The 112,791-nt window shown below is 70.1% G+C and carries 110 protein-coding genes and 7 pseudogenes (2 of these 117 running past the window's edge); 49 read left to right on the top strand and 68 right to left on the bottom strand.

From position 1 onward, the window contains the following. From CES90_RS36775 to CES90_RS36645, 28 genes are all read right to left on the bottom strand, one after another. Positions 1 to 104, bottom strand: partial view of a hypothetical protein gene (locus CES90_RS36775; RefSeq protein ID WP_189781286.1) — the start only. 208 nt of this gene lie to the left of the window's left edge; 104 of the gene's 312 nt are visible here — the first part of the coding sequence; its start codon is at positions 102 to 104; its stop codon lies beyond the left edge, outside the window. A gap of 13 nt (positions 105 to 117) precedes the next feature. Then, positions 118 to 351: a holin gene (locus CES90_RS36770; protein ID WP_229913640.1), complete on the bottom strand. Its 234-nt coding sequence runs from the start codon at positions 349 to 351 to the stop codon at positions 118 to 120. Next, positions 348 to 1,070: a peptidoglycan recognition protein family protein gene (locus tag CES90_RS36765; protein WP_189781285.1), complete on the bottom strand. Its 723-nt coding sequence runs from the start codon at positions 1,068 to 1,070 to the stop codon at positions 348 to 350. The genes CES90_RS36770 and CES90_RS36765 overlap by 4 nt, the downstream gene beginning before the upstream one ends. 68 nt (positions 1,071 to 1,138) lie before the next feature. Next, positions 1,139 to 1,390 carry a hypothetical protein gene (locus CES90_RS36760; protein WP_189781284.1) on the bottom strand — a complete coding sequence of 84 codons (252 nt, stop codon included), beginning with the start codon at positions 1,388 to 1,390 and terminating at the stop codon, positions 1,139 to 1,141. Between the two features lie 29 nt (positions 1,391 to 1,419). Continuing rightward, entirely contained in the window at positions 1,420 to 1,932 is a 513-nt protein-coding gene (locus CES90_RS36755; RefSeq protein ID WP_189781283.1) for a hypothetical protein, read from the bottom strand. A 12-nt stretch (positions 1,933 to 1,944) separates the two neighbouring features. Beyond that, on the bottom strand, positions 1,945 to 4,740 hold the full coding sequence (locus tag CES90_RS36750; protein ID WP_189781282.1) for a hypothetical protein: 2,796 nt from the start codon (positions 4,738 to 4,740) through the stop codon (positions 1,945 to 1,947). Position 4,741: 1 nt separating this feature from the next. Next, positions 4,742 to 6,757: a phage tail tape measure protein gene (locus tag CES90_RS36745; RefSeq protein WP_189781281.1), complete on the bottom strand. Its 2,016-nt coding sequence runs from the start codon at positions 6,755 to 6,757 to the stop codon at positions 4,742 to 4,744. Positions 6,758 to 6,760: 3 nt separating this feature from the next. Continuing rightward, a complete protein-coding gene (locus tag CES90_RS36740; RefSeq protein WP_189781280.1) occupies positions 6,761 to 7,093 on the bottom strand; it encodes a phage tail assembly protein T in 333 nt (110 codons plus the stop codon). Between the two features lie 50 nt (positions 7,094 to 7,143). Further along, on the bottom strand, positions 7,144 to 7,551 hold the full coding sequence (locus tag CES90_RS36735; RefSeq protein ID WP_189781279.1) for a hypothetical protein: 408 nt from the start codon (positions 7,549 to 7,551) through the stop codon (positions 7,144 to 7,146). Positions 7,552 to 7,574: 23 nt separating this feature from the next. Next, positions 7,575 to 8,006: a phage tail tube protein gene (locus tag CES90_RS36730; RefSeq protein WP_189781278.1), complete on the bottom strand. Its 432-nt coding sequence runs from the start codon at positions 8,004 to 8,006 to the stop codon at positions 7,575 to 7,577. A gap of 30 nt (positions 8,007 to 8,036) precedes the next feature. Continuing rightward, on the bottom strand, positions 8,037 to 8,456 hold the full coding sequence (locus CES90_RS36725; protein ID WP_229913658.1) for a DUF3168 domain-containing protein: 420 nt from the start codon (positions 8,454 to 8,456) through the stop codon (positions 8,037 to 8,039). Between the two features lie 2 nt (positions 8,457 to 8,458). After that, a complete protein-coding gene (locus tag CES90_RS36720; RefSeq protein ID WP_229913639.1) occupies positions 8,459 to 8,836 on the bottom strand; it encodes an HK97-gp10 family putative phage morphogenesis protein in 378 nt (125 codons plus the stop codon). Positions 8,837 to 8,839: 3 nt separating this feature from the next. Next, the gene (locus CES90_RS36715) at positions 8,840 to 9,178 is read right to left on the bottom strand and encodes a hypothetical protein (protein ID WP_189781275.1); all 339 of its coding nucleotides are present in this window, start codon (positions 9,176 to 9,178) and stop codon (positions 8,840 to 8,842) included. Beyond that, on the bottom strand, positions 9,171 to 9,536 hold the full coding sequence (locus CES90_RS36710) for a head-tail adaptor protein (protein WP_189781274.1): 366 nt from the start codon (positions 9,534 to 9,536) through the stop codon (positions 9,171 to 9,173). Before CES90_RS36710 ends, CES90_RS36715 begins: the two co-directional genes overlap by 8 nt. After that, entirely contained in the window at positions 9,533 to 9,679 is a 147-nt protein-coding gene (locus tag CES90_RS50350; RefSeq protein WP_229913637.1) for a hypothetical protein, read from the bottom strand. The genes CES90_RS36710 and CES90_RS50350 overlap by 4 nt, the downstream gene beginning before the upstream one ends. A gap of 5 nt (positions 9,680 to 9,684) precedes the next feature. After that, the gene (locus CES90_RS36705) at positions 9,685 to 10,128 is read right to left on the bottom strand and encodes a hypothetical protein (RefSeq protein ID WP_229913636.1); all 444 of its coding nucleotides are present in this window, start codon (positions 10,126 to 10,128) and stop codon (positions 9,685 to 9,687) included. Between the two features lie 18 nt (positions 10,129 to 10,146). Continuing rightward, on the bottom strand, positions 10,147 to 10,752 hold the full coding sequence (locus tag CES90_RS36700) for a hypothetical protein (protein WP_189781273.1): 606 nt from the start codon (positions 10,750 to 10,752) through the stop codon (positions 10,147 to 10,149). Further along, positions 10,752 to 11,132, bottom strand: coding sequence for a hypothetical protein (locus CES90_RS36695; RefSeq protein WP_189781272.1), 381 nt, complete (start codon positions 11,130 to 11,132; stop codon positions 10,752 to 10,754). The genes CES90_RS36700 and CES90_RS36695 overlap by 1 nt, the downstream gene beginning before the upstream one ends. Before the next feature lie 19 nt (positions 11,133 to 11,151). Further along, the gene (locus CES90_RS36690; RefSeq protein ID WP_189781271.1) at positions 11,152 to 12,003 is read right to left on the bottom strand and encodes a phage major capsid protein; all 852 of its coding nucleotides are present in this window, start codon (positions 12,001 to 12,003) and stop codon (positions 11,152 to 11,154) included. Between the two features lie 19 nt (positions 12,004 to 12,022). Beyond that, positions 12,023 to 12,829, bottom strand: coding sequence for a hypothetical protein (locus tag CES90_RS36685; RefSeq protein WP_189781270.1), 807 nt, complete (start codon positions 12,827 to 12,829; stop codon positions 12,023 to 12,025). A gap of 52 nt (positions 12,830 to 12,881) precedes the next feature. Beyond that, positions 12,882 to 13,838, bottom strand: coding sequence for a hypothetical protein (locus tag CES90_RS36680; RefSeq protein WP_229913635.1), 957 nt, complete (start codon positions 13,836 to 13,838; stop codon positions 12,882 to 12,884). Continuing rightward, on the bottom strand, positions 13,835 to 15,331 hold the full coding sequence (locus CES90_RS36675) for a phage portal protein (RefSeq protein WP_189781269.1): 1,497 nt from the start codon (positions 15,329 to 15,331) through the stop codon (positions 13,835 to 13,837). Before CES90_RS36675 ends, CES90_RS36680 begins: the two co-directional genes overlap by 4 nt. Before the next feature lie 13 nt (positions 15,332 to 15,344). Next, positions 15,345 to 16,997 carry a hypothetical protein gene (locus CES90_RS36670; RefSeq protein WP_189781268.1) on the bottom strand — a complete coding sequence of 551 codons (1,653 nt, stop codon included), beginning with the start codon at positions 16,995 to 16,997 and terminating at the stop codon, positions 15,345 to 15,347. After that, entirely contained in the window at positions 16,981 to 17,463 is a 483-nt protein-coding gene (locus CES90_RS36665) for a hypothetical protein (protein WP_229913634.1), read from the bottom strand. The genes CES90_RS36670 and CES90_RS36665 overlap by 17 nt, the downstream gene beginning before the upstream one ends. Before the next feature lie 159 nt (positions 17,464 to 17,622). Beyond that, positions 17,623 to 17,979, bottom strand: coding sequence for a hypothetical protein (locus tag CES90_RS50345; protein ID WP_229913633.1), 357 nt, complete (start codon positions 17,977 to 17,979; stop codon positions 17,623 to 17,625). Positions 17,980 to 18,095: 116 nt separating this feature from the next. Then, positions 18,096 to 18,275 (bottom strand): hypothetical protein, encoded by a 180-nt coding sequence (locus CES90_RS36655; protein WP_189781267.1) that lies wholly within the window; start codon positions 18,273 to 18,275, stop codon positions 18,096 to 18,098. Then, entirely contained in the window at positions 18,272 to 18,850 is a 579-nt protein-coding gene (locus tag CES90_RS36650; protein ID WP_189781266.1) for a GIY-YIG nuclease family protein, read from the bottom strand. Before CES90_RS36650 ends, CES90_RS36655 begins: the two co-directional genes overlap by 4 nt. Before the next feature lie 914 nt (positions 18,851 to 19,764). Continuing rightward, positions 19,765 to 20,148: a hypothetical protein gene (locus tag CES90_RS36645; protein ID WP_189781265.1), complete on the bottom strand. Its 384-nt coding sequence runs from the start codon at positions 20,146 to 20,148 to the stop codon at positions 19,765 to 19,767. 204 nt (positions 20,149 to 20,352) lie between these two features. Between CES90_RS36645 and CES90_RS36640 the strand changes: the two genes are divergently transcribed. Further along, positions 20,353 to 20,634 carry a hypothetical protein gene (locus CES90_RS36640; RefSeq protein WP_189781264.1) on the top strand — a complete coding sequence of 94 codons (282 nt, stop codon included), beginning with the start codon at positions 20,353 to 20,355 and terminating at the stop codon, positions 20,632 to 20,634. Positions 20,635 to 20,892: 258 nt separating this feature from the next. Then, on the top strand, positions 20,893 to 21,174 hold the full coding sequence (locus CES90_RS36635; RefSeq protein WP_189781263.1) for a hypothetical protein: 282 nt from the start codon (positions 20,893 to 20,895) through the stop codon (positions 21,172 to 21,174). Between the two features lie 226 nt (positions 21,175 to 21,400). Here the strand turns inward: CES90_RS36635 and CES90_RS36630 are convergent, their stop codons facing one another. The 7 genes and pseudogenes from CES90_RS36630 to CES90_RS36600 all read right to left on the bottom strand — a co-directional run bounded on the left by CES90_RS36630 (position 21,401) and on the right by CES90_RS36600 (position 25,768). Next, on the bottom strand, positions 21,401 to 21,718 hold the full coding sequence (locus CES90_RS36630; protein WP_189781262.1) for a hypothetical protein: 318 nt from the start codon (positions 21,716 to 21,718) through the stop codon (positions 21,401 to 21,403). Further along, complete coding sequence (locus tag CES90_RS36625) at positions 21,718 to 22,224, bottom strand: hypothetical protein (RefSeq protein ID WP_189781261.1); 507 nt, start codon at positions 22,222 to 22,224, stop codon at positions 21,718 to 21,720. The genes CES90_RS36630 and CES90_RS36625 overlap by 1 nt, the downstream gene beginning before the upstream one ends. Positions 22,225 to 22,232: 8 nt before the next feature. Next, positions 22,233 to 22,379 carry a hypothetical protein gene (locus tag CES90_RS36620; RefSeq protein WP_189781260.1) on the bottom strand — a complete coding sequence of 49 codons (147 nt, stop codon included), beginning with the start codon at positions 22,377 to 22,379 and terminating at the stop codon, positions 22,233 to 22,235. Next, positions 22,376 to 23,188, bottom strand: a complete 813-nt coding sequence (locus CES90_RS36615) for a hypothetical protein (protein WP_189781259.1) — start codon at positions 23,186 to 23,188, stop codon at positions 22,376 to 22,378. Before CES90_RS36615 ends, CES90_RS36620 begins: the two co-directional genes overlap by 4 nt. Next, positions 23,185 to 24,765 (bottom strand): annotated as a pseudogene (locus CES90_RS36610) (NAD(P)/FAD-dependent oxidoreductase); the annotation flags it as partial. The pseudogene CES90_RS36610 and the gene CES90_RS36615, both read right to left, overlap by 4 nt. A gap of 329 nt (positions 24,766 to 25,094) precedes the next feature. After that, positions 25,095 to 25,508 (bottom strand): PIN domain nuclease, encoded by a 414-nt coding sequence (locus tag CES90_RS36605; RefSeq protein ID WP_189781257.1) that lies wholly within the window; start codon positions 25,506 to 25,508, stop codon positions 25,095 to 25,097. Then, the gene (locus tag CES90_RS36600; protein ID WP_189781256.1) at positions 25,505 to 25,768 is read right to left on the bottom strand and encodes a type II toxin-antitoxin system VapB family antitoxin; all 264 of its coding nucleotides are present in this window, start codon (positions 25,766 to 25,768) and stop codon (positions 25,505 to 25,507) included. Before CES90_RS36600 ends, CES90_RS36605 begins: the two co-directional genes overlap by 4 nt. Positions 25,769 to 26,176: 408 nt before the next feature. Between CES90_RS36600 and CES90_RS36595 the strand changes: the two genes are divergently transcribed. Beyond that, positions 26,177 to 26,809, top strand: a complete 633-nt coding sequence (locus CES90_RS36595) for a branched-chain amino acid ABC transporter permease (RefSeq protein WP_208921895.1) — start codon at positions 26,177 to 26,179, stop codon at positions 26,807 to 26,809. A 678-nt stretch (positions 26,810 to 27,487) separates the two neighbouring features. Here the strand turns inward: CES90_RS36595 and CES90_RS50340 are convergent. From CES90_RS50340 to CES90_RS36570, 5 genes are all read right to left on the bottom strand, one after another. Next, the gene (locus CES90_RS50340) at positions 27,488 to 27,637 is read right to left on the bottom strand and encodes a hypothetical protein (protein WP_229913632.1); all 150 of its coding nucleotides are present in this window, start codon (positions 27,635 to 27,637) and stop codon (positions 27,488 to 27,490) included. A 127-nt stretch (positions 27,638 to 27,764) separates the two neighbouring features. Beyond that, entirely contained in the window at positions 27,765 to 29,261 is a 1,497-nt protein-coding gene (locus CES90_RS36585; RefSeq protein ID WP_373313275.1) for a family 43 glycosylhydrolase, read from the bottom strand. 97 nt (positions 29,262 to 29,358) lie between these two features. Beyond that, on the bottom strand, positions 29,359 to 30,783 hold the full coding sequence (locus CES90_RS36580) for a glycoside hydrolase family 43 protein (protein WP_189781254.1): 1,425 nt from the start codon (positions 30,781 to 30,783) through the stop codon (positions 29,359 to 29,361). A 294-nt stretch (positions 30,784 to 31,077) separates the two neighbouring features. Continuing rightward, entirely contained in the window at positions 31,078 to 32,529 is a 1,452-nt protein-coding gene (locus CES90_RS36575) for a glycoside hydrolase family 43 protein (RefSeq protein ID WP_208921484.1), read from the bottom strand. Between the two features lie 16 nt (positions 32,530 to 32,545). Beyond that, positions 32,546 to 32,842 carry a hypothetical protein gene (locus tag CES90_RS36570; RefSeq protein WP_189781252.1) on the bottom strand — a complete coding sequence of 99 codons (297 nt, stop codon included), beginning with the start codon at positions 32,840 to 32,842 and terminating at the stop codon, positions 32,546 to 32,548. Positions 32,843 to 33,208: 366 nt separating this feature from the next. On the opposite strand from CES90_RS36570, the gene CES90_RS51410 reads away from it, so the two are divergent. Together CES90_RS51410 and CES90_RS36560 are read left to right on the top strand one after the other, a co-directional pair. Continuing rightward, positions 33,209 to 34,846, top strand: coding sequence for a sigma-70 family RNA polymerase sigma factor (locus CES90_RS51410; RefSeq protein WP_189781251.1), 1,638 nt, complete (start codon positions 33,209 to 33,211; stop codon positions 34,844 to 34,846). 236 nt (positions 34,847 to 35,082) lie between these two features. Next, positions 35,083 to 37,359: pseudogene (locus CES90_RS36560) on the top strand (family 43 glycosylhydrolase); the annotation flags it as partial. Between the two features lie 95 nt (positions 37,360 to 37,454). On the opposite strand, the gene CES90_RS50320 reads toward CES90_RS36560, so the two are convergent. Further along, on the bottom strand, positions 37,455 to 37,646 hold the full coding sequence (locus CES90_RS50320) for an immune inhibitor A domain-containing protein (RefSeq protein WP_232791344.1): 192 nt from the start codon (positions 37,644 to 37,646) through the stop codon (positions 37,455 to 37,457). 343 nt (positions 37,647 to 37,989) lie between these two features. Here CES90_RS50320 and CES90_RS36550 point away from each other — a divergent pair, with 343 nt between their 5' ends. The 13 genes from CES90_RS36550 to CES90_RS36490 all read left to right on the top strand — a co-directional run bounded on the left by CES90_RS36550 (position 37,990) and on the right by CES90_RS36490 (position 54,612). Then, a complete protein-coding gene (locus tag CES90_RS36550) occupies positions 37,990 to 38,673 on the top strand; it encodes a TetR/AcrR family transcriptional regulator (protein WP_229913631.1) in 684 nt (227 codons plus the stop codon). A 264-nt stretch (positions 38,674 to 38,937) separates the two neighbouring features. Then, positions 38,938 to 40,518: an ABC transporter substrate-binding protein gene (locus CES90_RS36545; RefSeq protein WP_189781249.1), complete on the top strand. Its 1,581-nt coding sequence runs from the start codon at positions 38,938 to 38,940 to the stop codon at positions 40,516 to 40,518. 155 nt (positions 40,519 to 40,673) lie between these two features. Beyond that, positions 40,674 to 42,104, top strand: coding sequence for an amidase (locus CES90_RS36540; RefSeq protein ID WP_189781248.1), 1,431 nt, complete (start codon positions 40,674 to 40,676; stop codon positions 42,102 to 42,104). Further along, the gene (locus CES90_RS36535) at positions 42,101 to 43,132 is read left to right on the top strand and encodes an ABC transporter permease (RefSeq protein ID WP_189781247.1); all 1,032 of its coding nucleotides are present in this window, start codon (positions 42,101 to 42,103) and stop codon (positions 43,130 to 43,132) included. Before CES90_RS36540 ends, CES90_RS36535 begins: the two co-directional genes overlap by 4 nt. Then, on the top strand, positions 43,122 to 44,963 hold the full coding sequence (locus CES90_RS36530) for an ATP-binding cassette domain-containing protein (protein WP_189781246.1): 1,842 nt from the start codon (positions 43,122 to 43,124) through the stop codon (positions 44,961 to 44,963). Before CES90_RS36535 ends, CES90_RS36530 begins: the two co-directional genes overlap by 11 nt. Continuing rightward, entirely contained in the window at positions 44,963 to 45,787 is an 825-nt protein-coding gene (locus CES90_RS36525; RefSeq protein ID WP_189781245.1) for an ABC transporter ATP-binding protein, read from the top strand. Before CES90_RS36530 ends, CES90_RS36525 begins: the two co-directional genes overlap by 1 nt. 529 nt (positions 45,788 to 46,316) lie before the next feature. Continuing rightward, positions 46,317 to 47,021, top strand: a complete 705-nt coding sequence (ureA, locus tag CES90_RS36520) for an urease subunit gamma (protein WP_189781244.1) — start codon at positions 46,317 to 46,319, stop codon at positions 47,019 to 47,021. Continuing rightward, positions 47,018 to 48,727, top strand: coding sequence for an urease subunit alpha (locus CES90_RS36515; protein ID WP_189781243.1), 1,710 nt, complete (start codon positions 47,018 to 47,020; stop codon positions 48,725 to 48,727). The genes ureA and CES90_RS36515 overlap by 4 nt, the downstream gene beginning before the upstream one ends. 25 nt (positions 48,728 to 48,752) lie before the next feature. Continuing rightward, positions 48,753 to 49,796 (top strand): agmatine deiminase family protein, encoded by a 1,044-nt coding sequence (locus CES90_RS36510; RefSeq protein ID WP_189781242.1) that lies wholly within the window; start codon positions 48,753 to 48,755, stop codon positions 49,794 to 49,796. Positions 49,797 to 49,805: 9 nt separating this feature from the next. Continuing rightward, positions 49,806 to 50,297 (top strand): hypothetical protein, encoded by a 492-nt coding sequence (locus tag CES90_RS36505; protein WP_189781241.1) that lies wholly within the window; start codon positions 49,806 to 49,808, stop codon positions 50,295 to 50,297. A gap of 53 nt (positions 50,298 to 50,350) precedes the next feature. Continuing rightward, positions 50,351 to 50,896, top strand: a complete 546-nt coding sequence (locus tag CES90_RS36500) for a TetR/AcrR family transcriptional regulator (protein WP_229913653.1) — start codon at positions 50,351 to 50,353, stop codon at positions 50,894 to 50,896. Positions 50,897 to 51,150: 254 nt separating this feature from the next. After that, a complete protein-coding gene (locus tag CES90_RS36495; RefSeq protein WP_189781239.1) occupies positions 51,151 to 51,591 on the top strand; it encodes an Lrp/AsnC family transcriptional regulator in 441 nt (146 codons plus the stop codon). Between the two features lie 51 nt (positions 51,592 to 51,642). Continuing rightward, entirely contained in the window at positions 51,643 to 54,612 is a 2,970-nt protein-coding gene (locus CES90_RS36490) for an aminotransferase (RefSeq protein WP_189781238.1), read from the top strand. Positions 54,613 to 54,682: 70 nt separating this feature from the next. Here CES90_RS36490 and CES90_RS36485 read toward each other — a convergent pair whose 3' ends face one another. Continuing rightward, positions 54,683 to 56,077, bottom strand: a complete 1,395-nt coding sequence (locus CES90_RS36485; protein WP_189781237.1) for a pyridoxal phosphate-dependent decarboxylase family protein — start codon at positions 56,075 to 56,077, stop codon at positions 54,683 to 54,685. Between the two features lie 101 nt (positions 56,078 to 56,178). On the opposite strand from CES90_RS36485, the gene CES90_RS36480 reads away from it, so the two are divergent. Beyond that, complete coding sequence (locus CES90_RS36480; RefSeq protein WP_229913630.1) at positions 56,179 to 56,649, top strand: Lrp/AsnC family transcriptional regulator; 471 nt, start codon at positions 56,179 to 56,181, stop codon at positions 56,647 to 56,649. A 151-nt stretch (positions 56,650 to 56,800) separates the two neighbouring features. After that, a pseudogene (locus tag CES90_RS36475) lies at positions 56,801 to 57,485 on the top strand (phytase); the annotation flags it as partial. Between the two features lie 102 nt (positions 57,486 to 57,587). On the opposite strand, the gene CES90_RS36470 reads toward CES90_RS36475, so the two are convergent. After that, positions 57,588 to 58,748 (bottom strand): substrate-binding domain-containing protein, encoded by a 1,161-nt coding sequence (locus tag CES90_RS36470; protein WP_189781235.1) that lies wholly within the window; start codon positions 58,746 to 58,748, stop codon positions 57,588 to 57,590. Positions 58,749 to 58,989: 241 nt separating this feature from the next. On the opposite strand from CES90_RS36470, the gene CES90_RS36465 reads away from it, so the two are divergent. From CES90_RS36465 to CES90_RS36455, 3 genes are all read left to right on the top strand, one after another. Beyond that, positions 58,990 to 61,431: an ATP-binding protein gene (locus CES90_RS36465; protein WP_208921483.1), complete on the top strand. Its 2,442-nt coding sequence runs from the start codon at positions 58,990 to 58,992 to the stop codon at positions 61,429 to 61,431. A 25-nt stretch (positions 61,432 to 61,456) separates the two neighbouring features. Further along, positions 61,457 to 61,948, top strand: coding sequence for an NUDIX domain-containing protein (locus CES90_RS36460; protein WP_189787659.1), 492 nt, complete (start codon positions 61,457 to 61,459; stop codon positions 61,946 to 61,948). A 416-nt stretch (positions 61,949 to 62,364) separates the two neighbouring features. Further along, complete coding sequence (locus CES90_RS36455) at positions 62,365 to 64,695, top strand: protein kinase domain-containing protein (RefSeq protein WP_189787658.1); 2,331 nt, start codon at positions 62,365 to 62,367, stop codon at positions 64,693 to 64,695. 81 nt (positions 64,696 to 64,776) lie between these two features. Here the strand turns inward: CES90_RS36455 and CES90_RS36450 are convergent, their stop codons facing one another. Continuing rightward, positions 64,777 to 65,214, bottom strand: coding sequence for a DUF3455 domain-containing protein (locus CES90_RS36450; RefSeq protein WP_229914386.1), 438 nt, complete (start codon positions 65,212 to 65,214; stop codon positions 64,777 to 64,779). Positions 65,215 to 65,398: 184 nt separating this feature from the next. Here CES90_RS36450 and CES90_RS36445 point away from each other — a divergent pair, with 184 nt between their 5' ends. Beyond that, the gene (locus CES90_RS36445; RefSeq protein WP_189787657.1) at positions 65,399 to 66,154 is read left to right on the top strand and encodes an SIR2 family NAD-dependent protein deacylase; all 756 of its coding nucleotides are present in this window, start codon (positions 65,399 to 65,401) and stop codon (positions 66,152 to 66,154) included. On the opposite strand, the pseudogene CES90_RS36440 reads toward CES90_RS36445, so the two are convergent. The 3 genes and pseudogenes from CES90_RS36440 to CES90_RS36430 form a co-directional block, all read right to left on the bottom strand. After that, positions 66,151 to 66,312: pseudogene (locus tag CES90_RS36440) on the bottom strand (methylated-DNA--[protein]-cysteine S-methyltransferase); the annotation flags it as partial. The gene CES90_RS36445 and the pseudogene CES90_RS36440 overlap by 4 nt on opposite strands. Positions 66,313 to 66,624: 312 nt before the next feature. Next, positions 66,625 to 68,109 (bottom strand): AlkA N-terminal domain-containing protein, encoded by a 1,485-nt coding sequence (locus CES90_RS36435; RefSeq protein WP_189787667.1) that lies wholly within the window; start codon positions 68,107 to 68,109, stop codon positions 66,625 to 66,627. A 112-nt stretch (positions 68,110 to 68,221) separates the two neighbouring features. After that, a complete protein-coding gene (locus tag CES90_RS36430) occupies positions 68,222 to 70,153 on the bottom strand; it encodes a heavy metal translocating P-type ATPase (RefSeq protein WP_189787666.1) in 1,932 nt (643 codons plus the stop codon). Between the two features lie 57 nt (positions 70,154 to 70,210). Between CES90_RS36430 and CES90_RS36425 the strand changes: the two genes are divergently transcribed. Further along, complete coding sequence (locus tag CES90_RS36425; RefSeq protein WP_229914385.1) at positions 70,211 to 70,591, top strand: ArsR/SmtB family transcription factor; 381 nt, start codon at positions 70,211 to 70,213, stop codon at positions 70,589 to 70,591. A 691-nt stretch (positions 70,592 to 71,282) separates the two neighbouring features. Here CES90_RS36425 and CES90_RS36420 read toward each other — a convergent pair. Then, entirely contained in the window at positions 71,283 to 71,768 is a 486-nt protein-coding gene (locus CES90_RS36420) for a hypothetical protein (RefSeq protein ID WP_373313601.1), read from the bottom strand. A 1,122-nt stretch (positions 71,769 to 72,890) separates the two neighbouring features. On the opposite strand from CES90_RS36420, the gene CES90_RS36415 reads away from it, so the two are divergent. After that, positions 72,891 to 74,819, top strand: coding sequence for a hypothetical protein (locus CES90_RS36415; protein ID WP_189787655.1), 1,929 nt, complete (start codon positions 72,891 to 72,893; stop codon positions 74,817 to 74,819). Then, entirely contained in the window at positions 74,813 to 75,445 is a 633-nt protein-coding gene (locus CES90_RS36410) for a hypothetical protein (protein ID WP_189787654.1), read from the top strand. The genes CES90_RS36415 and CES90_RS36410 overlap by 7 nt, the downstream gene beginning before the upstream one ends. Positions 75,446 to 75,705: 260 nt before the next feature. Here the strand turns inward: CES90_RS36410 and CES90_RS36405 are convergent, their stop codons facing one another. The 3 genes from CES90_RS36405 to CES90_RS52135 all read right to left on the bottom strand — a co-directional run bounded on the left by CES90_RS36405 (position 75,706) and on the right by CES90_RS52135 (position 77,805). Beyond that, complete coding sequence (locus CES90_RS36405) at positions 75,706 to 76,107, bottom strand: ATP-binding protein (protein WP_189787653.1); 402 nt, start codon at positions 76,105 to 76,107, stop codon at positions 75,706 to 75,708. A 319-nt stretch (positions 76,108 to 76,426) separates the two neighbouring features. Further along, positions 76,427 to 77,170, bottom strand: a complete 744-nt coding sequence (locus CES90_RS36400; RefSeq protein ID WP_189787652.1) for a VOC family protein — start codon at positions 77,168 to 77,170, stop codon at positions 76,427 to 76,429. A 140-nt stretch (positions 77,171 to 77,310) separates the two neighbouring features. After that, a complete protein-coding gene (locus tag CES90_RS52135; protein WP_208921482.1) occupies positions 77,311 to 77,805 on the bottom strand; it encodes a cold-shock protein in 495 nt (164 codons plus the stop codon). Positions 77,806 to 78,574: 769 nt separating this feature from the next. Here CES90_RS52135 and CES90_RS50315 point away from each other — a divergent pair. Further along, a complete protein-coding gene (locus CES90_RS50315) occupies positions 78,575 to 78,964 on the top strand; it encodes a hypothetical protein (RefSeq protein ID WP_229914384.1) in 390 nt (129 codons plus the stop codon). Next, a pseudogene (locus tag CES90_RS50310) lies at positions 78,961 to 79,230 on the top strand (histidine kinase); the annotation flags it as partial. The gene CES90_RS50315 and the pseudogene CES90_RS50310, both read left to right, overlap by 4 nt. Positions 79,231 to 79,327: 97 nt before the next feature. Here CES90_RS50310 and CES90_RS36385 read toward each other — a convergent pair. Further along, positions 79,328 to 80,641 carry a PP2C family protein-serine/threonine phosphatase gene (locus CES90_RS36385; protein ID WP_189787650.1) on the bottom strand — a complete coding sequence of 438 codons (1,314 nt, stop codon included), beginning with the start codon at positions 80,639 to 80,641 and terminating at the stop codon, positions 79,328 to 79,330. Positions 80,642 to 81,074: 433 nt separating this feature from the next. On the opposite strand from CES90_RS36385, the gene CES90_RS36380 reads away from it, so the two are divergent. Then, on the top strand, positions 81,075 to 81,602 hold the full coding sequence (locus CES90_RS36380; RefSeq protein WP_189787664.1) for a pyridoxamine 5'-phosphate oxidase family protein: 528 nt from the start codon (positions 81,075 to 81,077) through the stop codon (positions 81,600 to 81,602). Here the strand turns inward: CES90_RS36380 and CES90_RS36375 are convergent. Continuing rightward, positions 81,597 to 82,031 (bottom strand): DUF6223 family protein, encoded by a 435-nt coding sequence (locus CES90_RS36375; RefSeq protein WP_308437927.1) that lies wholly within the window; start codon positions 82,029 to 82,031, stop codon positions 81,597 to 81,599. The two genes, CES90_RS36380 and CES90_RS36375, sit on opposite strands and share 6 nt — an antisense overlap. A 228-nt stretch (positions 82,032 to 82,259) precedes the next feature. On the opposite strand from CES90_RS36375, the gene CES90_RS36370 reads away from it, so the two are divergent. Next, positions 82,260 to 83,405 (top strand): ATP-binding protein, encoded by a 1,146-nt coding sequence (locus CES90_RS36370; RefSeq protein ID WP_189787649.1) that lies wholly within the window; start codon positions 82,260 to 82,262, stop codon positions 83,403 to 83,405. After that, a complete protein-coding gene (locus CES90_RS36365) occupies positions 83,402 to 84,064 on the top strand; it encodes a response regulator (protein ID WP_189787648.1) in 663 nt (220 codons plus the stop codon). The genes CES90_RS36370 and CES90_RS36365 overlap by 4 nt, the downstream gene beginning before the upstream one ends. Before the next feature lie 17 nt (positions 84,065 to 84,081). Here the strand turns inward: CES90_RS36365 and CES90_RS36360 are convergent. Next, positions 84,082 to 84,774, bottom strand: a pseudogene (locus tag CES90_RS36360) (flavoprotein); the annotation flags it as partial. Between CES90_RS36360 and CES90_RS36355 the strand changes: the two are divergent. Continuing rightward, positions 84,731 to 85,063: an ArsR/SmtB family transcription factor gene (locus tag CES90_RS36355; protein ID WP_189787647.1), complete on the top strand. Its 333-nt coding sequence runs from the start codon at positions 84,731 to 84,733 to the stop codon at positions 85,061 to 85,063. The pseudogene CES90_RS36360 and the gene CES90_RS36355 sit on opposite strands and share 44 nt — an antisense overlap. 45 nt (positions 85,064 to 85,108) lie before the next feature. On the opposite strand, the gene CES90_RS36350 is transcribed toward CES90_RS36355, so the two are convergent. Both CES90_RS36350 and CES90_RS36345 read right to left on the bottom strand, forming a co-directional pair. Then, positions 85,109 to 85,882, bottom strand: coding sequence for an aquaporin (locus CES90_RS36350; protein ID WP_189787646.1), 774 nt, complete (start codon positions 85,880 to 85,882; stop codon positions 85,109 to 85,111). A gap of 40 nt (positions 85,883 to 85,922) precedes the next feature. Beyond that, positions 85,923 to 86,231 carry an ArsR/SmtB family transcription factor gene (locus tag CES90_RS36345; protein ID WP_189787645.1) on the bottom strand — a complete coding sequence of 103 codons (309 nt, stop codon included), beginning with the start codon at positions 86,229 to 86,231 and terminating at the stop codon, positions 85,923 to 85,925. 180 nt (positions 86,232 to 86,411) lie between these two features. On the opposite strand from CES90_RS36345, the gene CES90_RS36340 reads away from it, so the two are divergent. Both CES90_RS36340 and CES90_RS36335 read left to right on the top strand, forming a co-directional pair. Then, positions 86,412 to 86,825: an arsenate reductase ArsC gene (locus tag CES90_RS36340; protein WP_189787644.1), complete on the top strand. Its 414-nt coding sequence runs from the start codon at positions 86,412 to 86,414 to the stop codon at positions 86,823 to 86,825. Continuing rightward, positions 86,822 to 87,184 carry a hypothetical protein gene (locus CES90_RS36335; RefSeq protein WP_189787643.1) on the top strand — a complete coding sequence of 121 codons (363 nt, stop codon included), beginning with the start codon at positions 86,822 to 86,824 and terminating at the stop codon, positions 87,182 to 87,184. Before CES90_RS36340 ends, CES90_RS36335 begins: the two co-directional genes overlap by 4 nt. 126 nt (positions 87,185 to 87,310) lie before the next feature. Here CES90_RS36335 and CES90_RS36330 read toward each other — a convergent pair whose 3' ends face one another. Further along, positions 87,311 to 89,734, bottom strand: coding sequence for a phosphoketolase family protein (locus CES90_RS36330; protein WP_189787663.1), 2,424 nt, complete (start codon positions 89,732 to 89,734; stop codon positions 87,311 to 87,313). Positions 89,735 to 89,858: 124 nt separating this feature from the next. On the opposite strand from CES90_RS36330, the gene CES90_RS36325 reads away from it, so the two are divergent. The 9 genes and pseudogenes from CES90_RS36325 (at position 89,859) to CES90_RS36285 (ending at position 95,970) form a co-directional block, all read left to right on the top strand. Then, positions 89,859 to 90,335, top strand: a complete 477-nt coding sequence (locus CES90_RS36325; protein WP_189787642.1) for a hypothetical protein — start codon at positions 89,859 to 89,861, stop codon at positions 90,333 to 90,335. Beyond that, a pseudogene (locus CES90_RS36320) lies at positions 90,332 to 90,636 on the top strand (hypothetical protein). Before CES90_RS36325 ends, CES90_RS36320 begins: the two are co-directional and overlap by 4 nt. Before the next feature lie 41 nt (positions 90,637 to 90,677). Next, a complete protein-coding gene (locus CES90_RS36315) occupies positions 90,678 to 91,382 on the top strand; it encodes a CBS domain-containing protein (protein WP_189787641.1) in 705 nt (234 codons plus the stop codon). A 221-nt stretch (positions 91,383 to 91,603) separates the two neighbouring features. Beyond that, entirely contained in the window at positions 91,604 to 91,960 is a 357-nt protein-coding gene (locus CES90_RS36310; RefSeq protein WP_373313600.1) for a beta/alpha barrel domain-containing protein, read from the top strand. Between the two features lie 10 nt (positions 91,961 to 91,970). Then, complete coding sequence (locus CES90_RS36305) at positions 91,971 to 92,270, top strand: DUF1876 domain-containing protein (protein ID WP_189787640.1); 300 nt, start codon at positions 91,971 to 91,973, stop codon at positions 92,268 to 92,270. Between the two features lie 86 nt (positions 92,271 to 92,356). After that, positions 92,357 to 92,557, top strand: a complete 201-nt coding sequence (locus CES90_RS36300) for a hypothetical protein (protein WP_229914383.1) — start codon at positions 92,357 to 92,359, stop codon at positions 92,555 to 92,557. A gap of 165 nt (positions 92,558 to 92,722) precedes the next feature. Next, positions 92,723 to 93,256, top strand: coding sequence for a hypothetical protein (locus tag CES90_RS36295; RefSeq protein WP_189787639.1), 534 nt, complete (start codon positions 92,723 to 92,725; stop codon positions 93,254 to 93,256). 283 nt (positions 93,257 to 93,539) lie between these two features. Then, complete coding sequence (locus CES90_RS36290; protein WP_229914382.1) at positions 93,540 to 95,126, top strand: S8 family serine peptidase; 1,587 nt, start codon at positions 93,540 to 93,542, stop codon at positions 95,124 to 95,126. A gap of 214 nt (positions 95,127 to 95,340) precedes the next feature. Then, positions 95,341 to 95,970, top strand: a complete 630-nt coding sequence (locus CES90_RS36285) for a class I SAM-dependent methyltransferase (protein WP_229914381.1) — start codon at positions 95,341 to 95,343, stop codon at positions 95,968 to 95,970. A gap of 32 nt (positions 95,971 to 96,002) precedes the next feature. On the opposite strand, the gene CES90_RS50305 is transcribed toward CES90_RS36285, so the two are convergent. From CES90_RS50305 to CES90_RS36270, 3 genes are all read right to left on the bottom strand, one after another. Further along, a complete protein-coding gene (locus CES90_RS50305) occupies positions 96,003 to 96,419 on the bottom strand; it encodes a macro domain-containing protein (protein WP_229914380.1) in 417 nt (138 codons plus the stop codon). Then, a complete protein-coding gene (locus CES90_RS36275) occupies positions 96,404 to 96,952 on the bottom strand; it encodes a Crp/Fnr family transcriptional regulator (protein WP_229914379.1) in 549 nt (182 codons plus the stop codon). The genes CES90_RS50305 and CES90_RS36275 overlap by 16 nt, the downstream gene beginning before the upstream one ends. A gap of 158 nt (positions 96,953 to 97,110) precedes the next feature. Further along, entirely contained in the window at positions 97,111 to 98,325 is a 1,215-nt protein-coding gene (locus CES90_RS36270) for a lactonase family protein (RefSeq protein WP_189787636.1), read from the bottom strand. A 632-nt stretch (positions 98,326 to 98,957) separates the two neighbouring features. On the opposite strand from CES90_RS36270, the gene CES90_RS36265 reads away from it, so the two are divergent. The 4 genes from CES90_RS36265 to CES90_RS36250 all read left to right on the top strand — a co-directional run bounded on the left by CES90_RS36265 (position 98,958) and on the right by CES90_RS36250 (position 102,093). Continuing rightward, positions 98,958 to 99,293, top strand: a complete 336-nt coding sequence (locus CES90_RS36265) for a YnfA family protein (protein ID WP_189787635.1) — start codon at positions 98,958 to 98,960, stop codon at positions 99,291 to 99,293. Between the two features lie 254 nt (positions 99,294 to 99,547). Beyond that, positions 99,548 to 100,684, top strand: coding sequence for a PQQ-dependent sugar dehydrogenase (locus tag CES90_RS36260; protein WP_189787634.1), 1,137 nt, complete (start codon positions 99,548 to 99,550; stop codon positions 100,682 to 100,684). Positions 100,685 to 101,044: 360 nt separating this feature from the next. Further along, positions 101,045 to 101,380 (top strand): ArsR/SmtB family transcription factor, encoded by a 336-nt coding sequence (locus CES90_RS36255; protein ID WP_189787633.1) that lies wholly within the window; start codon positions 101,045 to 101,047, stop codon positions 101,378 to 101,380. After that, entirely contained in the window at positions 101,380 to 102,093 is a 714-nt protein-coding gene (locus CES90_RS36250; protein WP_189787632.1) for a cation transporter, read from the top strand. The genes CES90_RS36255 and CES90_RS36250 overlap by 1 nt, the downstream gene beginning before the upstream one ends. Positions 102,094 to 102,257: 164 nt before the next feature. Here CES90_RS36250 and CES90_RS36245 read toward each other — a convergent pair whose 3' ends face one another. After that, complete coding sequence (locus tag CES90_RS36245; RefSeq protein ID WP_189787631.1) at positions 102,258 to 103,679, bottom strand: serine/threonine-protein kinase; 1,422 nt, start codon at positions 103,677 to 103,679, stop codon at positions 102,258 to 102,260. A gap of 610 nt (positions 103,680 to 104,289) precedes the next feature. Between CES90_RS36245 and CES90_RS36240 the strand changes: the two genes are divergently transcribed. Beyond that, positions 104,290 to 105,378, top strand: a complete 1,089-nt coding sequence (locus CES90_RS36240; RefSeq protein WP_189787630.1) for a hypothetical protein — start codon at positions 104,290 to 104,292, stop codon at positions 105,376 to 105,378. A 360-nt stretch (positions 105,379 to 105,738) separates the two neighbouring features. Here CES90_RS36240 and CES90_RS36235 read toward each other — a convergent pair whose 3' ends face one another. The 7 genes from CES90_RS36235 to CES90_RS36205 form a co-directional block, all read right to left on the bottom strand. After that, the gene (locus tag CES90_RS36235) at positions 105,739 to 106,248 is read right to left on the bottom strand and encodes an O-acetyl-ADP-ribose deacetylase (protein WP_189787629.1); all 510 of its coding nucleotides are present in this window, start codon (positions 106,246 to 106,248) and stop codon (positions 105,739 to 105,741) included. 61 nt (positions 106,249 to 106,309) lie between these two features. Beyond that, positions 106,310 to 107,521 (bottom strand): cytochrome P450, encoded by a 1,212-nt coding sequence (locus CES90_RS36230; protein WP_189787628.1) that lies wholly within the window; start codon positions 107,519 to 107,521, stop codon positions 106,310 to 106,312. Continuing rightward, positions 107,518 to 108,996 (bottom strand): alkaline phosphatase family protein, encoded by a 1,479-nt coding sequence (locus CES90_RS36225; protein ID WP_268257065.1) that lies wholly within the window; start codon positions 108,994 to 108,996, stop codon positions 107,518 to 107,520. The genes CES90_RS36230 and CES90_RS36225 overlap by 4 nt, the downstream gene beginning before the upstream one ends. 31 nt (positions 108,997 to 109,027) lie before the next feature. Continuing rightward, positions 109,028 to 110,209 carry a metabolite traffic protein EboE gene (eboE, locus tag CES90_RS36220; protein WP_189787627.1) on the bottom strand — a complete coding sequence of 394 codons (1,182 nt, stop codon included), beginning with the start codon at positions 110,207 to 110,209 and terminating at the stop codon, positions 109,028 to 109,030. 10 nt (positions 110,210 to 110,219) lie between these two features. Next, positions 110,220 to 111,074, bottom strand: coding sequence for a TatD family hydrolase (locus CES90_RS36215; RefSeq protein WP_189787626.1), 855 nt, complete (start codon positions 111,072 to 111,074; stop codon positions 110,220 to 110,222). A 52-nt stretch (positions 111,075 to 111,126) separates the two neighbouring features. Beyond that, positions 111,127 to 111,855 (bottom strand): EboA domain-containing protein, encoded by a 729-nt coding sequence (locus tag CES90_RS36210; RefSeq protein ID WP_189787625.1) that lies wholly within the window; start codon positions 111,853 to 111,855, stop codon positions 111,127 to 111,129. A gap of 171 nt (positions 111,856 to 112,026) precedes the next feature. Then, positions 112,027 to 112,791: the 3' portion of a sugar phosphate isomerase/epimerase family protein gene (locus CES90_RS36205; protein ID WP_189787624.1), read on the bottom strand. It continues 84 nt past the right edge of the window; the window shows 765 of its 849 coding nt (coding positions 85-849); its start codon lies beyond the right edge, outside the window; it ends in the stop codon at positions 112,027 to 112,029.

Genomic DNA, 112,791 nt, shown 5'->3' with positions numbered 1-112,791 from the left:
TTCTGACCGACGAGCCCGACGACCCCGTGAATGTCCTCCTTCAGATCCTGGCGGACGTCGTCCAGGCGGCGGACTACTTCACCGGTCGTCGGCTCGTCGGCCACGTGCTACCTCCGATCAGGCGTCCGAGCGCGGGGTGTGCGGAGCCATCCACCCGGCAATCGCTGCGGACGCGGCGGGCACGAGCGCGAGGATGAACGGCTCCAGCCCGTCCGGCAGGGACGAGACCAGCGACGGGTTGTCGGTGACCGCGCCGAGGATCGAGAGCCCCGCGACACTGAGCAGGTAGGTGGCCGCCGAGGCGGCCTTCACCTTCTTCTCGATCGGGGCAGAGGCAGAAGCCATAGTCATGATCCCTTCTTCTCCAGCGCGGTGACGCGCTTCTCCAGAGCGGTCAGCCGCTCCTCGGTCGTGGGTGGCTTCGGCGCCGGCGGCGTGCTGCTGCCGGGCGACCAACCGGCCGGGTGCTTGAGCCGCTCGGCGACTCGGGCCCGGATGTCGGGCATGGACACCCCGGGGCCGCGCGGGTCGACCTTGCCGGGCTGCCACTCGCGGTGGCCGATGACAGAGGTGGTGCCGTCCTTGCCCCAGCCGTGCGCCCGGCACAGGGCGGCGGCCGCGCGGACCATGGCCTCGACCTGGACGGCTGGCCAGGGGTCCTTGCCGTCGCCGAGGTTCTCGCACTCGAAGCCGTAGAAGCGGGCGTTGCCATCCGTGTTCGCTTCGTTCGGGGCGGGCAGCGGCTTCTCGGCGATGACTGCCTTGAGGACGTCGTCGTCGCCTTTCCCGGCGTGGTTGGCGCGGCCGTAGCCGACGAGGTGAACCTTGCCGTCCTTGGCGACGACGCCGTGGCACAGCGGGCCGGGCAGTCCTTCGTAGCCGGCCCGGCAGATGCTCACCGTGTGGGCGGTGCCCTTGGTGACGGTGTGGTGGACCATCACGCCGTGCACTTCGCCCCAGGCGCCGTGACCGGCCCGGTTGTGGGTCTCCCAGTCGCCGACCTCGACGACCTTCACGCCCTCCGCCTTCAGGGCAGCGAGGAACTTGGACGCGGACAGGGGTATGGCCATGGGGCCTCCAGACATGAGAAAGGCCCCGGCCTGGTGGCTCGGGGCAGGGTGAGCGGGCGCGGGTCAGGTCACGCGGTCGCAGTCATGGCCCGGTGCATCCTGTACGTCTTCTGCGCGGACTGGAAGTTGAAGTCGGGCGAGCCGTCGATCAGGTCCACCAGCTTCTGGACCATGGTGTCGCTCTCGGCTTCCGTCGTGTCGACGGGCTGGTCGTGCGTGACGGCGAAGTAGATCGTGCTCCCCTCCGGCCCCAGATCGGGGTGAGTGAAGTTGATGGTGTATCTGATCTCTTCCGGCCCTTGTTCAGCCCCGAGTGGCATGGGCGTGTTCCCTCTCTATCGACGTAGGGTCAGGCGATTCGCTTGACGCTGAGGATGGTGCCTGCCCGTACCTGTGTGGCGGAGGCGTCGGAGACGCGCTGCGCCCACTGCAGTTGGAGTGTCCCGGCGGTTCCGGCCGTGGTGAGTGTGCCCTCGATGAAGGCGGTGGTGCCGGTCGACGCACCGCCGCCGAAGTTCGCGATCTCGCCGATGTTGCGGCTGGCCATGACGGTCTCGGGCACGGCGTTGGAGGTGGTGACGGCCGTCTCGGCGCCGTGTACGCCCCAGTTGAAGGACGCCCCGGCGGGCGCCGTGAACTGGAGCTTGATGTCGCCAGCCGTCGGGGACGAGTGCAGCAGGAACAGCTGGACCCGGTATTTGGCGTTCGCCTCCACCGAGACGAACAGCTCGTCGTCGTTCTGAAACGTGGTGCTGGAGGTGACGGACTCGGTGATCTGCTTGGTGACGATGTCGGGTTGGCCAGCTGACAGCAGGTCGGCCGTGACCTTCATGCCTGCGAAGAGCTCGGGGTACTTGGCCATGCGGTTCGCTCCCTACAAGGACAGGTAGACGGGGTGGGCCAGGGCGACGCCTTCACCGGCATCGTGTGCCTTCCTCACGCCGTTGACCGAGCGGGTCACGGTGAAGGTCTGGCTGAGAGTGGTGCCAGCGCATGCGGTGACCCGCATGACCTCTCCCCCCACCCTGATGTCGAAGGGAAAGTGGGTCGGGTAGGTGGCCGAGTCGATCCATCGCCGGAGTGCGGTGGTGGTGACGGCCACGGATGTGGCGGTGGCCGTGATACCAGAGGTGAGTTCGCATCCGGCGGTGTCCAGACGGCTGTAGGTATCGCTGTCCAGGGTGAAGGCGGTCCACGGCTCGGCGGGCACGCAGTTGAGGACGAGACGCCAGCGGTCCGGGCCCGCCTCCTCGGTGTAGCCGACGACCAGGACGTCCACGTCGTCCGGCCCGTGGTCCTTGGGCAGGCGGGTCAGGCGCACCTTGTCGCCCACGTCGAGGCGCAGGATGGGGTCGATCATCTGCGCCACGCGCGGGTTGGCGAGGTCGAGCGTGATGCGGCTGTAGCGCACCCCGTCATACGTGCCCAGGTGCACCAGCATGGCGGCCGTGCCGGCGGCCTGGCCGTCGGTGTAGAGACTGTAGGTGTACTCGTTGTCGTACCGGCCCACGCCGTCCGGTGGCTCCAGCACCGACAGGGCGCCGCTTTCCAGCACCTGCCGGGCGGGGACCTGCCCGAACCGGCGCCGAACGCTCACGTCGTTCTCGGTGAGCTTGTCGTCGTCGCGGGGCGCGAACGGCGAGGAGATCAGACCGGCGGAGAAGTCCAGCGTGACGGCCGGCGGCTGGTTCCACAGGGTGGAGTGCCCGTGGTGGATGACTTCGGCGCGGTCACGGGCGTCGAGGAGATAGCCGAAGTTGGTCCTCGCCGCCTCGTTCATGAGGGCGAGCAGCTTCTGCCGGGTCTGGACGCCCACCAGCTCCTGGTGGACGCTCTCGCCCGCCACGGTGGCCGTATAGCCGCCCTCCGCGGCGAGACGCTCGATCCGCGCCCCGGCCGCCTCGCCGGGAAAGCCCGTAGCCGCCTGCCACATTTCGGCGGCGGTGGGGCCATTGCTGTCCCAGTACGTGACGTACCCGAGAAGCGTGTCCGCCTTCTGGATGGGGTCGCTGGTGGTGAGCGACCAGGAGAACGAGACTTGACTGACCGCTTTGACCACGATGCCGGCGAGCGTGCCGGTGTCCGCCTGGACCCCGTCGATGTAGATGGCCCAGACCGAGTCTGATCCGCCGGGGTCCATGGTGAACCGGATGTGATGCATCAGGCCGTCGAACACCCCGGGGGAGGTCACTGTGCTGATCAGCGCGAAGGATGACGACGTCTCGCCCTGGGAGAACCTGAAGACGGTGAGGTCGTCGCTTCCCTGGTCGCAGCCGATCTGGAAGTAGACGAGGTTGTCGGCATCGGTGTTCGCACCACGGTCGTAGATCGAGAACGTTCCGCAGTCGCCTTGGGCGGCCGTGGCGAAGAAGTAGTCCACGGACCACAAGCTCGCGGCCGATGTGCTGTTGGGGACGCGTCCGGTGATGGTTCCCCGTGTCTCCTTCTTCAGCGCGATGACCGGCTCGATGCCCGGAGTCATCTCGTTGACCCCCCACTCGGGAGGGACCGATCCCGATGTCAGTACGGGAACCATGTCCTTGCCGCCCACCAGGGACTTCCCCCGGGTGCTGGTCAGGCCGTCGGTCAGGGGCCAGCATTCGATCGGGTTGTCGGCGCGGATGAACCGCAGCAGCGCCGAGTCCTCCGGTTTGTTGCCCGCGTCCATGCGCCGGGTGATGCCGGTGGGGGCCACGGAGACGTAGCTGTCGTTGCCGCTGATGTCCCGGCTGGGGGGCCACTCGGGTACCTCGCCGGAGATCCGGGTGTGCTTGTTGGTGAGGGCGGCGCCGCCGTTGACCGTCCATGTGGCGCCGCCCGACGTGAACGACCGCACCCCGGCGCCGGCGTCCGAGGTCCGCATGGAAGCGGCGACGGTCCCCGCCGTGCCGATGCCGCTGAGGAGCTTGAAGGCGAACAGCTTTCCGTTCATGGTGTCGTCAAGAAGATCGGCGATGTCGCCCAGTTCGATCCCGGCCGTGCCGTCGAACACGGCCGTGGTCGCTGCGCCCACGACGGGTTCGCCGAGGAGGTTCCACTCCTCGTCGTCGACGGTGCGGCCCGTGTAGAAGCGCACCTCGTAGCCTCCGGCCCCGTTGTTCACGTCGAGAGTGACGCGCAGGGTCAGGCGCTGGCCGTTGTACGCCTTGAGGGGTTCGGTGGAGAACTCCTGGATCCGGCTCGCCAGCGTGCCGTTGGGCGACCACAGGAGCGACACCTGGCCCGTTCCGCCCATCATGAGGCCCCAGCTGCGGTTGTCGCCCGTGACCTCGTACCGCCCAGCGAGCTTCTGCTGCGACCAGTCCTCCAGGGCGAGTTCGATACGCAGGTCCAGGTCCGTCACGGCCAGCCCCGCGGCGTCGGGGGTGGTCAGCGAGTTCCCCGCCGTGCCCGGCATCTCGGCCCAGGGCGACCCGGCGTAGTAGCCGAGCCGCATGGGCGTGTTCCGTCCGATCTTGCCGTACAGGTCGGATTCCGGGTTGCGCGGCGCATACGTGAAGCTGCGGTTGTCCAGGACGCATTCGCAGACCGTGGGGGCGGCCGCAGAGGACGACTCCGCGGACAGGCCGCGCGTGAACGTCACGGTTGAGGTCTTACGAAGGTCCCGGGTGACCGGGTTCCACGTGCCGTCGAAGAACAGTTCGGCCCAGAGCCTGGGGGGCAGTGCCATGTCATCCCCTCACGTAGACCTCGATGTCGCTGCCCGCCTCGGCGCGGACGGACTCCTGGAAGAACTCACGGAAGGCGCGGGAGCCGCCGCGCAGTTCGAGCACCATGCGCTGTTCGGCGGGGGCCACCTTGTGCACGGACGGCGCGGAGGCGGTGTTGAGCATGCCTTCCAGCCTTGACAGCGGCAGCACGACTTCGTCCTCTGCGCCCTCGCCGATCATCGCCAGAGTGGGCCCTGTGGTGATGCCGCCGTCGGCGAGGAACGGGATGTAGGGGATCCAGGGGATGCTCACACCGGGGATCCGGTTGGCGTTGGCGATCAGCTTGTCGTTGATGAAGAAGATCGCGTCATTGACGATGCCGATCGCGCCGTTCACAGCGCCCTTCAGACCGCTGGTGACAAACCCCCACATACCGCGCGCCGCGTCCGCCAGCCGCTGGGGCAGCTTGCGGACCAGGTCGACCAGCCCGGTCACCCGGTCGCTCGTGGTGCGCTTGATGGTGTCCCAGTGCTTGATCAGCAAGCCGATCAGGGTGAAATTCAGGAACGCGTTGTAGAGCATGCCGGGGATGCCCTTGACCCAGCCGACGATCGCGTTCCAGGCGGCGACCGTCTTGGACTTGATCGTGTCCCAGTGCTTGATGACCAAGCCGACGAGCGTCCAGGTCAGGAAGAGGTCCCAGATCTTCGCGGCGGCGCCCTTGATGAACCCCCATACCGCGTCCCAGATCTTGAGCGTCCACTCTTTGATCTTGTCCCAGTTCGCGATGATGATCGCCGCGAGGGCGACGATGGCGATGACGATCCACGTGTACGGGTTCGCCAGCAGCGCCGCGTTCATCGCCCACTGGGCGGCCGCAGCGATGACCAGAGCTGCGGCGAGGGCGAGCACGATCGGCACGAGGACCTTCACCAGGCCGGGATGCTCGGCGAACAGGCTGGCGACGAACTTCAGCGCGGGCAGCAGCATCTCGCCGAGCGTCATCGTCACCGACCGCATGATCGAATCGAACTGCTGGGCGGGGCTGGCCTCCATCTTGTCGGTGACCTTCTTCGCCGCGCCGGCGACGTCCCCGAGGCTGGTTCCCGCGGTGCCTCCGGCCTCGGCGATGGCCTGCAGCGTGTTGCCGACGTCCTCACCCGGGCCGCCGAAGAGGGCGGCCTGCAGCGCGGTCCGCTTGGTCTGGTCCTCGACCTTCAGCAGGGCGTTGTTGACCTCGTCGAAGGCCTTCGTGCCCTGCCCGGTGTTCATGAGTTTCTGGATGTGCTCGACGTCCAGGCCGAGTTCCTTCAGCGGGTCGGTGACCTTGCCGGTGTCCGCCATGAGGAGCGTGAACTCCTTGATGGCGTCGCCCATCTTGTCGATCTCGAACGTCGGATTCTTCGCCGCCTCGGTCAGCAGGCCCATCATCTGCGGGCCGGTGAAGCCGAGTTGCCCGAAGAACTCCGAGTACTCCTTGGTGACCGCGGGCAGTTCCTCGCGCATCGCCGCTGGGAGTTTCTGTGCCGCCGCGGCGAGGAGGTCCATGGCCTCGGTGCCGTCCTTCGCCAGTCCGGCCTTGATCAGGTTGCCTGCGCCCGCGGCGGCCTCGGTGACGTCGAAGTTGAACGTCTTCGCCAAGCCGAGCGCGGACTTCGTCAGTTGCTCCATCTCCTTGTCGGAGACGCTGCCGAACTCCTGCATCGACGACGACACCGCCGACAGGGCCTCGCCGACCTCGTCCATGGATCCGCCGAACCCGGCGGCGAACACGTCACCGGCGACCGACCCGGCGCGGGCGGCTTCCTCGTCGGTGAGGTTCAGCTGGTTCTCCAGCTGGGTGGTGACCGAGGAGATGTCCATCGCCGCACCGAGCCCGACGACGAAGGCGGCACCGAGGCCGGCCGCCGCGACACCACCGGCCACGCTCAGCCCGTTCAGCCGGTTCTCGATGCCTTGCGCGCCCTCGTCCACCTGCGCTTCCGCATCCGACATGTCGACGCCGAGGCGCACCAGGAGCTCATCCAGAACCGCCATGTGTCAGCCCTCCCGTCGTGTCCGCAGGGCCCGGCGGGCGAGTCGGGCCCGCTCGCCGCGCTGTGATTGCTGCCGTTCGTCGGCCTGGTCGTAGGCGGCCTGGATGCCCTTGACGACCTCGAGGAGTTCCCGCCCGGTGCGGCGCGGCCGGGCGCCGCGGGACCACACCATCAGGTGGTCCTTGAGTGCGGGCCGCCTGCCGCGTTTCATGTGCGGGGCGACCACGTCCATGCCCAGGCGGGCGAGGGTGATGTCCAGCCGGTTCGGGGTGATGGGCCCGTACAGGTTCTGGTACGCGACCAGGAGGATCATGGACTCTTCGGAGAAGCGGTCCATGACCTCGTCCGGCGGGATGTGGAAGGCGACGGCCAGATCGAGCAGGAGCTTCAGCTCTGGCCGTCGGCGGAGTTTCCCTCCGCGTCCTTCACCTTCTGCTCGAAGTCCCGGTCCTCACCCGACAGATGGCGGATCAGCTTGAACAGGCCGTCGACCGTGCCCTGGTTCTTCTTGGACAGGATCGAGATCCCCTCGGCCAGGTCGGTGAACACGAGCTTGTCCGTGCCCGGCTCCCGCAGGGACTTGGCGATGATCTCCGCCCGGTTGGAGCGGACGTTCATCTCGGCTCCGCCCTTGCCCTCGGAGAAACGGAGCTTGTTCAGCTTGTTCTGGTAGGCCTCCCAGTCCCCCGAGGGCAGGCCCCACACGTCGACGGTGATGCCCCACTCGGGGATGTCCACGTCCTCCTGGCGGCCGATGTCCTGCGCGGACCGGATGGCTTCCTTGATGCTGCCCACGGGGCTGCTCCTTGTCTGCTTCGTCAGCCGGTCGGGGTCAGCGTCGGCTTACCACTGATCTTGAAGGTGACTTCCCGGGCCATCTTGTCGTCGAGGGGGAACTCATCGCTGATGTCCGAGATGCCTGCGGTGAAGTCCCAGGTGTGCTCGTCCGCGTCCCCGGGCAGCAGCACGAGCTGGTAGTCGCGCAGCTCGTCCTCTTCGAAGTCGGCGTCGAGGGCCTGGTGGGTGGTCTCACCGGGCTGGTAGTTGATCGTGGCGGTGACCTCGCCGCCGTCCTTCATGCCCTTGACGAACTCCCGGTAGTTGTCCGGGGAGTCGTGCGCGGACACGTCGATCATGTTGCGGGTACGGGAGGGCCCCGACAGATCCTCGACGCTCGCGATCGTCACGAACACTCCGGCGCCGTTGCTGTCGCGCTTGAGCTGGGTCCCGGTTGCGTCCTCACCGGCCATGGCGGGTCACTTCCTTCCTGATGCTGGTGGTTAGGGGCTGACCTGGGTCAGGACCCGGAACGAGATGGGTACGTGCCGGATATCGCCCGGTGGTTCGGGATCGGTGAGCGTCTGCTGGGACACGTAGTAGGTGGCCACGTGCCGGTGCCCGGCGATCGTCAGCGGCCGGTGCTCGAGCAGCGCCCGCACCCGGGCGGCGATCCTGAGGGCCTGCGCGTAGCCGCGGTACTGCGACCACACATGCAGCGTGATCACCGTGTTGGAGCCGTGGCTGTCGTTGGCGTTGTCGGGTGTCTCGATGGCCTCGCCGAGGACGATGTACGGATAGGCCTGGTCCTCCGCGACCCAGTCGAAGACGCCCTGGACCAGGCCGCGTAGCTGTGTGTCCGCCTTCAGGGTGGTGAGGACGGCCGCCTGCAGCGGCAGCAGGGCGGAATCGGAGACGGGCATACTCACCGCAGCTGCCTCCTCACTTCGTCCCGCAGCTTGGCCACCAACTGCGGGCCCTCACGGGCCAGTGCCGGGATCAGCGTGGGGTTCGCGGGCATGCGGCGGGTGCCGCGTTCGTGGAACACGGCGTACAGGTCGTCCTGGTCGCGCCAGCCCACCGACGTGCGCAGCCCGTCGCGGTCGTAGGTGTCCTCGACACTGTTCTGCAGGTTCTGCGTGTCCTTGCGGACGCCTCGTGCCACGTCGGCCTTCAGCGTCTTGCCCGCGTCCTGAACGGCCGCCTGCGCGGCCTCCTTCAGCTGCGGCACCACCTCGGCCAGGCGCCGCTGCAGCCGGTCCAGGCCGACGATCTCCACGCGTGCCCTTCGGCGCCCGGCCACGGGTCAGGAATCCAGCTCGAACGCGGCCACCGTCACCGAGGTGACCGCGCTGTAGGTGATCGACGCGCGGCCGGTGACGCCGCGGTAGACGTTGTTCAGCGGGATGATCGCGTGGTCTCCGGCGGCCACCACGACCGAGGCGTCCGCGACCGCGAGCCCCTTCACGGTGCCCGGAGCCACGACGGTCACGGTCTTCGACGAGGCGTCCGCGTTGTTGATGTACAGGAATCGGCCCGGCCCGACCTGGGCGGTGTCGCCGCCCGAGGCGGCCGCCACTGCCTGGGCGGCGACGTCGGCGATGCCGGTGGCCACCGGGACGCTGACGAGGTTGAGGTCAGCCATCGGGTTCTCCTTCTGCTTGGGTCAGCTCGACGAGAGCCTTCGTGTAAACGGGTGTGGAGGGCTGAACGACCGACTGCACCAGGAACACCTGGTCGTGTCCGAGGGCGTCGGTGCCGCGCAGCTCGTCGCCGCGGCGGACATCCGCGGTGGGCAGCAGGTAGATGTCGTGCGAGTGCCGGGAGTTGGTCTGTGCGGCGACCATCCGCTCGGTCGGGGAGGGCTGGTCGACCTTCGCCCGTACCGTGCCGACCGCGACGAGCGCCGTCTCCTGCCCGCCGTAGCCGTCGTCTGTGGTCTGCATCCGGTACACGGACAACTGCCGGTTGAGGTAGCGGCCAATGTTGCCGCGGCCCCTCACCGCGACCTCACCAGCGCCGCGCCCCCGCCGAACCGTGCGGCCAGCCGCTCGCGCAGGTAGTCCGGAAGCTCCATCGTGGTGATCAGCCCGGAGTCCCCGTAGGTGACGGAGTAGTCGCCGATCCGCTCGGAGCGGATGTCCACGGCCGTCAGGCCCGCGCCGTCGGGGTCGGCCCGGTAGTCGGCCAGCGCGGTTGCCGTGATCCGGCACACCAGGTCGAGATGTCCGAGGGCACCGGGTTCAAGCCGTGCGTCTGGACCACCTCGACCTCCGACGGACCGCAGCCAGGCGACCAGCCGCAGGAGCGCCACAGCCGGTGCGAGCGAAGCCGCCAGTCGGTGACCGCCTCCCCATCGATCTCCACCGTGGCCACCGACAGGATCGGCAGCCCCGGCAGGGTCAGCCACTCAGACGGCGGCCCTTCCAGCAGCACGGTGGAAGTGGTCTGGGAGATCGGCACCCCGGCCGCCTCCCGGACCGCGGTCGAGGCGACGTCGAGGTACGTCGTGGCGACGGTGGTCTCCTGGCCGGCCTCGACAGTCAGGCCGCGGGCCATGAGGTCGGCGAGGGCCGCCAGAGCAGCAAGCGCCACAGCCAGCCTCCCTTCCGGTCAGGAGACCATGGCGATCAGGTCGTCCTTGGTGTACGCCTCGGCGTCCTCCCGGGACAGCAGCCCCTGCTTGACGATGTGGTCGACCCATGCCGCCTTCGGGGCGTCCTCGTCCGGGCGGCTGGCGGCTGGCGTTGCGCTCGCGGCGGCGCCGGGCGTCGGGCCGGGGTGCTGGGCGTGGTCGGCCGGGAGGTCGATGAGCTCCTGCCGGGTCATGCCCTCAGCGACCTCGGCGTCCAGGCCGAGAACGGCCACGCCGTACAGCACCCAGTCCTTCTTCGGCGCGGACTTCGCGGGCCTGGGCACCTGGCCCTGGGTCAGCGCGCTGCCGCCTGCCGGTGCGGCGGGCGCAGCCGGGGCCGACTCCCTCAGCGGGGAGCCGTCCGCGTTGACCTGCCGCAGGTAGCCCAGCATGAGGCGGCGCTTCATGTCCGGGGTCATCTTCGACGGCGTCACCTCGAAGACGGCACCGCCCTCACCCCGGATAAAGACGGTGCCCTCGTCCTTCACCGGCGGCCGCGCATGGGCGGTCTGGCGGCGGCGCACGAGCCGCAGCGCGGCGGCCAGTTCCTCTTCGGTGACGTCGTCGGGAAGCTGTGCAGTCATCACACGCTCCGCGGGATGCGCAGGATGTCGATCGTCCCGGCATAGCCGGTCTCGAAGTCGATCTGCATGGTGCCGTCCGACTGCAGGAACCGGCCCGACTCGAACGGCCCGAAGTAGCGCACGCCCGACGTGGCCGCGACCTCGACCGTGAGGTCGCCCTGCCCTGCGGCGAGGGCGGGCGGGTTGTCGCCGGCACGGACGATGAGGTCGTGCGCGGCCGCGTCGGTGTGGGTCGTGCGGATGAGCGTGTACTCGGGCACGGCATCGTTGATAACGACGCCGTTGGTGACGAGCGTGGCGTCCACGGTCGTCGGACCGGTGGCGCCGTTGAGGGAGCTGTTGGCGACCAGGTTGCGGTACGCGATGGCGGTACGCGGCATGGCTTGGTCTCCTTCCTGATCAGGTCTGGGAGGCGGTGGCGATGGCGATGCCGTCGGGGCGCACGAGCTTTGCCCCGTACAGGGCCAGGCCCTTCACGGCGTCCGAGAACGACGACTCGGGGCGGTATGCCTCGGTCTTGTTGATCTGCTCGGCGAAGGAGATCGCCGCGTTGACACCGGCCTGGACGACGTAGTCGTCACCGGTCGGGTTCGGGCAGTTGTTCGACATCATGATGTCGAAACCCGCCGCGCGTCCCACGAAGCCGTTTCGCAGGCCCTCGGTCGTACCGGCCTTGTCCGCCGAGACGAACCGGTCGTCACGCAGCAGACGGCCGTGGAACCAGGCCGGGACCACGCAGTAGCGGCCCACGGTCGGGACGTCCGCCTCGTCGAGGACCACCTTGAGCGGGACGAGGACGTCGTCGTAGGCGTCCTCTGGCGTGGCCGCGACGACCGGCACGGTGCCGAGGTTGTTGCCCGCAGCGACGCCCGTGTACAGGCCCGCGACGTACTGGTCGGCGGTGTCGGCCAGCTTGTACGCGGCCCGGCTCATGGCCTCCGGCATGACGTTGCCCTTGGCCTGCCGCTTGTCGACGTCGTCGACCTTGAACGCCCAGTACTTCGACTGGTCGATGACCAGGTTCCGCTGAGCGTCGGTCAGCTCCTCCGGCGTGATCGTCGTCGAGTTCGGCACGTAGTCCGAGATCGTCGGGTCACTGATGGAAGTGATCTTGACGACGTCACCGGCCTCGGCGATGTCGCCCTCGTAGTCCCGGTTGACCACCATGGGCCCGCCGTAGACGAGTGCCTTGCGCCACGCGACCAGGAGCCGGGCGCTCCAGATCTGCGGCTTGAAGTTGGTGATAGCCACGGTGGGCCCTCCCTATGGGTCAGCCGCCGCCCAGCAGGTCGTCGAACCGGCCCTCCTTGTGGGCCTTGTCGATCGCCTCGGGCGACATGGTCTTGAGGTCTTGCTCAGTGAGCTGCTTGGGCCGGGACGCCTTGCGCGCTGCCCCGCCGTCGCCGGTGCCCTGGAACCTCGGTTTGGCCGTTGCGGCTGCCAGGTAGGGCTTGCTCTTCAGCAGGTCGTCGATCGCATCGGAGATCTCCTCCGCGTCGACCTCGCCGTCCTCGTTCACCTCGAACTGGCTGAGGTCGAGGAACGTGAGCGCGTCCTTGGGGTCGGCGAGCTTGCCGGCCGCCGCGGCGCGCACTTCCGAACGGACGATGCGGACGTTGGCCTTGACCGTTGCGGCCGCCTCCGCCTGCCTGCGGACCGTGTCCGCGTCGTCCTTGGCGCCGCCCGATGAGGTGGCGTCCTTCTCCGCCAGGAGCCTCTCCAGCTCCCGCCGCTTGTCGCGCTCGGTGCGCCACTTGCCCTTCATCGAGGCGAGCGCGCGTTTGCCCTTGTCGCCGAGCTGGTCGGCGCCCTCGGGGTCCGCGTCGTCGTCTCCGCCGGAGCCGTCGGCGTCACCGCCGTCCCCGTCCCCGTCGCCGCCCTCGTCCGAGCCGTCGTCGTCTTGGTCATCGGCGTCGTCTCCGCCGTCGCCAGCGTCGTCGTCCTGGTCGTCGTCCTCGGCGCCGCCGAGGACCGGCCAGACCGGGTACAGCTGGTCGTCGTCCTCGCCGGGGCGGGCCTTGCGCCAGCCGAGCGCGCGGACGTGCGTGCGCGGGTGTACGGGCAGGGTTGCGTGCATGATGTGTCTCCCGTTGCGGGGTGAAGGGACCGTGCGTTGCGCACGGCCGGGGTCAGGCGATGAAGCCGTGCCGGGTCAGCAGCCGAATCGCGTGTTCGCGGTCGTCTGCGAGCCGGTAGATCTCCTCCGGCATCAGCCGCGGAGTCTGCGAGACGCGGTAGCGCTGGCCCTGCACCTTCTTCAGGCGGGACCCCGCGAAGCCGCGCGAGGTGATGCCCTCGGACGTCGCCTGCACGCGCCGGCCGAACACGGTCGCCGACGTCATGCCGCGGCGGGCGTTGACGACCTGCGCGATGTCCGCGCCGTCCTCGATCGCCCTCACGCCGGCCTCACCGAACGTCTTCCGGCGCTGGGCGGGCGACATCGCGTCGAAGACCTCCTTCGGGCTGGTCGCCGTCGGCCGGTGGTCGGCGGTGACCGGGTCCATGGAGCACTTGCACTTCGGGTGGCGCTGGAACGCACGGGACACCGACGACTCGATACCGCCGAGGATGACGCACCTTGAGCAAGCGCCGCCCTCCACCACCCGCACGTAGGACTTGATGGCCGGCCTCGACACCATGGCGACCTGGTCCGCGACCCGTCCCGCGTCCGCCACGGCAGTCTGCACGATGACGTCCAGGAGGGCCTGACCGTGGACCATCGCCTGCGTGATGGGCCTGCCCGCGGTGACCAGTCGCAGCGCGGACCACATCGGCGCCATCAGGCCGCTCGCGAGCGGCCGCCCCCCGCCGTCCACACCGGCCAGCGCCGCAGGCACCAGACGCACGGACCCAGGCTGGTCCGGGTCCTCGCCGAGGAGTTCCTCAAGCCACGGCTCGGCGCCGCGCGCGGCGGCCAGTTGTCCGGCCGTCACGATCGCCACCAGGCGTGCCAGCAGGGTCAGCCAGGAACTGTAGATGTTGTCCCGGTCGATCTCGCGCCACACGCCTCGGGCCGCCCGCCCGGTCGCCTCCGCGAGACGAGCACGCGCTTCCATGTGCGCGACCGCCTCCGGGGACGGGCTCACGCCGCGGCCTCCGGCTCCTCCAGATCGTCAGGGTCCTCGGCCTCCGTCTCCGGGTCTGCCTCGTCGGCGGGCTCGGCCGCCCCGGCGGTCAAGGTGCGGGTGATCTCGGCGACGGGGTCCATCTCCATCTCCCGCTCCCGCATCGCCACGACGTCGGACACCTCAGTCGGTGTCAGCCCGTAGCGCAGGGCCAGCCACTCGAAGGGGAACCCGAGCTGCTTCAGCTTCAGCAGCGCATCCGCCATCTGCGCGTGGCTGCGGGACTCGGTGTCCGCCCACAGCACGCGCCCCGACCGGAGTGCCTCGGCCTTCGCATCCTCGCCCTTGGCCAGGGCGATCAACCGGCCCACCTCACGCAAGCCCTGCCCGTACCAGAGGATCTTCTCGTCGCACCGCTTGACGAGGCCGGTCTCCGCGGCAAGCAGCGCGCCCTCGGCGAGGTTGGCCATCTTGCCGATCAAGTAGTGCTGCGGTGTGCGGGTCTGCGCGGCCAGGTGCCCCACCGCGACCTCGATGATGCCGGTGTACATGGCCAGGTTCGCGGCCTGCCACTCGGCGATCTTCGCGTCCTTGCCGGTGATCCACGCGACCCGGTCGACCATGAACTTGTCCAGGTCGACGGGCTGCTTGCCGACGATCTCGCCCGCACTGTTCAGCTTGGGGATCATCGGCCGTTCGGCGCCCAGGACCACCCGCTGCGGGAACGAGGCGTAGTCGGAAGCGGTGAACAACTGGGCCCACAGCAAGTTGATGGCGTCCTGCATCGCCACCACGCCAGTCACATCGCTGATGGGGTCCTCGACCAGCATCGGCTTGTTCGGGAGCTCCACCATCGGCACAACGCCCATCGGGTTGGGCTGCGGGTTCGGCTCATCGGCCATCTCCCGCGGCCGCCACCGCTTCAGCTCCTCATCGACGTCCGCCATCTGCGGAGACTTGTCCTGCTGCTGGACCGGGCGGCAGAACTTCCACACCTCGTTCTTCAGGTACAGCGTGGCGTAGTCCTCGTTGCCGTCCTGCCACCGCTTCAGCGCCGCCCGGCGGTGCCGGCGAGAGCCTGGCTCGTAGGCGACGATCGACTGACTGGCGTCCTCGAACGTGACGACCGGCATGCCCGGGTCGTCCGGGTCACCCCACACCAGCACGAAACAGCGAGCCCCGGTCACCGCGCCGAGGAACCCCAACTGGGAGTCGGCGTCGAGGCCGTTGACCTGCCACACCCGCCACAGATCCTTGTCCGCAGACGTCTCGCCATCGGCGAGGAACCCGGTCACGGTCAGCCGCTCAACCGGAGAGTCGGCCACCACCTGCACCCAGTTGTCGGAGAAGTCGCGGTAGCGGTCGCCGTGGAACTTCGCGAACTCCTGGGACGCAAACTTCAGCGGGTGCTTGCCCCGGTAGTACGCGTTGTACCGGTCGATCGGGCCGCGCCGACGGATCAGCTCGTTCTCCAGCAGCGCCACCAGCTGCAGCGCTTGGGCTTCCGTCGCCACGACGCACCTCCCGTCAACTGCCGTAGTAGTAGGACGTCTCCGGCTCCGTGAGACCCGCCGCGATCACGTCACCGAGCGCCTCGTGAGCCAGGACCGACGGGATGACCGCGTCGATCTTCTGGGCAGGCGATGCCTTGCGCAGCACGTACCGGTCCGACGGGCGCGCGGCCGCGCGGGCGTTGGCGATGTGCGCCTCGGTGATCGGGCATCCGTCGTGCGTGAACGCGGCGCCCTCACTGTTCCGCTTCAGCACGTCCGTCTTCAGCCGCTCACACGCGGCGTGCATCGCGATGATCCGCCGGGTGTGCCAGCGGATCACGCGCTCCTCCCCGTACTTGTCGACCCACTCGTCGACCTCGGTGTCCCAGTACGGCGGATCGCAGTACATCCGCACCACGTCGTACCGGCGCATCAGCTGGTCGACAGCGGCCCGCACCTCCGCGCGCGGCACCTGGCCGTCGTAGTCGGCCGGGTTCCAGATGGTCGGCGCATCGTCCGGCCCGTACAACGGCGTGAACTGATAGCCCTGCATGGTCTCGGCCCGAATCGCCGTCCAGTCGTCGACGTCACTGCCGTCGAAGCCGAGGACCACCCGCGTGCCCGCGCGCACCCGCACGCGCTGCGCCTTCGCTGCCCACCGGGCGACGTCCAGCCACGACGCCGTACCAGCGACGCACCGGTTGCCGAAGAACCGCTCAGCCTGCGCCGGATCCTTCTCCATGATCTCGGCCGCCTCGGCCTCGATAACGTCCAGGTCGACGTGGGACGAGCCCGCGTACACCACCGCGTGGATCTTCCGGCGGTCCCGCTTGTTGCTGTAGGACAGCGACTTCGGCGCCTCGGGGTGGTACTTGAAGATGTCCTTCGCCTTGGCCTCATGCGTGGTCTGCGCGACCGAGGCCTCGGACGGATCCCACCCGTTCGTCGTCTCCATCGACCGGCCGCCCATGCCGGCCGCACCACGCCGCTGAGTCTCCGCCGCCTTCCGCAGCTTGTTCGCCGCCGTGTACAGGCCGGACTCGTCCTGCATCGCAAAGATGATTGGGTTACCCAGCCGGGACAAAGCGCTCGACGTGACCGTCTCGATCTTCCCGTCCTCGCCGACCCGGGTGAACTCCTCACCCACCCTCATCAGCTCGGCAAGCGGACCCTTCTTCACCATCGACTGAAGCGGCCGGTACACGTTGTCGACCTGCGATTCCGACGTGGCCATCAGCTGAATCAGCGGCGTCGGCCACGGAACACCCATCGGGTCACCCGGCCGGTACTCGTACCACCAGCCGCAACCACAGCCATGGTCCGAGCACCGGTACCGCTCGCCGCCCCGCGCCCACCCGTCGAACACCACCGGCCCAGCCGCCTCAGCCAGGACGATCGTCGCCGACCACGGCCCCTTGCCCGTCTTCTGCGGAGCCACGATCTGACTGCGCCGGTAGTGGAACGCGGAGGCGAACCGCCGCTCCCCGTTCTCCCGGTACGGATCAACTCCCGGCTTCACCCGGTAGTGGTTGGCCGTACACCACAGCTGCCACGGGTACAGCTCCATGTCCTCGCCCGCACGAAAGCCGTCCGGAATCGGGCAGTGGTGTTCGATCCAGTCGGGAACGATCCACAGGGTAGGGAAGTCGACGACGAACTCGGGCGAGGCGTCAGGCCCCTTCACCACTGAACACGACCTTCAGCCGGTCACGAGCCGACGGGGGCCGCACGGGCGGGGCCGCGGTCTCCGGCACGTCCTCGCCCTGGTCCTCCAGCGCGGGCGCGACCTTCCACCGGTTGCGGTTCATGCCCGCCACGCTCAGCCCGAGCGAGTCGAGGTAGCCCCGCACCATCTTCTTCACGTCCACCCGCCCGTCCGCGCGCTCGGCCTCGGCGAGCGTCCGCACGAACAGGGCGACCTCCAACTCCTGCCCCATGTCCTCCCACGCCACGGCCTGCGGCTTGACCCACAGGTCTTCCCACAGGTCCAACTCGCGCTCGGACGCCGTCGTCAGCGGCCAGTCGGGCGCCGGCGCCTGGCGGCCCTCGGCGGGCAGCGTCCGCCATCCGCCCTTGTCCTGAGCCTTCGTACTGCGCAGGGACCGGGGATCCGGTGCCGGCCCGGAGACCGCGCGCGCTCCGCCACGGGGCATGTCGATCACTCCTTCAACGCGCTGCGTTGCGCAGCACCAGGCCGTCACCTTGCGTGACGGCGGGGACCCTCTGAACCCGGCCGACCTCCCGGCGCCCTCCCCCGCGCTGTTCCACCCCCAGCCGCCCGGGGGTCACCCCCGTGGGTCCGTGACCGTGCGTCACGTGCCCCAGGTCTCAGCTGCGGTCTTGCGGGAGTGGTGGCGCTTGCTCATGGCCTGCCAGTTGCTCGGGTCGAAGCCTCGGGGGCCGAGTGGTCCGAGGCCGTCGATGTGGTCGACCTCGGTGGCCCGGTCCCGCTGGAGCATGGGTAGGTCTGCGCACTCGTGGCACTCGCACCAGGGATGGTCACGCAGGTACTCGGCGCTGGCCTTGCGCCATGCTGTGTTGTAGCCACGCTGGTTGGGCTGGGGTCGGGCGGCGCGGGCCTTGGCCTGGCAGGCGGGGCAGGGTCCTGCTGGGGTGAGGGTGGGGCAGCCTGGTGTGGGGCAGACCTGCATGGCCTTGCGCGTGGGCATTGCTGCCTCCTGCGCATACATAAGGCCCCGTTGGTGTGCGGGGCCTCGGAGGTCTGTGGTGCCGGTTGAAGGCACAGTGAACGTGGCTTGAGTGTTACAGCAGGTCAGGCTACTGGTCAAGCCGCTTGGTCTTCGACTGACGGCTGAAGCTCATGAAGGTCGACGAGGGCACGGCCCTGGCAGTCGTAGCCGTGGTGGGTGAGGCGTCCTCGGCGGAGCCACTGGCGGATGGTGCCGGGCTTTTGCTGGGCGCTCAGTGCCGCCGCGTAGATGTCGACGATCAAGGGGTCGCTCATGTGTTCAGCATGCCATTTCCGGGCTGGAGCGTAGGGAGGTCCTCAGGTGGCGGCCCGTGCTGTGCGAGGACTTGCCGGATGTGGTCCTGGATTTCCCGGCCCGCGTAGAACCACTCGCGCTGGCCCGGCACGCGGAGCGCACGGAAGGTTTGGTGCCTCTGGGCCTCCAGCTTCTGGTCTCCGGGCTCGATGGCCAGGACTTCCTCGGGCAGCAGGGTGGCCATGCGGCCTCGTAGGTCGACGGTCGTGCCGATCTTCACCATGGCGCCTCGACGGATGTAGTAGACGACGGCGCGGGGGTCGGTCTCGCGCCGAGGCATGAGGCCCGTGTGGGGAGGCAGGACTTCGCCTTGCTGGTGGCGGTCGTGCCGGGCTCGTCCGATACGAATCGCGGCCTTCACTATGCCGTCGTCGACAGCCTCGGGATCACCGAGTTCGAAGGCGAAGTCGACGAGAGCCTGCGTGATCTCCGGGAATGCGGGGTCATCTCGGTCGACGAGGTCGGCGAAGACTCGTTCGGGAGTCTCTTCGTGGGCGTGTTGGGCGAGGAGGTTTTGCGCTCGTACCTTGTACATGTCGATCTCCTACTCAGGTCGACCGTGCCCCGGGACGGTTGCCGCCGTCGCCGGGGTCTCTGGTAGGTAAAGTCTGCCCGACCGAGCGTCTATTCGGTCGCAGTGCTGGGGTAGTAGTGGGGTGGAAGCCCTCGGGGGCGAGGCTGGCCGACGTTGGCTCCTCGTGGGGTGGGCGTGGTCTGAGTGAAGGGCATAGTGCAATGTCCAGTAATCCATCGCCCTCAAGGGGCGAGGAGATTTCCCTGCTGACTTCCCTTTATCAAGCTGAACGCGCCGACAATGCAGCGGTGTTCACCAACACTCTCGCGATACTCGGTTTCGCCTTGACTTATATGGCGGCCGTATCTGCATACACGAGTGCAGCCACCCCTCTTAACGGTAGCGTTCTGGCGTTCGCTCCCACTCCCGCATGTGCGCTTGTCGCTTACCATCAAGTTATGGTCGGGATGAATGGAGCAAGATCACATACGGCGCTCCTGGTAGAGCGAAGGCTGGCGCAACTCGTAGTCATGGACTCTTCTCTGATCCAAAGTGTCCCGGTGCAGAAGAGCCTCACATGCCCGAGGCGGCCTTCGGGGGCCTTCCGATTTGGCGTAACTGTCGGTGAGGAATTCCTTGATCCTGACGTCTCTTCATGGGGGCGCTACACGGCTAATGTATTAGTTTATGGCTCCATTCTGGCTATCGCTATAGCTTTCTCGACTCATATTCTGTGGCTCTCTTTTCGTAACGCAGGCGGAGTTTTCAGCTATGTGGGATGCCTTCTTTGTGTGGTTCTTGTTCTATCAATAGCGTGGAACATGTGGTTGAACTTGAAGCGCCCGGAAGTGCATTGTTAGGCAGCCAGCTGGTGGGCGGTGAGGTGGCCGGGCCGGATGATCTGCGACTCCATGCCCCCATGATGCGCTGGGGCGTCAGCAGTTGCTCCAGGAGTACTGGTCGGTGGCATCTTCGATGCACTGTTCCACGTCGTTGCGCAGGCCGTCGACAGCATCCTGCTGCACGCCTTGCTCGATCATGTCGAGGAGGGTTTGCGCGGCCGCTCGGTCGCTGGAGCTGAAGCAGTCGGGGTTCTGCAGGATCGTGTTTGCCGCCATCCGCCCCCTGTACCGCTGCTGCTCCACCTCTTGGTTCTTGGAGTTGTTGTCGATGAACTCCTGGTAGACCTTGCGGGGCTCGGAGCAAGCGGCGGCGTTGGCCGGGGACTGTGGCGCTGTGAGCCGGCCAGCGGCGAATCCGCCGCCGACGAGGAATATGACGGCGGCGGCGATGCCGAGGATACGAGCTTGCGGGGCCATGGCTCATCCTGTCGCCTGCTGGTCATGGTCGTCACCTGTCGGACTGAGTGGGGCAGGGAGATATCGGCCACAGCCGGGGGTGCAGTCGTGGCACTGGTATGGGACGTCGGGGATTCCCCCGGGAGCGCGTGCGCGGCGCTGGTTACCTGTGGCGGTTTCGGGTACTTAGGGATGGAATGTCCCTGCGTTCGAACGGAGCACACCATGGTCATCAAGAAACTGCACGACATGGGCATCCGCAGCGAACACGCCTACCTCGCCGCCTTCGCCTCCATCGGCCTCTCCGTCGCCACCTGGGCAACCAGCCTCAAAGCCGAACCCGTCGGCGGCCTCGCCCGCGCAGACCGGTGGGGAATCTTCGTCGGCGAATGGGCCCCCACCTTCTTCGGCCTCGGCATCGCCCTCTCCCACTACGAACAGCAAGACGGCACCCTCACCGCCAGCGTCCACGACCTGCGGGAACAGAAGGAGCGCCACGCCGTCTGAGCGCCCGAGGGAGGGCCTGCGGAGCAAACAGGCGAAGGCCCCCGTCCTCGGTTGAGGCGGGGGCCGTAGTCGTACGTCAGCGGGCGCCGGCTTGGTGGGTGCGGCGCCAGTGGTGGTGGGCTCGGCGCCCGACGCGGAGCCGGAGCTTCTTGCCGAGGCAGCGCGGCACCCCGGACGGACTATTGCCGGTCGCTGTCCTGTGGCCCGGGACCTAGCGTCGTGGTCACAGCCCCATGAGCGCGGAAGGAGGGCTGGCGCATGCCCGTCCTTGGGTATCACTACGGCCCTGACTGGAACCAGGATCTGTACCAGGCGACCATCGACCGGGTCATTCCAGACCGCAACGACCTGCCGAGTGGATTGATCGCTCACTATGCGGCACCCCGGGAGGGAGGCGGCTGGCAGGTTGTGGACGTCTGGGAGTCTGCGGAACATCACGACCGCTTTCTTCGGGAGCGGGTGATGCCTGTCGCCCAGGAACTCGGTGCGCCTCCCTTCGAGACGAAGATGACGGAGCTCTACAACTCGCTGGTCGCGTAGCCGCGCTCAACGTCTTTGTAACGTGCGCGGGATGGCACGTGCGGGTTGAGGTGCGCAAGGGTCCCAGATATGCGAAAGGCCCCCGTCCTCGGCGAGGCGGGGGCCGTCTGTGGTGCGTGGTGGTGAGGCTGCTCGGCCTATTTCTGGTGGGGGCAGTTCTCGACCCACCACCCGCAGTCTCCGCAGTAGGTGGGTGCGAGGCCGACGAGGGTCAACAGGCGCTTGATCACGACTCGTTCACCTCCTCCTCGGCGGGTGCGTGGATGATGCACATAACCCCGTTCGGGTCCGTAGCCCCTCTCGCCTTCTTGAGCCTGCGACGTGCAGCTTCGTCGGATTCGGGGGCAACCCCTCTCGGTGGGGGAGTGGTTCGCGAAGCGGACATACGGCGCGCGGTCCGCCACAGGGCGAAGACTCCGGCGGACCACAGCGAGAGCACCCCCGCTGTGGTCGAGGCAGCGAACACGACGGCCACGACGACGGCCGCGAGGATCGCGAGGACGCACCCGCCAGCCGCCCGGGACGGCTCCTCCTCGGCGGTCATCACAGGGCTCCGTAGACCGTGTCGCCGAGCCAGTTGACGGCCTGGGCCAGGGGCACGGCGGCGAACCCGGCGATGCCTGAGGATGTGCCGAGGCAGATTCCGCACCAGGCGCCGCGCGCGATGTCGCTGCCGTGCTTCGACTTCTTGGCCGCGGCCACCATGCACATGGTGAGGATGAGCACGAGCCCGCCCCCGGCCTGGGTGAGTGGCAGGTACGGGGCGGGGCCGGCGGTCTGGCCGGCCTGCCCGCCGACGCCCCAGACCAACGCCGCGTCCCCCAACCAGTTGGAGATCCACAGGGCGGTGTCGGCGGCCCAGCCGATGAGCCCGCCGACGCCGAGGACGGCGAGGCAGCCGTATGCCCACGACAGGAGGAATGGGGCGAGGGCGGAGGCGTGGCGGACGGGGTCCTTGGTGAGGGCTTTGCGGCCGGGGAACCAGGTGGTGAGGAAGTGGCCGAGGATGCAGAGTCCGACGGTGACACCGCCGAAGGTCACGAACTGCACGGTGGGTCCTATCGGAGGACGGCCACGCCGAGCGCGGCCATGGTGATGATCAGGGCGACGGTCCCGGAGATCTTGGGGACGTCGTGGAGCGCGACAGCGCACAGCCCGAAGAGGGCGAGCAGGGCCGAGAGCCCGAAGAACAGGCCGAGGATCACGAGCCGTCGCGCGCGCTCCTGAGCACGCGCCTGCCGTATCCGTCGGAGACGCCGAGCCTGGTTCCGATCTCGGTTCCGGTGAGTTCCGGCTCGGTGACCAGCCAGGTGCGGACGAGCGCGACGCGGGCCTCGAAGGTGGTGTTCTGGGAGTCCTCGGAAGTGATGTCGGCGGCGCCGGTTCCGGTCGGCGGAACCGTGGGCGGAACTGGTTCCGGTGTGGGTTCCGCCTCGGTTCCGGCGAGGGTCCCGGCGGCCCGGTATCCCTGGGGGAGTCGCAGGTCGATGACGGTTCCGCCGGTTCCGGCTGCGAGTTCCGCGAGGGGCGTCCACGGGCCGAGGACGGGCCCGACCGGGTTGGTGTCTGGCATGGCAGACACGGCCGTGGGCTCCCTCTCGACGGTGATCGGTTCCGCTGGTTCCGCCGGGGCGGAACTCGGTTCCGCCACGAGTGCCGCCGGGGGCTCCGGATCGGTGTCAACAATTGCGGACACGTCCTCCCCGAGCCGGTGTACGCGCCAGAGGACGAGCGGAGCGACCGCCGAGACGGCGACGACGAGCGGCACGTCCACGGGCAGGAGACCGACCTCCACAAGGTGCGAGGCTGCGTTCACGCCGATGAGCACGGCGACGACCGCGAGGACATCCCGGCGGGCCCGGAGCGCGGCGATCGCGTACACGTCGAGGGCCGCGGGGACGCCGGCGGCGACGTACTGGCCGAAGCCGCACGCGACCGCCAGCCGGTACTCGGCTGAGGCGAGGACGACGAGGACCGCGACCAGGGCGGCCCACAGAAGGGGATCGCGCTTCACCTCTCACCCCCGGCGAGGATCACGGTGAGCTGGTCGGCGAGGCCGCGCAGCTCGTCCGCGTAGCCGTCGAGGGCGGCGGCGAGGCTGTACAGGCTGACGGGGGTCAGGGTCCGGTCGAGCGGGGACACCGAGACGCCGATCGTCCGGCCGCCGAGCTCGGGGTTCGAGGACGTGGCGTAGGGGGACTGGACGAGGCACGCGGTGAACAGCTCGGCGCCGTGGAAGGTGAGGACGGTGTCCGGACCGCTGTGGAGGATGTCGGCGCGGTGGGTGTCGGGCCGGTGGTCAGCGTGACCCAACCGCACCGGTTCGCCGGGTATGGCGCCGCCCGGGGTCCGGGCGAAGGCCGACCCGGACCACTCGTCGTGGGTGCCGAGCACGAGCGAGGCCAGAACTTTGGCCATCAGTCGGGAGGGGCCCACCCCGTCGCCCGAATACCCGGTGGCGTAGCAGACACCCGGCACGGAGCGCAGCCAACCAGCGAACGGTACCGAGGTGACCGCGTACTCCACCGGTGCCGTCCACATCATGTCCACCGGCACGTCCCGCAGGTCGGGGAAGAGCCGTAGGAACTGGCGCCGCACCTCGCCGGGGCGCAGGGCGCCGCCCCACATGGTGCTCGCGCCCGAGTTGCCAGGGGCCAGCCCGACGCCGCCCTTGCCGAACACCAGTCGGCCGTCCGCAGTGGTGCGGTAGTAGTTCAGCCGCTTGCGGGCGTCGCATGCGGAGGTCGCGTCCCGCCAGCCGATCTCGGCGAGCCGGTCCGGCACTGGCACCGTCAGGACCGTGTCGCTGGCCACCGTGACCATCAGGTCGGCCAGCTCCTCCAACTGGCCCGCCCATGCGTTGATCGCCAGTACCACCCGGTCGGCGCGAATCGTGGCGCGGGGGGCCACCGCCACAGCGGCGCCGTTCTCCCGGCGCAGCCCGGTCAGCGGGGTGTGCTCGTGAATCCGTATGCCTTGGTCCAGCGCCACGCGCCGCATGCCGCGTACCAGCTTGGCGGGCTGCAGCGTGGCGCAGTGGGGATCGGCCACCGCCCCGAAGTGGGACGGGGTGCCGACCGCCCGGCGCGCCTGGTCCGGGCTCAGTTCTCGCAGCGGCTCCACACCGGCCCGGGCCAGGTCCTCCAGGGTCGTGTGCCAGGCGCCGTGCTGAGCCTTGGACGATGCCGCCCACAGCCAGGGACCGCGCCGGTACTCGGCGTCGATGCCGTGTTCGTCGACGAAGTCCAGGATCTCGTCCACGGCCCGCTCGGACGCCTCGCCCAGCCGGCGTGCCTCCTCGTGGTCGCTGATGGCGACCAGGCTGCTGAACCGGGCCCACATGGGCATCAGGTAACCGGCGTTGGCGCCGCTGGCGCCGCCTCCGCAGACATCGGCGTCGATCAGCACGATGTCGGTGCCGGGCGCCCGGCGCAGGATCTCCAGGACGGTCCACAGGTCGGTGTAGCCGCCGCCGACGATGCAGATGTCACAGCGGGCGTCGCCCTGCAGCGCAGGGGACCTGCCGTCGTCGGGTTGAGTCGCGAAGGCGTCCCGCAGCCAGGCGGTCCGCCGTTCGGGGGGCGGGCGCATGGGCGGGCGCATGGGCGGGCGCATGGGCGGGCCAGGAGGACGGGAGTACCAGGGTGTTCATGTCGCGCAATCCGCGGGCACGTGAGGTCGGTCCTGCCACCAGGAAGTTGCCATCGGCCAACCGGGCTGTACGGGCGGCGACGGGGCGGGCCACGCGGTTGTCGGCGTAGGGGTTGCCCGATCTCGCATCGCCCAGCAGTTGCAATGTCGCCTGGGCGTACGCCGCGAGATCGGCTTCCTCGAGTGCGCGGGGTTGCATCGCCGCGATGCCACCGCCGGGCGTGCGGTCGACGAGCGGCTTGGTGCCTGTCGGTGCGACCGCGCAGGCTCTACTGCCTGAGGTCGATCATGCGGACCGGCTGCCCTGTCGTACGGGCGATGGTTTCGAAGTCGCGGTCGTAGTGGAGCAGGGTGAGTCCCGCTCCTTCCGCGGTGGCGGCCATCAAGAGATCGACCGGGCCCGCACTGCGATGCTCCCCCTTGTCAGTCAGCTGTTCCTGGACGATACGGGAACGGCGGTAGACGCCGTCGGGCATGGGGCACCAGGTGTAGTGGGCGTCGAGGGCCGCCTTCAAGCGGGCGCGGTCCGCGGTCGAACGAGCCGAGTAGAGGACTTCCAGTTCGGTGAGGTCGCAGATCGCGACGAGGCCGGCGCCGATCCTGTCGTCCCATTCGGCCGTGTTCTGGCGGAGCAGTACGCGGGCGAGGGCGGAGGTGTCGATGAGGTAGTCGGCGACGGTCACTCGTCCGCTCCGGTATCGCGGGCGTCGGTTGCCGAGCCTGCGCCCCTGGGGCGGTACGCGCGCTTGTCCAGCAGCAGATCCATGTCGAGGGCGCCGTCGGCCGCCAGTTCGCGGGCTTCTTCCAGAGCGCGCAGACGCCGGTAGCGGGCCGTGACTTCCCGCAGGGCGGTGTTGATGGTGTCACGCTTGGTGGTGGTGCCGAGTTCCTTGGCCGCTTCTTCCAGTGCTTCGTCGTCGAGATCGATGACCGTCCGACTCATGATGCCCTCCTCTTATTGAGATGTATCAATGGGAGTGTATCAAGGTACAAGATCCTTTGTATCTCGCTGCCGCCGTGGAGGTTTGTCTGGGGGCAGGGGCGGCCACTTCGGCTTCTTCCGGGCTGAACAGGACTGAATCCGCTGCTCGCGAGTTTGGTGCCACGGCGTCCTGCGTTGGCTGACGCTTTTCTGGCCTGTGCGTATGCGCGCGGATACCTGGCAGGCGAACCTGCTCTGGTCGGCTGTGCGGCAGAGCCACGGTTTGAGGCCATGCTGAGGCCGGCGGTACGGGGAATGCCCAGGAGGCTGCGCCCTGGCCCGTGGGCCAGGTCTCCATCGGCCAGGCGTCGTTCTACGCCATCGGCGCCTACGTGGCCGGCCTGCTGAGCGTCCACGGCACACCCGCCGCTGCTGGCGCTGGCCGCGGCACCACTGGTCGCCGCCCTGTTCGCCGCCGCCATCGGCGGACCGCTGCTGCGGCTGCGAGGGCACCACCTGGCGTTCGCCACCATCGCCCTGCAGCTCATCCTCATCTCCCTGCTCGGCGGGGCGGACTGGGCCGGTGGTTCGGTTGGTTCGGTCGGTCTGCAGGGCATCCCGCGACCCTCCGCCGGAGGTACGGAACTCGGCGAGGACATCCACTACGCCTACCTGGCCTGGGCTGCCGTGGCCGCCACCGTCCTGGTCGCCCGTAACGTCGTCACCTCACGGGCCGGCCGCGGACTGCGCGCGCTGGCCACCAGCGAGACGGCGGCGAGCGCCAGCGGAGTGCAGGTGGCCCGCTGCAAACTCGCCGTGTTCACCCTGGCCGCCGCGTTCGCCGGACTCGCCGGAGGGATCTACGCCTTCTTCATCGGCTACATCAATCCGGGGTCCTTCCCGGTCCTGCTGTCCATCCAGTTCCTGGTGATGGCCGTCGTCGGCGGGCTCGGCACCATCTGGGGCGCGCTCCTGGGCGCCACCGCGATCACCCTGCTCGTGCGGTTCCTCAACGACCTGGGCTCCAGGCCGGGCATGCCCGCCAGCGCCCCAGCATCCTGAACTACGCCCTGTACGCCGCCCTTCTCATCCTCGTCGTGCTGTTCCTGCCGCGCGGCATCGTTCCCGCACTGCGCGGCGCGCGGCAGCGCCGCATCGCGGGGCGAGCGTCCAAGCGATACCTCGCCGCTGAGTTTCGTGTACGGCCGCCCGTGCTCGCCCGGCGACCGCGGATTCCGTGTCTGTTCAGGCGTGCGGCAGGAGCCGTTCGGGGCCGACCTCCGGGGCGGCTTCGTCCGCCGGGGTGGGTTTGCGCGAGGGACGGAAACGGTCAGGGCGGCGATGCCCTGCGAGTGCGGGGCGGGGCCTCTGCGCGTTGGAAGGGGAATCCGCTGCGGGTGGGTGCGAGACCGTTTCCCGAACTGGCGCGACCGGCTTCGGAGCGGCTGAGCCGGTCCCTCCCGCAGGCGTTCGGGACGCGTTCGGGACGCGTTCGGGACGCAAGGACAGGAACAGACTCGGGAAGGCTCGTTCAGCCCGTTGTCGCAACAGCAGACGGAACCGTTGGTGCCCCAGAGATCACGAACGTGATACTTACCTGCCATGCTGGGCAGATGAGCAAAGTGTGGCAAGGACACGTCATCTGGTACGAACACGGATGGCCCGGCAGCCAGGCACACTCTGCGCGGAACGCACCGCTGCGCGGCGGTCGCGAGCGGCTCGTGTCCGGCCGAGCGGGCTCTACTGCCTGAGGTCGATCATGCGGACCGGCTGCCCCGTCGTGCGGGCGATGGTTTCGACGCCGATCCTGTCGTCCCATGCGGCGGTGTTCTGGCGGAGCAGGACGCGAGCGAGGGCGGAGGTGCCGATGAGATAGTCGGCAACGGTCACTCGCCCGCTCCGGCGTCGCGGTCGTGCCTGGAGTCGGCTGGGGGTGCCGGCGCCTCCAGCAGAAGGCCGACACCCCTCTTCTCCTTCCCAAGGCGGTGGCGGTCGGTCAGCGCCCGGCTGACGGCGGTCAGGTGGTCGGCACCAGCCGCCACTGCTGGCAGTTGTTGTTCAGCCAGGTCCACTGGCGTACGTCGGTTCCGTTGGCGGTGCCGCAGTTGGCGACGTCGGCGACCTTGCCGCTGTTCTCGTTCACTATCCGTACGTAGTCACCTGTGGCCGTGTACACCAGGCGGAACTTCTGGCAGTTGTTGTTCAGCCAGGACCACTGCCGGATGTCCGTGCCGTCGGCCGTGCCGCAGTTCGCGGTGTCCATGACCTTGCCGGTCGCGACGTTCACCAGCCGGTTGGTGTCGTTGCCCAGGTCCTCGATCCGCCACTTCTGGTTGGCGCCGCCGTTGCAGGTCCACTGGAAAATGTTGGTGCCGTCGGCGGTGTTGCCGCCTGCCACGTCCAGGCACTTGCCGCTGTTGCGGTTGATCAGGGTGTACGCGGTCGGGGTGGCCGCCGTCTCCCCGGAGGGCCCCGCCAGGGTGGTGCCCAGGGCCACGGGGGTGCCGAAGTTCGGCGTGCCGTCGGCGTTCCAGGTGAACTTCTGGGCCCTGGTGGTGCGTTCGTTGCCGCAGCGGTCGGTGGTGGAGTCGTTGGCGTGGTAGACGATCCAGTTCTCGGTGCCGTCGGGCGAGGTGAAGAATCCGTTGTGCCCGGGGCCGTAGACGCCGGCCGCGTCATTGCGGCTGAAGACCGGTGTCGGCTTCTTCGTCCACGCGGCGGGGTTCAGCGGGTCGGCACCGGTCAGTTCCAGCTGGCCGAGCTGGTAGTTGGGGGTGTCGCAGCCGCTCGCGGAGTAGATGAGGAAAGTGCGGCCGTCCCGCTGCAGGGCTTCCGGGCCTTCGTTGATGGCTGCCCCCATGGTTTCCCAGCTGAGGGTCGGCGTGGAGATGACACTCCAGTTCCCGCTGACGGTGTACGGGTTGGTCATCGGGGCGATGACCAGGCTGGGCGGCGTGCTGCTGTTCGTTCTACCGCTGCCGACCATGTACGTCCGACCGTTCACCTGCAGGACGCTCGCGTCGATCAGCCAGTTGGTCGGGTAGAGGTCGGGGCCGGTGATCATGGACTTGTACGTGTAGGGGCCCATCGGGTCCGTTCCCGCGCTCTCCAGGACATGCGTGCGCTGCGTGCCGCTCGCCCCGCAGCACGGAGTGCCGCTCTGCCCGGCGCTGTAGTACAGGTACCAGTGGCCGTCGGAGAAGTGGATCTCCGGGGCCCAGATGTTGGAGTTGCGGGTGGGGGTGGTGTCCGACCAGATCTGCACGCTGGGAGCGGTGGCGAGGCCGGCGAGGGTGGGCGACTTGCGCATGCCCAGGACGCCGGTGAACGTCGTCGTGACGAGGTAGTAGTTGCCGTCGTAGTACTCCAGCCAGGGATCCGCGCCCTTCACCGACTTGAGCGGGTTGGTGTAGGGGCGGCCGTCCACCGCGGAGGCGGGTCCCTGTGCGCAGGCCAGCGCCGTGAGCAGGGCCACGGCGCCGGTCGACCACAACCTGAGATGGCGGAGGATCACGGTACTTCCTTTCCGGGTTTCATGCGGAGGGCACGGGAGCAAAGGAAGGGGATGCCGGCGCCTCAAGGAGAGCGCCGGCATCCCTGTCGAAGTCGGATCAGTTCGTCACGCGGAACGTGGCGTCGCTGCGTCCTGTCGCGGTGGTGATCGGGTCGAGCTTCAGGTAGTAGGCGTAGTGGCGGATGTAGCGGTCGGGGTGGTTGTAGGACTGGAAGGAGGACCAGGTGGAGTCGGCGAGGCCGGCGACCTGGCGGAAGGTGGCGTCCGCGGCGAACTGGGCGGTGCCGTCGTTGCGGACCAGCTGGAAGTCGTTGTTGGCGTGCCGCAGGAAGTAGCCGCGGTAGTTCACCGACTCGAAGGAGACGGTTCCCGAACCCGCCAGGCCGGGCCGCAGCCGGAACTGGGCGTCCGGGCCGGTGATGTTCTGGTCGATGCGCACGTCGAAGTTGGCGTGCCGGACGTACCGGTCCTGGAAGTTGAACGACTGGAGCCGCTTGGCCGGGATGTCGCTCCAGCGGGCGAGCACCCGGGATTCCTCCGCTGCCGTGAGGTTCAGGATCGAGCCGTGGCGCTTCTTGGTGACGCCCATGTTGTAGCTGCCCGACGCCGGGAGCCGGTAGGTGCCGGAGGCGGAGGGGTCGGTCGTCGTGACCGGCATGTACCCGCGTCCGGAGGCGTACTGGTCGAGGTACAGCGCCCACTCGTTGCGGTCGCGGAACTTCATCCACATCGGGCCCTCGACACCGGTGATGCCGGTGCCGGAGAGGTTGCCGAGGGGGGTCCAGGTGCCGAGGATCGAGTTGCTGCCTTCCAGGGTGATCTGGCTGTCGCGGGAGGCGCGTACGTAGCGGTAGTTGCCGACGCCGGCCGGCACCTCGACGATCTGGCTGTCGATGATTTCCTCGGTGCCGGGGCGCTCGATGTAGATCTGCGGGGTGGTGATGGAGCGGAAGTCGCTGGTGTGGGCGTAGTAGATGCGGTGCTTCTTCACGCCGTTCACGGGCTTGTTCGTCGCCCAGTACAGGACGTAGTCGTTGGTGGCGGGATCCCAGATCGCTTCCGGTGCCCAGGCGTTGCGCCCGTCGGGGATCGCGCCGGCGACGTTGAGCAGCCACGGCTCCGACCAGTTGATCAGGTCCGTGGACTCCCACACCACGAGGTTGCGGCTGCCGTTGTACACGGCGGCCTCCCAGTTCTGCCCGCAGCTGATGCACAGGTCGGTGGCGATGATCCAGTACTTGTCACCGTTCGGGGACCGCACCAGTGCGGGGTCGCGCACCCCCTTCGTGCCGACCGTGGAGCGAAGGGCTATGCCGCCGCCGTTGAGCTCGGTCCAGTTCAGACCGTCCGTGCTGTAGGAGAAGTAGATCTGCTGGCCGTTCGAGCCTTCCCCGATGAAGTGCGTCATCAGGTAGCCGGGGTCGGCGGCGGCCGCCCGCTCGGGTGCGGCCAGCGCCTGTGAGGTGAAGAGTAGGCAGGCGGCGATCAGTATCGCCGCGAGCCGGGGGAGAAGCGTGCGCATGTACGAAACCTGTCCTTCTGCGGGTGCTTCGATTTGCGTCGCGAGGGCTGATGCGTCTCGTTCTTGAGGACTTGAGGTTGTTGCTGGTGCCTGGTGCCTGGTGCCTGGTGCCTGGTGCCCTGGTGCCCTGGTGCTGTGGCCGGGGTTGGGCCGGATCGTCGGCCCGCCGCCTGGCAGAGCCCCGCCTCGTGCTCGGTGGCGGTCGTGTGCGGGGCTCGCCCTGGCGGTCGCCACCGACTCGGCCTGCGCCAGGGCGATGCCGCACCGCGGGATGCCGGCATCCCTGTTCCAGGATCAGTTCGTCACGCGGAAGGTGGCGTCGGCGCGTGCTGTCGCGGTGGTGATCGGGTCGAGCTTCAGGTAGTAGGCGTAGTGGCGGATGTAGCGGTCGGGGTGGTTGTAGGACTGGAAGGAGGACCAGGTGGAGTCGGCGAGGCCGGCGACCTGGTTGAAGGTGGCGTCGGCGGCGAACTGGGCGGTGCCGTCGTTGCGGACCAGCTGGAAGTCGTAGTTGGCGTGCCGCAGGAAGTAGCCGGGGAAGTTCACCGACTCGAAGGAGACGGTGCCGGAGCCCGCCAGGCCGGGCCTGATCCGGAACTGGGAGTCCGGGCTGGTGCTGACGTTCTGGTCGATGCGGACGTCGTAGTTGGCGTGGCGCACGTACCGGTCCTGGAAGTTGTACGACTGGAGCCGCTTGGCCGGGGTGCTGGGCCAGCGGGCGAGCACGCGGCTCTCCTCGGCGGCCGTGAGGTTCAGGATCGAGCCGTGGCGCTTCTTGTTGACGCCCATGTTGTAGCTGCCCGATGCCGGGATCTGGTAGGTGCCGGGGGCGGAGGGGTTGGTCGTCGTGACGGGCATGTACCCGCCGCGGATGGCGTACTGGTCGAGGTACAGGGCCCACTCGTTGCGGTCCCGGAACTTCATCCACATCGGACCCTCGACCGCCGTGCCGGTCGTGCCCGTCGCGCCGGTCAGGCCGATTCCGGAGAGGTTGCCGAGGTTCGTCCACGTCCCGAGGATCGAGTTGCTGCCTTCGATGGTGATCTCGCCGTCACCTGAGGCGCGTACATAGCGGAAGTTGCCGACGCCGGCCGGCACCTCGACGATCTGGGTGTCGATGAGTTCCTGGGCGCCGGGGCGGTCGATGTAGATCTGCGGGGTGGTGATGGTGCGGAAGTCGCTGGTGCGGGCGTAGAAGATGCGGTGCTTCGTCTTGCCGTCGAGGGGCACGTTCGTGTCCCAGTACAGGACGTAGTCGTTGGTGGCGGGGTTCCAGATCGCCTCCGGCGCCCAGGCGTTGCGCCCGTCGGGGATCGCGCCGGCGACGTTCAGCAGCCACGGCTGCGACCAGTTGACCAGGTCCGTCGACTCCCACACCACGATGCTGCGGCTGCCGTTGTTGATGGAGCCGTCCACGGTCGACCCGCAGCCCCAGCACAGGTCGGTCGCGATGATCCAGTACTTGCTGCCGTCGGGGGAGCGGACCAGTGCGGGGTCACGCACGCCCTTCGTGCCGATGGTGGAGCGCAGGATCGACGCGCCGTCGTTGAGGTCGTTCCAGTGCAGGCCGTCCGTACTGTGCGAGAGGTACATCTGCTGACCGGTCGACCCCTCCCCGGTGAAGTGCAGCATCAGATAGCCCGGGTCGGCAGCGGCCGCCCGCTGAGGTGTGGCCAGGGTTTGGGAGGTGAAGAAGAGGCCGACGGCAAGGAATATCGCCGCGAGCCGCGTGAGCAGCCTTGACATGTGCGTGCCTGTCTTTCTACGGGTGCCGGGACGGGGTGGAAACGGGGTGCGCTCTGAGCCGGTGACAGCCGTCGGTCTCGACCCACGCGAACTGCCGGTCGTGCCGAAGGGGCAGGGGTACTGGGCTGATACCTGTGGCAGCGGCGGAACTGTCGAGGGGGTTCGGGAGCGTGGTGGTGGCTGCCTGCGCGACTGGAGCGGCCGCCCCCGTCCCGGCCGTCGCGCCGCCGGCGAGGACGGCGAGCGCCGTCGCCGTGGCGAACGGCCGGCGGACGATCTGTTCCACGCCGACAGCGGCGGGAGCAATGCTCATGACAGAGACATCCTTGTTTCATGTCGCGGAGCGAAAGCGGAGGCGAGCCAAAAGAGTCCGGCGGACAGGCTTTGTTCGACATGCCGGACATCGTTCGTTAATTCGGCCAAAAGTTAGAGGGGGGTAAAAGCGGGTGTCAAGAGGGGTGAAGCAGCAGAAGCAGCGTTGCCTCCCTGTGTCCTCGGTACGGGGTCGTACGTACAGGAGACGCGCCGGCGCGTCGCGCATAACGGAAAACGCGGCACGGACCAAGGCGCGGGGCGGCACCTGATAAGCGGTCCACGCGAATCCTCGGATTCGCTCCTGGCACACTGTCGCCCTCGACACATCGGCAGGACGACGGGACGACGGGACGGGTGGGGCGGGGTGCGCTCGCAGAACAGGCAGGAACGGCCGGACGTCGCCGTCGTCACGGCGGCGCGGGCCGGGGACCGGCAGGCCTCGGAACAGCTGATACAGGACTGTCTGCCGTTGGTCTACAACATCGTCGGGCGGGCGTTGGACGGGCACAGCGACGTCGACGACGTGGTCCAGGACACGATGGTGCGGGTCCTGGACGGGTTGCCCGAACTGGAGCAACCGGATCGGTTCCGGTCCTGGCTCGTCGCCATCACCGTGCGACAGATCCGTGACCGGTGGCGCACAGGGCGCACCTGGCTCACCGCGGAACCCCTGGAGGAGAACGCCCACGAAACCGACCCGCAGGCCGACTTCTCCGACCTGGCGATTCTTCGGCTCGCGCTGTCGGGCCAGCGGCGTGAAGCGGTGGAGGCGACCCGCTGGCTGGGGGACGAGGAACGCGAGGTACTCGCACTGTGGTGGATGGAGAGCGCCGGTGAGCTGACCCGTGGCGAGCTCTCGGCGGCCTGCGGCCTCACACCGCAGCACGCGGCGGTCCGAATCCAGCGGGTCAAGGAGCGGCTGGAGACGGCGCGCACCGTCGTACGAGCCGTGACGGCCTCGCCGCGCTGTCCGGTCCTGGCCGTCGTGCTCGCCTCGTGGGACGGGCGGCCGTCCGCGCTGTGGCGCAAGCGGCTGGCACGCCATGTCCGCGACTGTCCGCAGTGCCTGCTGAGCTCGTCCGACCTGATACCGGCGGAGGGGCTGCTGGCCGGCCTCGCGCTCGTGCCGGTGCCGGTCGGCCTGGCCGGCCTGGTACTGGCCAGGGCGCTGGGGGCGGAATCGGCCGGGGCGACCGTCGGCGCAAGCGCAAGCGCAAGCGCGGGCTCGGGTACGGGCTCGGGCGCGCGTACGGCGGGCGGTGCGAGCCGTACGGCGCGGACGATCGGGAGGCTGGCCGCCAAGCCCGCGGCTACGGCAGCCGCAGGTGCCGTCACGCTCGCGGCTGCCGCAGCGGCCTGGTACACCACCACGGGATCACACGAGACGGCCCCGCGGCCCGCCGTCGCGGCCCCGCTGTCGCCCGCCGCCTCGTCCGTGCCGCCGTCCCCGGGAGCGTCCGCCTCACCCACACCGACACCGGCGCCGAAATCGACACCGGCGCCGAAATCGACACCGACGCCGGAATCGACGCCGACGGCAGCCCCGGCGACGACGGCTGAGGCACGGATTTCGGGGCAGCATGCCCTGCGGTCGGTCGACAACCCCGGCGACTACGTGAGTCAGTCCGGCCGACTCGGCATCCTGGCCCCGGTCGGCGCCACCAGCTCCGCGGCCACCCGGCAGGCCGCCGTCTTCACCTTCGTCCCCGGCCTGGCCGACCCCCGCTGCTACTCACTCAGAGACGCCACGGGCAGGTACCTGCGGCACTACGCCTACCGCATCCGACTGGACCCCGACGACCGATCCGCCATCTTCCGGAAGGACGCCACCTTCTGCCCCCGTTCCGGTTCCACGGCCGGTTCGATCTCCCTGGAGGCTTACAACTACCCCGGCCGCTACCTCCGCCACCGGGACAACCTCCAGCTGTGGCTCGACCCTTCGCAGAACACGGCCTCGTACCGGGCCAGCCGCTCCTTCGTCGTCGTGGCGCCCTGGACCTGACACTGAACGGCCTTGCTCTGAAGGGAGTTGTTCGACCTGTTGGACATTGTTCGAAAGTATTGACGTTGGCTTGCGGTTCACTTCAAACTCACGCAGCGCGATGTCATACGGGCGGCACGTCAGCACCTCGGCCGAGGTCTCGGGGCCCCCTCCTCAAGCATGTCTTCATCACGGGATGTGAACCCATGCACAGCGTGAGACCTCAGGGACGCCGGAGATTCCGGGCCGTCGCTCTGGCAGCCGTGGCCACCGCCGTCTCGCTTCTGGTCGGCGTTGCCGGCCCGGCGGCCCCGGCCCAGGCGGCGGAGATCACCGACGGTCTGGCCCTCTGGTACAAACTCGACGCCACCTCGGGCACCGTGGCAGTGGACGCCTCGGGCAACGGCCGCAACGGAACCGTCAACGGCGCAGCGGGCTGGTCGGGTTCCGGGGAAGGGCTGACGTTCAACGGCTCCGACACCTACATCAAGGTGCCGGACAACATCATGAGCGGCATGAACTCGATCACCGTCTCGATGGACGTGAAGATCGACTCCACCCAGGCCACGCCGTACTTCCTCTACGGCTTCGGCAACACCAGCAACGGCGCCGGCAACGGGTACCTGTTCACCACCGGCGACACGTACCGCACGGCCATCGCGTCCGGGAGCTTCTCCACCGAGCAGAACACCCGGACCTCCGCCGCGCTGCCGCGCTCGGTCTGGAAGCACGTCACCTACACCCAGACCGGCACCACGGGCGTCCTCTACCAGGACGGCGTGGAGGTGGCCCGCAACACGTCGGTCACCGTCACCCCCGGTTCCATCGGGTCCGGTATCACCACGGCCAACTACATCGGCAAGTCGCTCTACAGCGCTGACAAGCTCTTCAAGGGCAGGATGCGTGACTTCCGGGTCTACAACCGCGCGCTGGCGCCCGGCGAGGTCCTCGAACTGAGCGGGAACACCACGGGCATCTCCGCGGCCACCCACCCCGCGCTGAAGATCGGCGCCATCATCGACGACGCCAACAGCAGGATCACGCTGCCCGTCAAGGAGGGCACGGACCTCACCGCGCTCGCCCCGCAGTTCACCCTCGTCCAGGGCGCGTCCATCAGCCCCGCCTCCGGCACCCCGCGCGACTTCACCAGGCCCGTGACGTACGAGGTGACCGGCTCCGACGGCGCCAAGCGCACCTGGACGGTCGAGGCGCTGATCATGAAGAGCCCGGTCCTTCCCGGGCTCACCGCCGACCCGAACATCGTCCGGTTCGGCGACACCTACTACATGTACCCGACCACCGACGGCTTCGCGGGCTGGAGCGGTACGCAGTTCAAGGCGTACTCCTCCAAGGACCTGGTCCACTGGACGGACCACGGCGTCATCCTGGACCTCGGTCCCGACATCAGCTGGGCCGACATCCGGGCCTGGGCCCCGGCGGCGACCGCGAAGAACGGGAAGTACTACTTCTACTACTCCGCCGACACGCACATCGGTGTCGCGGTCTCCGACTCGCCCACCGGCCCGTTCAAGGACCCCCTGGGCAAGCCGCTGATCGCCCGCGGCGCCTACACGGGCCAGATGATCGACCCGGCGGTCTTCACCGACGACGACGGCCAGTCGTACCTCTACTGGGGCCAGGGCCGGGCGTACGTCGTGCCGCTGAACGACGACATGATCTCCTTCGACGCCTCGAAGGTCACCAACATCACCCCCAGCGGCTACAACGAGGGCCCCTTCGTCATCAAGCGCAAGGGCACCTACTACTTCATGTGGTCGGAGAACGACACCCGGGACGAGAACTACCGCGTCGCCTACGCCACCGGCTCCTCGCCCACCGGCCCCTGGACCAAGCGGGGCGTGATCCTGGAGAAGAACCTCTCGCTCGGTATCAAGGGCCCCGGTCACCACTCCGTGGTGCAGGTGCCGGGCACCGACGACTGGTACATCGTCTACCACCGCTTCGCCATCCCCGGCGGCGACGGCACCCACCGCGAAACCACCATCGACAGGATGGAGTTCGACGCCGACGGCCTGATCAAGAAGGTCGTCCCCACCCTGGGCAGCATCGACCCGGTCTCCGGCGGCACCGCCCTGCCGACCAACACCAGCCGCTCGCTCCGGTCGGTCAACTTCCCCGGCCGCTACGCCGTCGTGCGCTCGGACAGCCTCGGCTACCTCGACCCGGTGACGTCCTCCAGCACCACGGCGGTCAAGCAGAGCGCCACCTTCACCGTCGTCCCCGGCCTGGCCGACGGCAGTTGCTACTCGTTCCGTGACGCGTCCGGCCGCTACCTGCGCCACAAGGACTCGCGGATCCGCTTCGACGCGAGCAACGGCACGACGCTCTTCAACAAGGACGCCACCTACTGCGCCCGGCCGGGTTCGGCCACCGGCTCGGTCAGCCTGGAGTCGTACAACTACCCCGGCCGCTACCTGCGCCACTACTTCTACGAGCTGCGCATCGACCCCTTCCAGGACAACGCCACCTTCCGCGCCGACAGTTCCTTCACGGCGGTCGGCCCCTGGGCCTGATCGCGTTCCCCGCACGTCAAGGTCACAACGAGCGCCGGCCGCAACCTGCTGCGAGGTTGCGGCCGGCAACCGCGCCTTCTGCCCTCGGAAGGTGGTTACTTCACCGCGGGGCCCACCTGGACCGAGAGCGTCGAGCAGGCAATCCGCGTGGCGAAGCCGTCCTTGTGCAGGGTGATGCCGTTCGCGCGGGAGAGGCTGAACGGCGAGTCGTACGTCTGGACGCGGTTGGCCATCAGCGAGCCGTCCGGCCACTTCAGCGCCTGCGGGTGCGCGTCGACCGGAAGCAACCAGCCGGCACCCGGGTGCCGGCTGGTTGTTGTCCGCCTGAGAGGCGCCCCTCTTGAAGCCGTCCGCCGGACCGTCGATCGCTGTCCAGCCGGCGCCGGCGTCGGTCGACACCTTGGCGCAGAGGTGGGTGGTGACCTTCTTCTTGGGCAGCTCCACCACCAGGGCCTGCTTGTCCTTGGTGCAGATCGCCGATCTCCTGCCCATGGGGCGCATGGCCACCCCGGTGACGGGACCAGGGCGATCCGCTCAGCATCAGTCGCTTAGGCTGGTTTCCTTGTCGCCGGTGAGGAGGCGCAGGCTGCGGCGGCGTGTTCTCGCCGTCCGTCCGAGGGAGGCGTTCGCGTGGCAGTTGCCGGAGGCCGGTCGACGAAGCGGCTCCAGCGGGGAACGCTTTCCCAGGGGCTCATCGTGGAGACCGCGCTGCGGATCCTCGACGAGGACGGGCCGGACGCGCTGACCTTCCAGCGCCTCGGCAAGGAACTGTCCTCTTCCGCAACCGCGGTCTACCGGCACTTCGCGAGTCGCGACCACATCATGGTCGCCGTCGCGGAGGAGCTCGACAGGCTCTCCCTGGAGGGGTACGAGCCGCACGAGTCGTGGACCGAGTCGCTGCGGGATCTGGCGATCCGTGCCTGGAACACCGCGCTGGACCACCCGGCGGCCGCCGCGCTCTGCATGGGGAGAGTCACCCGGGGTCTTCACGAGTTGCGCGCCGTCGACGCCGTCCTGGAAGCGTTCCACCGCGGCGGCTGGCGCGGCCGGGCGGCCGTCCTGCACTACCAGGCGTTCTCGAACTTCATCCTCTCCATGGCGAGCAACAACGCCTGGCGGCTCGTCAATCAGCGGTTCGGCGCCGAGGTGAACTGGGTGCAGGAATACCAGCCGGCGGATCCTGACGCGTACCCCTACGCCGAGGCGGCGAAGGAGCACCTGCGCAGCGTCGACATGACCGAAGTCTTCCACCGGCAGATGGACATCCTCCTCGCGGCCCTTTTGGCGGAGGCGGCGTCGCTCCCGCGCGACTGACACGCGTCACTCTTCGCGGCCACCGCCCAGCGGCGTTTTTGCGGCCTGAATCGGCGGCGAGGGTGGCGCGCGGAAAGATAGTTAACGCTATTGACTACGCCGTTCACTTGGCTGCATCCTCTCCACACCGGGTGCTCCACGGCTCGCTCCCAAGCGGCGTCCACCGAGCTCCGCGCGCACCGCCTCCCCCCGAACTGCTCGCGCTCGTCCCGCCCGATTCCGTGCGACCTGCGCAGAGCGCGACATCCCTCTCCAGGAGCACCCATGCGCCAGACCCGTACCCGCGCGGTCCCTGTGACCGCAGCCGTGGCCATGACGGCCGTACTCGCCGGCTGCACCACCACGGGATCGACGTCCGGAAACCCGAGCAGCGGCGGTGCCGCAACCGCGACGAAGATCCGGACGACGATCGACGTGCCGGCCGGCTTCGACCCGGCCAAGGCGCTGTCCCTGCCGGACTACCAGCTCGCCCGGAACAGTTACGACACCCTCGTGCGCAAGGACGACGGCGGGCTCGTCGGCGGACTCGCCACCGAGTGGAAGAACACGCCGACCTCGGCCACGTTCACCCTGCGCGCCGACGCGACCTGCGCCGACGGGACGCCGATCACGCCGACGGTCGTCAAGGGCTCCCTCGAACGCTACATCGACCCGAAGACGGCGGCGCCCGATGTCCCCACGGTCTTCGGCCCCGGCAACACGGTGAAGGTGACCGCCGACGACGCGGCGCGGACGGTGAAGATCACGCTCGCCAGGCCGTGGGGCGACATGGTCACCGGCCTGTCGGTCGCGAGCACGGGCATCGTCTGCCCGGCGGGACTCAAGGACCTCAAGGCCCTTGCCGCAGGTAAGGCCAAGGGCTCCCAGTCCGGCCCGTACCTTCTTGAGAAGTCCCAGTCCGGCGTCTCGTACTCCTACAAGCTTCGCCCGGAGTACAAGGCATGGCCGGCCTGGCGTACGAAGATCCCCGGCAAGGTCGCCGCGACGATGGAGTACCTGGTCTCGCCCGACCCGACGGCGACCGGCAACCTCGTGACGAGCGGCCAGCTCGACATCGGCAAGATCGACGCCTCCGGCATCCCGCGCTTCGACGGCGTGGGCGGCCACAGCGTGAGCATCAGCCGGTTCTCCGACTTCTACCTGCTCTTCAACGAACGACCCGGCACGGTCTTCGCGGACGTCGCCACCCGCCGGGCCGTCGCCCAGGCCGTCGACCGCGCCGCCTTCACCAAGGTCGTCTCGAAGGACACGGGTGAGCCGTCGACGTTGTTCGTGCAGAAGGGCATCCCCTGCAACGACCCCGGCTCCTCCTTCCTCGTACCGAAGGACAAAGCCGCGGCGGCCGCCGTGCTCAAGGGCAAGAAGATCCGCCTCGTCGGCCCCCAGGTCGTCGGGCCCGCCGGCGCCGGAAACCAGTACATCCAGGAGGCGCTGCGGGCCGCGGGCGCGGACGTCACCCTCGCCAACGTCGACGTCGGGGCCTGGGTCGGGACCGTGTTCGGCAAGCCCGACGCCTGGGACCTCACGGTCTTCGCCGACCTCAACTTCCTCGGCAGCCTCGCCAACCCGCTCTCCCACTTCGTGGGCCCGACCGTCCCCGACGGCGGCGGCAACCTCGGCGCGGTGAAGAACCCCGAACTGAACAAGGCCTTCGCCCAGGGCGCCGAGGCGACGACCGAAGAGGCCCGCTGCGCCGCCTACCAGAAGGCCGCCAAGGCCCTGATCTCGCAGGTGGACGCGGTGCCGCTGGTCAATGACCCGTTCATCTACGCGCTGCGCAAGGGATTCAGCGCCCAGATGCTCGGTGGCTCGCTCGACGACCCCATCCTGCGCGTCACCGGCTGACGGACAGGCCGCCCGCACGCGGCGGAGACCCATGCGGCGGGAAAGCCCACGCGGCGGAGACCGCGGCCGGACCCGACCGTCCGGCACGGAGAATCCCCGCGCTGTTCCGGCGCCCCGCGCCGAGACCCTCGCACCTTTCCGACAGGAGTCCCCTGGTGATCGACCCATTCAGCACCGCCCAGCAGATCGCCGACCTCGTGCGCACGAAAGAGGTCAGCCCGGTGGAGGTGGCCGAGACCTACCTCGACCGCATCGAGCGGATCAATCCCGCCGTCAACGCCGTCGTCTGGCTCGACGCCGACGCCGTGCGCGCGGCGGCCGTCCGGGCCGAGCAGGCGGTGCTGCGTGGCGATCCGCTCGGCCCGCTGCACGGCGTCCCCGTCCCCATCAAGGACCTCAACTCCGTCGCGGGACAACCCAACACGATGTCCTCACTGGCGATCCGGGACACCCCGCAGACGGTCACGGACCCCGACATCCAGCTCCTCCTCGACGCCGGCGCGATCCCCCTCGGCCGGACGAACTCGCCGGAGTTCGGCGCTCTGACCGTCTCCGAGAACGCCCGGCACGGCAAGACGCGCAACCCGTGGAACCCGGCGCACACCTCCGGCGGGTCGAGCGGCGGCGCGTCGGCGGCCGTCGCGGCCGGGCTCGCCCCGGTGGCACACGCCTCCGACGGCGGCGGATCGATCCGGGTCCCCGCGTCCGTCACCGGCCTCGTGGGCCTCAAGCCGAGCCGGGGACGCGTGCCCGCGTTCGTCCGGGGCTGGGAACACTCGACGACCGAAGGCGCGATCACCCGCACCGTGCGCGACGCGGCCCTCATGCTCGACGTCATGGGCCGTGCCGACCGGCTCGCCTGGTACAGCGCCCCCGAACCGGGTCGCCCGTACATCGAGGAGGTCGGTGCCGATCCCGGGCGGCTGCGGATCGGCCTGCTCCTCGACGCGCCGACCGGGCTGCCGGTCGACGAGGAGTGCCGCAAGGCGGCGCTGACGGCCGCGCAGGCACTGCGCGACCTGGGGCACGACGTCGTCGAGGCCCGCCCCAAGATGTTCTCGTACGAGGCGATCATGGGCTTCACCTGGACGATCATCAGTGCCTCCACCTACGCCATCGAGGTCGACGACCCCGACGCGGTGGACCCCTACATCCGGCGCCGCCGGGAAACCGCCCTCGAGGCCACCGCGGGCGACTACGCCCGGACGGCGGCCCGCCTGCAGGCCGAGTCACGCGACGTGGTCGCCCAGTGGGGCCGGGACTTCGACGTCCTCCTCACCCCGACCACGGCGGTCGTGGCACCGCCGGTCGGCCCCGTGTACGACGAGGCGAACTCCGACCCGGACGGCCCGCGGGCCACCGAGACCCGGATGGTGTCGTTCACCGCGTTCGTCAACATCGCCGGGCTGCCCGCCATCTCGCTGCCCGTCCACACGACCGCGGACGGACTGCCGGTCGGCGCGCAACTCGTCGGCGCGCCCTACGACGAGGCGACGCTGCTGCGCCTGTCCGCCCAGCTCGAACCGCGGTTCCGCTGGTACGAGCGGCACCCGGACGACGCGGCACTCACGGGGGCGGCGCTGTGAGCGCCGGGTCCGCGGTCCCGACCGGGCCGCTGCCTGCCGCACCCGTCCGGCGCGTTCCCCGGCTGCGGCTGGGCGGTGGCTGGGCCGGGTTCGCCGTCCGCCGGGCGGGCGGGCTGCTGATGTCCATGCTGCTGCTCGTCCTCGTGACGTTCCTCATCGTGCCCCTGCTGCCCGGGGACCCGGCCCGCGCGATCGCCGGCACCAACTCGTCCCCGGCCACGCTCGCGGCGATACGCGAACGACTCGGCCTCGACGAGCCGCTGGCGACGCGGTTCGTCCACTACCTCGGCGACATCGCGTCCGGACGGCTCGGCACCTCGTTCCGGTTCGACACCCCGGTCGCGGACATCGTCGCGACCCGGTTGCCGTACACCGTCCAGCTCGTCATCCCGGCCGTCCTGCTCTCCCTGGTCATCGCCGTCCCGCTGGGCATGGCCGTCGGTGTCCTCACCCGTGACGGACGCCGCCGCCGGCTCGGCGTCGGCTTCGGTACGGTCGCAGGTCTCCTCGCGTCGGCGCCGGTCTACGTCGTCGCGACCCTCCTCATCGTCCTGTTCTCGATCAGCCTCGGGCTGCTGCCGTCCGGCGGCGCCACGACACCGAGCGCGCTCGTCCTGCCGATCGCCGCGCTCTGCATCGGCCCGGCCTTCGCCATCGCCCGGGTCGTCCGGCAGGAGACGGCCTCGGTGCTCGCCCAGGACTACATGAGGACCGCCCGCGGCCACCGCCTGGGGTCCGTGCGTCTCCACCTCCGCCACGCGCTGCCCAACCTCGTGACGAGTGTCCTCACCCTGAGCGGTCTCGTCCTCACGTCCCTGCTCGGCGGGACGATCATCCTGGAGAACGTCTTCACCTATCCCGGGCTCGGCACCGAGGTCGTCCAGGCGATCATCTACAAGGACTATCCGGTGATCCAGGGCATCATCCTCGTCGTCGGCATGCTCGCCCTGCTCGTCAACCTCCTCGTCGACGTCGTCCTCGGGATCGTCGACCCCCGCACTCTTGAGGGAGGTCGTCGTGGCCACTGACGCGACCGTGCGCCCATGGCGCCGCAACCCGTCGCTGCTGTCCGGCGCCGTGATCCTCGGACTGCTCCTCGTCGTGGCCCTCGTGGCCCCGCCGCTGCTGAGCGGTTCCGCCGAGACCCTCACCGACGACGCCCGGCTCGGGCCCGGCGCCGACCATCTCCTCGGCACCGACGCCTTCGGCCGTGACGTCCTCGCGCGGGCGCTCGTAGCGACCCGGCTCACCCTGCTCATGGCCGCCGCCGCCACCGCCGCCTCGTTCGTCGTCGGCGTCGCGATCGGCGCGCTGGTCCACCTCGCACCCGGGTGGCTGCGCGAGACATGTCTGCGGCTCATCGACTCGGCGGTGGCCTTCCCCTCGCTCGTCCTCGCCCTCGTCATCGCGGCGGTGCTCGGACCGGGCACGGTGTCCGCGATCGTCGCGATCGCCGTCGCCGGCGTCCCCGGGTTCGCACGGTTGACGGCGAATCTCGCCGCGACCGTCGCGGACAAGGACTACGTGCTCACCGCGCGCCTGCTCGGCGTTCCCGGCCTGCGCATCCTGGGCCGGCACGTCCTGCCGAACATCAGCGGGCCTCTGTTGGTGCTCCTCAGTTCGAGCTTCACCCTGTCCCTGCTCGACATCAGCAGCCTGTCGTTCGTCGGCCTCGGTGTGCAGAGCCCGCAGTACGACTGGGGCCGGCTGCTCAACGAGGCACTGCCGTCGATCTTCGCCCAGCCGTCGCTCGTCCTCGCTCCGTCGATCATGCTCATCATCACCGGTGTGGGCGCCATGCTCCTCGGAGACGGCGTGGCCTCACTCGTCGACCCGCGAACCCGCGGCACAGCGCCCGCACCGGCCAAGACGGCGGACGCGGCGGGACCGGCCGCCCCGGCACCGGCGCCTCGGGCGCTTCAGGCGTCGGGCGGTGCGGGGGCAGCGGCCGGCACGGAGCCGGACGGCCTGCTGACCGTCGCCGGGCTGACCGTGCGGGCCGGGGACCGGACACTCGTCGACGACGTGTCGTTCACCATCGGGGCTGGCCAGATCGTCGGCCTCGTCGGGGAGTCGGGCTCGGGCAAGTCCACCATCGCCATGGCGGTCGCGGGCCTGCTCCCCGAGGGTGTGCGGGCGAACGCGTCGCGCCTTGCCCTCGGCGACCTCGACCTGCTCGGAACACCGCCGGAGCGACGCCTCGCGACCGAGATCGGCATCGTCTACCAGGACCCGATCGGCACGTTCAACCCCGCGCTGAGGCTCGGCACCCAGCTCACCGAGGTGGCCACGGTGCATCTGGGGACGCCCCGGCGTCAGGCCGCGCAGGACATGGTCCGCGCCCTGGCCGACATCCACGTCACCGAGCCGGACCGGCGACTGCGCCAGCACCCGCACGAGCTGAGCGGCGGCATGCTCCAGCGCGCCTCGATCGCCTCCGCGATGACGACGAACCCGCGGCTGCTCATCGCCGACGAACCGACGACGGCCCTCGACGTCACCGTCCAGGCGGAGGTGCTGCGCCAGTTCCGGCGCATCAACCGCGAGCACGGCACGGCGATGCTGTTCATCTCGCACGACATCGGCGTGGTCGGCGTGCTCTGCGACACCGTCCTGGTGCTCCACGGCGGCCGGGTCGTCGACCGGACGACCGGCGGCGACCTGCGCCGGGGGACGGTCACCCACCCGTACACCCGCGCGTTGCTCGCGGCGACGCCCGCCGCGGTCGAGGCCGGTGGAACCCTCAGCGCGGTCCGGTGGACGGCCGACGCGCATGCGGCGCAGCCGAGCGGGGCGCCGTCGGACGACCTTTTCGACAAAGCCGCGGACCGCCCCCCGGCCGCGGAAGGGAGCCGTTGATGTCCGCCACCGCCACCGCACCGGACCCGCAAGCGGCCGATCCGCTGCTGCGCGTCGAGGATGTCACCGTCGAGCTCGGCCACGGTGTCGCGGCCCGCAGGGTGCTCAAGGGAGTCTCGTTCGACATCCCCCGGGGCAGCACCCTCGCACTCGTCGGAGAGTCCGGGTCGGGCAAGACGACGCTCGCGCGGACACTCGTCGGCGTCCACCGGCCGTCGAGCGGCCGGATCCTCGTGGACGGCGCCCCGCTGCGCACCTCGCGTGGACGGGCGGGAGCCGCGACGGTCCAGATGATCCCGCAGGACCCGTACTCCTCGTTCGACCCGCGGCGCACCGTCGCCCAGTCGCTCGCCGAGGCAGTCGATCCGGTCCGGGCCAGGGTAAGACCGGTCCGGACCCGGATCGCCGAGCTGCTCAGCCAGGTGAGCCTCGACCCGGACGCCATGGACCGCTATCCGCACGAGTTCTCCGGCGGCCAACGGCAGCGGCTGGCCATCGCACGGGCCCTCGCACCGCGTCCCCGGTTCGTCATCGCCGACGAGATCACCTCGGCCCTCGACCTGACGACCCAGGCCGAGATCCTCAACCTGCTCGCCGATCTGCGCCGCCGGCTCTCGCTGACGATGCTGTTCATCTCGCACGACCTGGCCGTCGTCCGGCACGTGAGCGACACGGTCGCGGTCCTGCTGCACGGGGACCTCGTCGAGCTCGGCCCGACCGGGGCCACCTTCGCCAAGCCGAACCACCCGTACACCGCTCAACTCCTCGCGTCTGTCCCGGGCGACCCGAGGTTCCGCCTCGACGACGAGCCCGTCACGGCGTGAATCGACGCGGTGCGGGTTCCGGCCCGTCGGCCGGCCCATGCCGGTCGGCGGGCCGTGCGGCGCTGTGGGCCTGGACCTCGCCGGTCGTCAGCCCCTTTGCCGCGTGGCCGCGCCGCCGCCGGCGGCGGCGAGCCGGTTCACGGACGCGGTCGCGGCCGTGGTCGGCCGTGACGAGATGTCAGGAAGGTGGGGCGCGGTCCGTCACAACGCCCGCACGGTGCTGTACGGCTGCCGTTTCCAGCACGGCCCGCACGAGTCGGCGTTCAGGGAGGCGTCGAGGTGCCGAACAGCTGCGGGACCAGCAGGCCAGGACCAGGCCGAGCCACGTCGCGTGCAGGACCCGGCGGGAGGAGTGGCGGGCCGGGAAGCAGGCCGACGACTTCCCATGATCGGCCGCCTGAGGCGTCCCCGAAGATTAGAGCGCCGTGCAATGTGGTGGATCGGTATGGCTGAGTCAGCACTTCAAACACAGGCATTCCATGCTTAGAGTGTTGCTCTAACTTGAGTGAAGCGAGGAGGTGCCCGCGGCATGAGACTGACTCCCACGGAGCGTGACCGGCTGCTGCTCTTCGGAGCCGCCGAGCTGGCCCGCGCCCGCCGCGCCCGGGGCTTGCGGCTCAACGTGCCGGAGGCGACCGCGCTGATCGCGGACACCGTCTGCGAGGCCGCCCGCGACGGCGCCCGGCTCGCGGAGGCCGTCGAGCGCGCCAGATCCGTGCTCGGCCCGGACGACGTGCTGCCGGGTGTCGCGGACGTCGTCACCGAGGTGCACGTCGAGGCCGTCTTCGACGACGGATCGCGGCTCGCGGTTGTGAGCGACCCGATCGGCGGGAGTCTCGGTGAGCGGGCTCCGGGCGCGCTGCTGCCGGGACCCGAGCACGCCGAGCCCGAGGCGGCCGTCCGGCTGACGGTCACCAACACCGCCACCGTGCCGGTCTCCGTCACCTCCCACTTCCACTTCTTCGAGGCCAACCCGCGGCTCGACTTCGCACGGGAGAGCGCCTACGGGATGCGGCTCGCCGTACCCGCCGGGTCGTCCGTGCGGTTCGGGCCGGGGGAGAGCCTCGAGGTCGGGCTGGTGCCCATCGGGGGCGACCGGATCGCCATCGGGTTCGCCGGTCTGGTCGACGGGGCACTGGACGCGCCCGGCGCCCGCGAGGAGGCACTGCGCCGCGCCGCCGCCTGCGGCTACCTCGGCGTACCGGAAACACCTGATCAGGAGGTCGAGCGATGAGCCGCCCAGGAGGTCACCCCGCCAAGGCCCGCCGCCTCAGCCCGTACGAGTACGCCGCCACCCACGGCCCGCGCGCGGGCGACCGGATCCGGCTGGGCGACTCCGGCCTGACGATCCGCGTCGAGTCCGACTCCCAGGCTTACGGCGACGAGTTCCTCGCCGGGTTCGGCAAGACCGCCCGGGACGGACTGCACCTCAAGGCGGCCGCCGTCCGGGAGACCTGTGACGTGGTCATCAGCAACGTCGTCGTGATCGACGCGGCGCTGGGGATCCGCAAGGTCTCCATCGGCATCAGGGAAGGCCGGATCTGCTCGGTCGGGCGGGCCGGGAACCCCGACACCCTCGACGGGGTCGACGTCGTCGTGGGCACCGGGACCTCGATCGTGTCCGGCGAGGGACTCATCGCGACCGCCGGAGCCGTCGACACCCACGTCCACCTGTTGTCGCCGCGGATCATGGAAGCCTCGCTCGCCTCCGGCGTCACCACGATCATCGGGCAGGAGTTCGGGCCCGTGTGGGGCGTCGGGGTCAACTCGCCGTGGGCGCTGCGGCACGCGTTCAACGCCTTCGACGCCTGGCCGGTCAACATCGGCTTCCTCGGGCGCGGTTCGTCCTCCTCCCCGGCGCCCTTGGTGGAGGCCCTCGCCGAGGGCGGCGCGTCCGGCTTCAAGGTGCACGAGGACATGGGCGCCCACACGCGCGCCCTGGACACCGCCTTGCGTGTCGCCGAGGAACACGACGTCCAAGTCGCCCTGCACAGCGACGGGTTGAACGAATGCCTGTCGGTCGAGGACACCCTGCGCGTGCTGGAGGGCCGGACCATCCACGCCTTCCACATCGAGGGCTGCGGCGGCGGACACGTCCCGAACGTGCTGAAGATGGCCGGCGTCCCGAACGTCATCGGCTCCTCCACCAACCCCACCCTCCCCTTCGGCCGGGACGCCGTCGCCGAGCACTACGACATGATCGTCTCCGCCCACGGTCTCAAGACCGACCTGCCCGGCGACGCCGCCATGGCCCGCGACCGCATCCGCGCCGGGACCATGGGCGCCGAGGACGTGCTGCACGACCTGGGCGCGATCGGCATCACGTCGTCGGACGCCCAGGGGATGGGACGGGCCGGCGAGACCGTCCGCCGTACGTTCGCGATGGCCGGGAAGATGAAGGCCGAGTTCGGCGCACCCGACGACCACGACAACGAGCGCGTCCTGCGCTACCTGGCCAAGCTGACGATCAACCCGGCCATCGCGCACGGCCTCGCCCACGAGGTGGGCTCGATCGAGGTCGGCAAGCTCGCCGACATCGTGCTGTGGCGGCCGGCGTACTTCGGCGCCAAGCCGCAGCTGGTGCTCAAGGCCGGCTTCCCGGCGTACGGCGTGGTCGGTGACCCCAATGCGGCAACCGACACCTGCGAACCCCTCGTCCTCGGCCCGCAGTTCGGGGCCCACGGTGCCACGCCCGCCGACATCTCGGTCGCCTTCGTCGCCCAGGCGGCCGTCGACCAGGGAGGCGACTCGATGCCGACCCGGCGCCGCAGGGTCGCCGTACGGGCCACGCGCGGCATCGGGCCGGCCGACCTGCGCCTCAACTCCCGTACCGGAGCGGTCGATGTGGACCAGCGCACGGGGCTGGTCACGCTCGACGGAGAGCCGCTGCGCTCCGAACCGGCCGAGTCCGTCTCCCTCAACCGCCTGTATTTCCTTTAAATGTCACAGCCTGTGAGGATCACTCATGTCTGCTGCCGCCGACGGCTTCCGCATGCCCGCCGAGTGGGCCCCGCACGAGCGCACCTGGATGGCGTGGCCGGGCCCGAACCCGACCTTCGACGACCCCGAGGACCTCGCCGACGCGCGCATCGCCTGGGCCTCGGTCGCCCGCGCGGTGCGCCGCTTCGAGCCGGTGACGGTGGTGTGCGGCCCCGGACAGTCGGCCGAGGCGCGCGCTCTGCTCGGGCTCGGCATCGACACGGTCGAGCGGGACCTCGACGACGCCTGGATGCGTGACATCGGGCCCACGTTCCTCACCAACGGCGCCGGTGAACTCGCCGCCGTGGACTGGACGTTCAACGGCTGGGGTGCCCAGGACTGGGCGCGCTGGGAGCACGACGCGAAGATCGCCGTGTACGTCTCCGACCTCGCGGGCTCGACGAAGACGTACACCTCGGAACTCGTCAACGAAGGCGGTGCCATCCACGTCGACGGCGAGGGCACGGTCCTGCTGACGGAGACGGTCCAGCTCGGGCCGGAACGCAACCCGCACTGGACCCGCGAGCAGGTGGAGGCCGAGATCCACGCCCACCTCGGCACCCGCAAGGCGATCTGGCTGCCGCGCGGCCTCACCGGCGATTACTCCGGCTTCGGCACCCTCGGCCATGTGGACATCGTCGCCGCGTTCGCCCGTCCCGGTGTGGTCGTGGCCCATGTGCAGCCGGACCCGGCCCATCCCGACCACGAGGTGACGCAGGAGGTCGTCGGCCTGCTGAAGGCGCAGACCGACGCGCGCGGCCGCCGCCTGGAGGTCGTCGAGGTGCCCGCCCCGACCGTCCTGGAGGCCGACGGCCACTGGGCCGACTACTCCTACATCAACCACTATCTCTGCAACGGCGGCGTCGTCCTGTGCGGCTTCGACGACCCCCGTGACGAGATCGCCGCCGACATCTTCCGCCGGCTGTTCCCCGAGCGGACGGTGACACTGGTGGACGCGCGGACGATCTTCGCGGGCGGCGGCGGCATCCACTGCATAACCCAGCAGCAGCCGAGGGCCGTGGTCAGGTAGAACGTACCGGTGAACGTACTGCTCTGCGCCACCTGCGGCACACGGCTGACCGAGCCGGTCCGGCAGCTCGACGAGATGCCCGAGTACCCCGGGTGGGACGGCCTTCCTGGCCCGGACGGCCGACGGCACGGCCCGCCGAGCGTTCCGCGCGGGACGTACGTCGTCGACCCGCTGCCGTTCGGGGCGCCGTTCGAGCCGGTCGGTCCCGACGAGGAGTACGACGGGATCGTGGCCGGCGGCATGTGGAAGTCCGACGAGCGGGGCTTCCTGGTCTCCGCCGGGCCGCGCGGCACCTACGTCCTGCACCCGGACGACGTCGTGGACCTCGCCCCGCATCCCGACCTGCACCGCCTCATCGGCTGCTGCGGGCCGGACGGCCAGGCCGGGGTCAACCACGTCTGCGCGTGCGGGGCCGAGGTCGCGATCGTCGCCGCCGACTGCACGAGCGGCTACGAGACCCGGCTCGTCCCCGGCGCCGTGCGGGTGGAGGACGCCGAGTGAACACCCGCCGCCGCACCCCCGCCCCGCCCCGCGAGGACGTCCTCGCCGCCGCCATGCGGATGATCGCCGAGCGCGGTCTGGAGAAGCTCACCATGGCGGCGCTCGGCCGTGAGGTCGGGATGAGCAGCGGCCATCTCCTCTACTACTTCCACTCCAAGGACGAACTGCTGCTCCAGGCCCTGGAGTGGAGCGAGGGCCGGCTCGGCGCCGAGCGCGGCCGGCTGCTGACCCGCACCACGTCCGCCCGTGAGCGGCTTGACGCGTACGTCGACCTCTACGTGCCCGACGGCCACCGGGACCCGCACTGGACGCTGTGGCTGGAGGTCTGGAACCGCTCGCAGAACGCCGACGACACGGCCCGCGACCGCCAGGCCGCGATCGAGGGCGCCTGGCACCGCGACCTGGTGGCACTGCTGGCGGAGGGGGTGTCGAGGGGCGAGTTCCGGCCGGTCGACCCGGACCGTTTCGCCGCCCGGCTGCGGGCGTTGCTCGACGGGTTCTCCATCCATGTGGCGATCGGGCTGCGGGGCACGGACCGGGCACAGGTCATGCGCCACGTACGGGAGTTTCTTGACGACAGCCTCCTCGCGGACTCCTGAGTCCAGGTCCAGGTCGTACGCAGTACTGCGGTTGACCCTGTAGCGCGTGGTGCGCACCTGCGGTGTCCCCGTCGAAGACGAGTCGGCTGTTCCGCTTGTCCAGGACCAGCCCCTCGGACAGCTCCCGCACGGGAACCCGCTCACCCGATTCGCTCGATTCCATCGTCCTCACGCTTGAATCGAGCACGCGGATGGGGCATCGTGCTTGAAGCAAGCTCAACGCCTGCCGTTCACGCAGGAGAGAGAGGTGCTGCATGGACGACATCGACCGGGCCATCCTGCGGGAGTTGCAGGTCGACGGCCGGATCCCTTACGCCGATCTGGGGCCGAAGGTGGGGTTGTCACCCTCGGCCGCGAGGCTCCGGCTGCAGCGGCTGATCGACACCAAGGCGGTCCAGGTCGTCGGAGTGACCGACCCGATGACGATGGGCCAGCAGACGATGGCACTCCTGGGCCTGCGCATCGACGGCGATTCCCGGGCGGTCGCCGATGAACTGTCCCGGCACGACGAAGTCGTGTACACGGTCCTGACGGCCGGCGGCTTCGACCTGTTCGCGGAGGTGGTGTGCCCTCAGCCCCGGGATCTTCTGGACTTCATCAACGACGTCGTGCGGCCCGTCGAGGGTGTCGCATCCGTGGAGAACTTCCCCTACTTCGCGATTCACACGCACCGCTTCCTGTGGCACGTCGACTGAGACATCCGAGCGTTCGAGCCCTGATCGCCCGCACGAGCCGAGGGACCCCGCATGCTGCCCGACGAGTACCGCACGATCGACTTCTTCACCAAGGACGCCCTTCCCACACCCCGCATGGCGCCGGCCGAGGCCGAACTCATCGCTGCCGAACACCTCGGCATCACCGCTCGCGCGCAGGCGCTGGGCAGCCAGCAGGACGCCAACTTCCTGCTGCACGCCGACGACGGGACGCCCGCGGCGATTCTGAAGATCGCCAACCCCGCCTTCGGCACGGTGGAGATCGAAGCCCAGGACGCGGCAGCCGACCTGATCGCCTCGGCCCGCCCGGAACTGCGCATCGCCACGGTCCTGCGCCGCCCTGACGGCTCCCCGCGGCGCACGACGGTGGACACCGAGAACGGTCCGGCCGTCGCGCGCCTGCTGCGCCACCTGCCCGGCGGCACGCTCTCGGGACCACGGCACCTGTCGCCCGGCACCGTGGCGGGCATGGGCACGCTCGCCGGAAAGGTCAGCACCGCCCTGCGCGACTTCCGGCACCCGGGCCTCGACCGCGTGCTCCAGTGGGACCCGCGGCACGCGGATCGCGTCGTCGCCAGGCTCGCCGGGCACATCGACGAACCCGACCGGCGCACCGCCGTCCGCACCGCGACCGCCGAGGCCTGGGCACAAGTCCAGAAGCTCGCCGCCGCGTTGCCGTCGCAGGCCGTGCACCTGGATCTCACCGACGACAATCTGATCCGCTGTCCCGACAGCCGTCCGCCCATGCCGGACGGGGTCATCGACTTCGGTGACGTGACCACCAGCTGGGCGGTCGGCGAACTCGCCGTGTCACTGTCCTCGATGCTCCACCACGACGGTATCGAGCCTCACCATGTGCTGCCGGCCGTCCGCGCCTTCCACGCCGTTCGGCCGCTCTCCCCCGAGGAAGCCGAGGCGGTGTGGCCGATCGTGGTCCTGCGCGCCGCCGCCCTGGTGGCCAGCGGGCGGCATCAGGCCGCCGTCGACGAGGACAACGTCTACGCCAAGGCCGCGCTCGACCGCGAATGGCGCATATTCGAACAGGCCACCTGGCTGCCCCTGCCGGTGATGATCCGCCTCATCAGGGACGCGACCGGCATGGCCGAGGTGCCTGCCCGGACCGCGCAGGCCGATGCGCCGGTGCGCCCTCTCCTGCGGGACCTAGTCGCCGACGACATCACCCTCCTCGACCTGTCCACCGACGCCGATGCCATGGACCACGGGGCCTGGACGGACGCCGGCACCGAGGCCCGGCTGGTGACCTCCGCGCTCACGGACGGAGCGGCCGCCGTCGCCACCCGGTACGCCCATGCGCGACTCACTCGGACACCGGCGCTGTCGGCGGTGTCCACCGCCACGGTGCCCACCGGAACCGACCTCTGGCTCGGCCGGGACGCCGTGGTGCAGGTGCCCGCCGCGGGGAAGGTCCTCGCCGCGGCGCCGGGCCACGTGGAACTCACCTACGGCGCGCAGACGCTGTCGCTGTCCTTCCCCCGCGCGGTCCAGCCCCTGGTCACCACCGGTGCGACGGTGCAGGCGGGCGAGGACATCGCCCACCTCGGCTCCGGTGCCTCGGTCCACGTCGCGCTGCGCGACGCCGACGGCCCCGCTGTCCCGCGCCTGGTCCGTCCCGAGTACGCCGCCGGCTGGCTCGCGCTCACCGCCGACCCCGCCCCGCTCCTCGGCCTGGCGGCCGACTCCGGCCGTACACGCGAGAGGGACCTGCTCGACCGGCGTGCCGCCGCGTTCGCCACCGTGCAGGAGCACTACTACGCCAACCCTCCGCGTATCGAACGTGGTTGGCGCCACCATCTGCTGTCCACCGACGGACGGTCGTACCTAGACATCGTCAACAACGTCACCCCACTCGGTCACGCCCACCCCCGCGTCGAGCGGGCGGTCTCCCGGCAGTTGCGGCGGCTCAACACCAACTCGCGCTTCCACTACGCCTCCGTGGTGGAGTTCACCGAGCGCCTCGTCGCCCTCCTCCCCGACCCGCTGGACACGGTGTTCCTCGTCAACTCCGGTTCGGAAGCGGTGGATCTGGGCCTTCGCCTGGCCATCGGGGCCTCCGGCCGGCCCGACGTCGTCGCGCTGCGCGAGGCGTACCACGGCTGGACGTACGCCTCCGACGCGGTCTCCACCTCCCTCCAGGACAACCCGAACGCCCTGGCCACCCGCCCGAGCTGGGTGCACACCGTGGACTCGCCCAACTCCTACCGCGGCTGCCACCGCGGGTCGGATGCCGTGCGCTACGCACCCGAGGCCGCCGCGGTGATCGACGAACTGGCCGCTGCGGGCCGCCCGGCGGGAGCGTTCATCGGCGAAACCTTCTACGGCAACGCCGGAGGAGTCGCCCTTCCCGACGGCTATCTCGCCCAGGTGTACGCGGCGGTACGGCGTCACGGCGGCCTGGCCGTCGCCGACGAGGTCCAGGTCGGATACGGCCGCCTGGGACACTGGTTCTGGGGCTTCGAGCAGCAGCAGGTCGTCCCCGACATCGTCTGTGTCGCCAAGGCCATGGGCAACGGACACCCCCTCGGCGCCGTCATCACGTCCAAGGCGGTCGCGGACCGGTACCGCGACCAGGGCCACTTCTTCTCCTCCACCGGCGGCAGCCCCGTCTCCAGCATCGTGGGCCTCACCGTCCTGGACACCCTGCGCGACGAAGACCTCCAGGGCAACGCGGCGCGCGTCGGCGGCCATCTGAAAAGCCGGCTCGAGGCACTGGCCGACCGCTACGGCATCATCGGCGCCGTCCACGGCTCGGGCCTCTATCTCGGCCTCGAACTCGTGCGGGACCGCGCCGACCTGGAACCCGCCACAGAAGAGACCGCCGAACTCTGCGACCGCATGCTCGACCTCGGCGTGGTCGTCCAGCCCACCGGGGACCACCTCAACATCCTCAAGATCAAGCCACCGCTGTGCATCGACACCACCGCGGCCGACTTCTTCGCCGACATGCTCGACCTGGCCCTCACCCAACTCGGCCACTCCCGCTGACGCGGCACATCCGAAAGGCCCGGGTCCCGGCCCGCCGATGACCGGAATCGCATACAGGGGACCCGGCCACTCACTGGCGGAGTGTGCGGAGAGTGTCGATGATGTCGCCGGCACGGGTGTCCGGGTTGACGAAGGCCAGGCGCAGCACCGTTGCGCCGTTCCACTGGGTCGGCACGCACAGCATGGCGCCCGTTTCGGCGGCACGGGCGGACCATGACGCGTATTCCTGCGGGCCCCAACCAGGGCGTTCGAAGAGGACGACGGACAGCTCGGGCTCGATCGTCAGGCGTAGATGGTCACTGGCGCGTATGGCGTCGGCGACCAGTCGGCTGGTGGTCAGTGTCTGTTCCACGGCACGCGAGTACCGCTCGGTTCCGTGGACGGCCAGGCTGAACCAGAGCGGCAGACCGCGGGCGCGGCGGCTGAGGTGGAGGGCCAGGTCCGACGGATTGTGGACGTCGCGGTCGATGGCGTCGAGATAGTGCGCCGACTGACTGTGGGCGGCGCGTGCCGCTGCGGGGTCCCGGTAGAGCAGTGCGCAGCAGTCGTAGGGGGCGAAGAGCCATTTGTGCGGATCGACGATGAAGCTGTCGGCGCGTTCGATGCCGGAGTAGAGGTGCCGCACACTGGGTGCCGCCAGGCCCGCTCCGCCGTAGGCACCGTCGACGTGCAGCCACACCTGGTGGCGTTCGCACGCCTCGGCGATGTCATCGAGGTCGTCGATGAGACCGGCATTGGTGGTCCCGGCGGTCGCCACCACGGCGAACACGCCGGTCGTGGAGTCCAGGACCGCGTTCACGGCCGCCCCGGTGAGGTGTCCCCGCTGGTCCACGGGTGCGGTGACGACTTCGATGTCCATCGCTTGTGCCGCGGACCTGATCGAGGAGTGGGCGCTGTCGGCACACACGATTCTCCAGCCGTCCGCCGGCCGGGTGCGGGATGCGGCGGCAGCGGCGCGGGCGGTGATGAGAGCCGAGAGGTTGCCCATGGTGCCGCCGCTGACGAAGCATCCCGCTGCGGTGCTGGGCCATCCGAGCAACTGGGTGAGCCAGGCCAGCGCCTCGTTCTCGGCGTGGATGGCGCCGGCTCCCGCCTCCCAGGTGCCCGCGAAGATGTTCGCCGCGCCGGTGACCGCGTCGAAGGCGAGTGCGGCACGGGTGGGGGCCGCGGGGATGTACGCGAGGTTCGTCGAGCCGTTCTGGGCGCGGGTGGCAGGTGCCAGGACTCGGTCGAAGAGTTTGAGGGCCGCGGAGCCGCCGATTCCCCAGGGGGTGATGGCCGTACCGGCCGCGAGGGCGAGGTCGGCGGCGGGGCGGGCGCCGGCCACCGGATCCGGAGCCCGCGTGATGCGCCGCCGCGCGTAGTCGAGGGCGGCCGCCACGATCTCGTCCTCGTCACCCCATACCCGGCTGTCGACGTGGGGAGCTCTGTTCGCTGACGTGTTGTCGCATTGCGCTTTTTGCATGGCGAGAACCTAGAAAGGTGCATCGGAATGCGCAATATGTGGCATGAATTATGAGCAGAATGCTCAATGTGGCACGCCCGCGCTGTGCCATACTGGGCACCATGCGAAACGTCGACGCCCTCGACGCCCGGATCCTCCTGGCGCTCGACGCGGACCCCCGGGCCACGACCGTTGCCCTGGCCGACCGACTCGGTCTGGCCCGCAACACCGTGCAGGCGCGTCTGAAGCGACTGGAAGAAAGCGGTCAACTGAGGGAGCACAGCCGGCGCGTGGCACCCGAGGCTCTCGGCTATCCACTGCTGGCACTCATCACGATGTCGATCAGCCAGCGCGTGGGGCAGTCCACCCGCGAGACGATCCTGCGCATTCCCGAGGTGGTCGAGTTGCTCGTCACCACCGGCGACGGCGACCTGCTCGCCCGCGTTGTCGCCCGGGACACCACAGACCTGCACCGCATCACGAACCTGTTGCTGGAAGCGCCCGGGGTCGTCCGGTCCAACACCACCATCGTCCTGCTCGAGGTGCAGCCCTTCAGTGTCCGGTCCCTGCTGGAGCGACACGCCGGCCCCTGACGGCATCGCGCGCGGGTGCGCTCGAGTCGCTGGAGCTCATGCAGATATCGCAGTGAGAAGCCCAGGTCGTGTCTGGCGGGAGGAGGGTCAGGCCGGGGTCGTGGAGCCCGGTCGGCGAGGTAGGCCTTGGCCCGCCGAAGCCACGCCGAAGGCGACCGCCACCGGCGCGGTCACCTACCAGCAGGTGCGCACCCTCGAGCTGCCGTCCTCCCTCACCTCCCCAACGGCACGTCCTGGACCCCCTGCGCCGACCCCGGTGACCTCCCGCAGGTCGAGGGCATGGTCGTCGACCCCGTCAACAAGGTGCTCTACGCCGGCCAGGAGGACGTCGGCATCTGACGGATGCCCGCCGACCTCGGCGCCAAGCCGAAGCTGATCGACAAGGTGCGCGAGTACGGCGTCCCCGCGACGTTCGACGAGGCGACCGAGGAGTGCGTCGCGGGCGCGGACCCCGGCTACGGCGGCACGCACCTGTCCGCCGACGTGGAGGGCCTGACCATCCTCGACGAGGGCGATGGCGATGGCGACGGATACCTGCTCGCCTCCAGTCAGGGCGACAACACCTTCGCCGCGTACGACCGCGAGGTGTCCGACAACAACGAGTACGAGAGCGGCTTCCGTATCGCCGCCGGCACCGTCGACGGCTCCGAGGAGTACGACGGCGCCGCCGTGCTGAACGCCCCCTGGGCTCCCGCTACCCGAACGGCCTGCTGGTGGTGCAGGACGGGCACAACACCCCGGACGAGACGGACGCGGACGGGGAGACCCGGGACAACACCAACTTCAAGTTCGTCGATCTGGGCAAGCTCACCGACACGCTGGACGGGGATGGCTGAGGCCACCCAGTGATCACCACTTGATCACCACGTGATCACCACGTGCGCCTCCGCCTTATGGGCATCCGCCTCATGGGGCGGAGGCGCACGTGTACGCGTTCCTCACTTGTCCCAGATCCCGCGGTAAGCCTCGCGGTAGCCCTCGGAGTCCCAGGACAGTGCGCCGCCGCTGTTGGCCGCGGTGGTGATGTGGACGGGGGCGACGTACCCACTGGCCGGCTTGCCCGCGAAGGCGCGGTTGAACTCGTCGATGATCTGCCAGCCCTGTTCGGACAGCGGCTCGGGCACGGTGGCGGCCTGGAATTCCTTGCTGTTGATGCGTTGGAAGGCCGACGGGTCGCCGTCACCGGCGCCGATGTTGAACGGAGCGCCCGCACCCTGCCTGCCGGCGGCGCGCAGCGCGGAGTCCGCGTGGTCGAAGTACAGGTCGTTGATGGCGGCGGAGTGGGTCCACCTGTCGCCGAAGCGGGACGACAGGGAGGAGACCCTCTCGACGGTGCGGCTGCCCGCCTCCGGGATGGGGATGTCCTCGTAGCTCAGCAGCTCGACGTCGGAGCAGGTGGCGAGTTCCTTCTTGATCAGCTCGGACTTGCGCTTGGCGAAGGGGATCGAGGCGTCGGTGAACAGGACGACGCCCGCACGGCCGTTGGACCGCGCGATGATCCAGTCGGCGCTGATCCTCGCCACGTCCTCGACCCTTGTGGTGATGTTGCTGAACAGATCCGGCTTCTCGCTGGGGCCGGGGGCGGCCACGGCGTGCCAGCCGATCAGCGGGATGCCGGCGGCATTCGCACGCTCGACCTGCCGGGGGGTGGAGGCGGGATCGAAGCCACCGATGACGATGCCGTCGGGTCTGAGGGCGAGGGCCTCGTCGAAGGCGGCCTTGATTCCGGCGGGCGTGCCCTGGCCGTCGACGGTGCGGACGCGCCAGCCGATGACGTCGGCGGCTTCCTGGGTGCCCTTGGCGACGCCCGCCACGCCCGGATTGGTCAGGGTCTGGGCGATGAAGACGATCATCCTGTCGGGGACGGCACGGGGCCCGTCGGTCGGTCCGGCCCAGGGGGCGTTGACGTCCTCGGCCTTCTTGACGGCCCGCTTGGCCTCGGCGAGAACGGCGGGGCAGCCGGGTCGGGACGAGCCGCCGGAGGTCGCGGCGACGGATCCGGCGGTGGTGGAACCGCTCTCGCAGCCGGTGACCACGGTGACGGCGGCCGCGGCCAAGAGGGCGGTGGCTGTCACGGCCGCCTTGCGGGTGGGGTGCACGGGGTCTCCAACACGGTGCGAGAGAGGGCTGGGCGGGGAGGGCGAGCGGTCGGTTCGCGTCGGATACCTCGCAAATGCTCAGAAATTCATTTTTACTTCCCCATCTTCTGTCATGTCACTGTAAATACGGTACTCTCGCCCGGCTGCTTCCAGACACGTGGCGCGATGCCTTCGCTCCTATCAGCGATGGAGGCGGCGAAAGTGTCACGGCGCGTGCCGACCGATCGGCGGTCCGTCAACCATGAAGGAGGCCCGGGTGTCCGCGAACACAGGGAACCCGCCGCTCGCACCGGACCCACCCGCGCATGCCCGCCGGACCCCGCGGCTCGGCCGCAAGGTGGTGACCGTCCTCGACCGGTGGCCCTTCCGGCGGAAGCTCAACGTCCTGGTGATCGCGCCCATCGCGGTCGTCGGCGTACTGCTCGGCATCGGCGCCTACGGCCAGGTGCAGCAGGCCCGCGACGCCGGCCGGATCGCGGACCTGGTGCGGGACAGCGAACAGGTCGCGAAACTCATCAACGACGTACAGGCCGAACACCGGCAGGCGCTCCTGCTCTCCGTGCAGTACGACGCGGCCCGCCCCGGAGCCACCCTGCCGCCGACCACCGACTACCGCCAGGCACAGCGGAACACCGACGCGCAGGTCGCCGCCGTGCGTTCGGCGTTCGGCTCGGGCCTGCCGTCCGAGGAGGCTCAGGCATTCGAGTACATCCGCGGCCTCGGCGTCCTGCGCGAGAAGCTCGAACGGGCCTACGTTCCCGCCGCCAACATCGACCCCGCGTACGCGGCCGCGGTCGACTACCTGATCGACGGCATCGGTCTGGACCGCTACTCGGGTACCTCGTCGGCCTCGGTCACGACACTCCTCGACGCGGTGCTGCGAGCCGACGCCGCCCACGCGTCCTTCGAGAGCGCGGTGTTCTCCGCGCAGACCCGTGACGCCAACGCCCGCACCGAGTACAGCCGCGCGGTCGGCGCCCGCGAGCTCTACCGCCACCAGTCGGACCGGTTCCAGCGGATCGCCACATCGGACCAGGTGCTGCGCATGGACGGCATCGAGCTCAGTGCCGAGCAGTACGGCATCGAGTCCCAGTTCGCGGAGCTGCAGATCGATCCCGGAACCCTGCAGTCCCAGACACCGGCGCAGCTCCGCAAGGCGATCGCCGACGGAACCCGGCAGTCCGAAAGCCGCCTCGCCATCACCCGGTCGCTGATCGAGCAGACCGCCACCCAGGCCGACGCCCTCTCCGCGGACGCCCTGCGGGGCGCGCTGTACCTGCTCTGTCTGGCCCTGCTCGGCTTTGTCGTCTGGCTGGCCTTCTGCGTTCTGGTCCGACGCTCGGTCGTACGTCCCCTCGCGGCCCTGACCGGCGCCGCCCAGCAGGTGGTCGACGTGGCAGGCGAGGAACTCGCCCGGGTGGCGGACGACGAGTCCGGCGAGAGCACCCCCCTGCGGCCGCAGTCGATCCCGGTCCCGGTCCGCGACGAGATCGGCGAACTGGCCGAGGCGTTCAACCAAGTGCAGCTCACCGCCGCCCAGTTGCTGGAACGACAGGTGCTGAGCCGCCGCAACGTCGCCGAGATGTTCGGCAACGTCGGTCGCAGAGTCAGCAACCTGACGACACGTCAGCTGACCCTGATCGACGCCGCTGAACGTGAGGAGACCGACCCGGAGATCCTCGAACGGCTCTACCGCATCGACCACATCGCCGTACGCCTCCAGCGCAACGCCGACAGCCTGATGCTGCTCGCCGGAATCCGGGAGAGCGGCGTCGAGGCCCGGCCGACCCCCCTGGCCAACGTCATCCGGGCGTCGCTCGGCCAGATCGAGGGCTACCAGCGGGTGTCGCTGCGGTCCGAGACGGAGGTCACCGTCGCGCCCGACATCATCGGCGACCTGACGCTGATGCTCGCCGAACTGCTGGAGAACGCGGTCGCGTTCTCCCCCTCCCACACACCGGTCGAGGTGGTCGTCCGCCCCGGCACCGACGTCACCGAGGACGGCGGGGCGCTGGTCGAGGTCATCGACCACGGCCTCGGCATGAGCGCGGAGCGACTCGCCGAGGAGAACGCCCGGCTGATCCGCCGGGAGCGGCTCGACCTCGTACCGACCAGGATGCTCGGTCTCTTCGTGGTCGGCAGCCTCGCCCGGCGCTGGGGTGTGCGGGTGACCCTGAGCCGTACGCCGGGTGGCGGGGTCACCGGCACCGTCTGGATCCCCGCCGCGCTCCTGCCGGCCATGAGCCCCGCGGAGCCCTCGCCACCCGCGGCCAGGGGCTCGGCCGGAACCGTGGCGGCGTTCCCGGTGCGGACCGGACAGGGGACTGCCGCGCCCGCGCCGCCGTCCGTACCGGCCGCCGCCGCCGTCCCCCGGCAGCGGCCGGCGGTTCCCGCGCCGCCCGGTGAACTCCCCCGCCGCGCCCCGACCGACACCGGCGTGAAGCCGGCCACCGCGGCACGGACCGACGAGGAGACCGGCGAGGAGCGGACCACCGCCTTCGGCGAACCGGCCACCGCCTTCGGCGAACCGGCCACCGCCGGGGCGGAGGCGATCCCGGACCGGTGGAAGGAGCCGCTGGAGGACACCGTACGCAGCGCCGTGTTCGGCTTCGACGGGGTGCGGATCAGCGAACTCGCCGAGCGCACGGTGCGGTTGACGGAAGCCGGAGGGTCGTGTGGGTGAGGGCTGTCGCCACTACCCTGCCAGGATGACCACTCAAGACTTCGCCGCGTACATCGCGAGCCTCCCCCGGATCCTGGCCGGCGCCGCCGCGATCTTCCGTGACAGCGAGGGACGGATCCTGCTCGTCGAGCCCAACTACCGTGAGGGATGGGCGCTTCCGGGCGGCACGATCGAGTCGGACGACGGGGAGACGCCCAGGCAGGGCGCGCGGCGCGAGACCGCCGAGGAGATCGGGCTGGAGGTCGAGCTGGGGCGGCTGCTCGCGGTGGACTGGGTGCACGGGGTCGGGCGGCCGCCGCTGGTGGCCTACCTGTACGACGGCGGGGTGCTCGGCGAGGAGGACCTGAAGAGGATCCGGCTGCAGGAGGAGGAGCTTCTCTCCTGGCGGCTCGTGCCGCGCGCCGAACTGACCGCATACCTGTCGGAGACACTCGGCCGTCGTGTGCTCGCCGCACTCGACGCGCTGGCGGACGGTACGGGTCCGGTGGAGTTGGAGAACGGGAACCGGGTCGGCTGAGGGGATGGAGATCGGCCACGGAGGCGGCGGTTCCGTTGGCGTCGACAGGTGACAGGAGTCAGCTGACGTACGGTCAACTCCCCTTGTACAGACCGTGAGAAGGATGTGAGCGTCATTTAATGGAACTTTAAAGCGCTGGCTGAAAACGCCCCCCGTCCGCCACTTGAGCCTCTAGGCTGACGTAGACCCCGTTCCAGCGACCCCGCCCGCTGCGTCGCTCCGGAAACGGGGCAGCACTCGGGACTTCCGGACCGGCGTCCTGGGCGCGGGCCGCGGCTCGGCTGGATGCGGGGCGCGGCTTCGGCAGGATGCGGGGCGTCTGGGAGTGGTCTCCGGGAGCCGCCCGGACAGGCCGGTCTCCCCCCACCCACGGGTCGATTCTCGCCCGTCATCACCGAGAACAGGCAGCTGAGGTCATGGAACCACTGGGCCCCGACGATCCCCAGGACCTAGGTCCCTACCGTCTCACGGCACGGCTCGGCGCAGGGGGGATGGGGCGGGTCTACCTGGCGCGGACTGCGGAGGGACGGATCCTGGCGGTCAAGGCCATCCGTCCCGAGCTGATGGGGGACAGAAACTTCCGCATTCGGTTCCGCCGTGAGGTGGAGGCCGCGGGAGCCGTCGGCGGCAGATTCACGGCGCCCGTGGTGGACGCCGACCCGGACGGCGCCACGCCCTGGCTGGCCACCGAGTACATAGCCGGGCCCACCCTGGCCGAGGCGGTCGCCGAGCACGGCCCACTGCCGGTGGAATCGGTGCTCGTGCTGGGCGCCGGCATCGCCGAGGCGCTCATCTCGGTGCAGGCCGCCGGGCTGGTGCACCGCGACCTCAAGCCATCCAACGTCCTCCTCGCCGCCGACGGCCCACGCGTCATCGACTTCGGCATCGTCCGTGCGACCGACGGCTACGACCTCACCCGCTCCGGGGCCCTGTTCGGCTCCTTCGAGTACATGTGTCCCGAGCAGGCCACGGGCGAGCCGCTGGGTCCCGAAGGAGACATCTTCTCCGTCGGCTCGGTTCTCACCTACGCCGCGTCCGGGCACGCCCCGTTCAGCGGAACCGCGGCGGCCACGCTCCTCTACCAGGTCGTGCACAGCCCACCCGACCTGACGGGCGTGCCCGATCCACTGGACAAGATCATCAACCTCTGTCTCACCAAGGACCCACGGCTGCGGATCACCCCGGACAAACTCGCCGCCGCCTGCGCGCCCGGCGGGGTGGAGCAGATGACGGAGGACGGCTGGCTGCCGCCTTCGGTGACCATCTCGATCGCCCTGCGCACGGCGGCGGTGGAGACCCTCGGCACCACGCCGGGCGCCCCGGCCGGGGTGCCCTTTGCCGGCGCTGACGACCGGGTGGCGTACGCGAACGACCCGGTGCCGTACGCGTACGGCCAGGGTCCGGACGACACCCCGGTGCCGCGCCCGCTGCGCGACTCCGGTGCGCCGTACGCCTCCGGCAGGCCCGGCTGCGCGGACGAGGCGCCGACCGTCGCCGACCCGCCAGGACCGGCCCCTTCCGCCGTCCCCGCAGACACCGCACCGGACCGCACCTCCCCCGGGCATCGCCGGATCATCCCCCGGCCCGGACCGTCCCGGCGTACGGTCCTCGCCGCGTCGGCGGGCGCCACCGCCGTGGCCGTGGGCGCCGGGCTGCTGCTCACCCGGGGAGAGAAACCCGCCGGAGAGTCCGGACGGCCGCTCGGCCCGCCCCCGAAGCCGGCCTGGACCTTCCGCAGTGATCCGCTGCTCCAGGCGCCGGCCGTCTTCAACGAGGGGACGGCCCTGGTGAAGACCCGCCCGGGTGACATGGTCTGCCTCGACCTCAAGGACGGCACCCGGCCCAAGTGGGTGTACGAGGGGATCAGTACCTCGCCCACCCCGACCGTGCAGACCTTCGACGCGGCGGTCGCGCTGGGCGAGGGCTCCACGGTGATCGGAGTCGACCTCGCCAACGGGACGGAACGTTTCACCCTCGACTTCGGGCCGGACTTCCGGTTCGACACGCTGCTCGGCAGGACCAGCGACCGTGCCCTTTCCGTCCTCGGTGTCCGGCTCCAGCGCGAGTCCGACGACCAGGGCGTCGCGACATCCACGGACACCGTGTTCTCCGTGGACCTCGCGGCCCGCCGGGCCGAGGTCATCGCCATCAGCCCGGAGGACGTCGGCATCCGGCTGTTGCCGGTCATCATCCCCGGCTACTTCGTCTACGCCGACGGCCTGCGCAACGTGACGGTCCGCAGCATCGAGAGCTCCGACGTCCTCTGGCGGCACCCCGTCGGCTACGACCTCCGGCCGGGCCTGGCCGTACTCGACCGTACGGTGTTCGCCATCGGCCGCGAGCTCAGGGCGCTGAACCTCCTCGACGGCAAGATCCGCTGGCGGGTGACGCCGGACAGCGGCCAGTTCGCCTCGCTCGGCGCCCAGGGCAACACGGTGTACGTCACCGGTACGAACCCCTCCGGCGTCTACGCCTTCAACGCCGCGACCGGCACCCGGCGTTGGTTCTGTCCCACCCCTCGCCTCAACGTCGACCTGCCGATCACCGCGGGCCCCGAGGCGCTCTACGTCCCCGCCTACAAGAACAGGAACGGCTTCTACGCGATCGACGCCGCCCGCGGCAGACTGCTGTGGAACTTCACCGACGGCGTGGAGACCGGCGTCAACCAGTGGCAGCTCGCCGTCGACGGCACCGGCCGCCTGGTCGCCCAGCACTACGACCGCACGTACGGCTTCGCCGCACCCTGATCGGCACTTTCGCCCACGGCAGGGCAGGCACCCCTCGCAGTGATGAGCGAGGGGTGCCTGCCGGTTGGCTTGTTCACCGCATCACTTGGCGGGCTTGTAGAAGGCGTAGACGGCCGAGCAGGGGACGCTGATCTGCTCGGTACCGCCGCAGGCGGTGGTGGGGGCGACGCCACCGCGGGTGTCGAGGCGCTGGATGTAGGAGACGCCGCCGAGGATCCCGGTGCCGCGCGTGGCGGTGGCCTGCAGGAGGAGCTCGGGGATGGTGCCGGGCTTGGGGGAGTTGGCGATGGCCGCGGCGTTGACGGCGCTGCCGTCCACCGTGGACACCCGGACGGGGCCGCGGGAGTGCAGGGCGACGGTCCGGAGCGAGGGGTCCTTCTTGGCCCAGAGAGTCGCGGCGGGCTCCAACAGCTTCCAGACTCCGGTGCAGGAATAGGTCTGGACGCCTTCCGCGGCGAGAACACTGGTGAGCCGGTTGCCGTCGGGGACCTTCAACGCGGGCGGGGCGTCGACACCCACGCGAGCGGACTTCGGCTCCGCGGACTTCGACTCCGCGGACTTCGACTCCGCGGACTTCGACTCCGCGGACTTCGACTCCGCTGCCTGGCCGACCGTCGCGCCCAGCCCACAGGGGACTGCGGGGCACGCGACCGGGCAGTCATATCCATTCGCCCCGAGCAGACCTGGGTCCTACTGTCGGCTCATGACCAAGCCCCTCGTCGCCATCCTCAGCGGCGCCGGAATTTCCACCGACTCCGGCATCCCGGACTACCGCGGTCCCCAGGGGCTGTGGCGGCGGGATCCGGAGGCCGAGAAACTCGTGACGTACGAGTACTACATGCGTGATCCGGAGATCCGACGCCGCTCGTGGCAGATGCGGCGGCAGAGCAAGACGTTCAAGGCCGAGCCGAACGCCGCGCACCTGGCCGTCGCCGAGCTGGAACGGTCCGCGGTGCCGGTGCGGGTGATCACGCAGAACGTGGACGGCCTGCACCAGCTCGCCGGGATGCCGGCCCGTAAGGTCCTCGAACTGCACGGCACCGCGCGCTCTGTCGTGTGCACCGAGTGCCATGCGCGCGGGCCGATGGAAGACGCCCTCGCCCGCGTCGAGGCTGGTGAGGACGACCCGCCCTGCCTGGAGTGCGGAGGCGTGCTGAAGTCGGCGACGGTGATGTTCGGCGAGCGCCTCGATCCGGTCGTGCTGGGTGAGGCCGTCGCGATCACCAAGGCCTGCCAGATCTTCATCGCCGTCGGCACCAGCCTCCAGGTCCAGCCCGCCGCCGGCCTCGCCGGAATCGCCGCCGACCACGGCGCCCGCCTGATCATCGTCAACGCCGAGCCCACCCCGTACGACGACCTCGCCGACGAAGTCGTACGCGAACCCATCGGCACCGCCCTGCCGGAGCTGCTGAGCAGGCTGCGCGACGCCGATCAGGCGGACGGACAGGCAGGCGGCTAGAAGAGCGCCGATCCGCTCTCGAAGTCCAGCAGGCGCTTCTTGCGGTCCAGGCCGCCGCCGTATCCCGTGAGGTCGCCGCTCGCGCCTACGCCCCGGTGGCAGGGCACGATGATGCCGATCGGGTTCTTGCCGTTGGCGAGTCCGACCGCGCCACTTGCTGACCGTGCCGGGCGGCCATAGATGGCGCCCGGCCCCGAGTGCGCGTGGTTTTGGCGCTGTTCGGTCATTTGGCCCTCTCTCCGCCGAGTGGCGGAGACTCCTGCCTGGCTCGCGCCGGAAGGTTTGACGCTTGGAACCGCCGAGGCAGTGTCTCCACGTCTGACCGCCGCAGGCCCTGCGGCGGGGGCAGGTGCGTGACCTGACCACCGACAGCATTGCCGGGCCCGAGCCCTCACCGAGTGCGTTGGCCGAATCCGATCGAGGTTGCACGGCAGTCCGACCACCTCTGCCCGCTGTTCACCTAAACGGAGCTACACGGGAAGGAAGTTGATCGGGTGGCTGTCCGTCGCCCACAGGTACTGGACCGCGTACGCCCGCCACGGCCGCCAGGCCGCCGCGCGTGCCGTGAGCGCGGCCGGGGTGGACGGCAGGCCCAGCTCCTGTGCGGCGCGCCGGATTCCGAGGTCGGTGGGGAGGAAGGCGTCCGGGTCGCCGAGGGCTCGCATGGCGATGACGTCGACGGTCCAGGGGCCGAAGCCGGGGAGGGCGAGGAGCTGGTCGCGGGTCTCCGCCCAGTCGCTGTCCACACCCAAGTGCACGTTGCCGTCGGCGAGTTGGCGTATGAGGGTGGTGAAGGTGGTCCGGCGGGTGCGGGGCATCGCGAGGGTCTCGGGGTCCACGGCCGCGAGCGCCTCGGGCGAGGGGAAGAGATGGGTGAGGCCGCCCTCGGGGTCGTCGACGGGTTCGCCGTGCGCGGTGACCAGCCGGGCCGCGTGGGTGCGGGCGGCCGCCGTGGACACCTGCTGTCCGAGCACCGCCCGTACGGCGAACTCGGCCTCGTCGACGGTACGCGGCACCCGGCGCCCCGGCGCCTTGTCCACCAGCGGCGCGAGCACCGGGTCGGTGCGCAGCTGCTCGTCGACGGCGACCGGGTCGGCGTCCAGGTCCAGCATGCGGCGGCAGCGGCTGATGGCGACGGGCAGGTCGCGCAGATCGCTGAGGGTGAGTCGGCAGCCGATGTGGTCGGGCTCCGGGGTGAGGCCGACGATGCCGTGGCCGTACGGGAGGCGGAGCGTGCGCCGGTACGCGCCGTCGCGCCACTCCTCCACTCCCGGTACGGCGGTCGCGGCGAGGTGGCCGAAGAGGTTGTCCGGGTTGAGCGGGGCCCGGAAGGGCAGCCGGAGGCTCAACACCCCAGGTGTTCCTGCAGAGTTGACCTGTCGTGAAGGAGTACGGGCCGCCCGTTCGCGCAGTTCGCTCGGCGACAGCGCGAAGACCTCCCGCACGGTGTCGTTGAACGTCCGGATCGACGCGAACCCGGCGGCGAACGCGATCTGGGCCATCGGCAGCGCGGTCGTCTCGATCAGCAGCCGAGCGGTCTGTGCCCGCTGGGCCCGGGCGAGCGCGAGCGGCCCCGCCCCCAACTCGGCCAGCAGCTGCCGCTCGATCTGCCGGGTGCTGTATCCCAGCCGCCGGGCCAGCCCGGGTACGCCCTCACGGTCCACCACGCCGTCGCCCACGAGCCGCATCGCCCGAGCCACCAGATCGGCCCGCTGGTCCCATTCGGGCGAGCCCGGACTCGTGTCCGGCCGGCACCGCTTGCACGCCCGGAACCCGGCCTGCTGACAGGCCGCCGCGCTCGGATAGAACGTCATGTTCTCCGGCTTGGGCGGCACGACCGGACAACTCGGCCGACAGTAGATCCCGGTGGTCAGCACCGCCGTGAAGAACCACCCGTCGAACCGAGCGTCCTTCGACCGCACGGCGCGCACACAGCGCTCGACGTCTTCGTACATCCCGTTCCTCATGGCTCAAGGATCGGGGACAGGGAGGGAGGAGGCTGGCGAGAATCCGACATCAAGGTAGGGCTGACCTTGGAGTCGTCTGACCCCCTCCCCCGTAGGCGAACTAACCCACAGCCCGCCGCCAAGCCGACTCCCGAAGCAGCCGAAGCCCGTTCAGCCCCACCAACACGGTCGACCCCTCATGCCCGGCCACCCCGAGCGGCAACGGCAGATGCCCCACCAGGTCCCACACCACCAGTACGGCAATGCACACCCCCGCGATCACGAGGTTCTGCACCACCAGCCGCCGAGCCGCCCGGGACAGCCGTACGACCGCGGGGATCGCGACAAGCTCGTCCCGCACGACCACCGCATCCGCCGTCTCCAGCGCCAGATCGGACCCCGCACGCCCCATGGCCATCCCGGAGTGCGCCGCGGCCAGCGCGGGCGCGTCGTTGACGCCGTCCCCGACGAACAGCACCTTCCCGTCGCCACGCTGAAGCTCCCGCACGGCATCCACCTTGCCCTCGGGCAGCAGCCCGGCCCGCACATCGGTGATACCGGTGTCGGCGGCCACCTGCCCGGCAGCGACCGGGTTGTCACCGGTGAGCAGGACGGGCGACGAGCCGGTCACCGTCGTGAGCGCGGCGACGGCGGCCGGGGCGTCATGACGCAACCGGTCCTTCAGCGTGACGGTCCCGACAGCAGCCCCGTCCAGCTCGACGAGAACGGTGGTCCCGCCGGAGGCCTCCGCGTACTCCCCTGGCCGTCCGACCGTCACCACGCGCCCTTCGACGGTGGCGCGCACACCACGTCCGGGAGTCGCTGTGAACTCCTCGGCGGGGGCGACACTCAGGCCCCGGGCGCGGGCGGCGGCCACCACCGCCCGCGCCAGCGGATGCTCACTGGGGTGCTCGGCGGCCGCGGCCAGCGCGAGCAGCGTGTCCTCGTCGAGCCCGGAGCCCGGCAGCGGCCGTACGGCGGTGACCTCGGGTGTGCCCTCGGTCAGGGTGCCGGTCTTGTCGAGGGCGGCGACATGGATCTCGCCCAACCGCTCCATCGCGACGGCCGACTTGACCAGGACACCGTGCCGGCCGGCGTTGGCGATGGCGGAGAGCAGCGGTGGCATGGTGGCGAGCACGACCGCGCACGGCGAGGCGACGATCATGAAGGTCATGGCGCGGAGCAGGGCGGCCGTGAGGTCCTCGCCGAAGGCGAGCGGGATGCCGAAGACGGCGAGGGTGGCGACGACGACCCCCACGGCGTACCGCTGTTCGACCTTCTCGATGAACAGCTGGGTCGGCGCCTTGGTGCGCGAGGCCTCCTCGACGAGGGTCACGATGCGCGCGATGACGGAGTCGCCCGGGTCCCGTTCGACGCGGACGCGCAGTGCCCCCGTGCCGTTGAGGGTGCCCGCGAAGACCTCGTCACCGGGGGCCTTGGGGACGGGCAGCGGTTCGCCGGTGATGGTGGCCTGGTCGGCCTCGCTCTCGCCGTCCACGACCAGCCCGTCGGCGCCGATGCGCTCACCTGGACGAACCAGCACGACGTCACCGACGGCGAGCTGATCCGTCGGCACGGTCTCCTCGGCCGAGCCGTCGGCGGACACCCGCGTGGCCGTCGTGGGAGCGAGGTCGAGCAGACCGCGTACGGAGTCGGCGGTGCGGGCGGTGGCCAGGGCCTCCAGGGCACCGGAGGTGGCGAAGATGACGATCAGCAGGGCGCCGTCGAGGACCTGGCCGATCGCGGCGGCGCCGAGCGCCGCGACGATCATCAGCAGGTCGACGTCGAGGCTTTTCTCGCGCAGCGCCCGCAGCCCTTCGAGGGCGGGCTCCCAGCCGCCGGCCGCGTACGCGATCGCGTAGAGCGGGCCGTACAGCCAGGCGGAGGCGCCGGCGAGGTCCAGCGGGAAGGCGATCAGGAAGGCGAGGGTCGAGACCAGGGCCCAGCGGGCTTCTGGCAGCGCGAGGACTCGGGTACGGCGGCGAGGGGCCGTCGATGTGGACGTACGGCGGACCGGTGACGGGGCAAGGGTGGCAGACACGCGCCACACCATACAGGAATACATGAAGACTCATTCATGCCTTCATATGCGATGGGTAAGATACTCGCCATGGGTCATGGAGCCGTCACCGCCGCGCAGAACGCCACGCAGGAGGCCACCGCTCGGGTGCGGCTGGACGCGGCCAACGTCGCCAAGGTGGCCACCACCCTCCAGGCCCTGTCCACCCCGTCCCGCCTGCTGATCCTGGCCCGCCTGCGCGAAGGCCCGCTCCCGGCGACCGAACTGGCCGCCGAGGTCGGGATGGAACAGTCCGCCTGCTCCCATCAGCTGCGGCTGCTGCGCAACCTGGGACTGGTGGTGGGTGAGCGCCGGGGCCGCTCGGTGGTGTACGCGCTGCACGACCACCATGTCGCCGAGCTGCTGGACCAAGCCGTGTACCACGTGGAGCACTTGAGGCTGGGGATCAGCGACGCGCCGGACGGGGACTGAGGGGCCGTCGGGCGGAGGCGAGTGGGAATCCCGGCCAGGACGTCGTCCGAGCCCGCCAACTCGGCGCCGGGTGCGGCTGGAGCCCTAACCTCCGTGATCGCGGCTCTTCCAGGGTCCCGTCAGGCGAGCAGACCAGCGGGCAGCCCAGCCGGCCGTGGGCAGTCCGACGGGAGGCAAGCCGGGCCCCTGAGGATGGTGACCCCAGCAGCAGTGTTCATCGGCCGCGCCATCGAAGTCGTCGCGTATCTCCGAGGCGTACGGATCGTGTGGGACCGGCTGCCTGGTTGCGGGCGGGTGTGCCTTGCCCAGTGCGGTGCACCAAGGGCATGCGTCGGTGTCCCTTCCAGGGCTGGTGGCGTGGTCGCCGTCGTTACGGATTCCCGAGACGTATGGGTCGTGCCGTGGTCGATCAATGCGGTCGGCCATGGGATGGCTCCATCTGAGGGGTGGGGTCACACGTTGCCCGGGCGTGGAGCACGGGATGGTACGGCGACTTGTTGCTCGATGCGGTACTGGGCCCAGGAGGCGTACGTTCCGCGCCGCTGTCACTCACCACCGGGTTCCGTTGCCGCGCCTGTCCCGCCTGTCCTGCCTGTCCCGCCCGTCCTGCCTGTCCTGCCTGTCCTGCCTGTCAAGGAAGGGAATGTGGCCGGTCGGGCTGGTGGCGCTGTGTGTGGCGGCTGCGATTCGGTCAGCGATACCGCTCCCCCTGCTGCCGGCTGGTCGATGCCAGGACGGCGAGAGTGCCGTCGGCTTCACTCAGGGCGAGCTCGACCATGCCGGGGTCGTGCAGAGTGCCGGTCCCGTCGGGCGGGATGAGCCATTCCAGGCGCCCGGCGACCCGGCCGGGCGGCGGCACCGCAACCCACGCTCCCCGACCGGCGTGGCGCACACCGGGCCGGATCCGCTCGCTCACCGGGCCGGGCGGGAGGAAGAAGCCGATTCTCTGGGCGGCACAGTCCACCAAGGTGGGCGCCGGGATCCCTCGCCGGTTGCGGCTGAGGAGATCCAGGGCGCACAGGCCCAGGTACTCAGGCACGCTGAGCACGTCCCAGAACCGTCCGGCCTGGAGCAGCGCAGGCCCAGTGCCCTGGTCCCACTCCTCTTTGCACCTTTGAGGATCCGTGGCAGCCGAGGCGAGCCATTCGATGGCCTGCTTCCCCATGCAGCCGTGCATGTTCCCCCTCCAGCACGATCGGCTTCGCCAGAACGAATGCGAGCAGGACATGGCCGGCGGCCTTGTGGGACTCCGCCCGCCCTGCCGTCCCGCTCGGGCCCTCATGTTGGTAGATATTTCTACGCGCCGGAAGAGGTGGCGTGACCTGGCGAATACGTCCAATGTGTTCGAGCACCACCTGCCTGTTCGCCCCGGGGCGACGGGCATGCATGAGACGGCCCTCGCCGAGAAGTCGTTTGGCGACACCCTTGGAGGAGGGTCGGCGTGCTCCTCGCCGCTCCCAGCACGGTCGGCAGGTCCCAGCAGGCCGTCGAGTTGCTCTGCTTTCCCGACTCCGACGCCCTCCTCGCCCCGTGCCGGACCTCTCCAGCGGACCCGCCACCGCGACGCACGACGAGTGCACTCCGTGAGTGCGTTGTGTCGACTATGCACTCGGATGGGTGAACCGGACCGCGTGCCGTCGTAGCGGTCGGGGTGGGAATGGTCCAGCATGAGGCCGCTTTGCCGCTATCCCCCGTCAGGAAGGTTTCTTCCGCCATGCCTGCCCCCGCCTCTCCTCGTCTCACCGGTCGGCTGTGGACGGTGCGGATCGTCCCACGTGGCCGACCCGCCGAAGGCATCTCCGGTCTTGAGTGCTCCGCGCCGGGCTGTGCGACGGTCGCCAACGAGCGTCATCGGGTGCCCGCACAGGCCCGCGCGGCAGCTCTGGCGCACCTGGCGGTCCACGCCCGTCAGGCGGGCGCGGCACGCGAGCAGGCTTCCTGCCGTTGCCGCAGCGAGGGCTGCGCCTGGCACACCACACCGGGGCGGTGTGGCGGGCAGGTGTGCCTGGTGGTGGTGCCGGATCGCTACGGACGGGTGTGGAGGCTTGCGGAGGCGTGCGCCCGGTGCGTGGCCGCCATTCCGAACACGAGGATCGTCTCCGCTGCGGCGCCGAAGCCGACGGCGCCCGGGACTTCCGACGTCCCGCCGAAAACGCGACCGGCGACAGTGCCAGAGGGCTTCACCGCTCCCGATACGTCTGGTGCCCCACGACAGCGAGTGACCCCTGAGCCAGTGCCCATGGCAGTGCCTGAGACATCGCCGCCGCCCCCGGTCGTCAGTCCGGCATCGCCCGCTCCCGTGCCACAGGCCAGAACCGAGAAGGCCCTGGCTGCGACTGCTCCGGCCGTACCGAAACCCCTGACCACGCCGTCGGGCAAGCCGCTGCTGACGGCCGGGCAGGCGGTGGCGCTCCGCCGCCTGTGGGACTATCTGGCCTCCCGCCGACCGGGCAGTAGCACGGAGGGCAGGCTGCTGGCGTTGCTGTGTACGCCCCGGGCGGCACGCTCCGGGCAAGGAGCCGGCCGGGCCAACCTCCTCGCCCAGGACCTGACGGGCCTGCTGAAGCTGACGGACCCGCGCGCGGCGGTGCGGGATCTGGTGGCCTGCGGGTGGCTGCGTGCCTCGGTCGAGGAAGTCATGGCCGCCGCGAAGGTGCCGGTGGAGTGCGGCATCCCGGACTTCGCGAATCCGCAGGCGGCTCCGTTCAGGGTGGCCAAGAGCGCCCGTTCCCGGCTGTCCGGCTGGTGCATGCGGCTGCTGAGCCACAAGCGGCTGAGGAAGCAGTCGGCCGGGGTCCGGCTGGTCGCGGCGTACGCCGCCGCGCACGCTGCCTCCACCGGCGTGGGTGAGGTGGATCTGACGCACCTGGCCGCCGCCTGTCAGCTGACGGCCGAGGAGGCGTCGGCGGTTGCCGCCGGATTGCGGGAGGCCGGCTGGTTCACCGATGTCGCTGTTGCCGACGGTCGGGTGCGCTACCAGCTGGCCGAGGAGGTCTGTGGCTTCGCCGAGGCAGCGCCCCGGCCCCCCGCTCCCGCACCGTCCGCGGTGCGGAAGGCGCCTGCCCGGCGCCCCAAGTCTCCGATCGATGATCGGATGCCGCTGGACGAGCGACTCCGTCTGGCCCGTCAGAAACTCGGCCGGGGCCTGGCCGGTGATGTCGAACGCGCCCTGGGGTGTTCGCTGTGCGTGGACGAGGGCGTGGTCAATCACGTCCCGGAGCCACAACACCTGCCCCGACGGCTGGAACTGACGTCCTACGCCACTCGGACGGCCCTCAGCGGGCGGCAGGCAGCTGTCCTGCAGGCCACACTCGACCACGTCGCGCGGACCGCCCCTGCGAGTGGTCCGGACGTCCGGCTGGCCGCCGTATGGTGGGGCGTACGGGCCATCTGGTGCGGCGAGTTGGAACTGTCCGCACCCCGGCTGGAGCGCATCCCCGTCCCTGGCATCGCCACCGCCCTGAACGAGCTGACGGCAAGCGGCTGGCTGCGTGCCGACCCGGACGAGGTCGCCGCAACCGGCGATGACGAACCAGCACTCGGCGTCATCCCGGATCTGGTGGGCGATGATCCATCACTGTGGCTCGCACGCGACGCTGCCACCCATCTCGGCGCCTGGGTGCGACGGCTGCTGAGGCACCCGATGCTGGCCGAAGCGTCTTCCGTCCACCACTTGGTGGCGCTGTATCTGACCGCGCACGCGCTCCCCGACCGCCGAGTCGACGTTCCGCTCGATGCCCTCGTCGCCGGCTCCGCCGCCGACTGCGCGGTGCAGGTCGAGGCCGCCGTGGCGGAGTTGCACCGAGCCGGCTGGCTCTCCCAGCCGCCTGCCACAGCCGACGGCCTGCTCGGCACGCGGCTCAGCGAGACAGCGTCAGCCATCGCCTCACCGAGTCCGCCCGTGTACGAGCCCCTCGGCTATCACCCGGCGGACCCGGCCAAGTACGAGCGCGGCGCCGCACTTGTCGACGGCCGGCAGGAGGACATGGCTCGCTGGGTCGAGGACTATCGCACCCGCCACGGTCACGGCCCCAGTTGGCGAATCCTCCGCAACGCCCACATCGACCACGACGACCCGATGCGTATGGAGCCCGCCCACAGCAAGGCCATCGCGTCCCTGTGCAAGAGCGGCTGGCTGGTCGGTGTCGGCAGGCCGTACGGGTTGCGACCCGGCTGGCGCTACCGGGAAGCCACTCACCTCGCCACGACACCCCGACCGGAATGCTGACGAAGGAAATCCAGGCCGGCCTGGAGCAATGGGCCGCACGGGTGGACGACACCCTGCGGCGTGCGCGTGAGGCGGGCCCCGCGGAGAAGGCGAGCCGGATCCGCTACGCCGCGCAGCGCCGGCGCGAGGCGTTCAAGTACCTGGTGATGGCGTGCGGTTCGCTGCGCAGCTGGCCGGGCCGGGAACAGATCGGTGACAAGGGCGTGCTGGCCGCCCACCGCATTCTGCTGGCGATGGACGGGCCGGAGATCCGAAGGGTCCTGCCGCTGGTCACGGCCGCGGCCGACAGACGCCGGATCCCGGCCAGGTTCCTGGCCGAGGCCACCGACACGCTGTGTGTCACCGAACAGCGGCCCCAGGTGTACGGAACGGTGACGGGTCATCCGATCGCCGACGAGGCTCGCGTCGACGCGCTGCGTGCGGTCCTGGGACTGCCGCCCTTGGCTCCGCGGCCCTCACTCCAGGAGTCGTCGCCGGCTCGAAAGCCACGGCCGGATGAGCCGAAGTCCACCGAACTCGCTGTTGTGGAAGGGCTCTTGCGGGGCCTTCCCGCAGTCGGCCCACTGCCGCATACCGTACGACCCACCGCCGCCGCGCATGCGACGCGAGGCCGTGGGAGTGGTTGAGCGCTCCGTCCTCTGCCCCGCAGCAAGCGCCGACGCACGCCCCCTTGGGCCGCCTACCCTCCCTGCCGCTACGCACCACCGCGTCCGACCAACGGGTTGGTTCGACGATCCGTGTGGTCGTCGCGGACGGCCAGGCGAGGGTGCGGGCAGGCGTCCGTCTCGTCCTCGATGCCCAACCGGGCATCGAGGTCGTGGGAGCTGTTCGCGGCCCCGCCTGGTGGCGGTCGGGCGCACCGGCCAGGAGAGGGCAGTTCGCCGCTTCAACGCGCCAGCGGCAGTACGGCGGTCACGGTCTTGCCCTTCGGACTGCTGCGGACCCGCACGTCCGCGGACAGGTCCCGCACCAGGTACCAGCCGAAGCCGCCGGGCTCGCTCACATCAGTGCGCCGGGGACGGGGCGGAGTGGGGCTTGCGTCTGCCACTATGACCGTCACCGTGCCCGGTCCCGCCTTCAGTTCGAATCCGGTGAGTCCGCCGGCATGCCGCACCGCGTTGGTCACCAGCTCCGACACGACCAGCAACACGGCATTCGCCTCCGAATCGTCCGCCGGTGTGAGCACGGCCAAGAACCCGCGTGTGACATTCCGTGCCCGCTCGGGGGCCTGCGGGCTTCCGCCTCTCAGGGGTTCGTGGTCCTCATCGGGCAGTTGCACCATGGTCATCTCCGGCGCCTTGGCATTGCGACACCATTCGGCTGCCCCGAAGCGGTCACCTCATCCCCCGACGCACGGACGACGCCGCGGCTCGAGCGATTTGCTGCGGGTGGCCTGGTCGCTGATCACCAATCAGGTGCGGGCGTACGACCTCTGCGCGCGTGGCCTTCCCGGCGGGCCGGGCTGACCGGGACTACTTCGGTGCGCTCCATCTTTCAGCCGTCGATGGGAACCCCGGGGTCTCGGGGTCTCGGGGTCTCGGAGTCTCGGAGTCTCGGGGCTGTCCGTGTGATGAGTTCGGTGGCGGAGCAGGCGGGGAGGCTCCGCGTCAGGCCGGGCCGAGGACGCAGAACTCGTTGCCTTCCGGGTCGGCCAGAACCTTCCAGGGGAAGTCGCCCCGGCCTGCGTCGGCGGGCGTCGCGCCGAGGGCCTCGAGCCGGGCCACCTCCGCCGCTTGATGTTGACCGTCAAAGGGGTAGGGCGCCAGGTCGAGATGGGCGCGGTGGTGCATGTCCGTCAGGTGGGGCGTGCGGAGGAACTCCAGATACGGGCCGACTCCCTTGGCGGAGCGCAGCAGCGCGTGATCGTCGGTCACCTCGTGCAGGGTCCAGTTCATCGCCTCGCCCCAGAAACGGGCCATGGCCCGCGGGTCCGCACAGTCGACGACCACCGCGGCGATCGGCCCGGTGTCCCGGTAGGTCTCCCGAGGCTCCAGGACGCAGAACACGTTGCCCTCCGGGTCGGCCAGAACGGTCCGCGGGAGGTCGCCCCGGACTGCGTCGGCGGGCGTCGCGCCGAGCTCCTTCAGGCGCGCGACCAACTCCGCGTGATGGGCCGCGGAGGTGGTGGCGAGTTCGATGTGTGCGCGGCCCTTCACTGTTTCGGGGTCCGGGACAGCGATGACATCGATGCGGACGGCGGCCGGGTCCGGCCAGGCGGACCCCATGGGCTTGACGCTGGTCGCACCGGGTTCCTCGCTGGACAGACTCCAGCCGAGCGCCGCCGCCCAGAACCGGCCCAGCGCCGAGTCATCCCGGGCTTTGAGATTCACCTCAAAGAGTTGCAGCGCCATGCCGCCGACCCTATACGTGAGCGATGAACTGACGGTCGGGACGGCCGAATTCGGACGGGAGGCCGGAAGTAGATCACGACTTCCCGCCGGGCCGGCCGGGGCGGGGCGGGGTGGAGGCCACGGCCGCACGTCGCGTACTGTCAGAAACGGTCCTTTCCGGGAGCAGGATCGGAACGTTCCGCGTGGGCGACCCGAACCGCCGATCGGCTGTCACAACTCCGCGCCCCGGGCAGCCGTGGTGGCATGCCAGCGCCCCGCCGATCGACCGCGCTCCTGGTCATCTGCACCATGTACGAGATGAAGCGGCGCGGAAGCGACGAGGGGCTCGACGCCGCCGCCCGCAGGGGCAACGGCCATTGGCGTCCGGTGGCTCGCTCCTGCTTCCTTGGCAACCCAGTGCCGCACGGGCAGCACGCCGCCGCACGGCTCGCGTCTGGTGGCGCCTCTGCGGCGGGACGGATGTTGTCGGCCCGGATGCCGTCGGAATCGAAGGTGATGTCGAACAGGACCCGCTCGCCCGCAGCCGGCGCCTCCTCCTCGGGGCCGTGAATGGCCGGGCGGTGGACGACGGCATTGGGCCCGCCGTCGTCCTGCGCTAACCGGCCCAGCCCTCGCTCAGGGTCGAGCCATTTCACCGTTCCCGTCGGCACAGGTCACCCTCGTGTTGTTCGGCTGGGCGGGGGGCTCACACAGCGTCCGCCCGCACACGATCGGACACAAGAGTGCGCGGTTCCGGCGCGGGAGGCAGACACCCGGTCCCCCCATTCGTCGCACTACCTCCGGCGAGGTGTTCCTTGGCATCGTGACGGCCCAGCAGCGCTGGCGAGCGCTGCTGGGCCGTCACATCCGGGAGTCCCTGAACTATGGCACCCACCGAGCAGTTGCTCTTGTGGACACGCTGCTGACGTGCTGCTGTCCTGGCAATTCCTCCCGAGAACCAGCGAGGACTCCCGGAGTTCAACCCGCGTAACCGTTGGCGCATGCTGGGGAGGTGCCGACGTCACCTTCTCCGGAGGCAGCGGGAATGGCGGAGAGGCCGACCGAAGAGCGCAGGGGCGGCCCCGCGGCACCCCAGTTGCGGCTGGAGAGGCTGCGGGCTCCGGCCCGGATCTCGACGTGGTGCTGCGGCGCCTCGCCGAGTCCGCGGTGGCGCTTGTCCTGGGACTGCTGATCAGGGGCATCCGCCGATGACCACGTTCCTGGGAGCTCCGGTGCGCGTACGCGGACCGGAGCTTCGGAAACCTGTACCTGACCGACAAGCGTGGCGGGGCCCAGTTCGACGACGAGGACGAGGCGGTGCTGCGGCGGCAGCCGGCGTGGCCAGCGACAACGCCCACCTGCACGAGGACACGCGCCACAGGGAGCAGTGGCAGGCGGCGAGCAGTGACCTGACGCGGAGCCTGTTTGTCCGGCACTGACCCGGACCAGGTGCCGCACCAGGTCGCCGCCACTGTGCGGGCGCTGGCCGAGGCCGATCTTGTGGCGGTTGCCGTGGCGTTCGAGGGCGGCGACGAGCTGGTGATCGAGGCCGCCGATGGGGAGGGCGCCGATCGGGTGCGCGGGCTGGTGTTGCTGACCACCACCACGCCGACGGCGAAGGTCTACCACTCCAACGAGCGGATCACCGGCGACGCACTGTCCCGGGAACCGCAGGAAGGGGGTGGCTCCGCGGCCCACGTGGAACTGGCCCTCGGTTCCTGCTTCCGCTGGGTGGCCGCGAGCACGCCCGCGGAGTCCTGCAGGTCACCAACCTGCCCGGCGGCGAGGAGTTCACCGACGCCGCCATACCCATGATCAGTGCCTTCGCCGACCAAGCCGCACTCGCCCTGGAGATCGCCGAGCACCGACGCGAGGCCGAGCATCTCCTGGTCCTGACCGACCGCGACCGCATCGCCCGCGACCTGCACACCCCGGCCATCCAGCGGCTGTTCGCCTCCGGGCTGACGCCGAACTCAGTGCTCGGCCGACTGGCCGCTCGGCCACAAGTGGCCGAGCGCGTCCAGCGTGTGGTCGACGATCTCGACGACACCATCAGCACCGTGCGGACCATGATTTACGCGCTGCGCGAGCGCGTCCGCGCCGGCGGGCGTTCCGGGCACCCTCCCCTTGGAGACGGACGCGTAACCCGCGAGCCGCGCCGTGCGGCCGCGTCGACGGCTACAAGGCGGACAAGGCAGGGGTGCGCAGAGCGAGGATGGCCAGGTCGTCGTGGCCGTCGCTGGGGTGGAGATCGGCGAGTGTCGTGCAGAACGCGTCCAGGGGAAGTAGCACGTGGGCGGCGGCGGTGACGGCAAGGGCCTTCAGACCGGTCTCCAGGGACTGGCGGGGGTGTTCGATCAACCCGTCGGTGAAGAAGACGACGGTGGCGCCCGCGGGCAGGGGGTGCGTGTGGTCGGGGCGGGGCTGAACGGGGTCGACGCCGAGGGGCACGCCGGGCTCGGCATGGAGGTACACCGCCCGCCCGTCGGGAGTGACCAGTAGCGGGGGCAGGTGGCCTGCGGTGCTCCAGTGCAGTGTCCAGGGGCGCCCGTCCGGTTCGATACGGGCCAGGCAGGCGGTGGTGACGGGGTTGTCGGTGATGGCGTGCAGGGTGCGGTCGAGCTGGGTGAGGACCGCGCTGGGCGGGGTGCGCCGGTCGTACAGCAGGGCGCGCAGCATATTGCGTGTGGAGGCCATGGCAGCCGCGGCCCGCAGGTCGTGACCGACGACATCGCCGATGACGGCCGCGCAGGCTCCATCGGGCAGCAGGAAGGCGTCGTACCAGTCCCCGCCCAGATGGCCGGGGGCAGTGGCAGGGCGGTACACGGCGGCCGCGGAGAAGGGGCTCAGGTTGGGCAGGTACGGCAGCAGAAGGCGCTGGAACTGCTCGGCCCCGGCACGGACCCGTTCGAACAGGCGGGCGTGGTCCACGGCCACACCGGCCGCGCCGGCCAGTGCGACCACGACAGCCTCGTCCTGCTCGTCGAAAGGCCGCCCATCGCGGCGCTCGGCCAGGTACAGATCCCCGTAGATCTCGCCGCGCACCCCGATCGCGATCCCGAGCAGGGTGCGCATCGGGGGATGCCCGGGCGGGAAACCCGCGGCCTGCGGGTGGGCGGCGATCTCGTCCACCCGCAGGGGCTCGGGATGGCGGATCAGGTGTGCCAGCAGGCCCCGGCCCTGTGGCCGCCCCGCTCCGGCCACGGCGGCCATCTGCTGTTCGGTCAGCCCGACCGCGATGAAGTCCGACAAACCCGTACGCTGCTCGTCCAGCACGCCGAGAGCACCGTAACGGGCGCCGACCAGGTCCATCGCGGTGCTCACGATCCGGTGCAGCACCACGGGCAACTCCAGCTCCCGGCTGATCGCCAGCACCGCGTCCAGCAGGCCCTCCAGCCGCGCCTGGGCGCCGGCCGGCCTACGGAGCTGCTCGATGGCCTCGTGCAGGTGCGGATCATGTCGCGGCAGCGGGAGCTGGTCTTCCGACTCCATGGTCCGGCCTTCCTGCCGCCCTCTGTCCTGCCGTGGCCGTGACGGCAGCAGGGGATCTGGTCGGTCGCGGCGCGGACACGGTGGCGGTTGAATGCTGCTGTTTCCACGATAGGGAAAGCAATCGACTGTCGCCGCTGCTGGGCGCGGCTGGGTGCTGCGATCCGGGCAGGTCTCGCGAACTGTGCGCAGGGCCGGGTGAGGTAGCCGACGGGGGCGGGCACCAGGTGCACCAGATGCACCAGATGCACCAGATGCACCAGATGCACCAGGCGGGGGTACGGGACTTGCGGGAGTGCTGCCCTGCCGGGGGTGGGCGGGCGGCCTTCAGACGGACGGGCGGGACAGGGTGCTGCCTGCCTTGGCGCGGGTGGCCTCGACCGCTTCCCGTTCCTCGGGGGTAGCACCGTCGGCGGCCTCGGCCGGCACCGCCTCGATGCGGCGGTGCTCGGCTTCCAGCGGGGATCTGGTCGGGGAAGTCCCCGGCGGGCGCGGGGAAGGCCGTGCTCCTCGACCTGGTGTGCGGGCCGAAGACCCTCGCGATCTCCCGGGCAACCTCCGCCATCCGGGCCATCCCGCCCTCCTGGTGGGCGAGGCGGAAGTGGCTGATGACGCCATCGACGGCGTCGTCGTGGCCTTCGAGGCGGACGCGTTCGATGCGGCCGCCCGGTCCGGCTGGAGTGTGGTCGTCACCGGGCGGGCCACCGTGGTGGCCGATCCCGACGAGCACGAGCGTCTGTCCCAAGCCGGCCCCACATCCTGGATGCCCCTGCGCGACGCGGTGTTCGCACGGATCGAGTCAGAGACAACCACCGGACGCGAACTGAGGGGACGCGCGGCACGTGGTGAGGCGGCCCGCCGACGTGTGCACCCCCTAGGGCGTGTTGCGAAAGTCCCGCCTGCCGCCCGACGCCTGGCACGCTCCCCCACTCTCGGCTTCGCTCGAGCGGGGGGACCCTCATGACGCCGCCCGGCACGCCCTCCCGAGCGGACGACGGGACTTTCGCAACACCCCCTGAGCCCCGGACGTGCGCTCGTATCCGTCGCGGTGAGCCGTGCGGCGGGAACGGGCCAGAGCGAGCCCGCCGAGGGCTGTGCCGATCAGTCCCACGAGCATGGCCACGTAGGCCCCGCCCAGCCCGTTGCCGGTGCCGAGACCGCCGTCGGCGGTGGTGGCGACCAGCCCACCGAGGGCCATGCTGGTCAGGCCCGCCACCATGGCAGTACTGGCCCCGAGCGATCCGTTGGCAGTGCCGAGACGACCGGTGGGGCGGGCCAGCGCCAGTCCGGCGATGACCACGCCGGCCAGCCCCAGCAGCGCGCCGGTGGAGGATCCGAGTCGCCCGAGGCTGAAGTCGTAGACATTGGCGGCGATCAGGTGAGGTACGGACATCGAGGTGCTCCTTCTCTTCCTGTGACTCCTGCGACTGGGTGTCCCTTGAGCATGTCCGCCGGTCCCACCCCGGGTCGTCCAGCCGACGCAGACACTTCGCACTGCCGCCGACGCCTCACCCGGCTACCACGAACGCCGCAGGAGGCGCGAAGGTACCGCCGGTGCGGTAGCCGGCCGCTCGTCCGCGAGGCGGACTCGCCTGTGGCGGCCGCCGGTTAGGGTGCGCGCATGAGTGCAGGTGAGACCGGCGTCCGGGCCCGTGTCGGAGACTGGGTCATCGTTGTCGGCGTGGCGGGGGCGCTGCTGGTCACGGGGCTGTCCGGGCAGCGTTCCGCCACGAGTTGGGACTCCGCCGCGAACTGGGACGTGCTCGGGTACACGCTGCTGACGGCCGGCGGGCTGGCGCTGGCCGCGCGTCGCCGGGCTCCGATCGCCGTCCTCGCCGTCACCGGGCTGTGCGCGGTGGGCTACCAGGCGGTCGGTTTCGATGTCCCCGCCGTCGCCTATCTGTTCGCCGTGTACGCGGCCGTGCGGGCGGGGCACCGCGTCGCCACGGTGGCGGCGAGCCTCGCCGTGCTGGCCGCTCTCCCGCTCGCGGCTCTCGCTTCCGGCCTCCACGACACGGGCGCGGCGTTCGCGCAGGCCCGGGGCGCCCTCGGAATCGCCTGGTTGATCGCTGCCGGGGCGGCGGGGGAGGCGCTGCGGCAGGCTGAGCGGCGGGCGGACGAGGCCGAGCGCAGCCGGGAGGAGACCGCTCGGCGCCGCGCCGATGAGGAGCGGCTGCGCATCGCACGGGAGCTGCACGATTCGCTGACCCACCAGATCTCGGTCATCAAGGTGCAGGCCGAGGTCGCCGTCCACGTGGCCCGCAGGCGGGGCGAAGAGGTGTCGGAGGCCCTGCTGGCCATCCAGGAGGCCGGCCGTGAGGCGGCCCGGGAGCTGCGCGTGACGCTGGAGGCACTGCGCGACCACGACCCGACCCCGCCGCGCGGGCTCGACGACGTCCCCGAACTGGTGGAACGAGCGAGCCGGACCGGCCTGAAGGCGACACTGACGATCGAGGGACAGCGGCACGACGTGCCGGCCGCGGTGGGCCGGACCGTCTACCGGATCGTTCAGGAGTCGCTGACCAACATCGCCCGCCACGCGGACGCCGGCACGGCCTCGGTCCGGATCGACTGCCGTCCGGACGCCCTCGCGATACGCGTCGACGACGACGGCAAGGCCACACCTGTCAGCGCGCCGGCACCCGGCGTCGGGCTGCAGGGTATGCGCGAGCGCGTCACCGCCCTCGGTGGCCGGCTGCGGGCGGAGCCGCGTGGCGAAGGCGGCTTCACCGTCCAGGCCGAACTGCCCCTGGACCGCACGTCATGATCCGTGTCCTGCTGGTCGACGACCAGCCGCTCATTCGCAGCGGATTCCGCGCGCTCCTCGATCTCGAGGAGGACATCGAGGTGGTGGCGGAGGCCGCCGACGGCGGCGAAGGCCTGGAGCTCGCCAGAGAGCACCTGCCCGATGTCGCGCTCGTCGACATCCAGATGCCGGTCGTCGACGGCATCGAGACGACCCGGCGCATCGCCGCGGACCCGGCCCTGGCCGGGGTGCACGTCGTCATCCTGACCAACTACGGCTTCGACGAATACGTGTTCAACGCGCTGCGCGCCGGTGCTGCCGGATTCCTGGTCAAGGACATCGTGCCGGAGGACTTCCTGTACGCCGTACGCGTCGCGGCGCGCGGCGACGCCTTGCTCGCACCCTCGATCACCCGCAAGCTGATCAACCGGTACGTCACCCAGCCGCTCCCCTCCCACACCGGCACGGGGCTGGAAGAGCTGACCGGCCGCGAACGCGAGGCCGTCGTTCTGGTCGCGCGGGGCCTGTCCAACGACGAGATCGCGGACCGACTGGTCATCAGCCCGCTGACCGCGAAAACCCACATCAACCGGGCCATGGCCAAGCTGCATGCGCGCGACCGGGCGCAGCTCGTGGTGCTCGCCTACGAATCCGGCCTGGTCGCCCCGCGCGACTCCTGACCACTGAGTGAGACAGGTCAGCAGCCGCCGGCCGTGCTCGGCGCGCCGATGCCGATCTGCAGGGTTGCCGGAGCCGCACAGCAGCCTCCGTCCTCACTGCTCCGGGCGGCGTCGGGGTCGTCGTACAGGCCCGCTCCGCCGCATACGCCGGTCTCGGGCAGGGTCAGCTCGACGCGTTCGGCGGCCTCGTGGTCGCCGGCGAGGGCGGCGGTGATGGAGCGGACCTGCTCGTAGCCGGTCATCGCGAGGAACGTGGGGGCGCGGCCGTAGGACTTCATGCCGACCAGGTAGAGATCCTGCTCGGGGTGGGAGAGCTCGCCCACGCCGTGCGGGTACACGGTGCCGCAGGAGTGGACGTTCGGGTCGATGAGCGGGGCCAGGGCGGTGGGGGCCTGGAGGCGTTCGTCGAGGCCGAGGCGGACCTCGGAGAGGAAGGACAGGTCGGGGCGGAAGCCGGTGAGGACGATGATCTCGTCGACCGGCTCGAGGCGGCGGCCGTCCTCGGCGGCGAGTACGAGCCGGTCGCCGTCGCGGTCCACGGCCTGGGTACGGAACCCGGTGACCGCACTGGCGTGGCCGGCCTCGACGGCGGCCTTGGCGCGCAGGCCCAGGGCTCCGCGAGCCGCGAGTTGGCCGGCCTCGCCGCCGCCGAAGGTGTTCGCGCCGATGCCCCGGCGCAGGATCCACACCGCGTGCGTACCCGGCTCGTTCACCGCGGAGGAGGCCGAGACGGCCGCGCGGATGTTCAAGGCCCTGGGCGACCCGGTGCGGCTGCGGCTGTTCTCCGCTGTCGCCTCGCACGAGGGTGGCGAGGCGTGCGTGTGCGACATCTCGGACGTCGGCGTCTCCCAGCCGACCGTCTCGCACCATCTGAAGAAGCTCAAGGAGGCCGGACTGCTGACCTCCGAGCGGCGCGGCACCTGGGTGTACTACCGGGTCGAGCCCTCCGCCCTCGCGGCGATGGGCCAACTGCTGAGCACTGCGACGAAGGCCGCCTGACCGCCTGCTTCTCCTGGTGGGTCGTCCGGGGGACGCCCCCGGACTTCACTCGGCGACTTCCCGCTCCGGCAGGAAGATGAGGGCCACCAGCGCCAGCCCGACCACGGCACCGATCAGCTGCATGCCGATGAAGCCCGCGACCGAGCCGGGCGCGATGCCCGCGAAGGTGTCGCTGAAGGTGCGGCCGATGGTCACTGCGGGATTCGCGAAGGACGTCGACGAGGTGAACCAGTACGCGGCGCCGATGTACGAGGCGACGGCCACCGGGGCGAACCGCAGCTGGTCGGTGCGGGCCAGACCGAAGATCAGCAGGATCAGCCCGGCTGTGGCGACGACCTCGCCGAGCAGCAGGTGCCCGGCGGACCGGTCGTGCGTGGACCACTCCACCAACGGCTCGCCGAACATCGCGTCCGCGAGTATCGCGCCCGCGATCGCTCCCACGATCTGCGCGGGGACGTAGACCGCCGCCTCGCGGATCGTCACGCCCGCGCCGCCACGCCTGCCCGTCCACCATTCGGCCAGCGTGACCACGGGGTTGAAGTGCGCGCCGGAGACCGGGCCGAGCAGGAGGATCAGGACGCCGAGGCCGAAGACGGTGGCCAGGGAGTTGGCCAGCAGCTGCACGCCGACGTCCTTCGTCAGCTCGGTGGCCTGGATGCCGGAGCCGATCACCACCGCGACGAGGGCCGCGGTGCCGACCAGTTCGGCGGCCGCGCGGGCCGTTATCGGCCTACGGGGCGGGGTGGCGCCCGGAGCGGGCTGCGGCTCGGCAGCGGCGGGCATCACGGACTCCGCGGCGGACTCGTGTGTGGCGGTCAACAAAAACTCCTTGGTGCAGTCGCCAGGAAGCGGCGAGGAATCAGGGACAGGACCGCTTGTTGTCGGAGGCGGTACGAGCGGACTCGGCCAGGTCGGCGAACCGGCCCGCGAGGGAGGCCATGACGTCGGGCTTGAGCCGGTAGTAGGTGAACCGGCCGCAGGGCTCCGTCTCCACGACCCCGGCCTCGCGCAGCACTCTCAGATGGTTGGAGAGGTTGGTCTGCCTCGCACCGGTCTCCTCCACGAGGTGGGTGGTGCACAGCATCTCTTTGGCGAGCAGGGTCACGATCTGGAGCCTGAGCGGGTCGGCCAAAACCCGGATCAGGTCAGTGTCGACTGACGTCATCATGGACTGATACTGTCACATCAGCGGCGAGTGACACCACCGGGTACTGACGTCATTCCCGCCTGATATACGTGACGTGCCTGACGTACAGGACCTGATGGATGTACTGATGTGCCCGACATACCTGATGTGCCTGGTGTGCCTGATGTGCCTGATGTCGTCGCGAGACAAGAGAGACCTCTGATGTCCGACAAGCCCTCCGTGCTCTTCGTCTGTGTCCACAACGCGGGCCGTTCCCAGATGGCCGCGGCATGGCTGAGCCACCTGGCCGGGGACCGCGTCGAGGTCCGCTCCGCCGGTTCCGCCCCCGCCGACCAGGTCAATCCGGCCGCTGTCGAGGCCATGCGTGAGGTCGGCATCGACATCACGCACGAGACCCCGAAGATCCTGACCATCGACGCGGTCAAGGAGTCGGACGTCTGCATCACCATGGGCTGCGGCGACACCTGCCCGGTCTTCCCCGGCAAGCGGTACCTCGACTGGGCGCTGGACGACCCGGCCGGTCAGGGCGTCGAGGCGGTGCGCCCGATCCGGGACGAGATCAAGAAGCTGGTCGAGGGCCTGATCGAGGAGGTCGCCCCGGAGAAGACGGCATGAGTACGGGCGAGATCCGCAAGGTCATCGTCATCAGCTCCGGGACACCCCGCCGAACTTCCCTCGGCGGTTACCTGCCCGCCAAGCGGGCGCGGGTTCCGCTGTTCCTGCTCTGCACCGAGCAGTGGGGCTTGTACGACCGCCTCGATCCCGGCGGGCGCAAGCTGCGCAAGCACCGTGATCACTACACCGACACCGATTGGCGCCGACTCGACGAGGTCGCCCGACGCACCGGAAGAGCCCGCCCGTCGCGCCCCCGACCAGGCCCGCCGACTGCCTCGGGACGGTCCACCTCCAACCGCTACAAACCCGGTGGCACCGGTACCGCGGGCACGGGCGGATTCACCGTCCATGGGGTCTGAACCCGAGGAACCCGAGGAACCCGAGGAACCCGAGGAACGGGCACATCTGTTTCCTCGCCCAAACATCCATCAAATCGGAAGAAGCACGGGGAGCACCCCAAGATCCGTCTGGGTCGTGAGGCCCTGTCAGCCGTCCCAGGTCCAGTCGGTGACCTCGGGGAGGTCGGTGCCGTGTTCGCGGATCCAGTCGTGGTGGCGCAGTCGGGCATCCTCCATCCGCTGGCGTACGGCGGCGGCGCGCACCGCGAGGCCGGGGACGCGGTCGATGACGTCCATGACGAGGCGGTAGCGGTCGAGGTCGTTGCGGACGACCATGTCGAACGGGGTCGTCGTGGTGCCGATCTCCTTGTAGCCGCGCACATGCAGGTGGGGGTGGCCGGTGCGGCGGTAGGCGAGGCGGTGGATGAGCCAGGGGTAGCCGTGGTAGGCGAAGATCACCGGCTTGTCGGTGGTGAACAGGCCGTCGTACTCGAAGTCGCTCATGCCGTGCGGGTGTTCCTCGCTCGGCATGAGCCGGGCGATGTCGACGACGTTCACCACGCGCACCGCCAGCTGCGGCAGGTGGCGGCGCAGCAGCTGGGCGGCCGCCAGCACCTCCTGGGTCGGCACGTCGCCCGCGCAGGCGAGGACCACGTCCGGTTCGCGGGAGCCGTCCTCCGTGCCCGCCCAGTCCCAGATGCCGGCGCCGCGGGCACAGTGGGTCCTGGCCTGTTCCATGGACAGCCAGTCGAAGCAGGGCTGTTTGCCGGCCACGATCACGTTGACGTAGTCGCGGCTGCGCAGCGCGTGGTCGGCGACCGAGAGCAGGGTGTTGGCGTCCGGCGGCAGGTAGACCCGTACGGCCTCGGGGCTCTTGTTGAGGATGTGGTCGACGAAGCCGGGGTCCTGGTGGGAGAAGCCGTTGTGGTCCTGGCGCCACACGTGCGAGGTCAGCAGGTAGTTGAGGGAGGCGATGGGGACGCGCCAGGGAAGGCGGCGGGTGACGCGCAGCCACTTGATGTGCTGGTTGACCATCGAGTCGACGATGTGCACGAACGCCTCGTAGCAGGAGAACAGGCCGTGCCGGCCGGTGAGGAGATAGCCCTCCAACCAGCCCTGGCAGGTGTGTTCGGAGAGGATCTCCATCACCCGGCCGTGCCGGTCGAGGTGTTCGTCCACGTCCAGGATCTCTGCCTGCCACGCCTTGCCACTGGCCGCGTAGACGGCCTGGAGGCGGTTGGAAGCGGTCTCGTCGGGGCCCACGAGGCGGAAGTCACGCCGGTCGGTGGTGCCTCGCATGAGGTCTTCGACCATGTCGCCGAGGACGCGGGTGGGTTCGTGCAGGGTCGCGCCGGGTTTGTCGACGGGGACGGCGTACCGCTCCAGCGGGGGCAGGGGCAGTTCACGCAGCAGGAGTCCGCCATTGGCGTGCGGGGTGGCGCCGAGCCTTCGGGCGCCCTCGGGCACGCAGGCCAGTACGTCCGGGCGGGGGCTGCCGTCCTCGTCGAACAGCTCCTCCGGGCGGTACGACCGCAGCCACGCCTCGAGTTGCCGCAGGTGCTCGGGGTTGTCTCGGACCGCGGCCAGCGGGACCTGGTGGGAGCGCCAGGTGCCCTCCACCGGCAGTCCGTCGACCTCGGCCGGGCCGGTCCAGCCCTTCGGGGTGCGCAGCACGATCACCGGCCAGCGGGGGCGCTCGGTCGCGCCGTCCTCGCGTGCGGCGCGCCGGAACGCGGTGATCCGGTCCAGGGCGGTGTCCATGGCCTGCGCCATTGCCCGGTGCACGGTGGCCGGGTCGTCGCCGGTGACGTGGATCGGGTCGTGGCCGTAGCCCTTGAGGAGGTCGTCGAGTTCGGGCTCGGGGAGCCGGGCGAGCACGGTCGGGTTGGCGATCTTGTAGCCGTTGAGGTGGAGGATCGGCAGGACGGCGCCGTCGTGGACGGGGTCGAGGAACTTGTCGGAGTGCCAGGACGCGGCCAGCGGGCCGGTCTCCGCCTCGCCGTCGCCGATCACGCAGGCGACCAGCAGGCCGGGGTTGTCGAAGGCGGCCCCGTAGGCGTGGGAGAGGGAGTAGCCCAGTTCGCCGCCCTCGTGAATGGAGCCGGGTGTCTCGGGAGCGACGTGGCTGGGAACGCCGCCAGGGAACGAGAACTGTTTGAACAGCCGCGCCATCCCGGCCGCGTCCCGCGTGATGTCGGGGTAGGTCTCGGTGTACGAGCCCTCCAGCCAGGAGCCCGCGACCACGGCAGGACCGCCGTGACCGGGGCCCCAGATACACAGGGCGTCCAGGCCACGGGCCCGGATGACCCGGTTGAGGTGGGTGTACACGAGGTTCAGCCCGGGCGAGGTGCCCCAGTGGCCGAGCAGCCGCGGTTTGACGTGTTCGGGGCGCAGCGGCTCGGTCAGCAGGGGGTTCGCCATGAGGTAGATCTGGCCGACGGACAGATAGTTCGCGGCGCGCCAGTGGGCGTCCAGCGTCCTCAGCTCGTCGTCGGCGAGCGCAGCGAGATGAGGGTCCCCCCGGCCGGAGGCTGGGGGAGAGGCGGACTCCTGCCGCGTGTCGACGGACATCATGGGTTCCCTTCCGGATCGTGGTCGGTCGGAGGTGCATGCGGGTCCGTACGGCCTCACTCTCCTCCACATGCCGGGTGCCCGACAGGGCCGACCGGGTCGTCTGCCGTGCGCCTTGCCTGCGGTGCCGGCCATCAGGCGGTCGGCACCAGCAGCACAGGGAAGTACCGGCGCGCCGCCGGGTGCCTATGACGACGAGGCCGGGCTCGCGGGTACCCGTCAGCAGGGCGTGGCCGGGCCGGTGCGGACCGTGCGGCCCCTGCCGCTCCTGGCCCGGGGCCGTCGCGGCCACCAGCGAGGGCAGCTCGGGCGTGGTGTGCCGGTGCGCGGCGGAGCGCAGGACGCGCAGGCGGGCCGCGCGCCGGTGACACCGCCGACCCCGGTTACCGACGACGGTGAGGACCGCCTTCTCGCTCTCCTCTGTCAGCACCCCGGCTACGCCGCCCGCCACGGCCTTGGTCTCCACCGGCAGACCGGGGTGGCGCTCGTCGACCCGTACCGCGGCCGACGCCTGCACCGGGCCCGTACGGCGACCAGCGAACCCGTTCACTCCTACGGTCACATGCCGTTCAGCCATGTCCCCGTTACCGTCGCCGGCTGATGCGCTTCGCCCGTGAGGTGTCGTTCCCGCAGGGCACGCGACTCTTCGAGGAGGGCGGCCGTGCCGACAGCTTCTGGATCACCCGTACCGACAGCTTGGACCTCGACCTGCGCGTACCCGGCCGCCGCGCGGCCGTCATCGGTTCGACGGCACCGCGATACGCTCGATGTGCGAGGACGATCCCGACCTGGGGCGGACGGTCGCCCTGTGGGTGGGCGACGTACTCGCTCACCGTCTGTACTCGGCCCGCACCCGGCTGCTGGACCTGTACGCCCCCTACGGCAGCGGCTACCTCCTTTGACCGGGACGACGAGTCGAGGTGACAGTGCCGAAGGAGGCATCATGCACGGCACCCCGCACATCGTCAGCGACGTGATGACCCACACTGTCGCCGCCATCGGCCGTGGCGCCTCGTTCAAGGAGATCGTGCGGATGATGCAGGACTGGAAGGTCAGCGCCCTGCCCGTCCTGGAGGGCGAGGGCAGGGTCGTCGGCGTCGTCTCCGAGGCCGACCTGCTGCCCAAGGAGGAGTTCCGCGACAGCGACCCCGACCGGTACACCCAGCTGCGGCGCCTGCCCGACCTGGCGAAGGCCGGCGCGGTGACCGCCGGGGAGCTGATGACCTCGCCGGCCCTCACCGTCCATGCGAACGCGACGCTCGCCCAGGCCGCGCGGACCATGGCCATGGCGAAGGTCAAACGGCTGCCCGTCGTCGACGACGTGGGCATGCTGCAGGGCATCGTCAGCCGCGCCGACCTGCTGAAGGTGTTCCTGCGCGAGGACGAGGACATCGCACAGGAGGTCCGCCGTGAGGTGGTGTCGTACCTCTTCCCCGCGTCGACGTCGTCCGCACGTGTGGCGGTACGGGACGGGGTCGTCACCCTCAGCGGAGGCGTCCGGGACGCCTCACTGATCCCCGTGGCGGCACGGCTGATCCGGGCCGTCGAGGGGGTCGTGGACGTGAACTTCGACGTCTCCGAGAACGGCGGTTCCGCCGAGCCGACTCCTGACCCGTCGAGTCACAGCGACAACTCCTCACCCTCGTGACCCAACCTCGACGGTGAGGTCTCCTGCTGCACGACCAGGTCCGCGAGGGCTACGAACTGACACTCTCCGCGCCCTTCGGCGATGTCTCACGGCATCGAACTGGCCGAGAACGCCACGGTGTTCCTGTGCGGCCCGCTGCCGTGCATGCGAGATGTCCGCACGCGGCTGCTGGGCGCCGGGGTTCCGCGGTCGCCGCCGGTCAGTACTCCTCCGCTCCCCGCGTGGTCGAGTACGCCGGCCGACCGGTGATGAAACTGTCCTCGGCGAAGGTGACGGCTCCCGGCCCGAAGCAGGTGTTCCGCCGCCCCGGCTACGCCGATGTGATCGGCCTCGACGATGAGCGGCCGACCCATGGGGGCGCACCGTTGCTGGAGACGGTGATGCGGAACGGTCGGCGCGGCGGCGGGCGGCCGCGGCTCGTCGAGTGCGCGGAGAGGTTCGCCGCCGATCTGGGCGGGCTGCCGCCGGCGGCTCGCCGGATCAGGGATCCCGTCGCGCCGAGGGCGGTTCTGTCCGGGCGGCTGACCGACCTCGCCGATCAGGTCCGGCGACGTATCGAGGCGTCCGTACCGGGATGAGGAGGAAGCGATGCCGCACACCGCGGAATGGGAAGTCCGCCTCTACCTCTTCGAGGACGAAGGGACGACGAAGGCACGCGCGGTGCTGGACACCGGAAACATCGGTGGCACGCCGCTCACCGGCCACGGGGTGGCGCACCGCAACCCCGCGGACACGGATGTGCCGGAGATCGGTGACGAACTGGCGGCGGGCCGGGCCATGCACGACCTCGCCCAGCAGTTGGTGGCCGCCGCCGAGCGGGACATCGAGGGCATGGGCGCGGCCGGGACCGGGCAGGACACTCGCCCGGCGTTCGGATGGCCACTGTGAACGGTCTGCCGGTCACCCGCATGGCCGCCACGAGGCGTCGGCCACGCTCGACCGTGTTGGTATGGGAGCGACCTCTATTCCTACGGATGGAGTCGACCATGTACGAGATGTGGTGCGGCGCGAACACCTCGGGAGAACCGATGTGGCATGTGCTGACGACAGACAAGACCCTGACGCTGTGCGGGATGGAGAAGCACGAAGAACCCGACGGGCGGACGCCGACGGACAGGCACTGCTTCCCCTGTATGAAGGCGTTCCAGGTCGCCATGGCGTCCGCCAAGTCCTGAGCACAGCTGCGGGAGCCCCTTCTGCCGCACCGCCGTTCGAGGGATCGATGGAGCGTCCGAATTGCGGTCAAGAAAAGGGCAATTTAGCGTCAAGTGTCGGACTTATCCGATAAAGCCAGTGCAACTCCTTGCGCTGGCTTGCCCATGGCATCGAACGGAGCATTCATGTCGGTGATGACCGGTACCCAACCCCTCCAGCAGTACGGCCAACAGTTCGGCGGCCAGCAGCAGGGCGGCCAGCAGTTCGGCGGCCAGCAGCAGATCGCCCAGATGGTCCAGCAGGCCATCCAGCAGGCGTGTCAGCAGACGGCCCAGCAGGTCGCACAGCAGGTGCAGCAGACGTTCCAGCAGATCCAGCAGATCCAGCAGCAGCTGCAGCACCGGCCTGAACTGGCCCAGCAGGCGCACCCGTACATGGCCCTCGTGCTGCACCGCACGCTGGCCGGGGCCGTCCGCCACGCCGTGGAGCAGTCCGTACAGCAGGCGCTGCCCAACGCGATCGTGACGCTGCTTCAGCAGAGCCAGCAGGGCTCCCAGGGCCAGCAGGGCGCCCAGGGCCTGCAGAGCCAGCAGAGCCAGCAGCCGTGGGGTGGCGGGTCCAGCCCGCAGCCGTTCGGCCAGTCGTACGGTCAGCAGTTCCCGCAGTACCAGCAGCCCTCGTTCGGCCAGATGGGCGGTCAGCCCTTCGGTATCGGCTGACATCAGGCGGCGCGCGATGCGGTGTGCCCAGGTGCGGTTCCTGGGCACACCGCATCCCCGTGGAAGCGCGAGCCGCCTGTCACCGGATCAGGAGCACAAGGACGACGTAGGCGTGGTGAAAGTGGACGTAATGGTCAAGGACAGGCCCGCAAACAACCGCGGGAGCGGATCCGAGGGCGCGACGGCCGACGGGTCGGCACCCGAGGGCAAAGAGAAAGAAACAGCGCCACGCAGGCAAGGCGCACCGTCGCCCATCGCGGTGCAGCCGCGGCGGTCACGGTACATGGTGACAGCGCTGCCGCAGCATCTCCTGCCGCCGGGAGTTCCCGAACCGAGCATGGACGCGGTGTGCGACCGGCTGGACCGGATGCCCGAGGTCACGGTCGTCCGCAGACTCCGGCCGTCGGACAAGCTCCAGTCGGCGGGCCTCCAACCCTCCTGCCCGGAGATCGCCGTTGTCGAGGCGGCCGAGGCCCAGGTACCGGTGATGCGGTCGCTGCACGTACACATCGAACCGGACCTGCCCCTGTCCGGAACCTTCCCCGTGGCCACGCAGACCGCGGGCGTGCTGCCCCTGCACGATCCGGGGCTGGTCATGCCCCTGGAAAAACCCGTGGAGATCGCGCTGCGCGTCTGCGGCCCGGACGGTGAACCGCTGGCCGGCGCCGGGGTGTTCCTGATCGGGGCGACGTGGCCGAGCCAGGGCGTCACCGGAGCCGACGGCACGGTCACCGTCACACTGGCGACGGAGACGGCGGAGTCCATTCAGTCCCTGTACGTGCGCCCCGCGGGCGGTTACACGGACCGCTGGATCCACCGTCCCGACCTGTCGGCGACCCAGGAGAACCTCGTCACCCTCACCCCGTTGTCCAAGGTGTACCCGGAACTGGAGCAGCGGCAGCAGTACGGCTGGGGCCAGCAGGCCATGCGGCTCGACCGGCTGCCGCCCACGTTCCGTGCCTTCGGCATCAAGGTCGGCATGATCGGTTCGGGTGTCAGCGCCGAGCACCCCGATCTGAAGCAACGGGTGAGCTCCGGGGTCGACATCGTCCGCGGTACGGACGAGGGCTGGGCACAGGACACACTGGGCACCGGCACACACGCGGCGGGCATCATCGCCGGCGCGGACACCGGCTCAGGCGTCATCGGCATCGCCGTCGACGCCTCGATCGAGGTCTGCCAGGTCATGCCCGGCGGGCACTTCAGCGACCTGATCGCCGCTCTGGACCACTGCATCGAGCGAGAGGCCGACATCGCCCACATCGCGGTCGCGACCCCGTATCCCTCGGCGCTGGTCTCCCGCAAACTCGCCGACGCCACCGCGGCCGGTATCGCCTGCATCGCCCCGGCGGGCGACACCGGCGGACCCGTCTGCTTCCCTGGCTCGCTGCCCACGGTGTTCGCCGTGGGATCCCTCGGGGTCTTCGGCTCGTACCCGGAGGGCACCTCCCAAGCCACCCACGCGGGGCCGCAGTTGACCCCGGAAGGGCACTTCTCCGCACCGTTCAGCTGCCTCGGAGCCGGGGTCGATGCGGCTGCCCCCGGCGTGGCGGTCCTGTCGTGCGCCGCGCAAGGCGGCTACACCAGCCTCGACGGCACCGCCACGGCCTCGGCCCACATCGCGGGCCTGGCCGCGCTCGTTCTCGCCCACCACGAGGACTTCCACGGCCAGTTGCTGCCCCGCGGACCCGGCCGGGTGCAGCGCCTGTTCGAGATCATCTCCGCCAGCTGCCGCCCGCTGGCCGCCCCCGGCACGCTGGAGGCGGCACGCGTGGGACGCGGCCTTCCCGATGCCCTCGTCGCCCTCGGACTGGCTCCCGGAGTGCAACTCGCGCCGGCCCTATCGCCCTACGCCGTGTCCATGGCCTGACGAGCGCGTCCCGCGACGGCACACGAAACGGCACCCGCCTCGGGGCAGCGGGTGCCGTTCGGCCGGCTGACCTCCATCGATCCCGCGTGCGCGGCGTCGCGTCCGATGCAGTTCGACGGCGCCCCGAAGGGGCGCGGGGCTGCGACGTTGTGCGGCTCCGCGGCGGAGCCGCATGTCGGCACAGCGAGCGGAGCACCTGTGGCAGAGTCGATCCATGCCCTTCGACCACAACGACCACTATCACCGTCTGCTGTTGCGCCAGGTGCCGCGGAACTGTGGTGCGGCTCTCGAAGTCGGCTGCGGGACCGGCCGTTTTGCTCGGCGCCTCGCTGGTATGGGGATCGAGGTCGATGCGGTCGATCCGTCCGAGGAGGTCATCGCGGAGGCTCGTGCCCTGTCGGAGTCGGCAGGAGGCACCAGGAACCCGCGCTTCCGGCAGGCTGATGTCACCGACGTCGAACTCCCCAAGGAGCACTACGACTTCATCTCGTGTCTGGCGAGCATCCATCACATGCCCTTCGACGCGGTCGCCGCTCTGCGTGACGCACTCGCGCCGGAGGGCGTTCTGGTGATCCTTGGCTGTTATCCGGAGAAGACCCGTCTCGACTGGGCATGGAGCCTGGCAGCCGTGCCCGTCAACGCCGTTGCCCGGCTCGCCGTTGCCGCGGCGGACGAGATCCGCCCTGCCGCGTCGGCCGGCACAGAACGGACCAAGGCGCCGGTGATGCCGCCGACCATGTCCTTGCACGAGATCCGCCGGGGGGCCGCGGTGCTGCTGCCCGGATGCGGCATTCGCAGACTGCTGTTCTGGCGCTACCTCCTAGTGTTCCGTAACATCAGCTGACCGAGGGGAGGTCATTTCCACACGTCGTTCCCTCAACGGAGCTGCGCGGCGAACGCCGCGTGTGTCTGCTCGTCGAAGAGGATGAATCTGACCTCCTCGACCTTCGTTTCCGTGGTCCGGACGGTCTCCATGGCGGGGAAGGCGATCGTGTGGGCGCCCAACTCGTCGGCCACGCGGAGGGTGGCGACTCCCGGCCGGCCATCGTGGACCCGAGGGACGTGGCTGCGGTCGCCGTCGCCGCCATGACCAGCGATGCGCACGACGGGCAGCGGTACGACCTGACCGGGCCAGAGTTGCTGACGTTCGCAGACCAGGCGGCGATCCTGGAGGGCGTGCTGGAACGGCCGGTCAAGATCACCGACACGAATGCGCTCGACCAGTTGCCGGCCGGGATGGTCAATGGCATCGGCTGGGCGCGCGTCGGCGGTGCGGCCTACGTCACCGACCACGTGCCACAGGTGCTCGGCCGATCGGCGGGCACGTTCGCGCAGTGTGCACGCGACCACCGGGAGGCACTCACGGCAATGCCGTAACCCACCACCGCCGACGGTCGCCAGGCCCTCGGCCGGAGCGGCGATCTGCTGGTGGGTGAGCGCGGCACGGACTTGAAGACGCTGTCGGAGAGGCGCTGTTCGAGGTCGGTCAGGCGGCGGCCGAGGATCTCGGTGATGCGTGCGGAGATCCGGGCGTCCGCGAGCAGGAAGCGGTGGACGTCGGCGCGGCTCATCACGCAGACGGTGACGCCGTCCAGGGCTTCGGCGAAGTTGTCGTACATCTGCTGCCCGAGCAGCACCATCTCGCCGAAGATGGTGCCGGGACTGATGATCGCGCAGGTCAGGGCGCGGCCGTCGGCGGAGGCCGGGAAGATCCGCACCCGGCCCTTCTTGAGGATGAACAGCGCCTCGGAGGGCTGGGCCGAGCAGTAGAGCAGTTCGCCGGCGCTGTAGGTCTTCATGGGGGCCGCGGCGGCAATGGCGTCCATCTCCGTCTCGGTCAGGTCGCGGAAGATGTCACCTACTCGACCTCCGCGGCCCGGATCCGCGCATCGCGCGCGGGAAAACGACGATCACTCATACGAATCCCCCGACTCGGCGCCCCGGAGGAGCTCCGGGGCGCCGCACCGCAGTGGCCGCTTTTCCTTTACACCGCGGCGATGCCCTCCATGCCGGACTCGGCGAAGGTGGGCAGTCCTGTGGCGGTGGTGACTTTCGTGAGGGAGCCGTTCCTGCCGACGCGGAAGCCGTCGACCGTGCCGGAGACGGCGTTCTGCACGTACAGGAACTTCTCGTCCTCCGTCACGGCCAGGTCGATGACGCCCTGCGACTGGGCCGACGGCGGCGTCGCCACGCCCACGTCGTTGGTGAGCGCCAGGCGCCCGCGCTTGTCCATGCGATAACCGCTGACCGTGGAGTTGCCGGTGTTGCCCCCGTAGAAGAAGTCACCGGCGCGTTCCAGCCAGCACAGTGTCTCCTGGCCGTTGGCCAGCGGCTCCTGCACGACCTTCAGGGTGCCGTCGGCACGCACCTTGTACGTACTGACCGTCGACTTCTCCGCCTCGGCCACCAGCATTCGGCCGCCCTTGTCGAAGGTGATCGCGAACGGCACTCCGCCCGCGGACTCGTTGACGACCGGCGCCTGCGCGGGGCGCCCGTCACGCCCCATGGGAAAGACCTCGACGGTGTTCGCGGACTTGGTGGTGACGACGAGCGCCCGGCCGTCCGGGGTGAACGCGACCTGCCCGGGCGAACTGCTGAACAACGGCACCTTCTCGTTCTCCAGCCCCAGGGAGCGCTGCGAACCCCGCAGCGACTTCAGCCCGTCGGCGGTGATCCGGAAACCCTGGACGCTTCCCTCCCTACCCGCGTTCATGACGTACGCCAGCTTGCCCGAGACAGCGATCGACGCCGGGAAGTCGCCCCCGGAATCCACCACCTGCCGGTCCGTCAGTTTCTGGCCCTCGACCCGGAACGAGGTCACCGTGCCGCTGCCCGCGTTGACCGCCAGCAGTCGCCCCGACCGGTCGTCGTAGACGAGCGAGCCCTGGGAAGCCAGGGAGTCGGTCGGCGCGTCGATCTGGTCGCCGCCCCTACCGCCGGTGGCGTAGCGCCCCGCGGCGGTCAGTGTGCCGTCGTCACCGCGCTTGAAGACGTGGATGGTGTTGCCGTCGAGTTCGTTGCCCTGCACGAACACGGCATGATCGGCGCCCGCCTCCCCCGAGCCCGCGTACCGGCGGCTGGTCTCCCCCGCCGAGGCGACGGTCACCGTCACCGCGGCCGCCGCCGTGGCCAGGACTGCGGCTCCCCCGACGGTCAGCCGAACCTGTAACGCGGACCTGCGCCTCGTGTGCCTGCTCATAGATCGCTCCTCAAACCCCTGCGCCACCCTCGAACGGTGGCGGGCAGAGCCAGAGTTGCCGACGAGACGCCTGTGACTGAAGGGATTCCGCCTCCGCGTCAGGTTCTCGTAATAACCCTGACGTCCACGTGACGACAGCCTTGGGCCGACTGGGCCGGCACCGAGATCTCGGTGCCGGCGGTACACCGCCGGCGCCTCGTTTTGCACTGTGCAGTGATCGGGCGGGGCCCGTCCGGCGGCCGACCGCCAGGTGCCCGTGATCGCGGCGACCGTGCCGAGCACACGGCCGACGCCGAGGAGAACCACCGTGCCAAATCCTCGCTGACCTCGTGTCCACAAGATGCCGCACGCGCTCGCGGGCATGGCCGCCCTCGCCTGTGTGGCGTGCTGCGCGCTGCCTGTCCTTGGCGCGGCGGGCGGCGTTGTCGGAGCCGGTGCCGGAGCGGTCGGTGGGCTGGCTGCCGTCCCTTGCCGTCGCCCTGGCGTGCTCGCCGGCGGGACCTGGTGGCTCGGGCATCGCCGCCGCTCCTGCTCCCGCGCGCTGAAGACCGCAGGTGAGGACGGATGCGGCTGCCAAAGATCCAACAAACCCCTGAAGATCGGCAGTGGAGGCCGACAGTAAGGTCCTGGGCATGGTCATCGCTCGTTCCGTTGCCCTGTTCGCCCTTGCCGCTCTCTTCGAGATCGGCGGCGCCTGGCTGGTCTGGCAAGGCATCCGCGAGCACAAGGGCTGGATCTGGGTCGGCGGCGGCGCCATCGCCCTGGGACTGTACGGAGTCGTTGCCACATGGCAGCACGACGACAACTTCGGCCGGATCCTCGCCGCCTACGGCGGGATCTTCGTCGCCGGGTCCATCGCCTGGGGCATGGTCGCCGACGGCTACCGCCCCGACCGCTGGGATGTGATCGGCGCACTGGTTTGCCTCGCCGGAATGGCCGTGATCATGTACGCACCGCGCGGGCACTGACCTTGCCCAAACCTTTCCGTTGGCCACCCTGCGCACGGCACACGTGGTCATCCATGGAGTCAGGGCATGTCTCGTGCGGGGTGGCGAAGTGTGGTCTATTTCAACAACCCCTGTCCCGGTAGCCTCACCTGTGGTCAGTAGCGCACCATCCCCCCACCCCCCAGGTGTGCGTGCCGGCGTGGACGACACCCGCCTATCTCTGCCCCTGGCAGCCGGGTGACCTCCCCCCGTTCGCCGCCTCTAGGAGGATCACGGTGAAAGTTCGCACCAGAAGCTCGGCGATCATCGGCACCCTCTGCCTCGTCGCTTCCCTCGCGTTGACCACGGCGTCTGCCGACGAGCTCAGCGCCCCACGTCAGGCAGCGAAGGTCGTGCTCAAGAAAGTCGCCATGGCCCAGAATCCATCCGCCGGCACCGCCGGTCCCGGTGGCACGGTCTGGATAGCCGAACGCGCGGGCAAAGTAAGGGTCTTGGACGATCAAGGGCTCGGCGAGCCCGTCCTCGACATATCCGGCGAGACCACCACCAACGGCGAACGCGGCCTGTTGGGCATCGCGTTCGACAAGGAGTTCGCGCACTTCTACATCTCGTTCACGAACCGCGAAGGCACCAGCACCGTGGACGAGTTCGCGGTGCGGGACGGCAAGATCCAGCGGGACACCCGGCGCACCGTTCTCACCCAGACACAGCCCTACGCGAACCACAACGGCGGCGACATCACGTTCGGCCCCGACGGCTATCTCTACATCGCGCTCGGCGACGGCGGCTCGAGCGGCGACCCGCACGGCAACGGGCAGAACCTCGGCACGCTGCTCGGCAAGCTACTGCGGATCGACCCGAGCGGTGGCAAGCCGTACGCGATCCCGCCGGGCAACCCGTTCGTGGACGACCCGAACGCGAAGGACGAGATCTGGGCGTACGGGTTGCGCCATCCGTGGCGGTTCTCCTTCGACGCGGGCACGGGCGACCTGCTGATCGGGGACGTCGGCCAGAACGCCTGGGAGGAGATCGACTGGGCCCCGGCAACCAGCAAGGGTGGCGAGAACTACGGCTGGTCCCAGATGGAGGGCAACCATCCCTTCCGGGGCGGCACGGAGCCCGCGAACCACGTACCGCCGATCCACGAGTACGACCGCAGCGGGTTGGGTTGCTCGGTGACCGGCGGATACGTATACCGAGGCGAGGCGATCCCGGACCTCAAGGGTCAGTACGTGTTCAGCGACTACTGCGACGGCGCCGTCCGTGCTCTGCAGATGGAGAACGGCAAGGTGACCGGCGTGAGCAACCTCGGAGTCGACGGCGGCCGGGTCGTCTCGTTCGTGCAGGGAGGCAATGGCGAGCTGTACGTGCTCGACCTGCGTGGCAGCGTCTCCCGTATCGACCCGGCGTAACGACTACCGGATGAAGAAGCCGCCGGGTAGCGAGTATCACCCAGGTTGGCTGGATCACCTCCGGGATCTCCGGCCCGCTTGAGGCACGCCTGCCGCCCCGCCCCCGGAACCGGCGGCAGCTGGCCGGCTGTGGTCTGACCGCTCTTCCGTGACACGCCCAAGCTCGACGACGTAACGCCCTGTCTGCTTCTGGCGTAGTCGTCACGCAAGCGCGGTCAGAACCAGCCGTGGCGCTCAGTCACATCAATGTGACTGAGCGGGCCAGTTGGCCAGTGAGTGCTCCAGCCGGCCGTCACGGCGCACAGTGCGGATCGACGATCCAGTCTTTCATGAATTCATGAATCTGTGTACTGTCATGGTGTGTTGACCATTGCCCCCGACATCGACGTGCTCGTCCGGTTCGGCCGCGCGCTCGCCGATCCGATCCGCTGCCGCATCCTGCTCGCCCTGCGGCAGGCCCCGGCCTACCCCGCCGACCTCGCCGACGCACTCGCCGTCTCTCGCACCCGGCTGTCCAACCACCTCGCGTGTCTGCGGGACTGCGGCCTGGTCGTCACCGTGCCCGACGGCCGCCGCACCCGTTACGAACTGGCCGACGAACGTCTCGGTCACGCGCTCGACGATCTGCGCACCGCCGTGGTGGCCGTCGAGACCGACCGGACCTGCGTCGACGCCGACGACAAGGGCTGCTGCTGATGACCGCGATATCCCTCGGCCCCCCGCCGAGCCGCCGCGATGTGCTCGCACGCCGCATACGTCTGCTGGTCGCCGCGACCATCACGTACAACGTCGTCGAGGCGGTCGTCGCCATCACCGCGGGGACCATCGCGTCGTCCACCGCCCTGATCGGCTTCGGCCTGGACTCCGTCATCGAGGTCTCCTCCGCCGCCGCGGTGGCCTGGCAGTTCTCCACCCGCGAGCACGCCGTACGCGAGGCACGCGAGAAGACCACCCTGCGGATCATCGCGGCATCTTTCTTCGCGCTCGCCGCCTACGTCGGCGTCGACGCCGTCCGCGCTCTCGCCGGCACCGGCGAGGCCGAACGGTCCGTCCCCGGCATCGTGCTCGCCGCCCTCTCCCTCGCGGTCATGCCGTTCCTGTCCGCCGCCCAGCGCCACGCCGGCCGAGAACTCGGCTCCGCCTCGGCGGTCGCGGACTCCAAGCAGACCCTGCTGTGCACGTACCTCTCGGCCGTGCTCCTGGTCGGCCTGGTACTGAACGCCACTCTCGGCTGGTCCTGGGCCGACCCCATCGCCGCCCTCGTCATCGCTGCTGTCGCTGTCAAGGAGGGCCGCGACGCCTGGCAGGGCAAGGGCTGCTGCGCACCCTCAGTCGCCACGGTCCCGGCAGCCGACGTCGAAGAGAGCGACGCGTGCGGCTGCCGACCTGGCTGCGACTGCTGCAACTAGCCATCCATCCACCCCACTCGCCCCGGCGGCGAGTGGGGTGGATGGAGTGCTCAGAATGGCCAACTGGGCCATTGAGTGCTTCGCTTGGCCACTCCGGGCGGTGCGGGTCTTTGCGGTGTCAGGCCAAAGCCCAAGAGAGCAGCCCGGTCGGTACTGCTGGTTTGTCAGCCGGATGCGGCGAGCTGGTTCAGCAGCCGCATGACCTGGGAGTCGCCGCTCCATTGGCCCTTTTGCCGGGCGTCGGCAAGGCGCTGACGGAGGTCGCGGGCCTTGTCTGCAGCCTTGGCGGTATCGCCCGCCTGGACCTTTTTGTTGATCTCGGCTGCTTTCTTCTGGGCGTCCCGGTACAGGTCGGGCTCCATGGAGCCGGACTGGGCGGCCAGCGCGGCGGACAGCCGGCGGGCGAGGGTGGCCGGATCCTGGGTGGCAGCCTGCTTCACGCTCGGGGTGGGCGTGGGGGTCGGGCTGCGGGTGGGAACCGGCGACGAGCTGGAAGAGGCCGGCTCACTGGTGGCTGGGGATGCGGACGAGGCCGGCGAGGTGGTGGTGTCCTCACTGCTGTCGCCGTAGGCAAGGAGGAAGAGCACGGTCAGAAGGGCGGCGCCGACGGCGACCAGACCGCCGAGGACGAGCGGCAGGGGCAGGCGGGCCCCCTGTCGAGGGCGGCGCCGTGACAGCGGCGATTCGTCTGCGGCAACGCTGATGGAGGGAAGGGGAGCGGTGGCGTCGCCGACGGGCGGCAGCAGCCGGGTGGCCTGGGCTGGAGCTTCGGCGGCGACGGCTGCCAGCTGCCGGGAGATGTCGGCGGCATCACCGGGCCGGTCGGCCGGGTTCTTGGCCAGCAGGGCGTGGACCGTGCGCACCAGGAGCGGCGGCACGTCCGGGCGTATCCCGTCCAGCGGGGCGGGGTGATCGTGGACGTGCCGGTAGAGCACCCCAGCGATGTCCTGGCTGGGGAAGGGCGGCTGCCCGGCCAGGAGTTCGTACAACACGCAGCCGAGCGCATACAGGTCGGCGGCTGGGCCCACCGGATGCCGCAGCGCCTGCTCGGGTGCGGTGTAGGCGGCGGTGCCCAACGCGGGAGAGCCGTCAGCGGCGGCATGTTCGGCGAGCTGCGCGATGCCGAAGTCGACGACCTTGACCACGCCGTCGTCGCTGAGCAGCAGATTGGCGGGTTTGATGTCCCGGTGCACCACCCCCGCGGCATGCGCGGCGGCCAGGGCGCTCGCCGCCTGAGCGCCGAGATCGGCGGCTCGCTCCCAGGCCAGCTGACCCTGGGCGGCGCGTATCTCGGCGAGGCTGCGGCCGCGGACGAGCTCCATGACCAGGAACGGGTGGCCGTCGGCAGCATGCCCGAAGTCGTAGATCGCGGCGATGTTGGCGTGGGTGAGCCGGGCGGCGGTGTGCGCCTCGTACCTGAACCGCTCGGCCGCGCCCTCATCGCCTGGTGAGGCGGCGAGGAGTTTGACCGCGACCTCCCGGCCCAGCGCGCTGTCCCACCCGCGCCAGACCTGGCCCATGCCGCCGCTGCCGAGCGGCTCGACCAAGCTGTACCGGTCCACGAGCATCGCGCCCTTCACACCCACCCCCACACCTGGTCCGTCAAAACGCACACTTTAGGCCAGCCCGACCACTCCAGCATGCCGGGCCGAAACACGAGAACAAGCAGACCGCCACGCGACCGGGACAGGTCGGCCCGGCCTGCCCGCGAGGCGGGCGGTGACGCCTGCGGGGTCCGGTGCGCTGACAGCGTAGGGCCGGTCGTCTACGTCCGTCGTGCCTGCACTGTCCCCGCGTGCGGGCACTGCCGCAGGGGCAGGCACGTGCATCCCCGTCGTCTGCCTTCCCCTGCGATCCAGCGCAGCCAGGGCCCGTCCGCCAACGGCTCACAGAGGCCGGCACAGCACGGCGCCGGGCATGAGCAGGCCGAGCGTGCCGTGGCGCAAATGGACCGCATCCGCCCCCCCTCCTGCCCCAGCCCTCATCCAAGTCACCACGACGGCCGCCTGGACTGCCTGCGCTCCTGAGTCTTGGTCCGTTCCCATGCGCTCGGTCGGTGCTGGCACGAGGCATGATGACCGGGTGCATTTCACCGCCTCACCTGTCGTCCTGCGCCGGACCGAGCGTTGGTTCATCCGAACAGGTACGCCCACCATGATCGAGGGGTACAGCTTCACGAGGGACGTCCTCCCTCGCATGCTGCCGACGCTGTCCCTTGTGACCGTCGCGAGCCTCGCCTGGCTACTACCGCTGAAAGCCGCGGGCTCGCAGGGCCGAATGCTGCTCGGCGCGGTACTTGCGGCGACGCTGGCGGCATGGGCCGCGATCAGAGTGTTCGTCCGACGGCTGCCCCGCTTCTCGCACACCGTCACTGTCGCGATCCTCGCCACATATGCTGCGATGCCCGTCGCCGTCCCCCTTTTGCAGCTCGCCCTCGATGACACCATCACGCCGCCCGGAGGGAACGGTCTCGGTCTTCTGGGATTCGCCCTCTTCTTCGCCACGGTCTTCGGCGCCACGTTCTTGGCAACCACATACGGCTTCGGCGCATTGATGCGCCGGGCGATCCGGCACTCGGTCTACGACCTGCGCAACAGCATGCATCTGTTGGGCCGGGCCTTGCCGCCCATGCTGCTCGTCACGCTCTTCCTGTTCTTCACCGGCGAGTTGTGGCAGGCCATGAACAGACTCACATGGTCGCGGCTCGCCTTTGTCATCGCGCTGTTCGTGGGAGTCACCGTACTCGCCGCGGCCGTCCGCCTGCGCGACGAGATCGGGCGGGTCGAGCAGGACCTCAGCCTGCCCGTGCTGTCGAAGGCATGCCAGGGCACGCCCTTGGCCAGTGTGCCCATAGACGAGCTGATACCCCACGGTTCCCTCGACCCGGTGCCGCTGAACGGACGCCAGTCCCGCAACCTGCTGCTGATGCTCGCCACCCGCCAACTCGTGCAGGCGATAGTGGTCGGGGTGGCACTGTTCTCGTTCTTCATCGTCCTCGGCCTGATCATGGTCACACCCGAGACAGCGGAACAGTGGATCGGCGCAGTGCCCGTGCAGTCAACCCTGTTGCCCGGGGTTCCGGTCGCCCTTCTGCGTAACGCCACGCTCTTCGCCGCGTTCGGCAGCATGTACTTCACCGTCACCTCGATGAGCGATGCCGACCACCGGCAGCAGTTCTTTGCCCCGATCATCGACGAAGTCGAACGCACACTTGCAGTGCACGCCGTCTACCTGGCCATACGGATCAACGAGCGTGTCGACCACGCCAGAATCGGCACCGGCTGACGTGTGTGGCACCCGGTACACCGTGCCCCTCCGGACGTCCTGATCCACCTGCTGTTCAACGAGGGCCACTTGTCCACCGCCGAGCAGGCGCAGTCCCGCGATATGGCCCACGACGCCGAGTGGCCGGCCGAGCTGCTGCACCGGCTGATGCCGACCGAGCACCGCCGGCACGATCCAACGCACCCTCGCCGACGCCCTGGACGCAACCGGCCCCGCAGTCCTTGCTCTCCTCCTCGCCGCCCCTGCTGATCGGGGGCGTGGCGCTCCGCCGCCGGCGCCTGCGCACGGCAGACCGGGAGTCGGCCGAACCCGGCTCACGGGGGGCCCAGGCGAGACCCGGGGAACTGAACCACTGTTCCCTCAACGGAGCTGCGCGGCGAACGTCTCGTACGCCCGCTCGTCGAAGAGGACGAATCTGACCTCCTCGACCTTCGTTTCCGTGGCTCGCACCGTCTCCATGGCGATGCGGGCGGCGTCGTCCATGGGCCAGCCGTAGATGCCGGCGGAGATGGCGGGGAAGGCGATCGTGCGGGCGCCCAACTCGTCGGCCACGCGGAGGGATTCGCGGTAGCAGGAGGCGAGGAGCGCGGATCGGTCGAGGCTCTGGCTGTGGACCGGGCCCACGGTGTGGATCACCCAGCGGGCGTCGAGTTCGCCTGCTGTCGTGGCGACGGCCTGGCCGGTGGGGAGGCCCTTGCCGTAGTGGGAGGCGCGGAGCTTGCGGCAGTCGGCGAGGATGGCGGGGCCGCCGCGCCGGTGGATGGCGCCGTCCACTCCTCCCCCGCCGAGGAGGGAGGAGTTCGCGGCGTTGACGATGGCGTCGACGGACTGCTCGGTGATGTCGCCCCGGACGAGGGTGATCGTGGTCATGTCCGCCTCTATATCAGCCACCGGGCCCTGCGAGCCGTCGAAATAACGGGCTACCCCGCGCCTACCAGCCGACCGGCAGCGCCCGCATCCCGTGGAACATGCTCGCGGTGAGTGCGAAATCCTCCGGCCGGTCGGTCAGGTGCAGTTCAGGGAGCCGTTCGAAGAGGGCGGGCAGGCCGATCTGCAGTTCGGCGCGGGCAAGGGACTGGCCGATGCACTGGTGGAGGCCGTGGCCGAATGCCAGATGCCCGGTGGTGTCGCGACGGACGTCCAGCGCGTCCGCGTCGGAGAAGACGGCCGGGTCGCGGTTGGCGGCGTCCACCGCCACGACCACGCCGTCCCCGGCGCGGATGCGGACGCCCCCGACCTCCACGTCCTCGGTGGCGATCCGCCGCAGCCCCGTGTGGGCCAGGGTGATATGGCGCAGCAGCTCCTCTACCGCGTCCGGCCACAGGGCGGGCTCCGCGCGGAGCACGGCGAGCTGGTCGGGGTTGCGCAGCAGGGCCACGACGGAGAGCGAGAACATGTTGGCAGTCGTCTCGTGGCCCGCCACCAGCAGCAACGCGGCGAGTCCGACGGCTTCGGCCGTCGTCACCTCGCCGGTCGCCACCCGGTCGCGCGCGAGCCGGGAGACGAGATCGTCGGCGGGCTCCCGGGTGCGCAGGGCGAGCAGTTCGCCCAGGTAGGTGTGGAGGGCCTTGCGGGCGGCGAGCCGCTCGTCCGGTCCGGCGGCGAGACTACTGATCGCCTTCGCCTGCCGCTGGAAGAAGTCGTGGTCCTCGTACGGCACCCCGAGTAGTTCGCAGATCACGAGTGAGGGCAGCGGCAGGGCGTACGCCTCCACCAGGTCGGCCGTCGTGGCGCCGTCCGCCGTCATCGCGTCGAGCAGTTCACCGCAGATGCGGGCGATCGCCGGCCGCAGTTGCTCGATACGGCGGAAGGTGAAGTCGGGGATCAGGACACGGCGCAGTCGTGTGTGGTCGGGCGGGTCCATCATGAAGAACTGGCCGGGGGCGCGCGGCGGCGCCTGCGGCCCGAATCCCGGGAAGCCTTCCAGAGTCGCGTCGGCGCTGAAACGCGGGTCGGCGAGGACCGCGCGGGCGTCCTCGTGCCGCGTGACCAGCCAGGGGCTGTTGTCACCCCAGATCGTCACCCGCCGGACCGGCTCCTCCGCACGCCACTTGGCGTACTCGGGAGCCGGGTCCAGCAACGGGCGCTCGGCCGGGAGGGAGGGGTGGCTCGGGTCGGCCCGGTGGGCCGGGTGGGTCGTCATGCGGGCAGCCGCCCTTCGTCCTCGGAGGCGTCGTTCTTGGAGGCGTCGTTCTTGGAGGCGTCGTTCTTGGAGGCGTCGGCCTCGGCGCCCTCCGCCTCCAGCCCGGCCAGCCCCAGCAGCAGCGCCTTGATCTCGGTGGCCGCGTACGCCTCGCGGGCCTGCTCCGGTGCGGAGCACAGCAGCACGGGGCCGTCGTCCGGGTGGTCGGGCAGTCGGCCGTGGCTGCCGCTGACGCCGGAGGGGTCCAGCGGAACGGTGCTGATGCGGTAGCGGAACCCGAGCTTCTTGCGGGCCACTTGGCCGATCGCGCGCAGTTTCACCGCGGGGACGGTCTCGTCGTACAGCAGCTCGGCGGGGTCGTAGCCGGGCTTGCGGTGGATCTCGACCTGGCGGGCGAAGTCGGGGGCGCGCTCGTCGTCCAGCCAGTAGTAGTACGTGAACCAGGCGTCGGGGTCGGCGATCGCGACCAGCTCGCCGGAGCGTTCGTGGTCCAGACCGTGGGCCGCTTTGCCCTGGGCGTCCAACACCCGCTCCACACCGCCGAGTTCGGCCACGATCTTGGCGACCGCCTCCGTGTCGGCCGGGTCCCTTACGTAGACATGGGCGATCTGGTGGTCGGCCACGGCGAATGCCCGCGAGGTCCACGGGTCGAGGTACTCCATGCCGTCCTGGACGTACACGTCGAGCAGTCCGGCACGGCGCAGGGCACGGTTGATGTCGACCGGGCGGGAGACGGGCGTGATGCCGTACTCGCTGAGCGCCACCACCGTGGCGCCCTCGCTCAGGAAGTGGGCGATCAACGGGCGCAGGGCGTCGTCGAGTTGGCGGGCGGCGCTGATCGTGGCCGGTGAGTCGGGGCCGGATCGCTGGGGCTCGTAGTCGAGTTGGGGGAGGTAGACGAGGGTGAGGTCGGGGTGGTGCTCGTCGAAGACCTGGCGGGCGGCGCCGAGGATCCACTGAGTGGAGGGCATGCCCGCGTTGGGGCCCCAGTAGGTGAACAGGGGGAACGGGCCCAGCCGGTCGGTGAGTTCGTCGTGGAGGGACGGCGGCCAGGTGTAGCAGTCGGGTTCCTTGCGGCCGTCGGAGTAGTAGACCGGGCGTGGGGTGACGGTGAGGTCGACGTCCGCGCCCATCGCGTACCACCAGCAGATGTTGGCGACCTTGTAGTCGGGGGTGGACCTGCGCGCCGTCTCCCAGATCTTCTCGCCGTCCACAAGCGCGTTGTGCTGGCGCCACAGCAGCACTTCGCCGAGGTCCCGGAAGTACCAGCCGTTGGCCACCGCGCCGTGCCCGGAGGGCGGTTCGCCCGTGAGGAACGTGGACTGGACCGTGCAGGTCACAGCGGGCAGTACGGGGTCGAGCCGGGCCTGGAAGCCGCGGTCGCCGAGGGCGGCCACGGCGGGCATGTGTTTCAGCAGTTTGGGGGTGAGGCCGACCACGTCGAGGACGACGAGCCGGTTGGGTCGGGTGCTCACTGGTGGTCCTCCTTGAGGCCGGATCGGGTATTCACCGGTGTTCCTCCTTGAGGCCGAGGCCGGTCAACCGGTCGCGTGCCCAGGCGAGTTCGGCGGCGATGCCGCCGGCCAGGTCGGCGGGGGGCTCGGGGAGGACGGACCATGTGTAGGTCTCGACCTCGATGTGGTCGCAGTCGGCCGAGGCTCCGCCGAGCAGCCCGGCGAGGACACCGCTCAGTTGGTCGGCGGTCGTGTGCAGCGGTGGTTCGGGGTCGGCGTGCAGCGGGGCGTGGAAGTGGACGCGCCAGGGGCCGGTGTCGGTGGGCAGACCGTCGTCCAGCGCGTCCGGGAGGTCGTCGACTCCGCGTACTCCGGCCGCTGTCGAGGTGCGCGTCTGGTGCAGGAAGCGGGGCTCGACGAATCGGCCCAGGGCCACGCGGGTCGCCGGGTCGGCCGGGTCCGGGGCCTCGATCGCGCAGGACGCCTGGAGCTTGACGACGGGCAGCCCGGCGTCCGCCAGACGGCCCAGGGCGGCGCCGGGGTCCTCGAACTGGACGGCGAGATGGCAGGCGTCCAGGCACACACCGAGTCGGTCGGGGTCGAGGCCGCGCAGTTCCCGTACCGCCTGGGCGGTGGTCTCCACGACGCAGCCGGGTTCCGGTTCGAAGGCGACGCGGATACGGCGGCCGGTGTCCGACTCGATCTCGGCGAGCCCTGCGGTGAGCCGGTCCAGGGCCCGGCGGGCGGTCTCGGCGCGGTCCGAGGGCCAGGGGGTGCGCCAGGCCAGGGGGAGGGTGGAGATGCTGCCCCGCTCGGCGTCGTCCGGGAGGAGTTCGGCGAGGACGCGGGCGCAGTCGAGGGTGTGGCGCAGCCGTGCCTCGTCCGCCCAGTCGGGCAGGTACACGTCCTTCTTGACCACCTCGCGGTGGAAACCGGCGTACGGGAAGGCGTTGAAGGTGACCGTCTCCAGACCGCGCGCCGCGAGTTCTGCCTTGAGGCGCTTCAACTCGGCTGTCTTATCGACCAGTTGACCGACCGGTTGACCGACCAGCTGTGTGACCACGCCACGGGCGAGCCAGAGTCCGATGCCCAGCCGGTCGACGCCCAGGTGCTCCCGCACGGGCTCGGCGTAGCCGGCGAGCTGGGCGATGACGCCCTCCAGGTCCTCCGCCTGATGGACGTTGCTGCAGTAGCCTAAGTGGACGGCGGTGCCGTCCGGGTGCCGGAATCGCATGACCGTCCCCTCACGCTCCGCCGCGCCGGATGGAGTTGCCCTCGAAGGAAGACTCCTCGTCCGGCTTGGGCTCGTCGAGGTCCAGTCGGCCGCTCTGCCCGTAGAAGTCGACCGGGTTCCGCCACAGCACCCGGTCCACGGCACCGTTGTCGAACCCGGCGGCGAGCATCGCGTCGGCGGTCCTGCGGGTCTTGAGCGGGTCCGAACGGCCCCAGTCGGCGGCGGAGTTCACGAGCATGCGCTCGGTGCCGTGCTCCTGGAGGATGGTGACCATGCGGTCCTCGCTCATCTTTGTCTTCGGGTAGATCGAGAACCCGGCCCAGCAGCCGCTGTCGAGGACCATGCCGACGGTCAGCTCGTTGAGGTGGTCGAGGACGACGAGTTCGGGGGCGATGCCGGACTCCCGTACGACGTCCAGGGTCCGGCGGGTGCCGGTGGCCTTGTCGCGGTGCGGGGTGTGCACGAGGGCGGGCAGGCCCTGCTCCATGGCGAGTTGGAGCTGGAGCGCGAGCGCCTCGTCCTCCTCCGATGTCATGGAGTCGTAGCCGATCTCGCCGACCGCTACCACCCTGTCCTTGGCGAGGTAGCGGGGCAGCTCGTCAAGGACCGGCCGGCAGCGCGGGTCGTTGGCCTCCTTGGGGTTGAGCGCGATCGTGCAGAAGTGCTGGATGCCGAACTGGGCCGCACGGTAGGGCTCCCAGCCCAGCAGCGCGTCGAAGTAGTCGTAGAAGCTCTCCGGCGACGTACGGGGCTGCCCCATCCAGAAGGCGGGTTCGACGACGGCGCGCACCCCGGCCGCATGCATCGCCTCGTAGTCGTCCGTGGTGCGGGAGGTCATGTGGATGTGGGGGTCGAAGATGCGCACAGGTCAGCTCTCTTTCTTGAGGACTGCGGCTCTGGCTGGGGGATTGCGCGGCTTACTGGAGCGCCTTCAGAGCGCGTACGGCTGCCTCGCGGCGGTCGGGGGTGGCGGCTCGGGTCTCGGCGGCGAGCTTCTCGGTGAGGGTGGCGAGGGCGGGGAAGGCACGGACGACGGGCCAGATGTCCGGCGGTACGTCCCGTCCGGCGGCGACCCGCTCGTGGGCGAAGTCGGCGAGCATTCGGGCCAGTTCGTCGTCGGCGCGGGTGTCGAGCCCGGCGATCCGGTCGAGGGCTATCTCGTAGAAGACGCACTTCAGGACGGCCTGGCGGTACTCGGCCTCGGGCAGCCGGGCGGCGCCGTACGGTCCGAGGGCGGCCTCGATGAGGGTGCTGTCGTTGCCCCGCAGGGCTTCGCGGACGAAGCCGAGAGCGGCCTCCTCGGACACGTCGAGGAAGGGCAGTGCCCTCAGCACGGCCCGCTGTTCCGCCGGGTCGCCATGGCGGAAGAGACCTGTCAGTTCGGACGCGAGCGGGGGGCCGTCGAGGGGGAGCGCGAGGAGCAGAACGGCGCGAGCCGCCTCGTCGGCGGTCCAGTGCTCGTCCAGACGGTCCCGACCGCAGTGCCGTCGGACCGCGGGGAACAGGGCCCTTACGGCGGTGAACCGGGCGGCGACGCGGGCCTCGGCCTCGTCGAGCCAGGCGCGGCCGGCCGGGTCAAGGGGGTGGAGGGCGAGGGCGGTTCGGGGATCGAGGGGCGCGGAGTCGGACATTCCGGTGGATGCCATGACAGAACGACCTCTTGTGAGGAAACAGGAAACTGCCGGGGGTGATGGTCGAGGGGGTGATGGTCGAGGGGGTGATGGTCGAGGGGGTGATGGTCGAGGGGGTGATGGTCGAGGGGCGAGGGTCGAGGGGGTGAGGGTGGGGGGTGCCGGTGGAGGGGGTGAGGGTGGGGATCAGGCCGATGCGGCGCGCAGGAACTCGATGGAGCGGCGAGCGACGTCGGGCGCGTCGAGGGAGCCGCCCTGGATCTCGACGGAGACCAGGCCTTGGTGGCCGAGGTCCTTCAGGGCGGTGAGCACGGGTGGGAAGTCGATCTCCCCGGCGCCGAACTCGAGGTGCTGGTGGACGCCACGCCGCATGTCCTCGATCTGCACGTTGAGCAGCCGAGGAGCGGCGAGACGCACGCACTCCAGCACGGTCCGGTCCTCGACACAGTGCGCGTGCCCCACATCGAGGGTGATCCCGAACAGTTCGTGCCCGCCGACGAGTTCGGCCAGCTCCAGACAGCGCTCCACGGTGTCGACGAACATGTACGGCTCGGGCTCGAAGGCCAGCGAGACGCCGTACTCCTCCGCGGTCTCCAGGACGGTCTGGACGCCTGCCGCGAGCCGCTTCCACGCGTCCCGTTCCGGCGGGCCGCCGTCCGGTGCGGGGCCGCTGCACAGATGGACGGTGGGCGAGCCGAGGTCGGCCGCGATACGGACGGCCCGCCGCAGCAGGTCGATCCTGCGCTCGGCCGCGTCGGACATCAAGGTCGGCTCGTGCTTGCCCCAGGGGTCGAGGAGGTAGGGCGCGCCGGTCTCGACCGTCACGTCGAGCCCGTGCCGGGCCAGGTCCCGCGCGATCGCGGCCACGCGCCGGGGCAGGTCGTCGGCGTACGGGTCGAGGTGTCCGTGGTCGAGGGTGAGGGCGACGCCGTCGTAGCCGAGGTCGGCGAG

It is taken from the genome of Streptomyces capitiformicae, from assembly GCF_002214185.1.
GTDB lineage: Bacteria > Actinomycetota > Actinomycetes > Streptomycetales > Streptomycetaceae > Streptomyces > Streptomyces capitiformicae.
This window is presented reverse-complemented; position numbering and strand designations above follow the sequence as displayed.

Bases quoted from the DNA above. Each gene is read 5' to 3' on its own strand.
- CES90_RS36770 (WP_229913640.1), bottom strand. From the start codon at position 351: ATGACTATGGCTTCTGCCTCTGCCCCGATCGAGAAGAAGGTGAAGGCC.
- CES90_RS36765 (WP_189781285.1), bottom strand. From the start codon at position 1,070: ATGGCCATACCCCTGTCCGCGTCCAAGTTCCTCGCTGCCCTGAAGGCG.
- CES90_RS36760 (WP_189781284.1), bottom strand. From the start codon at position 1,390: ATGCCACTCGGGGCTGAACAAGGGCCGGAAGAGATCAGATACACCATC.
- CES90_RS36755 (WP_189781283.1), bottom strand. From the start codon at position 1,932: ATGGCCAAGTACCCCGAGCTCTTCGCAGGCATGAAGGTCACGGCCGAC.
- CES90_RS36750 (WP_189781282.1), bottom strand. From the start codon at position 4,740: ATGGCACTGCCCCCCAGGCTCTGGGCCGAACTGTTCTTCGACGGCACG.
- CES90_RS36745 (WP_189781281.1), bottom strand. From the start codon at position 6,757: ATGGCGGTTCTGGATGAGCTCCTGGTGCGCCTCGGCGTCGACATGTCG.
- CES90_RS36740 (WP_189781280.1), bottom strand. From the start codon at position 7,093: ATGGACCGCTTCTCCGAAGAGTCCATGATCCTCCTGGTCGCGTACCAG.
- CES90_RS36730 (WP_189781278.1), bottom strand. From the start codon at position 8,006: ATGGCCGGTGAGGACGCAACCGGGACCCAGCTCAAGCGCGACAGCAAC.
- CES90_RS36725 (WP_229913658.1), bottom strand. From the start codon at position 8,456: ATGCCCGTCTCCGATTCCGCCCTGCTGCCGCTGCAGGCGGCCGTCCTC.
- CES90_RS36715 (WP_189781275.1), bottom strand. From the start codon at position 9,178: ATGGCTGACCTCAACCTCGTCAGCGTCCCGGTGGCCACCGGCATCGCC.
- CES90_RS36700 (WP_189781273.1), bottom strand. From the start codon at position 10,752: ATGACTGCACAGCTTCCCGACGACGTCACCGAAGAGGAACTGGCCGCC.
- CES90_RS36695 (WP_189781272.1), bottom strand. From the start codon at position 11,132: ATGCCGCGTACCGCCATCGCGTACCGCAACCTGGTCGCCAACAGCTCC.
- CES90_RS36685 (WP_189781270.1), bottom strand. From the start codon at position 12,829: ATGCACGCAACCCTGCCCGTACACCCGCGCACGCACGTCCGCGCGCTC.
- CES90_RS36665 (WP_229913634.1), bottom strand. From the start codon at position 17,463: ATGCCCCGTGGCGGAGCGCGCGCGGTCTCCGGGCCGGCACCGGATCCC.
- CES90_RS50345 (WP_229913633.1), bottom strand. From the start codon at position 17,979: ATGCCCACGCGCAAGGCCATGCAGGTCTGCCCCACACCAGGCTGCCCC.
- CES90_RS36655 (WP_189781267.1), bottom strand. From the start codon at position 18,275: ATGAGCGACCCCTTGATCGTCGACATCTACGCGGCGGCACTGAGCGCC.
- CES90_RS36650 (WP_189781266.1), bottom strand. From the start codon at position 18,850: ATGTACAAGGTACGAGCGCAAAACCTCCTCGCCCAACACGCCCACGAA.
- CES90_RS36645 (WP_189781265.1), bottom strand. From the start codon at position 20,148: ATGGCCCCGCAAGCTCGTATCCTCGGCATCGCCGCCGCCGTCATATTC.
- CES90_RS36640 (WP_189781264.1), top strand. From the start codon at position 20,353: ATGGTCATCAAGAAACTGCACGACATGGGCATCCGCAGCGAACACGCC.
- CES90_RS36635 (WP_189781263.1), top strand. From the start codon at position 20,893: ATGCCCGTCCTTGGGTATCACTACGGCCCTGACTGGAACCAGGATCTG.
- CES90_RS36630 (WP_189781262.1), bottom strand. From the start codon at position 21,718: ATGACCGCCGAGGAGGAGCCGTCCCGGGCGGCTGGCGGGTGCGTCCTC.
- CES90_RS36600 (WP_189781256.1), bottom strand. From the start codon at position 25,768: ATGAGTCGGACGGTCATCGATCTCGACGACGAAGCACTGGAAGAAGCG.
- CES90_RS36580 (WP_189781254.1), bottom strand. From the start codon at position 30,783: ATGCGCACGCTTCTCCCCCGGCTCGCGGCGATACTGATCGCCGCCTGC.
- CES90_RS36575 (WP_208921484.1), bottom strand. From the start codon at position 32,529: ATGTCAAGGCTGCTCACGCGGCTCGCGGCGATATTCCTTGCCGTCGGC.
- CES90_RS36570 (WP_189781252.1), bottom strand. From the start codon at position 32,842: ATGAGCATTGCTCCCGCCGCTGTCGGCGTGGAACAGATCGTCCGCCGG.
- CES90_RS36545 (WP_189781249.1), top strand. From the start codon at position 38,938: ATGCGCCAGACCCGTACCCGCGCGGTCCCTGTGACCGCAGCCGTGGCC.
- CES90_RS36525 (WP_189781245.1), top strand. From the start codon at position 44,963: ATGTCCGCCACCGCCACCGCACCGGACCCGCAAGCGGCCGATCCGCTG.
- ureA (WP_189781244.1), top strand. From the start codon at position 46,317: ATGAGACTGACTCCCACGGAGCGTGACCGGCTGCTGCTCTTCGGAGCC.
- CES90_RS36515 (WP_189781243.1), top strand. From the start codon at position 47,018: ATGAGCCGCCCAGGAGGTCACCCCGCCAAGGCCCGCCGCCTCAGCCCG.
- CES90_RS36510 (WP_189781242.1), top strand. From the start codon at position 48,753: ATGTCTGCTGCCGCCGACGGCTTCCGCATGCCCGCCGAGTGGGCCCCG.
- CES90_RS36500 (WP_229913653.1), top strand. From the start codon at position 50,351: ATGCGGATGATCGCCGAGCGCGGTCTGGAGAAGCTCACCATGGCGGCG.
- CES90_RS36495 (WP_189781239.1), top strand. From the start codon at position 51,151: ATGGACGACATCGACCGGGCCATCCTGCGGGAGTTGCAGGTCGACGGC.
- CES90_RS36490 (WP_189781238.1), top strand. From the start codon at position 51,643: ATGCTGCCCGACGAGTACCGCACGATCGACTTCTTCACCAAGGACGCC.
- CES90_RS36485 (WP_189781237.1), bottom strand. From the start codon at position 56,077: ATGCAAAAAGCGCAATGCGACAACACGTCAGCGAACAGAGCTCCCCAC.
- CES90_RS36480 (WP_229913630.1), top strand. From the start codon at position 56,179: ATGCGAAACGTCGACGCCCTCGACGCCCGGATCCTCCTGGCGCTCGAC.
- CES90_RS36465 (WP_208921483.1), top strand. From the start codon at position 58,990: ATGAAGGAGGCCCGGGTGTCCGCGAACACAGGGAACCCGCCGCTCGCA.
- CES90_RS36460 (WP_189787659.1), top strand. From the start codon at position 61,457: ATGACCACTCAAGACTTCGCCGCGTACATCGCGAGCCTCCCCCGGATC.
- CES90_RS36455 (WP_189787658.1), top strand. From the start codon at position 62,365: ATGGAACCACTGGGCCCCGACGATCCCCAGGACCTAGGTCCCTACCGT.
- CES90_RS36445 (WP_189787657.1), top strand. From the start codon at position 65,399: ATGACCAAGCCCCTCGTCGCCATCCTCAGCGGCGCCGGAATTTCCACC.
- CES90_RS36435 (WP_189787667.1), bottom strand. From the start codon at position 68,109: ATGTACGAAGACGTCGAGCGCTGTGTGCGCGCCGTGCGGTCGAAGGAC.
- CES90_RS36430 (WP_189787666.1), bottom strand. From the start codon at position 70,153: ATGGTGTGGCGCGTGTCTGCCACCCTTGCCCCGTCACCGGTCCGCCGT.
- CES90_RS36425 (WP_229914385.1), top strand. From the start codon at position 70,211: ATGGGTCATGGAGCCGTCACCGCCGCGCAGAACGCCACGCAGGAGGCC.
- CES90_RS36420 (WP_373313601.1), bottom strand. From the start codon at position 71,768: ATGCACGGCTGCATGGGGAAGCAGGCCATCGAATGGCTCGCCTCGGCT.
- CES90_RS36410 (WP_189787654.1), top strand. From the start codon at position 74,813: ATGCTGACGAAGGAAATCCAGGCCGGCCTGGAGCAATGGGCCGCACGG.
- CES90_RS36405 (WP_189787653.1), bottom strand. From the start codon at position 76,107: ATGACCATGGTGCAACTGCCCGATGAGGACCACGAACCCCTGAGAGGC.
- CES90_RS36400 (WP_189787652.1), bottom strand. From the start codon at position 77,170: ATGGCGCTGCAACTCTTTGAGGTGAATCTCAAAGCCCGGGATGACTCG.
- CES90_RS36385 (WP_189787650.1), bottom strand. From the start codon at position 80,641: ATGGAGTCGGAAGACCAGCTCCCGCTGCCGCGACATGATCCGCACCTG.
- CES90_RS36380 (WP_189787664.1), top strand. From the start codon at position 81,075: ATGCGGCGGTGCTCGGCTTCCAGCGGGGATCTGGTCGGGGAAGTCCCC.
- CES90_RS36375 (WP_308437927.1), bottom strand. From the start codon at position 82,031: ATGTCCGTACCTCACCTGATCGCCGCCAATGTCTACGACTTCAGCCTC.
- CES90_RS36370 (WP_189787649.1), top strand. From the start codon at position 82,260: ATGAGTGCAGGTGAGACCGGCGTCCGGGCCCGTGTCGGAGACTGGGTC.
- CES90_RS36365 (WP_189787648.1), top strand. From the start codon at position 83,402: ATGATCCGTGTCCTGCTGGTCGACGACCAGCCGCTCATTCGCAGCGGA.
- CES90_RS36355 (WP_189787647.1), top strand. From the start codon at position 84,731: ATGCCCCGGCGCAGGATCCACACCGCGTGCGTACCCGGCTCGTTCACC.
- CES90_RS36345 (WP_189787645.1), bottom strand. From the start codon at position 86,231: ATGATGACGTCAGTCGACACTGACCTGATCCGGGTTTTGGCCGACCCG.
- CES90_RS36340 (WP_189787644.1), top strand. From the start codon at position 86,412: ATGTCCGACAAGCCCTCCGTGCTCTTCGTCTGTGTCCACAACGCGGGC.
- CES90_RS36335 (WP_189787643.1), top strand. From the start codon at position 86,822: ATGAGTACGGGCGAGATCCGCAAGGTCATCGTCATCAGCTCCGGGACA.
- CES90_RS36330 (WP_189787663.1), bottom strand. From the start codon at position 89,734: ATGTCCGTCGACACGCGGCAGGAGTCCGCCTCTCCCCCAGCCTCCGGC.
- CES90_RS36315 (WP_189787641.1), top strand. From the start codon at position 90,678: ATGCACGGCACCCCGCACATCGTCAGCGACGTGATGACCCACACTGTC.
- CES90_RS36305 (WP_189787640.1), top strand. From the start codon at position 91,971: ATGCCGCACACCGCGGAATGGGAAGTCCGCCTCTACCTCTTCGAGGAC.
- CES90_RS36300 (WP_229914383.1), top strand. From the start codon at position 92,357: ATGGAGTCGACCATGTACGAGATGTGGTGCGGCGCGAACACCTCGGGA.
- CES90_RS36295 (WP_189787639.1), top strand. From the start codon at position 92,723: ATGTCGGTGATGACCGGTACCCAACCCCTCCAGCAGTACGGCCAACAG.
- CES90_RS36290 (WP_229914382.1), top strand. From the start codon at position 93,540: ATGGTGACAGCGCTGCCGCAGCATCTCCTGCCGCCGGGAGTTCCCGAA.
- CES90_RS36285 (WP_229914381.1), top strand. From the start codon at position 95,341: ATGCCCTTCGACCACAACGACCACTATCACCGTCTGCTGTTGCGCCAG.
- CES90_RS36275 (WP_229914379.1), bottom strand. From the start codon at position 96,952: ATGGACGCCATTGCCGCCGCGGCCCCCATGAAGACCTACAGCGCCGGC.
- CES90_RS36270 (WP_189787636.1), bottom strand. From the start codon at position 98,325: ATGAGCAGGCACACGAGGCGCAGGTCCGCGTTACAGGTTCGGCTGACC.
- CES90_RS36265 (WP_189787635.1), top strand. From the start codon at position 98,958: ATGGTCATCGCTCGTTCCGTTGCCCTGTTCGCCCTTGCCGCTCTCTTC.
- CES90_RS36250 (WP_189787632.1), top strand. From the start codon at position 101,380: ATGACCGCGATATCCCTCGGCCCCCCGCCGAGCCGCCGCGATGTGCTC.
- CES90_RS36240 (WP_189787630.1), top strand. From the start codon at position 104,290: ATGCTGCCGACGCTGTCCCTTGTGACCGTCGCGAGCCTCGCCTGGCTA.
- CES90_RS36235 (WP_189787629.1), bottom strand. From the start codon at position 106,248: ATGACCACGATCACCCTCGTCCGGGGCGACATCACCGAGCAGTCCGTC.
- CES90_RS36230 (WP_189787628.1), bottom strand. From the start codon at position 107,521: ATGACGACCCACCCGGCCCACCGGGCCGACCCGAGCCACCCCTCCCTC.
- eboE (WP_189787627.1), bottom strand. From the start codon at position 110,209: ATGCGATTCCGGCACCCGGACGGCACCGCCGTCCACTTAGGCTACTGC.
- CES90_RS36210 (WP_189787625.1), bottom strand. From the start codon at position 111,855: ATGGCATCCACCGGAATGTCCGACTCCGCGCCCCTCGATCCCCGAACC.